The organism is Novosphingobium resinovorum (assembly GCF_027922145.1).
In the GTDB taxonomy this organism is placed as follows: Bacteria; Pseudomonadota; Alphaproteobacteria; order Sphingomonadales; family Sphingomonadaceae; genus Novosphingobium; species Novosphingobium resinovorum.
Genome location: NZ_BSFC01000035.1, coordinates 1 through 98,267, shown reverse-complemented (window position 1 = coordinate 98,267; position 98,267 = coordinate 1). Strand labels below are relative to the sequence as shown.

Below are 98,267 nucleotides of genomic sequence, written 5' to 3'. Positions count from 1 at the left end.
CGATCGGGGGAACTAGCTGTCCGTCTGTGTTGGCGACCGTAGCAGAAGCGTGCTTCGCTGCGGTGAAGCGGCCTCTAAGGCCACCAAGTGAGTCGGTCAAACACTAATTTCAAAAAAAGTTCATTTTCAACGCAAAGGCCGGATTTGCGCGGGTTTGGCACGATCATGCCCGGAAACGCATGGCCCGACCGTCTCCAGCCGGGCCTTTCGCGTCAGGGCACGATCACGAAGTCCGGGTTGGAGACCGCGAAGACCGCCTCCCGCTCCGGCGCGGGCGGATAGATCCACACGCCGTTGATTTCCTGCTTCAGCTTCTTGCCTTCCGCCCGGGTCAGGTGGACCTGCCGGTCCCAGCCCTCCGTATAAAGGGCACCCCATGCACCGAGGTCGAGACAGGTCACGTACTTGGGCTGGCTGTAGGGGTGGAGGCCCAGCCCCACCAGTTCCGCAGCGGCATTGTGGCCCGCCACCCGGCCGAGGCTCAGCGCGTGCTGGCAGGACATGACGGTGAAGTTGCCAATATCGTCGGTCGCCGCTTTCACGGTGTCTCCGGTGACGAAGATGCCCGGCGCCTCGGGCGCGCGGAGATAGGCGTCGCCGAGCACCCGGCCAGTGGCATCATGCTCTCCGGGCACCTGCCCTGCCAGCGGATGAGCACGCATCCCGGCCGACCACACGACGGTCGCCGCATCGATCCGCGATCCATCCGAAAGCGTGACCCCGCCTGCGTCCACCGCCGTCACCCGCACGCCAGGGCGCTGCTCGACACCCAGTTCGTCAAGGGCGCCGCGCACGACCACGGCCGCATCGGCGCCCATCTCGGCGGCGATCTGTTCGGCCGGGTCGACGATGACGACGCGGATCGGCGCATCCTTGCCCAGAATGGCGCGCAACCGTTCGGGCATCTCCGCCGCGCCTTCGAGGCCGGTGAAGCCGCCGCCTACCACGACTGCCGTACCGCGTGCCTCGTCGGTGCGGGCAGCCAGCAGCTCGAGGTGCGCGTCCAGCCGCTGCGCCGAGTCCAGCTGGTCGACATCGAAGGCGTGATCCGCGATGCCCGGGATCGGCGGGGTCGACAGGCGGCTGCCGGTGGCCAGTACGAAGCGGTCCCAGGGAACCGTCTCTCGCCCGCCGTCGCCGCGCAGGATGGTGGCCTGCTGCGTGGTCGCGCCGATCGCCTCGACCAGACCGGCCACGTACCGCGCGCCGACCACCGCGAGCAGGGCAGAAACGTCGGGGTTCATGTTCTCCAGCACGGCTTCATAAAGGCGCGGACGGATCACCATGGTCGGGCTCGGCGAGACGACGACGACTTCCACGTCGTCCTCCCGCCCTGCAAGCGCAATGGCGCGGGTTGCCGACAGGGCGGCCCAGACTCCGGCGAAACCGGTGCCGGCGATCAGGATGGTCTGCTTGCTCATCGATCTTCTCCTCTTGTGCGCCGGACGCGGCTCATCGTCCCGACAAGCGCGAGGCCCGCGAAGGCAGCGCGCAAGCCGGCGCTTTCCCGGTTCGTCCGGCAGGACGCCGAGAAAGGTGTTCAGGAATGCGGGTGAGAAAGGCTCAGGTCATGAAGGACCGTCCCGCCGGGGACGGCCGATGCGTGCGGTGCGGGTGGTCTGGCGATCGCCCGCCCAGTCGCGGAAATCGTTGAAGAATGTCTCGGGCGCCTTGCGGCCGAAGCGGCTCGCCACGTCGCCCAGGGTCTGCGCGGCAAGCGCATCGCGCATCGCCTTCTCGGCCTGGAGCATGACAGCGTGGACGGCGCAAGTTCCGGCGGTTGCCCAGCCGGGCGCATCGCCGCCGAACAGGGCGCAGCGGCCGCGCACCTCCTGGCAATCGAACAGCGGCTTGTCGCCTTCTATCGCGTCGATGATCTGGAGGAAGGTGATCTCGCCCGCCGGCCGCGCGAGGCGGTAGCCCCCGCGCACGCCTTCGCTGGCGGCGACGATGCCGGCTTTCTCCAGCTTGGGGAAGATCTTCGCCACGAAGCTGGGCGAGATGCCCTGGATCTCGGCGATCTCCCGGCTGCTGAGGGCGCGGCCGTCTTCCACCAGCCAGAGCAGGCCGTGGATTCCATATTCGACGCTGGTGGTGATGTGGGCCATGAACGCGGAGTTACCCTGTCTGCGTTAAAGCGTCAAGCATATAACGACGACAAATCTGGTCTGCGTTTATCGTGCAATCATGCGAAAAGGGGCGAGCCTTTCGGCCCGCCCCTTCCGGCAGCGTTTGCGGCAGGGCTTTCGCGTTCAGGCGCGAGCCTTGCCGAAAGCGACGATCTGCAGCAGGCCGCCGGCGATCGCGATGTTCTTGAAGAAGTGGATGAACTGGTTCTGGTCGGCCAGGTTGTTGTGGAAGAACGCGGCGGTGGCGAGGCTGAACAGCGCGATGACGGTGGCGACCGCACGGACCTTGTAGCCCGAGATCAGCAGCGCGCCGCCGACCACTTCGACGAGGATGGCGCCAGCCAGCGCCACGGCGGGGAGCGGGAGGCCGACCGAGGCGATGTAGGCCATCGAACCGGCGGGGTCGGCGATCTTGGACAAGCCGCTGATGATGAAGATGGCGGCGATGAAAACGCGGCCGACGAGCGGCAGCCAGGCTTCGAGGGTGCTGGCGGTGTTGGCGGGAGCGACGGGGGCGGTGTCGATGGTGGTGATGGTCATGGCGGGAACTCCTGGGTGATCGGGGGCAATAAGGTGACGACGGGCGTGTCGTCCTGACGCCCTCCAGATGCGCCCGATCAGGGTTCCTAAATAGTGTGATTAAACGCGATCATATGTTCGAATTATGCGAACATATGTTTTCGTGACCGCTCCTTCAAATATGTCGTCATGCCCGCGCAGGCGGGGACCCTGCTCGTGTGCTCTCCCGTTGCGCAATGGGGTCGGTCCGCAGATGGGTTCCCGTCTTCGCGGGAATGACAACGAGAGGGTGAGATTGCGCGCGCCGCCCTAAGCGCTCGCCGGGGCCGCCGCGTACAAGGTGATCTGCGTGTGCAGCCCGTCCTCGGAAGACTGGCCCACCCAGACGTCGAACGCGCCCGGCTCCGCCAGTCGCCGGTTGCCTGCGCCGACGAATTCGAGGTCCGTGCGGGACAGGGTGAAGCGCACGGTGCGGCTCTCGCCCGGCTCCAGGGTGACGCGCTCCATCTTCTTGAACTCGCGGATCGGGCGGGTGCGACTGGCCACGCGGTCGCGGGTGTAGAGCTGCACGATCTCGCTGCCGCGCCGCTTGCCGCTGTTGGTCAGGCGCGCGGTGATCGAGACGGTGCCGTCCCAGCGCAGCGCGGGGTCGGAAACCTGCAGCTTGTCCAGCGTGAAGCGGGTGTAGCTCAGGCCGTGACCGAAGGGGTAGCGCGCGCTGTTGTCGGTGGTGGCGTAGCGGGCCTTGTACTCGGTGCTGCCATTGGGGACGGTCGGGCGGCCGGTGGACTTGCGATCGTAGAAGAACGGCTCCTGCCCCGACTCCCAAGGGAAGCTGACCGGCAGCTTGCCCGAGGGGTCGACCTTGCCGAACACCACGTCGGCGATCGCATTGCCCGCTTCGGAACCGAGGAACCACGTCGCCAGCACGGCATTGGCGTTCGCCACTCCGTCATGGATCGCCAGCGCACGGCCGTGACGAAGCAGCACGACGGTCGGCTTCTTCACCGCCGCTATCGCATCGGCGAGCGCCTGCTGCGCGGGCGGGATCTCGATCACGGTGCGCGACTGCGCCTCGCCCGACATGTCCTGCGATTCCCCGAGGGCGAGGATCACCACGTCGGCCGCCTTCGCCGCCTTGACCGCCTCCTCGATCCCGCCGTCGGTGGGGCCGTGAATGGCGCAGCCGGGCACGACGGTCAGCTGGTCCGGATCGACCATCGCGCCGCGCAGCCCGCTGGCCACGTCCACGCCCTTGTCGGGATCGCCGTAGAAAGCCCAGGGGCCGTAGAGGTTCGCCTTGTCATCGCCGAACGGACCGATCAGCGCGATCTTCTGCTTCTTTCCCTTGTCGAGCGGCAGCACCCCGTCGTTCTGCAGCAGCACGATGGAGCGCGCGCCCGCCTCGCGCGCGAGTTCGCGGTGAACGGGCGCGCCGATGCGCGATTTCTCCGCCGCCTCGTCGAGCGAGCGCCAGGGGTTGTCGAACAGGCCCATCGCCATCTTGACGTAGAGGATGCGCCGCACCGCCACGTCCACCGTGCCCATCGGCACCGCGCCGCTCTTCACGAGGTCTGGCAGGTAGCGGATATAGAGCCCGCTCTGCATCGACATGTCGACCCCCGCCAGCACTGCCAGCCGCGCGGCGTCGCGGTCGTCCTCCGCATAACCGTGGGCGACCAGTTCCTCATCGGCGGTGTAGTCAGAGAAGACGAAGCCGGTGAAGCCCATCTCGCCGCGCAGGATATCCGTGAGCAGCGTGCGGTCGGCGGTCGCGGGCACGCCGTTGATCTCGCTGAACGCCGCCATCGTGGTGAGCGCGCCCGCCGCGAAGGCGGAGCCGAAAGGCGGCAGGTGCGTCTCGCGCAGGGTCTCGTCGCTGATGTCGACACTGCCGTATTCCAGCCCGCCCGCCACCGCGCCATAGGCAGCGAAGTGCTTGGGGCAGGCGAGCAACGAGTCGTCGCGCCGCAAGTCGCGCCCCTGGAATCCGCGCACCCGCGCGGCGGAGAGCAGCGCGGTCAGCGTGACGTCTTCTCCGGAGCCCTCGACCACGCGGCCCCAGCGCTGGTCGCGCGCGACGTCGGCCATCGGCGCAAAAGTCAGGTGCAGGCCCGCCGCCGTCGCCTCGATCGCCATGGCGCGCGCGGTACGCTGCGCCAGCACCGGATCGAAGCTGGACGCCTCGGCCAGCGGCACCGGGAAGATCGTCTTGAGCCCATGGATCACGTCGCCCGCCAGCAGCAGCGGAATGCCGAGGCGACTGTCGTTGACCGCGATCTCCTGCGCCTTGCGCGCGCCCGCCACGCCGATACCGTTGAACAGGCAGCCGACGCGGCCCTTGCGGATTTCCTCCGAGAGCTTCTTCACGTCCTGGATGCCGGCCGCCGGGTTGGGCGGGTTGAAGGGGCGGAAGGCGTCGGCAAGGCAGGTCATCTGCCCGGCCTTCTCCTCGATCGTCATCTTCTTGATGAGATCGTCCACCCGCGTCACCTCTTCGGCGGCGAGCGCCCTGAACGAGAAGCCCGATGCGATGGCGCTGGCGATGATACCGGAAAGAACGGTGCGGCGGTCTGGGTTCATGAACTCTTGGCTGTTGGTGCGTCGACTTGCCCCCGTCAAACCGCGGTAGGGCATTTTGTTGCATTGCGGCAAGGCCCGGACGCGCGCCATGGCTTCGGACCACCCTGCCCCCGCGCCACCTCGTCGTACGGCGACACCGGGTTGACGCATCGCGCCGCACGATGCAAAAGATATGCGACTAATTCGCAATAGCATATCTTGAGGCACGCGCATGTACGACTTCCTCGACCGGCCGGTCACCGAACTCGACAACGACGGCCGGTTCCTGCTCTGGGCCATGCGCGGGTGGGCGCATTCGGCATCCAAGGGCAATTGCCCGGCGCAGTCGCTGGCGCGCGCCTTTGCCGGATACAACGCCGCAGCCGTCCTGCCGGACTTCCACATGGCGATGGCGCTCGTCAGCCGCCGGGCATCCGAAAGGATCATGGTCGCGCCGATGGGCTGCCACCGCATCTGCGAACATGAGGCGTTGCTCCTTGCACTTTGGCGCGATGTCGGTATAGGCCGCCGCGAAAACGTGCGCGCGACTCTCGCGCATGTCGTGCCATGCGACACGGTCGCCGCGGTCGCTCAGGCCATGAGCCGCGCAAGCGCCGCGATGACCATCGCCGGCTTCGGCATTGCACTGATAAACCCGCCCGCGTGACCCATTCGATGAACCAAGGACTGACGTTGATGAACGATAGCAAGGCAGAAGCCGCCACCCTGGACAATTCGGCGGCTCCTGCGACCGTTCTGGAACCCACTGGTGCGCTGACCGTGGAGACGGTGCTTTCGGTCCATCACTGGAACGAGCACCTCTTCAGCTTCAAGATCACGCGCCCGGCCTCGTTCCGCTTCCGCTCGGGCGAATTCATCATGATCGGCCTGCAGGGCGACAACGGCAAGCCGCTGCTGCGCGCCTATTCGATCGCCAGCCCCTCGTGGGCCGAGGAGATCGAGTTCCTCTCGATCAAGGTCGAGGACGGCCCGCTGACCTCCAAGCTGCAGCTGATCCAGCCGGGCGACCAGATCTACCTTGGCCGCAAGCCGGTGGGCACGCTCGTCACCGACGCGCTGACGCCGGGCAAGCGCCTGTTCCTGTTCGGTTCGGGCACCGGCCTCGCCCCGTTCCTCTCGCTGATCCGCGATCCGGACGTCTACGAGATGTTCGAGCAGGTCGTGATCGTCCACTCGGTCCGCCGCGTCGCCGACCTCGCCTTCCGCCAGGAGCTGGAGAGCCAGCTGGCCGGCGACCCGCTGGTCGAGGACCAGGCGCTGGTACAGCTGACCTACGTGCCGACCGTCACGCGGGAAGAATTCCACACCACCGGCCGCATCAACGTGCTGATCGAGAACGGCCGCCTGTTCGAGGGCCTGAAAGGCGAGGCCCGCATGGACCCGGCGACCGACCGCGTGATGCTGTGCGGCTCGATGGCGATGAACAAGGACATCGCCGCGATGCTGGAAGGTCTGGGCTTCGTCGAAGGATCGAACAACAAGCCCGCCGACTTCGTGATCGAGCGCGCGTTCGTCGGCTAAGCGACGACTGCTGTGATGCGAGAGCGGCCTGCCCGAAAGGGCGGGCCGTTTTCGTTTCGAACATCCTCCCTGTTGCGAAGCAATGGGGAGGGGGACCGCCGCCGCAGGCGGTGGTGGAGGGGAGAAGGCCCCCTCCGTCAGTCGCTGCGCGACTGCCACCTCCCCATCGCTGCGCGACAGGGAGGATGCTTCTTCATCGCCCGCCTTGACTTCCCCCCGCCATTGCGCTGAAATCGGACCAACGGGCACGCGCGGACGCCCGTTCAGACGGCAACGTCCAAGTCCGCTCCATCAGCCGTACCTGCGGCCTGCGGAGCACTTGCATGACGACCGACACCGCCTCCATCACTATCGCGCCGCCCACCCTTTCGCTGCCTGCACTGTTCCTCAAGTTCCTGCGGTTCGGGGCGCTGGCCTTCGGCGGGCCGGTCGCGCAGATCGCCATGCTGCGCCAGGCGCTGGTCGAGGACGAGCGCTGGATCGACAAGGGCCGCTTCAATCGCCTGCTCGCGGTCCTGCAGGTGCTGCCGGGGCCGGAGGCGCATGAACTTTGCGTCCACCTCGGCATGATCGCGCGCGGGCGGATCGGCGGATTGCTGGCCGGGCTGGGTTTCATGCTGCCGGGGCTGGTGCTGATGCTGGTCGCGGGATGGGCCTACGTCACCTGGGTCGCCGGAAACCTGACTTTGGCGGGCGCGCTTCTCGGCGTGCAGGTCGCGGTGCTCGCGATCATCCTGCGCGCGGTGGTCCGCATCGGACACCATATCGTCGAGAACGCGCTGCTCGGCGTGATCGCGGTGGCAAGCCTCGCCCTGACCCTGCTGGGGGTGCCGTTCTGGATCCTGCTGGCGGCGGGCGGACTGACCTATGCCGTGTCGCATCGGCCGCTGGTGGCTTGCGCGATCCTTGCGGTCGCCCTCGCGCTGGCGACCGCGATCCACCTGCTTTCCGGCTCTGGCGACAGCCTGCATGCTGTGCAGGGCATTCCCGTCACAACCTTCGCGCTGTTCGTCGCCGGGCTCAAAGGCGGGCTGCTGACTTTCGGCGGGGCCTATACGGCCATTCCCTATGTCCGTTCGGACACGGTCGGGCGGGGCTGGATCGGCGACGGCGCCTTCCTCGACGGGATTGCGCTCGCCGGGGTGCTGCCTGCGCCGCTGGTAATCTTCGTGACTTTCGTGGGCTATGTCACCGGCGGGGTGAGCGGCGCGCTGGCCATCACTGCGGGGATGTTCCTGCCCGCCTTCGCCTTCTCGCTGGTGCTGTTCGAGCGGTTGGAGGCCATCGTGGAGAATCCGGCGCTGCACCGCCTGCTCGAAGGCATCGCCGCCGCCGTGGTGGGGATCATCGCCGCCACCTTCGTGCAGCTTGCCTATGCGACCGGACTGCGCGTGACCGCCCCGCTCGGCGCGCTCGCGATCTTCGCGGTGGCCCTGGCGGTCGTGTGGCGGATCAAGGGGGCCTGGGTGACGCCCGCGCTGGTGGCGGGAGGGGCCTTCGCGGGCTGGGCCTTGTTCACGTAAAGAAGCGGGCGCTTTCCTACAGAACGGGCGGCGCGGTACGATGCGCCCACGCCCCGCCCGATCGCTTCCAGCTGCACAAGGTTACACCGCAAGGCGACACTTTCTCCTCACAAGGTGCTACATTGTCCGCAAAATGTGTCACCTTGTGCACCTAAGGTGACACTTTCCGGCCCAAGGTGACACCTTTTCCCTCTGGACCGTGTCAACCGTGTAAACCTGCCCGGAACCTCCCGCCCCCCATGCGTGTTAGCGGATGCAGCATCATGCAGGAGGCAGCACGTGACGCAGGGCCCAGCTACCGACCATCCCGCCGACATCGCGTTTTCCCGCCCCGAGCGGATGATCCATGAACTCGGCGCCGAATATACCGGCGAGGGCACCCATTTCGGCGTCTTCTCCGAAAATGCCGAAGCGATCGAACTGTGCCTGTTTTCCGAGGACGGCACCGAGGAAACCGCCCGCCTCGAACTGCCATCGCGGGAAGGTTCGATCTTCTCGGGCTACCTCCCCGGCGTGAAGCCCGGCCAGCTCTACGGCCTGCGCGCCCACGGCCCTTACGATCCCGCGAGCGGCCACCGCTTCAACCCCAACAAGCTGCTTCTCGACCCTTATGCCCGCGAGGTTTCCGGCGCGATGCAATGGGACGACGCGCTCTGGGGCTACGACCTGACGACGGGCGACGACACCACCTTCGATGCCCGCGATTCCGCCCCGTTCATGGTCAAGAGCGTGGTGCAGGACCCGGACTTCGACTGGGAAGGCGACAAGTCCCTCTCCCGGCCCTGGACCGAGACGGTGATCTACGAGGCCCACGTACGCGGCCTGACGATGACTCACCCCGACGTCCCCGAAGCCCTGCGCGGCACCTATGAAGGCATGGCCAGCGAGCCGATCCTCGATCACCTCCGCAAGCTGGGCGTCAGCGCCATCGAGCTGCTGCCCAGCCAGTTCTTCCTCGACGACCGCATGCTGCTGGACAAGGGCCTGTCGAACTACTGGGGTTACCAGACGCTCGGCTTCTTCGCGCCGGAACCGCGCTTCCTGCGCGGCGGCGACGTCGCCCCGCGCGCCATCCGCCAGTTCAAGGACATGGTGAAGCGGTTCCACAAGGCGGGGATCGAGGTCATCATGGACGTGGTCTACAATCACACCGCCGAAGGTTCGGAGAAAGGCCCGACGCTCAGCTTCCGCGGTCTCGACAACGCCGCCTACTACATGCTGAGCCCCGAGAACCCGCGCTTCAGCTTCGACAACACCGGCACCGGCAACACACTGGCGGTGGCGCATCCGATGGTCATGCGCATGGTGCTCGATTCGCTGCGCTACTGGGTGCAGGTTATGCACGTCGACGGCTTCCGCTTCGACCTTGCCTCCACATTGGGCCGCGAGGAAGCGGGCTTCGACCGCGAGGGCGGCTTCTTCGACGCGATCCGGCAGGACCCGATCCTTGCCGGCGTCAAGCTGATCGCCGAGCCGTGGGACATCGGCATGGGCGGCTATCAGGTCGGCGGCTTCCCCCACCCGTTTCGCGAATGGAACGACAAGTTCCGCGACGACACCCGCGCGTTCTGGCGCGGCGACGAGGGGCTGGTGGGCGACATCGCCCAGCGCCTGATCGGCTCGCCGGTCCAGTTCAACCATTCGGATCGCGGTGCCACCAGTTCGATCAACTTCCTCGCCGCGCATGACGGCTTCACGCTGATGGACACCGTCTCGTTCAACGACCGCCATAACGAGGCCAACGGCGAAGGCGGCGCGGATGGGCACGACAACAACCTTTCCGACAACATGGGCGCCGAAGGGGCCACCGACGACGAGGCCATCACCGCCGCCCGCGCCCGCCGCCGCCGCGCCATGGTGGCGACGCTGATGGTCAGCCAGGGCGTGCCAATGCTGCTGTCGGGCGATGAGATCGGCAACAGCCAGCACGGCAACAACAACGTCTACTGCCAGGACAACGAACTCGGCTGGCTCGACTGGGAGAGCCGGGACGACGCATTCCTCGACTTCTGCAGCCGCATGATCGCCCTGCGCCGCCAGTACCCGGTGCTCTGCCAGGAGAACTTCCTGATGGGCGAGACCGGCGACAACGAGCGTCTGGAGATCGCCTGGTTCCAGCCGGACGGCCGCGCGATGGACGGCGAGCTGTGGGGCCAGCAAGGCCTGCGCGTGCTCGGCATGCTGCTCGACTACTCGACCCGCGAGGTCTTCCTCGACGGCGGGCGCCCGCTGTTCACCGTGGTCAACGCGGGCGACGGTCTCGACTTCACGCTGCCCGAGGGCGAGTGGGTGCGCCTGCTCGACACCGCGCGCGACGATCCCTTCACCGAGGAGCCGGTCGACCGCGAGGCCGCCGCGATCTCGCCCGGCAGCCTCTGCCTGTTCCGCCCCGCCTGATGGCAACGCACTGGGGCGCCCAGCCGCTGGGCGACGGTCGCTGGCGCTTCGGTCTCTGGGCGCCGGACGCGGAGGAGGCCCGACTGGAAGTGGGCGGCATGGCAATGCCCGCCCAGGCTGCCGGGCAAGGCTGGTGGCTGTTCGAGAGCGAGGCCACCGCCGGAGACGCCTATCGCTGGGTCATCGAGGGCACGCCCTATCCCGACCCCGCCGCGCGGGCGCAGATCGGCGACGTGCACGGCCCCTCGATGCTGGTCGATCCGGCGGCCTACCAATGGCGACGCGAATGGCCGGGACGCCCTTGGCACGAGGCGGTGGTCTACGAACTCCACCTCGGCACCTTCACCGAGGAAGGCACGTTCGCCGCGGCCGTCGCAGAGCTGCCGCGCCTGGCCGACCTTGGCGTGACGATGATCGAGATCATGCCCGTCGCCCAGTTCGAGGGCGACCGGGGCTGGGGCTACGACGGCGTCCTGCCCTTCGCCCCGCACCCCGCCTACGGCACGCCGGACGAGATGCGCGCGCTGGTCGATGCGGCTCACAGCCACGGCATCGCCGTGATGCTGGACGTGGTCTACAACCACTTCGGGCCTTCCGGTAACTACCTCGGCGCGTGGTGCCCCTCATTCTTCCACCCTGAGCGTGCCTCACCGTGGGGTGCAGGAATCGCCTTCGAGGCCCCGGCCGTGCGCGAATACTTCATCGCCAACGCCCTGTACTGGCTGGACGAATACCGCCTCGACGGCCTGCGCCTCGACGCGGTGCACGCCATCGAGGACCATTCCGAAACCCATTTCCTCGACGAACTGGCCGCGCGCATCCGCGCCTGTGACTTCGGCCGACCGATCCACCTCGTCACCGAGGACGAACGCAACCTCGCCCGCTACTTCACCGCCGATGCGCCCTACGACGGCACTTGGAACGACGACTGGCACCATGCCGTCCACTGCCTGCTGACCGGGGAGGAAGAAAGCTACTACGCCCCCTTCGCGGTGGACCCGGTCGCCGACATCGCCACAGCACTCGCCGATGGCTACGTCGAACAGGGCCAGCCTCGCGAGAATGGCGAGGACACCCCGCGCGGCGAACCCTCGACGCACCTGCCGCGCTCCGCCTTCGTCAATTTCCTCGGCAATCACGATCAGATCGGCAACCGCGCACGCGGCGAGCGGCTGCACCATCTCGTCACCGACCGCCATGCCTACCGCGTGATGACCGCGCTCACCCTGCTGACTCCCTTCACGCCCATGCTGTTCATGGGCGACGAGTTCCTCACCGATGCGCCCTTCCAGTTTTTCGTCGATTTCGAGGGCGACCTCGCGGAAGCCGTCCGCAAGGGCCGGGCGCAGGAATTCGCCCGCTTCAGCAGCTTCGGCGGCGAGGTTCCCGACCCGGCGGCGGCGGGGACTTTCATGGCCTCCAGGATCGGCCGCGCTGTCCGGCAGGAACAGCATGACCACCACGCTTTCGTACGCGAACTCCTCGAACTGCGTCGGACGCATGTGACGCCGCTGGTTGCCTGGAACCCCCAGCCGACGGTGGCCATTCGACGGGAAGCGCTGCTTATCGACGCGCAATGGTCCTTCGCCCCCGGCACCCTGCATATCCGGGCCGCCCTGGGCACGGAGCGCACGCCCTTCCTCCCTCATCGCAGCCCGAACCTGCTGCTTCACGATGCGTCGAGCTCCTTCGCGCTGTCGGCGACAGTCTCACCGGAGTGATACCGATGTCCAAGGCCATCCCTCTCGTCGCCACTTATCGCCTCCAGCTTCGGGACGGCGTGGACCTCGACAAGGCGCGCGAACTGCTGCCGTGGCTGGCCACGCTGGGCATCAGCCATCTCTATCTTTCCCCGCCCTTCCATGCAGCCTCTGGATCGACCCACGGCTACGACGTGATCGATCCCACGCGGATCGATCCGGTGCTGGGCGGGGAAGCGGCGTTCCAGCGCCTTAGCGGAGCAGCACAACGGGCCGGGATCGGCATCATCGTCGATATCGTGCCGAACCACATGGCGTTCACGCCCGAGAACCCGTGGCTGGCCGACGTGCTGCGGCATGGCCGCGGCAGCGCCCATGCCGCCATCTTCGACATCGACTGGGACGCCGGACCGCTGCACTTCCCCGTGCTGGACGGCGCCATCGAAGACCTGCTCGCACAAGGCCATCTCGCCCCGGCGGGCGACGCCGACGATCCGCGCCTGCGGGTTTACGATCGCGAATATCCGCTGCGCCCGAACGACCTCTCGCGCCATCTGTGCGGCGTGACGCGCACACTGGACGCACCGACGCTGGATGCTCTCCTCGCCGAACAACATTGGTCTCTGGGCGACTGGCGGACGAGCGCCGACCGCATCACCCATCGCCGCTTTTTCAACGTCACCGACCTCATCGGCGTGCTTCAGGAAGATCCCGAAGTTTTCGCACTGACACACCGCTGGATCATCGAGCAGGTCGAGGCGGGACACATCCAGGGTTTGCGCGTCGACCACGTGGACGGACTGGCTCGGCCGGGCGGCTATCTCCAGCGATTGCGCGATGCCGTTGGCGACACGCCCATCTGGGTCGAGAAGATCGTCAAGACCGGGGAGGACTTCCCGTCGGCGTGGCCGGTGGAAGGCATGAGCGGATATGAATTCATGACGCCGCTCACGCGCCTGCTGACCTCCCGCGAAGGCCTCGCGACGATGCGTGAGACGTCGATCGATGCCGTTCCGCCGGACTATGGGCGGGAGGTCCGCAAGGTCCGTCGGGAACTGCTGGAACAAGTGTTCACGCCGGAATTGCGCCGTGTGGCCGGAGCCGCGCTGACGGCGCTTGCGCTTGATGAGGGCGCACGCGCACAAGTGTCCGAAGCAGTCGGCCGACTGGCGACGGTGTGGCCGTTCTACCGCTCTTACGCAGCCGATCTGGCCCCGCTCTCTCCCGCGATCACGCAGGCCATCGACGGGTTGACCGAAGACACGACGGTCGCGAGCCTGATCGGCCTGCTGCGCGCGCCCGACGATCCGCACGCACGCGCCTTTGCCGTTCGGTTCGAGCAGCTGACCGGAGCGCTGACGGCGAAGTCCGAGGAAGACACGGTATTCTTCCGCAGCGTCGCCTTCCTGCCGCTGTGCGAAGTGGGCGCCGAACCGGACCTCGGCGTCATCGACGATGCGACATTTGCCGCCGGCATGGCGAAACGTGCGGACCGGACGCCGCTCGCGCTGGATACCCTGTCCACGCACGACACCAAGCGCTCTGCGGATGCGCGCGCCGTTCTCGTCGCGCTAAGCCACTTCCCCGATTTCGCCCGAGAACTCTACACCGATGCGCGGCAGCGCGGGCGTGAGGCGGGGGTATCGGAGCAATGGGCACTCTATGCGCTCCAGACCGCCTTGATGTTGCGCGCCGAGCCGGATGCGCCGGAGCGCATCAATGCACACGTCGCCAAGGCCATGCGCGAAGGCAAGGACCTGTCGCGGCACGAAGCACCCAATACGGCCGCCGAGGCCGCAATCGCACAGCTATGCCGCGCCCTCCATCACGGACTGGCGACCGGCGAATTGCTTCCCGACCGTCTGCGCGGCGACTTCGAAGCTGCGATCGAGACCATTGCACTGGCACAGACCGCCCTTCAGCTGACTGCGCCAGGCATTCCTGACATCTACCAGGGCAGCGAGGGGCTGGCGGTCGCGCTGACCGATCCGGACAATCGCCGTCCGGTAGACTGGGGCGCGCTGGCATTAGGCCAGCTCCCGCCCCTCGCTGCACGCAAGCTGGAACTTACCCGTATCCTCCTGACCCAGCGGCAGGAGCGACCGGATCTGTTCACCTGCGGAACTTATGCGCTGCGGACGGACGAAGACAGCTGGATCGTCGAACGTACAGGGGAAGGCGAAGCCTTTTCGGTGCACATCCCAATGCCCAAACGCCACTCCGCCGATTGCCTGAAAGATGTGCGCGCCGTCGATTAGGGATGCACCCATGCGTTGACAACTCCCTGGCCGCAGCCTAGCGGAAATTGCGAGTGCGTCGCAATAGTGAATTGCGCGACAATAGGGGGCTTCGTGATAGTTCGCATCGCCGGCAGTCATCGATGACCGCACGCAACGGCACCATCGGTCGCGGCGAGATCGTCGCACGGCTGATTGCAGCGATTCCCGCGAACTACCTTCTGACGTCGGCGGCGACGGCCTGCATTGCGCGCCTGCTGTGGCGCGGCATGGGCGTCGATCCCGCCAATGCCAGTGTCGCCGCGACGCTGATCTCCTTCGCCCTGTTCGCTATACTGGCGCTCGTCGCCTTCGGAGCGCGTTCGGTGGTGAGGCTCTGGCTGTGGCTCGCCGGCTCGGGACTGACGCTCGGCATCACCCTGTGGTTCTCGCTCTCGGCTGGAGCGCGGATATGAAGGACAGCCTCCGCCAGTCGATGGCGCTGTTTCATACCTGGAGCGGACTGCTCCTTGGATGGCTGCTTTTCGCGATGTTCGCCACCGGGACCGCAGCCTATTTCCAGGACGAGATCACCCGCTGGATGCAGCCCGAGGTAACCGGCGACGCAGACCCTGCAACCGCCGCGCAGGGCGCGATGCGTTACCTCAATTCCGTCGCTCCGGATGCGAAGAGCTGGTACATCTCGCTGCCCAACAGCCGGAGCGCCACCACCCAGGTATATTGGCAGCCCTCCGGGGAACGCCCGGCGAAGCGCGTCGAAACCAGCGCGCTGCTCGACCGTGGCGGCCACGCCATCACCTCGCGCGAGACACGTGGCGGTTTCTTCCTGTACCGCTTTCACTTCGACCTGCATTACATGCCGGTGTTGTGGGCACGCTATCTCGTCGGCGTCGCGGCGATGTTCATGCTGGTGGCCATCCTCTCGGGCGTGATCACGCACAAGAAGATCTTCGCCGACTTCTTCATGCTGCGCTTCGGCAAAGGGCAAAGGAGCTGGCTAGACGCCCACAACGTCACCGCGGTGCTGGCATTGCCCTTCCACCTCATGATCACTTTCACCGGACTGGTGACACTGGCGTCCATGTACATGCCGTGGGGCATAGCGGCCAATTATGCCGAGCAGACCGCATTCTCCGAAGCAGTGTTCGGCCGCAGCGCCGAGACCGTCCCCAGCGGCAGACATGCTCCCTTGGCGGACCTAGGGCCGCTAGTGCGTAATGCCTCCGCTCGGTGGAACGACGAGCGGGTCGGCTACATCAGCATCGCCAACCCCAACGACGCGGCCGCCCTGATCGAGATGAGCCGCGCGCCCGAAGCCGCCTTCGGCGCACGCGGCCAGACTGCCACATTCGAAGGCGCTACCGGCCGCGCGATCGGCACGCACCAGGCGACCGGCAGCGCCCTCGCGACCGAGAGCGTCATGATCGGCCTGCACACGGGCCGCTTCGCCGAATGGGGCCTGCGCTGGCTCTACTTCCTCAGCGGTCTAGGCGGCACGGTGATGGTGGGTAGCGGCCTCGTCCTGTGGACGGTCAAGCGGCGCGCCCGCCTTTCCGACCCCTCTTGCCCGCACCTTGGCTTCCGCATCGTCGAGCGTCTGAACATCGCCGCCATTGCCGGGCTGGCGACCGGGATCGCGGTCTATTTCCTCGCCAACCGCCTGCTCCCGCTGGAAATGGTTGACCGCGCGGAGCGTGAGATCGACAGCCTGTTCCTCGCTTGGCTCGGCATCGGACTGTGGGGCATCCTGCGTCCCGCCGGACGCGCATGGACGGAGGCGCTGGCGATCGCCGGTGCCTGCTTCGCCGCCATCCCGCTGGCCAATGCCATGACGACTTCCCGCGGGCTGCTCCCTAGCCTGCTGGCGGGGGACTGGACTTTCGTGGCCTTCGACCTGGTGATGCTCGTCCTCGCCGCAGGCTTTCTCCTTGCCGCAGTAAGAAGCGCTCAACTCCGGACAAAGGCAAAGGCCGGTGCGAAGCCACGTGGTGCGAACCGGCGGGCAACAAGCGCATGATGCACATTCTTCCCGCCACCGTGATCGTTGCCGGATTCCTCGCGCTCGCCGCCAGCATGAAGCGGCACCAGCGCGATCTCCTGGGTCGGCTCCTCACTCATGTACAGACGCGCTCTACCCGTATGGCAGGGTGGTTTCTGCTCGGCATCGGCTGGGCCGTAAACGCCGCGCTGCTCGGTCCGGCCATGGGCACGATCGTCTGGTGCGGCGAACTGAGCCTAGGCGCCGCGCTCACGGTCACCACGCTCAACTGGCGCACCCGGCGCCCCTCTCGCTAGCCTCCTTCGGGCAGCACCAGTCTCGCCTCAAGGAAGTCGAGGAAAGCCCGGATGCGGGAAGCCAGTCGCCGATGGCCCACATAAAGGGCGTGAATGTCTTCATGGTCCCCCGGATTGAAGGGGCTCAGTATTTCGACCAGCCTCCCCGCCTCAAGATCGGCAGCGACATGAAACCGCCCCAGCCGCGCGATACCGCCGCCCGCGACCGCCATCAGCCGCACCACTTCCCCCGAATTGCCGAGGAATGCCGCCTCGATCGGCCTTTGGACTAGTGCTTCGTCGATCCGGAACGGCCAGGTGTCGATGGAGCGTCGGAAGCTGAACTGCAGGCAGGCGTGCCCGGCCAGTTCGCGCGGGTGTAGCGGTTCGCCATGCATGCGCAAATAATCCGGGCTCGCGACCAGCGCCATCATGCTGCGCCCCAGTTTCTTCGCCCTTAGCCCGGTGTCCCGTAAGGGGCCGATGCGTATGGCAATGTCGGCCCGTTCCTCGACAAGATCGACCAGTGTATCGGACAGCGCCAGGTTTACCGTGACCCTGGGGTACGCTCGCTGGAAACGAGGCAGGATCGGTAACAAGCACTGCGTCCCGAACGGCACCGAGGCATTGATGCGCAACGGCCCGCGCGGTGCCTCTTCAGCCGAGCCGAAGCCCCGCTCGACCTCGTCGATTTCCGCCACCAGCCCTGCTACCCGCGCGCGATAGACTTCACCCTCTGCCGTCAGTGCCAAGGCGCGCGTAGTGCGCGACACCAACTGCACGCCCAACCGCCCTTCGAGCCGCGCCATGGCCCGGCTTACCGCCGAGGGCGTCAGGCGCAGCGCCTTGGCCGCGCTCGCGAAACTGCCGTATTGCGCGACCGCGAGGAATATCTGCATCTCGCCGAAGCGGTTGTCCATGACGCGATCCGTGATTTTGATTCACTTCTGATATGCCAGATGCATCACTATGCATCAATGACGCGACAACCTAGATTTTAGGGCACATCAGCAAGGAATATCCCGTCATGGATCTCAAACTCACCGGCAAGTCCGCTCTAGTCACCGGCTCGACGGCCGGCATCGGCCTCGCCATCGCCGAACGCCTCGCCGCCGAGGGCGTGGACGTCGTCATCTCCGGTCGCAACCAGACGAAGCTCGACGAGGCGGTAGCCAAGGTCAGCGCAGTCGCCGCAAACGGCGGCAAGGTACGCGCCGTGCTCGCCGACCCTGCAACCGCCGAGGGTGCCGAGACCCTGATCGCCGCGGTCCCGCAGGCCGATATCCTCGTCAACAACCTCGGCATCTACGAGGCCAAGCCCTTCACCGAGATCACCGACGCGGACTGGCACCACTTCTTCGAAGTCAACGTCGTCAGCGGCGCGCGCCTTGCCCGCCACTACTTCCCGAAGATGCTGGAACAGGATTGGGGCCGCGTGATCTTCATCGCCAGCGAAAGCGCGCTCGTGATCCCCGGCGAGATGATCCATTACGGCATGACCAAGACCGCCCAACTGGCGATTGCGCGCGGCCTTGCCGAGCAGACGCGCGGAACCGGCGTAACAGTGAATTCGGTCATGCCCGGGCCGACGCGCTCGGAAGGCATCGTCGAGTTCATCCGTTCGGTCGTCGACAACAAGGATGCGCCGGAAGCCGAGCGCGAGGCGGAATTCTTCGCCAAGCTGCGCCCCTTGTCGCTCATCCGCCGTTTGATCGAAGCTGACGAGATCGCGGCGCAGGTCGCGCTGCTCGCCAGCCCGCTCGGCGCCATCACCAACGGTGCGGCGATCCGCGTCGAAGGCGGGATCGTGCCGACCATCGCCTGACGCGCCGATAGACCGCCTGCCGCCGCGTTTAAGTCACATTTCAGTTTTGTAATTTCGATTGCAACGCGGCGGCAGATGACCGAGGGCTCTATCTCCCGCTTATACGGAGATTCCCTTGGTCGGGTCGTTGTCGCGTCGCATCGTCATCCTGTGCAGCGTGCTGTGCCTGTTGCTGGCACTGCTCGCAGGGTTGCTGCTCGAAGGCTCCGCGCAGACACGCGCCAGCCTCGCGTGGGTCATCCATTCTTCGCAGGTGCTCAAGACCGCAAACCGCGCGATGGGGCATCTGCAACAAGCGGAATCCGGTGAGCGTGGCTTTGCCCTTACGCACAACCCCGAATTCGGCGAGACGGTAGAGGCCGAAGTCGGCGCGGCACGGGCGGCGGCAGGCGAGCTTGTCATCCTCACCAAGGACAATCCCGCCCAGAAAGACCGCGCCGACCAGATCCGTACCCTCATCGGCCAACGCGCGGACCTGCTGGAGCAGATCGCCAAGCAGACCCGCGCGGGCGACTTCACCGGCGCACAGGCCGCCGTCGCATCGGGACGCGGGCGCTATCTCATGCAACTCGTCGAGGCGCGCGTGAACGACCTGCTTAACGAGGAACGCGCCCTGTCGACGACGCGAACCGACGTTGTGGACAAGCGCCTGAGCTACATCACCTGGCTGGTGCTGGGCGGCGTGCCGCTGACGATGATCTTCGTCGGCTACACCGCGGCCACGCTGATCCGGCGCATCCGCCGCCCGGTCGATGCGATGATGACGGTCATGGGCCAGCTTGGCGCGGGCGACCGCGCCGCGCGCATTGATGCCCACATGGAATCGAGCGAGTTCGAGCGGCTGGCAAACGGCTACAACGCCATGGCTGAGGAACTGGAGGGTGCCGTCGCCGACCAGCACGAAAGCCAGGATCGCCTCCACGTCGCCAATGCAGAACTCAGCCGCAACACCGAAGTCCTGCGCGAACGCGGCGAGGTGATCGAACTGCTCGGCGGCATGGCCCATCGCATGCAGGCCGCCCGCACCGACGACGAACTGGCATCGATCATCCGCGTCTTCGTGCCGCGCGTATTGCCCGAAATCCCGGGTGCGCTTTACGCCCACAACAATTCGCGCAACCTGCTGGTGCCGATCGCGGCCTGGGGTGGGCTGGATGTTGCCTCATCAGGCTTCGCGCCCGATCAGTGCTGGGCTCTGCGCCGAGGCCAGAGCCACTTCGTCGTCGAGCCCGATTCCGACATCGTCTGCGCCCATGTCGGCAACCAGACCGACCATTACCATTGCGAACCGCTGTTGGCGGGAGGCGAGGTTATCGGCGTGCTCTACCTCAAGGGCGTGGTCGGAACCGAGAACCGTTTCCGCCTGACGGTGCTGACCGAGAACATCGCCTCCGCCCTCGTCAACCACCGCCTCCAGCGCGGTCTGCGCGAGCAGACCATCCGCGATCCGCTCACCAGCCTGTTCAATCGGCGCTACATGGAAGAGACGCTGGCGCTGGAAATCGCTCGTGCCTCGCGTTCAGGCAGCCCGCTCAGCCTCGTCATGTGCGACGTCGATCACTTCAAGCGCTTCAACGACGAGTTCGGCCACGACGCCGGCGACGCCGTGCTGCAGGCCGTGGCGGCCGAGATGCGCAGCCGCTTCCGCGACGGCGACGTCGTCTGCCGTTTCGGCGGCGAGGAATTCACGATCATCGCGCCGGGTACCTCAGCGGTCACTCTCGCCGCGCGAGTGGACTCCGTACGCCAGTCGATCAGCGAACTGATCGTCCACCAGGGCGGCCGCGCGCTGGGTTCGCTGACGATGTCCTTCGGCATTGCATCGTGGGAGGACAGCATGGAGCGCGACGGCTCCACGCTTATAAAGGCCGCCGACGCCGCGCTCTATCGTGCCAAGCGCGAAGGGCGCAACCGGGTCCTCGTGGACGCGCGTTCGGAAACGCTGGCGGCCTGACGCCTCAGGCGCTGCGGCGCTGTTCGGTCTCATCCGGCGGGATCATCTGCGCGACCAGTTCCGCGGTGATTGCCGAGAGCGTCCAGCCGAGATGGCCGTGGCCGGTGTTGTAGAAAACGCGCGGATGCCTGCCCCGGCCGACGAAGGGCATCATCGTCGGCGTCATCGGCCTCAGGCCCGCCCACGGCACCACCTGGCGCGTGCTCATGCCGGGGAAGTGCCGCTCGCTCCAGTCGACCAGCGGGCGGATGCGGTCGGCGCGGATGTCGCGGTTGAAGCCGTTGAACTCCGCCGTGCCCGCCACCCGGAAACGGTCCGCGCCGAGGCGGCTGGTGACAATCTTGGCGTCCTCGTCGAGCAGGCTGACCTCGGGCGCGGCGGCGCGGCTCTCTTCGTCGTTCAGCATGACGGTGATCGAGTAGCCCTTGACCGGGTAGATGTTGACCCGGTCCCCCAGCTTCGCCGCCAGCGCGCGGCTGGCGACGCCAGCGCAGACCATCACCATGTCCCCCTCGACGACCGTTTCGGCACCGAGATCATCGGTCGAAAAGTCCTGCAGGCGGCCGGTATCGGATCCTTCCCCAAGGCCGCCCGCCGCCTGCAGCCGGACCGACACACCGTCGGGCCGAAGCGCTATGTGGTCCACCTCGCCGCCCAGCACGAACCGCGCGCCAAGGCGGGCGCAGGCGCGGGCGAGGCCGGTGGTGAACTTGTGAATGTCGCCCGTGGAATCGGACGGCGTGAAGAAGCCGCCGCAGAAATCGCCTTGCAGCGCCGGTTCGATGCGGGCGATCTCGGCGGGGGAGACTTCCTCGCGCTCCAGCCCGCCCTCGACCAGCAGCGCATTGCCGCGCCGGGCCGCCGCGAAGGTCTCGGCGTTGCGGTAGAAATGGAGGATGCCGCAGCGCGAGAGGTCGAAGTCGATGCCTTCGCGTGTCGCGATGTCGAACAGGTGGCGACGCGCGGCGATGGCGAGGCGGGTGGTCTCCACGGTGTTGGCGTGGTGCCTGCCGATGGCGCCGACGAACTGCGCCATCCACGAATACTTGTGCAGCGAGGGACGCGGGTTGAACAGCAGCGGCGCGTCAGGGCGCAGCAGCCAGCGCAGGCCCTTGGCGATCGTCGCCATCGAATTCCACACTTCGGCGTTGCTGGCCGAAAGCTGCCCGCCATTGGCGAAGGACGTCTCCATCGCCGGGTAGCGGTGCCGCTCGAGCAGGGTGACCTCGTGCCCGCGCGAAAGCAGGGCGTAGGCGGCCGTGACGCCGGTGATGCCGGCGCCGATGACGATGATGCGTGCCATCTGCATGGTCCCTTCGTGGGAGGGAGGATGTCTCAAGGAAAAGAACCGGCCGGGGCAGTTGGCTCTTGTCAGGGTGTTCGCACCCCGGCCGGTTGGCGCGCTGGGGGGCTTAGCTGCCCGCGCCGGAGGTTTCGCGACCCGAAGCCTCGTAATCGATGCCCAGTTGCTGGAGGTAGGAATCGTACTTCTTCGGATCGTAGTAGCTGGGCTGCATCGCCGGGCGGATCTGCGCCATCGTGCGCGCGTTGCGGTCGATCGCGGGCATGTCGGTGGCGGCGATCAGCGGATCGTACTTCTGGTCCTTGAGCTGGACGTCCTTCATCCAAGTCTTGGCCTCCGTGATGATCTGCGGCGTGGTGACGAGATCGAGGATCGTCATCGCCACCGCCTTGGCGCCGACGACGGTGCCCTTGTGCGCGATCGGCGTGGCCATCGCCATCGCGGCGGTGGCGTGGTGGAAGATCACGTTGGGAATGTTCGCCGGATAGCCGATGGTGACCGTCGGCACCGTCCACATCACGTCGCCGATATCGTCCGAGCCGCCGAAGCTGGCATCGCCGCGCAGGTCCGGGGTGGAGAGCGGCGCGACCTTATCCGGCAGCGGGGCGACCTTGAGGTGGTTCTTCACCTGCACCGCCTTCGCGAAGGCCTGGTCGGCGGCGGACCACTGCGGCACGCCCACCGTCTCGATATTGGCGTAGAGCGCCTCGGCCAGCGGCTTGTTGCCGTAGTTCGGCGCGGCGAAGCCCAGCACCTTGCGGCTGACCGTGGTGCCCGTCGCCAGCGCCGAGGCCTCCGAAATCTGGTTGCCGACTTCGTAGAGGTTGCGCAGCGAAGCGAAGTCCTTGTCGCGGAAGTAGTACCAGCTGCTCGCCTTGTCGGGCACCACGTTGGGCTGGCCGCCGCCGTTGGTGATGACGTCGTGCGAGCGCTGCGTGAGCGGGAGGTGCTCGCGCCGGAAGTTCCACATGACGTCCATCAACTCCACCCCGTCGAGCGCACTGCGGCCCTCCCACGGCATCGCGGCCGAGTGGGCGGTCTTGCCCTTCCACTCGTATTCGACCGAGATCATGCCGGTTAGGCCGAGGTCGCCCCAGCCGGTGCCGAAGCCGGTGTTGACGTGCGCGAAGATCGAGGCATCGACGTCCTTGAACATCCCCGCGCGCACATAGTACGCCTTGGTCGCCAGCAGCTCCTCGGCGACGCCCGGCCACAGCATCAGGCGGCCCTGCAGCCCGTGCTTCGTCATCACCTGCTTGGCGGCGAGCGCGGCGGCGACCATCAGCGGCATGCCCGAATTGTGGCCCTCGCCATGCCCGGGTGCGCCTTCGGTGAGCGGCTTGACCTCCGCCACGCCCGGCACCTGCGATACGCCGAGCAGCCCGTCGATGTCGCTGCCCAGCGCGATCTTCGGCCCGCCGGTGCCCCAGCTGGCGGTGAAGGCGGTGGGGACACCGGCCACGCCGCGCACGACGGTGAAGCCGTTCTTCTCGAGGATACCGGCGAGGTACTCGCTGGTCTTCACCTCTTGGAACCCCGGTTCGGCGAACGAGTAGATCTCGTCCACCATGACCTGGATCTGCTTGCGCTGCGCCTCGACGGCGGCGGCGACTTCCTGCTTGAGCGCCGGGTCGGCAGCCGCCTGCGCGACTCCGGGGATGAGCGAGGCCGCAGCAAGCGCGGCGGCGATCAGGGGACGCAGACCGTACCTGCGCACGCTTGCCCCGCGCTTATCCGCGCCTTGCTCGTCCCCCCCTCGTTCGTCATTGCGAGCGTAGCGAAGCAATCCAGAGCGGCGCGGCTCCGCCCTGGATTGCCGCGCGGCTTCGCCGCTCGCAATGACGGGGGTGGGGGAGGCAGAGGAATGTGTGTTGCTGCGCATCCCGATTACTCCGCCGGCTTCGTCAGGGTGGGGTACTTGACGCCCAGCTGGTCGAGGTAGGTCGGATACTTCGCCGGGTTGTAGTAGTACTTCTCCATCATCGGCCGGTAGAGCTGCATGTTGCGCTCGTTCAGCCAGATCGCGGGCACGTCCTTGTCGGTCAGCACCGGCGCATAGGTGTCGGTCTTCAGCTGCACGTCGGTGAAATAGGTCTTGGCGTCGGTGACCAGCTGCGGCGTCGTCAGGATATCGAGCACCGTCATCGCCACCGCCTTGGCGCCCGCCTCGACGCCCTTGTGCGCGATCGGGGTGGCCATCGCGAAGGCCGAAGTGGAGTTGTGGCCGATCATGTTGGGGATGTTCGAGGGGAAGCGGATGGTGATCGTCGGCACCGCCCACATGATGTCGCCGATGTCGTCCGAGCCGCCACCGGTGGAGGGCTTGCGATTCTCCGGGGTCGAGAGTTCGGCGACTTCCGACTTCAGCGGCTCGATCTTGCGGTCGTTGAAGGTCTGCGCGGCCTTGGCGAAGGCCTGATCGTCAGCGCTCCACTGCGGCATGCCGACCGCCTTGATGTTGGCATAGGCGGCTTCGGCCAGCGGCTTATTGCCGAAGTTGGGCGCCGCATAGCCCAGCGTCTGCTGGCTGACCGTAGTGCCGGTGGCGAGCGCGGCGGCCTTGGCGATGTCGTTACCGGTCTCGTAGAGCTTGCGGATGTCGGCGAAAGTGCGCTCGCGGAAGAAGTACCAGATGCTGGCCTTGTCCGGCACCACGTTGGGCTGGCCGCCGCCGTTGGTGATGATCATGTGCGAGCGCTGCGTCAGCGGTAGGTGTTCGCGCCGGAAGTTCCACGCGACGTCCATGATCTCCACCGCGTCGAGCGCGCTGCGGCCCTCCCACGGCATGCCCGCCGAGTGCGCGGTCTTGCCCTTGAAGCTGTATTCGACCGAGACCATGCCGTTGTTCCCCATCTCGCCGTAGCCGGTCGAGAAATCGGAACTGACGTGGGTGAAGATCGAGGCGTCCACGTCCTTGAACAGCCCTGCACGCACGTAATAGGCCTTGGTCGCCAGCAACTCCTCGGCGACGCCCGGCCACAGCATCAGGCGGCCTTCGAGGCCGTGCTTGGTCATCACCTTCTTCACCGCGATGGCGGCGGCGACCATCAGCGGCATGCCCGAGTTATGACCCTCGCCATGCCCCGGCGCGCCTTCGACGATGGGCTTGAGATACGGCAGGCCGGGGGTCTGCGAGACGCCGAGCACGTCGTCGATATCGCTGCCCAGCGCGATCTTCGGCCCGCCCTTGCCCCAGGTGGCGGTGAAGGCGGTGGGAATGCCCGCCACCCCGCGCGTCACCGTGAAGCCGTTCTTTTCGAGGATGCCGGTGAGGTATTCGCTGGTCCTGACTTCCTGGAAGCCCGGTTCGGCGAAGCTGAAGATCTGGTCGACCATGACCTGGATCTGCTTGCGCTGCGCCTCGACTTCCTTCGCGACCTCGTCCTTGAGCGCTTGCGGGGCGGCGGCATGGGCGGGAGCGCCGCCCATAACGGTGGTGGCGAGGGCGGCGGCGAGCATGGCGCGTTTGACGGTGTTCATGATCCGAAATCCTCTCTTAGAACTCGACCTTGGCGGAGACGCGGAAGGTGCGGCCGATCACGTCGTAGCGGCTGCGGTTGGTCTGGGCATACGCGGGTACGTTGTTGCCGTCCGGACCGTTGCCGACGAGCACCGGGTCCTTGTTCAGCAGGTTGTTCACAACGAAGGTCAGGTGGCCCATGCCGCCGCCCATCGCCGGGAACTTGAAGTCCACCGAAGCGTCGAAATAGACCGCGCCCTTGATCGAATTGTCGTTGATCGTGCGGTACTGCGCGGTGCTGGCCGGGCAGTCGCCATCGCACTCGATCCAGTCGTTGCCGTAGACGCCATTGGTAAAGCCGCGCGCCACCAGATTCAGGCTGACCGGGTCGATGTCGTAGAATGCGCTGACGCGGTAAACCCAGTCGGGCGAAGCATAGGTGGTATTATTGGTCAGCACGCCCGCATAGTCGATCGGGAAGCTGATGCCGTCATCGACCACGTTCTCGATATAGTGCGTGGCCTGCCCGTGCAGGCGCAGGGTGCCGGGGCCGACTTGCGCGGTGTAGCTGACCTCGATGTCGAAGCCCTTGGTCTGCTGGCGGGCGAAGTTGATCGGCGTCAGGTCGATCGTGCTGAGTTGCCCGTTCACGAAGTTGATGTTGGGGCAATACGAGGAGATGCCCTGTTCGTAGCACAGGTCCACCGTCTGCTGCGCGGTGATCGAGCCGATCGCGTCCTTGATCTTGATCTGGTAGTAATCGAAGGAAAGCGAGAAGCCCGGCAGGAAGCTGGGTTCGAACACCGCACCCAGCGTCCAGCCGTCAGCCACTTCGGGCTTGAGCGAGGAGTTGCCGAAGGCGTTCTGCACGAACTGCAGCGATCCGGTCTGCGGGGCATCGGCGCCGTCCGGGATGATGACGGTGTTGGTACGCGCAGTGCCCGCCGCGAACAGTTCGTCGAGGTTGGGCGCGCGGATGTCGTGGCTCAGCGTGCCGCGGAAGCGCAGCGCGTTCATGGCCTGCCAGTTGGCGCCGACCTTCCACGTACCGACCCAGCCCGACGTGGAATAATGCGTCCCGCGCGCGGCGGCGTTGACATTCATCCCGTCGAAGATCGGCACGTCGAGTTCGAGGAAGCCTTCATAGACGTCGTACTTACCCTGGTTGACGCGGAAGTTGCCGTAGAGCCAGCCGGAATTGTACTGCGAATCCACGCTGCCGTTGATCTGCTCGCGTCGCCATTCGACGCCGGTGGCAAAGGCCAGATCGCCCGCCGGAAGCGCGAAGGCCTTGCCCGAGATCGTGGCGGCGGCGACGTCCTGCTTGATCGTCTGGTGGCGCAGCGGCTGGTTGCCGTCGTTGTAGATGTAGTCGAGCGCCGCCTGCGAAGGGCCGTTGGTGCCAAGCCGGTCGATCGGCACGCAGCCATTGCCCGGATTGGTCAGCGTGGAACGGCACACGATGTTGCCCGATCCGTCGAACACCGCATCCTGCGCCAGCGCCATGCGCGAATTGACCCAGGTGTTGGTCAGTTCCTCGCGCGCCTTGGTGACGCCTTTCTGGTAGTAGACGTCCCAGTTCATCGGCTTGTCGAACAGGTCGAACTTGCCCTTGGCGCCGATGACGCCGCGATAGACCTGCCGCTTGATGTTGCTGCCCGGGATCGGGAAGCCTGCGTTGGAGGTGCCCACGGTGATCGAGGACAGCCCCTGCGCCGCCATCTGCGCCGCGACGGTGGGGTACTGGCTGAGCAGGTAGGCATTGTCCGCCGCGATGGTCACCCCGGTGCTGGGAGTCTGCTGGTACGAGGACGCGCTGACCGAGCGGTTGTAGGAGAACTGCCCGAAGATCTCGATGTCGGGCGTGATCTCGAAGCCGACGCGCTGGAATGCGCTCAGGCGTTCATCGAGCGGAACGAGGGTGTTGGTGCCGACATGGCCGGCGAGCGTGGTCTGCCAGTCGCCGCCGATCATCCACGGGCTGGAGACGGTGCCGTAGTTGAGCTGCCCGGTCTGCCCCTCGCCCAGGAAGTACGTACCGCGCAGCGGGCCGCTGGTGATGAGGCCGCCCGCCGTGTACCCCGCCGGGCCGATCCCGCTGCCGACCAGCCGCTGTGGCTCGCCGTTGGTGGCGGTGTAGGCGGGGTTATTGATCTGGAAATAACCCTTGTTGTTCCAGTCGCGGTCGATCCCCTCCTCGCGGTTCTGCTTGAAGTACGACACGTTGGTGAGCAGGTGCAGCCGGTCATCCAGCAACGAGAAGCCCGCGGTGCCGGTGAAGCGGTAGTTGAAGGCGTCTCCATAGGTCGAGATGCCGGTGTCGGCACCGATCTTGAAGCCCTTGTAGCCGGTGTCGAGGATGAAGTTGACGACGCCGCCCACCGCGTCCGACCCGTAAGCGGCGGAAGCGCCACCGGTGATGACTTCCACCCGCTTCACCAGATCCTGCGGGATCGTGTTGATGTCCACCGTGCCGCCCACGGTCGAGGCGACCGAGCGCTGCCCGTCCACCAGCACCAGCGTACGGCCGACGCCAAGCCCCCGCAGGCCGATCGAGTTGATGCCCGCACCCGCGTTCGAAAGCCCGCCCGAGTTCGTGCCCGAAGTGCCCGAACCGGCGATGGCAGGCATCTGGTTCACGAAGTCGGAAATGTTCGCCGGGGCCTGCGCGGCGATGTCCGCCTCGCCCAGCACCGCCACGGGCGTGGGCGCGCTGTAGCCGTCGCCGACGATGCGCGAACCGGTCACGACGATGTCGTTGACCGGCTCCTCGTCCGCAGGCGTCGGCGCGCCCTGGGCCATCGCCGGAGCCGCAAGAAACAGCGGTACCGCAGCACCTGCCAGCAGCAGGGCACGGGCCGAACGCACTGAAAAGCTTTCCATCATGCCCCGACTTTGCGAGGTCTGGCCCAAGGCCGTGTTTGCATTGCGCATCGCGAAAAACTCCCTGTGACCGAATCTCTCGCCACAGGCGCCCTCATCCCGATGGACGGAGAATGGACGCGGTTCCTCCAGGCACACGGATGTGCTCACCGCCCTCGCGGTGCCGCCGGCAAAGCGCTTGATGAAAAACCCGTATTCCCCGTTCCCGCCTACCCTTGCGGGAACCCCATCATCCGGCAGTGTCCGTCTTGGATTTCGGTTTGCCCCCGATCCGGATCGCTGCCTGATGCCGTCGATACTATCCGGAAGGGGGCGAATGATCCCAATAAAGTTGCGGCTATTTTGCCGATCGCTTGATGGATTTCAGCGTTAATATCGCGATCCGCGCAAGATTGGTGCGGATGCTCCGGAACCCGCGCATTTTCCCGAACCCGATCGCGCCGTGATTCGCGAAATGCAGCGCAGCATCGGCGATGCGGTAGGCGACTTGTGCAAGCGACCGAGCACTTGCGCATGATTTTCGCGGCTTTCTAATTCTCTGCGCAGGATTCCATCAACGATGCGCCATTCCGCCCCGATAAGTTCGGGGAAGCTGCGCGAGGTTTGCGCTAGGCTTTGCTGCAACGGCGAGATGAGGGGTTCACGCTCTCGCCACCAGCTCCACAGGGGGAATACTCACGATGTCTTTCGTCGCCCGCATGAAGCCTTTCCTCGTCGCCGGTTGCGCTGCCGTAGCCTATGCAGGCGCCCCGTCCGCATGGGCCGCACCGGTTGCGGTCGCTTCCACCGCTGATGGCGCGCTGCTGCCGGTGCAGGTCGATGCCGCCAAGGGCAAGGTGCTGTTCACCCTGCCCGCCCCCGCCGCCGACGGCACTTCGGGCCGCTACCTGTTCACGCAGGCGATCAAGACCGGCCTCGGCTCCGCCGCGATCCGCATCGACCGGGGTATGCAGGGCGATACCAAGGTGCTCGCCTTCCGCCGCATGGGCGGCAAGGTCGCCGTAGTGTTCGAGAACCCGCGCTTCCGCGCCAGCGGCGACGCGGGCGTGCAGATGGGCGCGAAGGCCAGCTTCCCGTTCAGCACCGTCGCCATGCTCGACGTGGTGAGCGAGGGTGCCAACATGAACGGGGGCAGCGTCACAGTGGACCTCACCCCGCTGCTGATGACCGACGCGATGGACCTGGCCGGCGCGATCGGCGAGAGCGCAAAGGGCTACAAGCTGTCCGAAAAGCTCAGCGCGCTCGATCCCGCCTCTGTGAAGGTGTTCCCGAAGAACGTCGAACTGGAAACGGTCCAGACCTTCACCGCCGACAGCGCGGGCCGCGAACTCGATACGCTGGCGCCCGATGGCCGCGCGGTCAGCGTCACCGTCCATTCCTCGCTGATCGCGCTGCCCGAACCCGGCTTCGTGCCGCGCAAGTTCGACATCCGCTCGGGCAGCCACGCCACGCAGGCCTATGACTTCGGCACCCCGCTGGGCACGCCGATGCTGGTCGAATATTCCAACCGCTTCCGGCTGGAGAAGACCGATCCGTCCGCCGCGCGCTCCCCGGTGAAGAAGGCGATCGTCTTCTACATCGACAGCGCCGCGCCCGATCCGATCCGCACCGCGCTGGCCGACGGCGTGCGATGGTGGGCCGACGCCTTCGACGCGGCGGGCTTCGTCGATGCCTTCAGGGTGGAGATCCTGCCCCCCGGCGTCGATCCGCAGGACGTGCGCTACAACGTGGTCAACTGGACCGACCGCCAGAACCGCAGCTGGTCCTACGGCGGCGGCGTGATCGACCCGCGCACCGGAGAGATCGTCAAGGGCGTGGTCGTGCTGGGCGCCCTGCGCGTGCGGCAGGACATCACCATCTTCGAAGGGCTCGTCGGCACCGCGCAGAACAACACCGGCGGCCCCAACGACCCGGTCCGCGCCGCGCTCGCCCGCATCAGCCAGCTCGGTGCGCATGAGGTCGGCCATGCGATCGGCTTCGTCCACAACTTCAAGGCCAGCCTGCAAGACCGCGCCTCGGTGATGGACTACCCCGCGCCCAAGGTCGCAATCGCCGATGGCAGGCTGGACCTTGGCGACGCCTACGCTACTGGCATCGGCAAGTGGGACAAGTTCACCGTGGACTGGCTCTACGGCCAACCCGCGCCCGGCGTCGACGGGGACGCGGAAGCCGCCGCCAAGGCCGATGCGATCCGCAAGGCGGGCCTGATCTTCGGCACCGACGTGGACGGCCGCGCGCCCGACCTCGCGGTGCCCGGCGTCAACATGTGGACCGAGGGCGACGACACCCCCGCCGACCTTGCCCACACGATGGAGGTTCGCCGCATCGCGCTGGCGAACTTCGGCCCCGGCGTGCTCCTTTCCGGCGAGCCGCTGTCCAACCTGCGCCGCAAGTTCGTGCCGATCTGGTTGTTCCACCGCTATTCGATCGACGCCACCGGCAAGCTGGTGGGCGGCGTGAACTATGAATACGCCGTCGTCGGTGACGGGCGCGGTGCGCCCTATCCGGTCCCCGCCGCTCAGCAGTTGGAGGCGATCGACGCGCTTGTCGGCACGCTTTCGCCCAGCGTTCTGACGGTGCCCGCATCGCTGACGATGATGCTGTCGAGCGGCAGCAGCGCCCGCCCCGATGCCGAGGCCGTGCCCGAAGTGATGCGCGGCGCGGGCGCTGCGGTGTTCGATCCGCTCGTCGCCGCGCAGGTCGCCGCGCAAGTCACCCTCGACAGCCTGCTCGCGCCCACACGCCTCACCCGTCTGCACATCCAGCATGGCTACGATTCGAGCCAGCCCGGCGTCGGCACGCTGCTGGACAAGCTTTCGCCGGTGGTGGCCGCGCACGGCAACGCGGTTTCGCGCCGGATTTCGCAAGCCACCCTACTCGCCATCGCCGCCGCGCGGGCCGATGCCGATACCCCCGCCGACGTCGCCGCCCTGCTCGACGGCTACCTCAAGGACACCGCGACCGGCTTCGCGAAGGCGAAGGGCGGCTCCGAGGATGCGCTGTGGCAAGTCTCGATGGCCGCACTGCTGCGCGATCCCAGTCGCCTCGCCGACGAGATCGGCAAGGCCAGCCGCCCGCGTCCGCCGATCCCCGCCGGAATGCCCATCGGCGGTGACACAGGCTGGTTCGATAACATTCTGTCGGAATAACACCCCCACTCGATCCCTTTTGTTTGAAATCCAGAGGACATTCGGCACTATGGTTTCGAAATTAAAAAGAGGGGCGCTCAACAAGATGGATATGCAGTCCGGTAAACTGCACTGGCTGGATGCCGCGCGCGGCAAGCCAGCGCAGCACGAACTCGACGACACCGACCTCAGGTTGATGCGTGCCCTCGTCTCCGATGGGCGCGCATCGGACGTGTGGCTGGGCGAGAAAGTCCATCTGTCGAGCACCGCAGTCGCCCGTCGCCGCAAAATACTGGAAGAAGCGGGCTATATCTCGAACTATTCCGCCAACCTCAATGTCCGCGCGCTGGGCTATGGGACGCTGGTGATGGTCTCCATAGAGCTCATATCGCAAACCGAATCGGTACTGCAGGACTTCGAGAAGGCCGTGCTAGATAGCCCATCGATGCAGTTCTGTGCCTTCGTCACTGGAGACACCGACTTCCTGATGATCCTCAACGTGCAATCGCTGGAAGATTACGACATGATCTACCGCAAAGAGCTTTCGGTTCTTCCTCACGTGCGCCGCATCCGCAGCAGTTTCGTCCTGCGCGAAGTGGCCAGCCGCCAGATCGCGCCGGTGATCCTCGCCGGGCGTTAGTCGCCCTGCTGGTCGTCGCGGTGGCGGTGCGTCACCATGCGGCGATGGAGAGTGCGGACCACGTCGCTGCCGGAGGTCGTGAAGACCGTCGGCAGCAGTCCGTGGATCAGGCACTTGATGCCGCCCGCGACCATCGCGGTGCCGAAGCCGAAGGCCGACTGGAAATGCTGGCCGTAGGTCTCGCCGACAGACTCGGGATGATCCTGGAAGATCTTGCGAAGCATGGGGGATATTCCTTCAGTTGAGAGTGCTCGCCAGCATGGCCAGCGCCATTGCCGCGACGAGCGTGGAAAAGAGGTAGCGCAGCATATCCCGGCCGCCCGAGAGGCGCCCGGCGAGCATGCCGCCGCCAAGGCCGCCGAGCAGTCCGCCAGCGATCAGCGCGCTCGCCACCGGCCAGTCGACCAGACCCGACGCCGCGTAGTTCGCCGCCGTCGTGGCCCCGAACGCGGCGACGGCGATGAGCGAGGTGGCGACCGCCTCGGCCGTCGACATGCCGGTCGCCCTGACGAGGCCGGGCACGATCATGAAGCCGCCGCCGATGCCGAAGAAGCCCGCAAGGCCGCCGCTGCCCGCGCCGAACCCGGCGAGGCGGCGCCAGCCGGCAGGCACGGCGGCGACATCCTCGGCCGCGCGGCGCAGGATCATCGACGCGGCGATCACCAGCATCAACACCGACAGGCCGCGCAGCAGCCACTCGGCGTCGCATAGCTTGCCGAGGGTGGAACCGAGGCTCGCCCCGCCAAGGCCGCACAGCGCGAACAGCATGCCGCTGCGCCAGCGCACCCGGCCCGCCCGCGCGTGTCCGGCCAGAGCCATCGCCGCGTTCACCGCGACGCCGATCGCGCCGGTGCCGATCGCGAGGTGCGGATTGCCCAGCCCGATCACGTAGACCAGCATCGGCGTCGCCAGCACCGAGCCGCCCCCGCCGATCAGCGCGAGCACGAGGCCGATCAGGCCGCCGCAGCCGATCGCGGTCATCAGGGGGTGGGCATGGAGCAGGAACAGCATCGCGGGAACCGTGCGCAGGACGACACCCCGCGCGAAGCCCGCAGGTTCGCCGGTGTGAAATCGTCAGGTTGTAAGGAGAAAAGTGCGGCCGGCCGACGCAGTCGGCGCCGGTCCGGCCGCCAGGATGGGTAGGTTAGAAGTCGAAGGAGAGGCGGCCGTAGTAGTAGCCGCCGTAGGCACCGAACGGCGAGTTGCTGCCGTAAGGCGAACTGCCGATGGTGTTGGTCACGGTGTTCTTGTCAGGATAGGTGTTGAACACGTTGTACGCGCCGCCCGAGAGCTTGAGCTTCTCGGTCACCTGGAAGCCCACCTCGAAGTCGGTGATCCACTTGGCCCCGTAGCTCTGGTCGCTGGTAGCGGCGTTGGCGAGCGCCTTCCAGCTGCCGTAGCGGGTTTCCTTGGCATTGACCGAGAACGGACCCTTCGACCAGTTGAGGCCGAGGATGATCTTGTCCTTCGGGGTGAAGACCGTGAAGTAGCCCTGCGTCTGCCGGTCGAACAGGGTCAGGCCCAGGTTCGCCAGTTCCTCGGGGTTGTCGGCGATGTGGGTGATCTTGGTCTTGTTGTAGTTGTACGCCGCGCTCGCACGGACGTTGCCGAAGTCGCCCAGCGTGAAGCTGTAGTTCGCCACCGCGTCGATACCGCGCGTGCGGGTGTCGATGGCATTGGCGAAGAAGCGTACGTACTGATCGCCCGAGAACCCGTTGTCGCGCAGGATCTGGCGCACCCCGGCGCTCGAGAGCAGGCCTGTCAGGGTGATGCGGTCGTCGATGTTGATCTGGTAGGCATCGACGGTCAGCGTGAAGCCCGCCAGCGGCGTCAGCGTCACGCCGAAGCTGTAGTTGCGCGACTTCTCGGGCTTCAGGTCCTTGCCGCCCAGCGCCTGCGCGATGGCGGAGCCGGTCTGCAGGATCTTGGATTCGATCAGCTGATACGAACCGTTGACCAGCGAGACTTGCGTGGCGGTCTGCGCATACGCCTGCTGCGAGAGCGAAGGCGCGCGGAAGCCGTTGGAGAACGCACCGCGGAAGTTTAGCCAGTCGGTCGCCTTCCACAAGGCCGAGACCTTGCCGCTCCAAACGCTGCCCGAGCTGTCGTCGTACGTCTCGAAGCGGCCCGCGCCGGTCACCAGCAGGCGATCGGTGAGGTCGAGCGCGAGGTCGATGTAGGCCGCGCCGATGGTGCGCTGGATGCTCGCCTCGTCGGCCGGGGTGATGACCGTGGCGCCCTGTGCACCGATCGCGCCGGGCTGTCCGGCCAGCGCCGAGCCGGTCGGGTAGACGTAGCCGCCGTTCTGCCACGACGCGGTGTCGAGCGACTTGGTGACGTAGCTCTCATAACGGAACTCCGCGCCGGCCGAGACCTGCAGGTTGCGGCCGCCAAAGACTTCGAAGCCCTTGGTGACGTCGAAATTCGTCGTCCACTGGTCGAACGCCGAGCTGAAGGTGTCGAATTTCGTCGGGCTGGAAGTGCCGAGCGAGGCATTCAGCGTATTGTCCGCGCCCGAACGCACGTAGTCGCGGCCGTACGTGGTGCTGAGGTCGAGATTCCAGCCGGCGACCGTCTCCTTCATGCCCGCCGTCGCCTGCCAGTCGGTCTCGGCCATCGTGTAGTAGGGCGTGAAGCCGTCGGGGTAGATCTCGACGATGTCGCTGGTGGTGCTGGGATAGCGGCCCGCCTGGCCGACGCGCGCTTCGCGGTAGCCGAAGGTGGCGTTGCTGTAGAGCGTCAGGTCGCCCGCCTGGATCTCGCTGTTCTGGGCGAGGTTGATCGACTTGAGGTCGGGCAGGCCGCCCTGGTAGCGGCGGCGGTCGCCGGTCGCTTCGCGCGGATCGTCAGCGCCGTTGATGCGCGAATAGATGCGGCCGGTGTAGTCCGAGTTACGCACCGTCGCCTTCTGGCGCTTGGCTTCGGCGGAGACTACGATCGAGCCGTTGTCGCCAAGGTGGAAGCCCTTGGACAGCTGCGCCGAGACGGTCTCGCCGTCGCTGCCGTTGACGCTGTCCTTGTAGCGCTGGCCCGCCTCGATCGAGCCGCTGCCCGCGTCGGGGTTGCTCTTGAGGATGACGTTGATGACGCCGGCGATGGCGTCCGAACCGTACTGCGCCGCCGCGCCGTCGCGCAGCACTTCGATGCGGGCGATCGCGCTGGCCGGGATCTGGTCGAGATCGACCGGATTGCCGCCCATCGAGGTCGAGCCCGAATTGAGGTCGATCAGCGCCGAGTTGTGGCGGCGCTTGCCGTTGACCAGCACCAGCACATGCACGCCCGAGAGGCCGCGCAGGCCCGCTGGACGCGTGACCGAGTTCCACGAGGAGGAACCGACCTGCTGCGACTGGAACGAAGGCACTAGCTGGCTCAGCACGTCGCGCAGCTGCATCGAGCCGCCGAGCTGGGCGATCTGCTCGCCGCTGATGACGTCGATCGGCGTCGGGCTGGTGGCGACCGTGCGGGCCTGCCCGCGCGAGCCGGTGACGACGATGTCCGAACCGCCCGGTGCTGCGGTATCATCAGCAGCTTGGGCGTACGCCGCGTTGCCGGTGGCGACGCTCAGCGCGAGGATGGACGAGGTAACGAGTATTCTACGCATTCAAACCCCCATGATGGGCGGCGTATCTGCTGCCGCCGGATAGATGACGCTGTCTCCCTGGGCATCGTTGCCCGAAGGGGCGACGGCGCCGACGTGTCCGGCGGGTTGTCCCGTCCCGGTTTGCGCGCCCTCGCCGACCGCCGCCGCAAATGCGGAAAGCGCGCCGTCGAGTTCGCGAATGAGGTCCGCGGTGTCCTCCAGCCCCACGTGGAGGCGGATCACCGGGAAAGTCGTGTCAGCGGCGAAGGACCGCTGGCGGATCTGGCCGTTGCACGGGATGGCAAGGCTCTCGAACCCGCCCCACGAGAAGCCGAGGCCGAACAGCTTCAGCGCGTCGAGGAAGGCGCGCTCGGCGCTCTCCGGCCCGTCGAGCACCACGGTGACGAGGCCGTTGCCCGCGCTGTAGTCGCGCATGAACAGGTCGTGCCCCGGCGCGCCCGGCAGCTGCGGGCAGAGCACTTCGCGCACCATCGGCTGCGCGCGCAGCCATGCGGCGACTTCCAGCGCCGCCTCGCCGTGACGGGCAAGGCGCGCATGCAGCGTGCGCATGCCGCGCAGGGCAAGGTAGGCGTCGTCCGAAGACACCGCCCAGCCCATGCTGCGCGACCCGCGCCGCAGCAACGCGCCCACTTCGCCGCTAGCGACGGCGCTGCCCATGAACACGTCGGAATGGCCGCAAACGTACTTGGTCAGCGCCTGCACCGAGATATCGACGCCATGCGCCAGCGGCTTGAACAACACGCCCGCGGAATAAGTGTTGTCCACCAGCGTCAGCACGCCGCGCGACCGCGCCAGCGCGGCGATGCCCGGAATGTCGAGCATGTCGAGCGTCAGTGAACCGGGTGCCTCCAGCACGATCAGGCGGGTCTTGTCGCCGATCATCGCCTCCAGATCATCGAGCGTGATATCGGCAGGGAAGTAGCGGACGGTGACGCTGTAGTCGGCCATCGTCGTCTCGGCGAAGCGGCGGGTGGGGCCGTAGATCGTGTCGCACACCAGCAATTCGTCGCCCGCGCGGCATGCCGCGAGGATCGCGCCAGACAGCGCCGCGAGGCCCGAAGGGTAGAGTTCGGCCACCTCGCCCCCCTCCAACTCGCACAGCGAACGGCGCAGCGCTGCCTGCGTCGCCAGCCCGCCGCGTCCGTATGTGGGCGCTTCGCGTCCGAAGCAGCCGTAGTCGTCGAGAAGTACCGTCGTCCCGCGCTGAAGAACAGGTGCGGCCGTGCGCAGCGCGAATTCGCCATCCATTGCAGGATGGATCATCCGCGTCGCTTCACCCTTGCCGCCGTCTTCGGTAATCACTTTGAAATTCCTGTCTTATCCTGCGCGGCTAGAAGCCCGCGCGGCCTTGTCGTATCTTCTAGTCGGTAGCGGCGTTGACGATCTCACCCAGATTTCGTGCCGTCTCGCGAAATGCCGTGATGGACATCACGCCGAATTCTTCATTACCCGCACATTCATCACCCGGTCCTGCAGGGCGACATCGCGAGGGGCAGTTCGGTGGTGTTCTTCATCTCCTCCATCGCGAAGGCGGAGCTGACGTCGGTGAGCTTCACCATGCCGATGAGCTTCTTGTAGACCGCGTCGTAGGCCGCGATGCTGGAGACGCGGATCTTCATCAGGTAGTCCACGTCGCCGGTCATGCGGTACAGCTCGACGATCTCGGGCATCGTCTCCACCGCGTGCGCGAAGCTGCGCAGCCATTCGTCGCTGTGCTCGCTGGTGCGGATCGAGACGTAGGCGGTCAGTTCCAGCCCCAGCTTCACCGGGTCGAGCAGCGCCACACGGCCGGTGATCGCGCCAGCAGCCTCCAGCCGCTTGAGCCGCCGCCAGCAGCTGTTGTGCGACAGGTGGACGACCTCCGACAACGCCGCGACCGACAGCGTGCCGTCCTTCTGCAGCGCGCCGAGGATGCGGATATCGGCATCGTCGAGCGTCAGCCGTCCGGATGGGGCGCCGGATAGGGTGGGCGCCATCAGCGTGCCTCCGCCAGCGCAGGCGGGGCGAGCAGGTCTTCGAGCGCAATGCCCTTGGCCAGCCCGTCGCGGATCAGCGTCTCGCGGCGCACGGCGGCCTCGGCGCGGTCGATGTCTCCCGCCGCGTCCTCGGGCGAGAGGAAGACCACGCCGTCCGCATCGCACAGCGCGATGTCGCCCGGCCGCGCGACCACGCCGCCGACGCTGACCGCAGCATTGAACCGCCCGCCGAGGCCCAGCCGCCGGGTGGTGCGCGCACTCACCCCGCGCGCCCAGACCGGCAGCCCGGTCTCGAGAATTTCGCCGAGGTCCGCCACGGGACCATCGACGACGATGCCCGCGATCCCGCGCAGCATCGCCGCCGCCGCGACCACGCCGCCAACCGCAGCATGGCGGGTGTCGCCAAGCCGGTCGATCACCAGCACGTCGCCCCCGCGCAGATGCGAGAGCGCCTCGTGCAGCAGCGCGCCGTCCGGACCAGACAGAGCGAGCGTGACGATCGTTCCGCACGCCTTCATGCCGGGTGCGAGCGGCCGTAGCGCCGGATCGCACAGGCCCCATAGCCGCCAGTGCCCCAGCGTCGAAGTCTCCACGCGAGACAGACCGTGCACCAGATGGAGCGCGGCCTGCGGGGGCATCGGATGGCGATCGAACGTCATTCTCCCGGCGCCGCTTCGGGGCGGCGCGGATCGCACTTGGCAAAGTGACGCAGGAAATCGGCGACGTGGCCGACGAGGAAGCGGGTGAACACCTGCCCTGCCCGCGCGCTCGACAGCGAGGGATCGCCCGAGCCGACGCCGTCGTCCGCCACTTCGGTAGCATCGAGCGGCAGGTCCACGGATACGCCGCCAAACTGCGCGCTGGCGAAGTGCGGGTCGGACGGCAGCCCGAACACGGGCTTGCGCGGGGTGGGCCCCGACTTCGCCTCGCCAACGAGCCCGGGGGCGAGGTACATCATCACCGAGGTCACCGGATCGGCGCCATGGCCGCGTGCGGCAGCAGCCTTGTCGCCATGGGCCTCCTGCCACACCGTCTCAGGCAGCGAGCGCCAGAGATGGACGGCGGGAATGACCACGCCCGTCTCGCGGCGCACCGCGTGGACCACTTCGGCGATCAGCGGCGCGTTGGTGGAATGGCCGTTGACGATGACGATGCGGTCGAGGCCGTGGTCGAGGAAGCTGTCGATCATGTCGCGCAGCACCGCGCGGAAGGTCGATCCGCGCAGTTGCATGCCGCCGGGGAAGCCCCGGAAGAACTCAGCAAACCCGAACGGCAGCACCGGCGCGCAGACCGCACCCGCCGCTTCGGCGGCTGCCATGGCGATGCGCTCGGCGGCGACGAAATCGCCCATCGGCGCATGAGGCCCCTGCTCCTCCTGGCTGCCCAGCGGCAGGACGATCACCGGGCGGTCCTGCGCGATGCGCGCGGCGAAAGCGGCGTGACTCAGGTCCTGCAGGGCGTGCGGGCGAACGCAGTTCATAGCGACGCCTCGATGCGGATGGCCTTGTTCGCAGCGACCGGAATCTGGCTGCGCACGCGGTTCAGGATGCCCATGTCGATGGCGGCGGACGCACTGCCCAGCCCTTCGGACACGCGCGAAACGACGGTTCCCCACGGATCGATAATCATGGATTGGCCGAACGACTGCCGCTCGCCCGCAGGCGTCTGGTATGTGCCCCACTGGCCTGCGGCGGCGACCCAGCATTCGGTCTCGATCGCACGGCTGCGCAGCAGGACTTCCCAGTGGTCCTTGCCGGTCAGCAGGGTGAAGGCGGCGGGCACGGCGATCAATTGCGCGCCCTGCCTCGCCAGCTGCTGATAAAGTTCCGGAAAGCGCACGTCGTAACAGATCGAGCAGCCGACGGTGACGCCCTCGCAATCGTAGGTGACGATTGCCTTGCCGGGATCGACGGTGGCGGATTCGTGGAACTTGGCGCCGTCGGCGGTGGTCACATCGAACAGGTGGATCTTGCGGTAGCGGGCCTGTTCAACGCCGTCGCGGTCGAAGACGACGGTGGTGTTGTAGGCACGGCCGGGATTGTCCGACTGCTCGTAGAACGAGCCGCCGTGGATCCACACCTTCAGTTCGCGGGACAGGCGCGAGAGCAGCGTCCAGGTGTCGCCATCGCGGTAAGGCTCGGCGACGGCGGGGGCACCGGCAGAGCCGCCAAGCCATTCGCAATGCTCGGGAAGCTGCACCCAGTCGGGGCGCTCCTTCGCCACGCATTCGCGCACGGCGGCCTCGATGGCGGCGAGGTTGGCGGCCTTGTCGCTGCGGGTATTGAGCTGGATGACGGCTGCGCGCAGCATCTTACTTTCCTTGAGGACGCGCGGCGGAGAGCGCGATGGCGTTGAACAGAATCTTGAAAGCGCCCTGAGTCTGGGCGCGCAGGGCTATCTCGGGACCGATGAGCACGACCTTGCCCTTGCCCTGCGGGACGGTGAGCACGGCGGCGGTGTCCTTCAGGTATTCGGGATGCCAGGCCCAGCCGCTGTGCAGCAGCGCGCCCTCACCGAACGACACCGCGACCGAGGTGCCGGGTGCGGTCGGACGGAAGACCGGGCTGGAATCGTAGAACAGGTCCACCTTGGGATTGAGGCCCCAGGCGATCGGGTCCGCCGAATTGGCATCGGCCGTCAGCACGGCGCCGGGCACGTAGAACTGGGTGTTCGACAGCGGCACGCGCTTGCCGTCCTTCTCCACCAGCAGCGGATCGGCAACCGGCAACTTCAGCGCGGCGGCGAGGCCGGACGAGGAAGACCCCATCGCCAGCAGCGTGCCGCCCGCGTCGGCAAAAGCCTTGAGCGCAGGGATGGTCTTTTCCGCGCTGATGTCACCCAGCGAGGCGCGGTACTTGGCGGGCATGTCCTTGGGATCGGGCTGGACGCTGTCGAAGCGGCCACGGAACATGCCGCCGTCCACGCCCGAGCGGGCATTCGGGATAGCAGCATCGGGCACGACGACGATGTCGTACGACTTCGCGAGGCCGCCCTTGTCGAGTTCCTGCGGGTAGACGATCGAGTACGGCAGTTCCTGCCCGTCGAGAATCCAGCGCAGCCAGCCGGTGGGATGGAGGCCGCCGTAGAGATCGACCACGGCGACGCGCGGCTTCTTCACGGCAAGCCGCTCGCCCTGCGGCGCGGCAGCGACCGCTTGCACGGTGAGGCCGAGTGACTTCGCGCCTTCCTCGACGATGCCGCGCGCCTTGGGGGACACAGGCACGAACCATGCGCCCGGCTCTACGGCACGTCCGGCAACAGCGAGCGGCGTCTTGTACGCGCTCACCGCGATGCCCGCCGCCTGGAGACGGTTGACGAGACGGAAGGCGTCGTTCTGGTCATGGCTGACGAGCCAGCCGCCGGAGGTGCCCTCCACGCCCGCATCCGCGATCGGCTGCGCATCGGGCGCGATCTCTCCGCTAACCGGGCGCACCTTCACCCCCACCGGATCAAGCGCGCGGGCGAACTCCACGCCCGCCTGAAACGCCGGGGTATAGCCCGAAGCGTCGGCCGGCGGGATCGGCGGACCGCCCGGATAGGCGAAGTTGTTCGGGTAGTGCTGCGGCTCGAACATGTCGAGCACATGGGCGCGGTAGGCCTGCGCGGCGGGGACGATGTAGGTGCCAGCCGGCCAGGTCTTGCCTGCGGCGGTGAACGGCTCCTCCGCCCGGCCCATCTCCACGCCGAGGCGCGAGAGCGAGGTGAGGAACTTCGCGGTCGTCGGAAAATCGTGCTGGTCGATCGGGACGATATAGGCCCGCGCATCGCGCTGCGCCGGATCATGCAGCACCGTGTCGTAGAGGTCGGCGTCGATCTCGCTCCAGCCGCGCGTGCGCACCGGCTTGGGCTTGCCGCCGCGCTCGGCCAGCGCCGCATGGGCGGCCTCGATGCGGTCCTTCGAGATCGTCCAGCTGTCGGTCGAGCCCTTGGCGATGGCATTGGCGCCCATCTGCCAGCGGTCGAACAGCAATTTCTCGCGGTTGTTGGCCGCATAGGTCAGCAGTCCGCGCGCGAGCGAGAGGCTGTAGGACACCGATTGCGCCATGCTCCACGGGCCGGGCTTCGCGGGCAGCGCCTGATCGTTGCCGGGCACCTGCCGCTCGGGAACGAAGGGGATCGTCTCGGGCACCGGGCTGCCGATGATCTCGACGAGGATGCCCACCGCGTTGTGGAAGTACGTCGAGGTGCGCAGGTTGCCGTTGTACCAGGTGTCGTAGTGCGCGCCGCTGCGGGTGGTGGCGCCGCCCTTGTTCTCCGACAGCAGGCGGCTCTGCAGCGTGGCACCCACTTCGTCGAGGCTGGAGATCACCAGCGGCTCGTAGTGGTAATTGAACGGATCGCGGAACGGCGGGAGGAACAGCACGGTGCCCGCGGGGCCCGTCTGGTGCTGGTTCATCACGATCTGCGGGCGCCAGTCGCGATAGAGCACGCGCACCATGTTCTGCGTCTCGACCTGCGTGGCGAGGAAGAAGTCACGGTTGTTGTCGTGCCCGACGTAGGGATGGTAGAGGCGCGGCAGCGACTTGAAGTCCGCCTCGCGCTTCATCGGATCCTTGAAGCGCATGTACCAGTCGGCCACGAACTGCTGGCCGTCCGGGTTGTCCGGCACGAACAGGGTGACGACGTTGTCGCGGATCTTGCGCGCCTCTGGGTCGTCGGACGAAACCAGATCGTGGACCTGCGCGATCAGCGCGGTCTGCGCCTCGACCTCGCTGGCGTGGAGGCCGCCGTCGATCCAGACCAGCGCCTTCCCGGTGGCCGCCATGACGCGGGCCTTCGCCGCATCGATGCCCTCGGCAGCGCCGAGCGCGCGGCTTGTCTCGCGGTATGCGTCCAGCTTGGCAAGGTTTTCCGGCGAGGAGACGACCGCCATGACCTGCCTGCGTCCCTCGGTGCTGGGGCCGATGTCGACCAACTTCACCCGGTCGCTGGATGCGGCAACGGCCTTCCAGTAGGCCATCATGCCGTCGTAGGACGGGACGTAGCGATCCTCGCCCATCGGGTGGCCAAGCACTTGTTCCGGGGTCGGCACCGGCTTTTCCTGCGCCAGTGCAGGCGTTGCCAGCGTCAGGCAGGTGGCGAGGAGGGGAGCGCGGGTCAGTCTCATCGGTCGATGGCCTTTGCAGGATCGGGGGGGCGCACGAAGGCGATCACGAGGAAGGAAAGCAGGGCAGCGGCCGTGACGTAGAAGGCCGGGGCGATGGTCACCCCGGTCACACGCACCAGCAGCGTCGCGATGAAGGGCGCGAAACCGCCGAACAGCATGACCGCGCCGTTGTAGCCCATCGACAGCGCGGTGTAGCGCACCCGGGTCGGCAGCAGTTCGCACAAGTACGTCGGCGCGGTGCCGCTGAAGAGGCCGGAGAAAACGCCGGCCACTGCGGTTGCCGTAATGACGGAGATGCCGCTGCGCGCCTCCGCCATGAACAGGAAGAGCGGGATCGAGACGATCGCGAAACCGCCGGCGCTCACCAGCAGGAAGGGCTTGCGCCCGACTTTGTCCGAAGCCCAGCCCGCCAGCGGGATCACCGCGACATTGCACAGCGCGCCGGTCAGGGTGCCGAGCAGCGCGTAGCGCGAGGGCACTTCCAGCACCTGGCTGGCGAAGCTGACGAGGAAAGTGCCGTAGGTATAGCCCGCCACGGTCCAGATCACGACCATGCCCGCGATCGTCAGCACGGTGCGGCGGTGGATCGTCAGAGCCTCGCGCAAGGGGTGCTCGGGCACTTCGCGTTCGGCTTTGAAGTACGGGGTTTCAGGGACTTTCGCGCGTAGGTAGAAGCCCAAAGGCGCGATCAGGATGCCCAGCACGAAGGGCACGCGCCAGCCCCACGCCTGCAGGTCCTCGGCCGAAAGCACCGAATTCAGCGTCAGCGCCACCAGCACGGCGGAGACCACCGCGAGGCTGGTGCTCAACTGCTGCAGCGCGCCGAACAGGCCGCGCCGGTGGGCGGGCGCGTACTCGACGAGGAACGTGGTCGCCCCGCCCCACTCGCCGCCGGCCGCAAAACCCTGCACCAAACGGCACACAACGAGCGCACAAGGCGCCACCAGGCCTACAGAAGCATAAGTCGGGATCAGCCCCGTCGCACATGTCGCGCCCGCCATCAGCATCATCGTCAGCACCAGCGCCGACTTGCGCCCGAAGCGGTCGCCCATCGATCCCAGCACCATCGAGCCGACCGGGCGCATCACGAAGCCGACGCCGTACGTCGCGAAGCTGGAGAGGATCGTCGTCACCGGATCGGCGGCCGGGAACATGGCGATGCCGATCTGCGCGGCGAAGTAGCCGTAGATGATGAAGTCGAACAACTCGAACCAGTTGCCGATCATCGCCGAGGCCAGGGCCCTCGCAATGTCCTTGCGGCCCGGAACCGAACACGCAACAGGTCCCTCGGCGGGAAGCGCCGTAGTCGTCATGGCAGGTCTTCCTTGCGTCTTAGGGGGCTTCGGCGGGCGAAGGCTTGGGCAGCGGCACGGGAACATGCGGCGGAATGACGACGGCGCCGTCCTTCACCATCATGCGCCCATCCTTGAACACCATCGATACCTTGCGCAGCGCGTCGATGTCCTGATCGGGGCGACCGTCCACCACGATCACGTCGGCCAGCTTGCCGGGCTGGATCGAGCCGATGAGGTCGTCCATCGCCAGCAGCTTCGCGTTCGTCAGCGTCGCCGCCTGCAGCGCCTGCGGGACCGTGTAGCCGCCCTTCACGAACCACTTGAGTTCGGCGAGGTAGATGTTGGGGATCATTTTGTTCGCATCACCGATCGTGTCGGTGCCCACGCCCATGACGATGCCCGCCTTCTTCATCTTCTGGAACAGCGCGAAGTTCGCGTCCGAGGTCATCGTGAAGCGGCGCGAGGTCGAATCCCAGAAGCCGCCCGCGCGGTCGAGCACGTTCTGGTAGACCTGCAGCGTCGGCACCGAGGCGGTGTGATGCTGCGCCATTTCGGCAATGGTCCTGTCGGTGCGCGGAAGCGGATGCTCGATCATGTCGATGCCTGCTTCCACCGCCATCTGGGTGTAGATCGTCTCGCAGTCGCACGTCACCTTGAGGCCAAGGCGATGCGCCTCGTCCACCGCCGCCTGGATCTCGTCCGGGGCAAAGTGGCTGGCGACCTTGATGACGCTGGCGCCTTTCTTGAACGTCTCACGCACGGCGGCGCGCCAGGCGTCGGCGCCGTTGCGTTCCCAGGCATAGTCGGGGCCGTGTGAGGGGCGTACCGGACGTTCGGTGGCATGGCCGCCGGTGCCGGTGATGATGTGCCCGGCGGTGAACACGCGCGGCGAAGGGATGGCATCCTGCGCCGCCCAGTCGGCCAGACGATAAGGCGCATCGCCCACGCCGTTGAGATCGCGCACGGACGTGAAGCCCGCCTCGATGAACCAGCGCAGGTTGCGTTCGCCGCGCAGCACGCCGTCGGCGTCCTCGGCCTGCACGTCGTAGGGCGTATCGTTGTCCGGGTACGTCAGGTGCACGTGCATGTCGATCAGGCCGGGCATCACGAACTTGCCGGTCACGTCGATCACTTTAGCATCGGCGGGCCACGCGGTGCTGTCCGCAGACAGCACGGCAATGACCCGCCGACCCTGCATCACCACGCTTCCCGGTGCGACCCGAAGGGACTGCGTGTCGAAGACGAAGCCGCCGCGCAGCACGGTGACCGGTCCAGTGGCCGCTTCGGGCCGCTCGGGGATCATGCGCGGGGTGTGATCGGTGTTGGTGCCGCCCGCGATCCACTCGTGGCGGTCGGTGCGCGGCACTGCGGCATCGCGCTCGGGCGCGGCGGCGGAAGCCATGCCCGACAGGCCAAGAGCGGTGCCGGCAAGGACGAGGTTACGGCCAATGTTACGAAATGAATGCTTCATGATGTTTGCGACCGTCATGTTTTGCGCGAAGCTTTGGTTACATGTTGCCCTGACCCGCCATTGCCTCGGCAATGCGGGAAATCGCGCCGCCCAACTGGGCCTGAAGGCGCGCGGGGTCCTGCCGGTAGCGCTGCGAGATGCAGGCGAGCCCGAGCGCCGCCAGCGGCTGCCCCTGCCCGAGCGGAATGACGGCGGCGACACCCGTGCCGCCGACCGCGAATTCGTCCTCGACCACCGCGAAGCCCGTTTCGCGCGCGGCTTCCACGGCGTCGATCACGGCGCTGCGATCGACTTGCGTGGAGGCGGTGAGCGCGGCGCGCGGCACGCTGTCCAGCGCGGCCTCGAAGGCGGCGGGCTCCATTCGCGCCAGCAGCACGCGGCCCAGCGCGGTGCAGTATGCGGGAACCTTGCGCGGCAGTTCGATGTCGTAGCGGATGTCCGAAGGCGATGCCTCCTTGGCCAGCAGCCGCACGAGGCCGGACGCATCGGGCATGCCCAGCAGCACCGTCTCGCCCGCATCCACCGCCAGCGCGGTCATCACCGGCGGGGCGACGCGCAGGATGCGGCCATGGCGCGCGAAGCCGTCGCGGCGGATCATGTCGTTGAGGCGGTAGCTGTCGTCCTCGTCCTCGCGGACCAGATAGCCACGCTTGTGCAAGGTGCGCAGCAGGCCCAGCGTGCTGCTCTTGGGCAGTTCCAGACCGCGCGCGACTTCGCTGAGCGTCAGCCCGTCGCACCGCGTCGAAAACAGCTCGAGCATGTCGAGCACGCGTGCTGCGGACTTGATATCACTGGTCATCGCGGCCCCTGATCACTTTCACGTCATTCGTTCATGAATCAGAACGATACGTTCATATCTGTGAACAGACTGTGCGCTGTTTGCCCGGAGGTGTCAAATGTTTGTCTTTTGCGCCGATCTGCGCATGTTTGTTACGGTATCGCGGGGAACCGTCGGATGATCTGCAATGTGGCATCGTCGGGGAAGACAAAGCGCATAGACCAGATGACCTGAATTTCACGCAGTCCCGCATCACTGGCACAAGCCAGTCCGCACGATGCGTTCACGAACGTGAACACTACCTTCTCCTTACGTTTCTTTCTCGATTATTTTATGATCATTTATTGAAATTTGATCAGAATGCGTACATCTGATGGTCATGGCCACGATCATGCAGTCCCGCGAACCGAACCGGAAGGATCTGACCGGCCCTGCCTTGCGCACGTTCTTTCGCATCGCCGATGCCTGGGGACTCAAGGAGAACGAACAGATGCGGCTGCTCGGACTGGACAACCGTTCCACGTTCCAGTCGTGGAAGCGCGGCGCCGTGGCGGCCATTCCCAAGGATGCGCTAGAGCGCATTTCCTACGTCCTGGGCATCTACAAGGGCCTGCAAATCCTGCTACCGCGAACGGCCGACGATTGGGTGCGCAAACCCAATGCCGCACCGCTATTCAGCGGCCGCTCGGCGCTTGATCGCATGACTTCAGGCAACGTCGCGGACCTCTATGTGGTGCGGCAGTACGTCGACGCCCAGCGCGGCTGACGGCAAACATCCTCATGGACGTTCCGGTAACCGCCCTGCTCTGGACGCCGTGCTATCGCATCGTGCCGAGCCGGTTCCCTCCGGTCTCCGTGTTCGACAAGGTTGCCGATCCGGCCGACCTCGAAGCCGTATTCGCACTGGAGGCGATGACGAACGACCGTCTGCGCGAAGAGACCGGCCAACTGGCGCTGGTGCCGCCCGAGGACCGCGTCTCCGGCCCCGGTTCGACGCCAATCATGGCGGCCTTTACGCATCTCAATCCGAAAGGCGACCGGTTCACCGACGGGGCATTCGGGGTTTTCTACGCGGCGCGCTCGGTCGATACGGCAGTGGCGGAAACCTGCTACCATCGCGGCCGGTTCATGGCCTTCACCTTGGAGCCTGCGCAGGAACTCGACATGCGGGTCTATGCCGTCGATCTTGCCGCGCGGATGCACGACATACGTGAGCGGCGGGAAGATCTTGCGGCGATCTACCACCCCGACCACTACGGCGCGTCGCAGGCGTTTGCCGTAGCCCTGCGCGGCGAAGGTTCGGACGGCATCGTCTATGCCAGTGTCCGGCATGAGGGCGGCGAATGCGCGGCTGTGTTCCGGCCACGCCTGCTCTCCAACTGCCGGCAGGAACGCCACTTGTGCTACGTCTGGGACGGCAGCGCGATCGCCACCGTCTACGAAAAGCGCGCGTTCGGCTGAGCGATCAGCCGCGAAGGCGCTCCGCGTGCCAGGCGACGTGCTCGGGCATGAACGTGGAGATGAAGTAGTACGAGTGGTCGTACCCCTCCTGCATGCGGATCGTCGCAGGCTGCCCCGCCTTCTCGCATGCCGCGACGAGCAGCGGCGTGCGCAGTTGTTCGTTGAGGAAGCCGTCCGCCGTCCCCTGATCCACAAGCAGCGCCGGAACGCGCGCGCCGTCCTCGATCAGCGCGCAGGCGTCATAGGCACGCCAGCCGACACGGTCATCGCCGAGATAGCCCGTCAGCGCCTTGTCGCCCCAGGGGCAGTTCAGCGGCGAGACGATCGGCGAGAAGGCGCTGACCGAGCGGAAACGATCCGGGTTGCGCAGCGCGATCGTCAGCGCACCATGGCCGCCCATCGAGTGGCCGGTGATCCCCTGACGCGCAGTGTCCACCGCGAAATGCTGCGCGACGAGCGCGGGTAATTCGGCCTCGATGTAGGAGCGCATGCGGAAATGCTGCGCCCAGGGATCACGCGTCGCATCGACGTAGAAGCCCGCGCCCTTGCCGAAGTCGTAGCCCTCATCGTCAGGCACGTCGTCGCCGCGCGGACTGGTATCCGGCGCGACGAAGATCACGCCATGCTGCGCGCATGCTGCACGAAACTCACCCTTCTCGGTGACGTTCGCATGCGTGCATGTGAGCCCGGAGAGATACCATAGCACCGGCAGTTTCGCACCCGGCTCATGGTCGGGTACGAAGACGGAGAACGTCATCGGCGTTCCGGTCTCGGCGCTGTCGTGGCGATAGACGCCCTGCGTGCCGCCGTGGCCGCGGTTGGTGGAAATCGTCTCCAGGCTCATCGCATCAGGCCTTCGGTGCCTGCCAGAGGCAGAGCTTGTTGCCGGTCGGATCGCGCAAGTACGCGCCGTAGGCACCAGGGAACATCTCGCGCGGACCGGGCGCACCTTCACAGGTGCCGCCTGCAGCGAGACCTGCAGCATGGGCGGCATCGACCGCCTCGGGGCCGGGTGCGGCAAAGCCGATCGTGCCGCCGTTGGCGAAGCTCGGCGCATTGCCGTCGCGCGGGGTCACCGCCGCGAAGAAGCCGCCGGACGTGGCGTATCCGACACCGTGCCCTTCGCCGATCAAGTTGCCCTCGCCATGGCCGAGCGCGCCGAGAACGGCATCGTAGAAGGTCTTGGCGGCCGGAACGTCATTGGCGCCGACCATGATATGCGTGAACATCGAAATTTCCCTCTTCAGAAGACCACGACCGAGCGAATGGATTCGCCCGCGTGCATCAAGTCAAAGCCCTTGTTGATTTCTTCAAGGCCCATGACGTGGGTTATCATCGGATCGATTTCGATCTTGCCGGTCATGTACATATCGACGATCTTGGGCACGTCGGTGCGGCCCTTGGCACCGCCGAACGCGGTGCCGCGCCAGTTGCGGCCGGTGACAAGCTGGAACGGGCGCGTCGCGATCTCCTTGCCCGCTTCCGCCACGCCGATGATGATCGAGGTGCCCCAGCCGCGATGGCAGGCTTCCAGAGCAGTGCGCATCACTTCGGTGTTGCCGGTGGCGTCGAAGGTATAGTCGGCCCCGCCGTCGGTCATCAGCACGATCTTCGCGACGATGTCCTCGCGGCTCATGCCCTTGGTGTTGAGGAAGTCGGTCATGCCGAAGCGGCGGCCCCATTCCTCGCGATCCGGATTGATGTCGACGCCGATGATCCTGTTCGCGCCAGCAAGGCGGGCTCCCTGGATGACGTTGAGGCCGATCCCGCCGAGGCCGAAGATGACGACGTTGTCGCCCACCTGCACCTTGGCGGTGTTGATCACCGCGCCCACGCCGGTGGTGACGCCGCAGCCGATGTAGCACGAGGACTGGAACGGCGCGTCCTCACGGATTTTGGCGACCGCGATCTCGGGCAGGACGGTGAAGTTCGAGAACGTCGAGCAGCCCATGTAGTGGAAGATCTGCTGGCCCTTGTAGCTGAACCGGCTGGTGCCGTCGGGCATCAGGCCCTTGCCCTGCGTGGCGCGGATCGCGGTGCACAGGTTGGTCTTGCCCGAGAGGCACGACTTACACTGGCGGCATTCCGGCGTGTAGAGCGGAATCACGTGGTCGTCCTGCTTCACGCTGGTGACGCCCGGCCCCACCGCGCGCACGATCCCGGCGCCTTCATGGCCGAGGATCGAGGGGAAGATGCCCTCGCTGTCGAAGCCGTCGAGCGTGTAGGCGTCGGTGTGGCAGATGCCGGTCGCCATGATCTCGACCAGGACTTCGCCTTCCTTCGGCCCTTCCAGGTCCACTTCGACGATTTCGAGCGGCTTCTTCGCCTCGAAGGCAACGGCGGCGCGGGTCTTCATGCGGGGTGTCTCCTTTTCGCCGCGGGTTCTAGCGCCTTGCCGGATTGTCGTTAATGGGGTTCTTGGGAAAAGCATTATAACCGAGTGGAAAAAATCGTGATTGGAGCCTGGGACGGCATCGAGGAATTCGTGACGGTGGCGCGGACCGGCAGCTTCACCGCCGCCGCACGCAGCTTCGGCGCTTCGGTCACGCACATGAGCCGCGCCGTTTCCCGGCTGGAGGCGAAGCTCGGCAGCCAGTTGTTCCATCGCACCACCCGCTCGCTGGGGCTGACCGAAGCGGGCCGCATCTTCTACGAGACCGGCAGCCGCCTGATCTCCGAGCGCGAGGACGCCATCGCCGCCGTCACCGCGCAGGGTAGCCCGCGCGGCAACTTGCGCATCACCTGCTCGTACACATTGGGAGAGCGGTTCATCGGCCCGGTTTTGCGCGAGTATGCGCGTGAGCATCCCAGGCTCGCGATCGCCTGCGACCTCGACAACGACGTCGTCGATCTGATCCGCGACGGCTACGACATCGCCATCCGCACGGGGCATCTGGAGGACTCGCGCCTCGTCGCGACACGGGTGGCTTCGCGGGCGATGGTCACCGTCGCCGCGCCCGCCTATCTCGCCGCGAAGGGACGCCCACAACGCATCGCCGAGTTGAAGGAGCACGACTGTCTCGTCGGCTCGGCCGCGCTCTGGCACTTCCAGCGCGGCGAAACCTTTCGTCCGGAAGGGCGCTGGCGCTGCAACAACGGAACGATGGTGCTGGAAGCGGCGCTGGAAGGCATGGGCGTGTGCCAGTTGCCCGCGTTCTATACGGCAGCGGCGATCGCAGAGGGCCGGCTGGAGGAAGTGCTCGCCGGAGAATGTCCCGACGACGAACCGATCTGGGCCGTCTATCCACGCCTCAAGCACCTCTCCCCCAAGGTCAGCCTGTTCGTGGCGCTGCTGCGCCGCCGATTGCCCGCTCTATTGGCGGGGGAAACGGCGAATTAGCGAAAGTCCGCCTCACTTCGTCATTGCGAGCGGAGCGAAGCAATCCAGAGCAACGCAAAGCTGCCCTGGATTGCTTCTCCGCTTCGCGGCTCGCAATGACGAAGTCCTTGGCCTCTCAGCGGCTGCCGAAGGCGTAGCGGACGTTGATACCGAACTCGCGCGGGGCGGTGGTGGTCACGCCGTTGTAAGTGCTGGTGAACGTGGTCGCCGCGCCACCCGCCAGAATGTTGCGATAGGACGTAAACAGCGGGTCGGTCCGGGTCAGCGTCTTGGTGGTGTCCAGCAGGTTCTTGGCGAAGAGCGAGACTTCCCACGCCCCCTTGGCGTCGCGGATGCCGGTAAAGACATTGACCAGACCGTAAGAGCCGAGGTTGTCGTAGATGTTCACCGGGTCGACGCGCGAACTGCCGAAGAAGTTGAACAGGCCGCGCACGTACGCATTGACGTGATCGCTCACCGCGAAGCTGTATTCGCTGGTCAGCGTTGCGCTGAACGGCGCCTGGAAGCCGGAGCGCTGGTTGACCTGGCAAGCCGAAATGTTGTCACTGCCAACCGCAGCCTGCAGAACCGGCAGCGAAGGCGCGGACGTGATCACATCCGGCACGCCGTCCCCGTTGAGGTCGTTACATGGAACCGTACCGCTCTTGATCTTGCCGATCGAGTAGCTGGCGACGAGACCCAGGTTCCAGCCGTCCATCACGTCGATCGAGACGTCGCCCTCGATGCCGTTGACCTCGACCGGGACGGCGCCGACGAAGTTGAACTGGGTCACCACCGGGTTGGCCGGATTGGTGTAGTCCACGAAGTAGACCCCGCGTCCGCCGGTGCGGTACGGATAGTTCTTGAACTTCTGGTGGTAGGCCGTCGCGTTCAGGCGCATGCGGCCGCCCAGAAGCGTGCTCTTGAAGCCCAGCTCATAGGACTTGGAGCTTTCCGGCGGCAGGTTGACGAAGCTCTCCTCCAGTTCCGACATGCGCTGGCTGAAATCGCCAACCACGTTGATACCGGGCCGCCAGGAGCTTCCCGTGCTCGCATAGACCATGAAGTCTGGCGAGAAATTGTGCTTCACCGAAGCCGAGTAGATCCACTTCTTCGCGTCCTGACCGGTCGTGGCGGTCGAGGCGCCATTGATGAACAAGCCGTTCTGCGAAGTGTAGGAGATGTGGCGCACGCCGCCGGAAACTTCGGTCCCCTCGCCCAGATGCGCGGTCAGGTTGCCGAAGAACGACTGCTCGTGGCTGGTATTGGTACGCTGGATCGCGGTGTTGACGATGCCGAAGATGGCACCGGTCGTCGCGCTCGTCGGATAGCCCAGGATGGTCGGACGGTTGAGAGTCGTCGGGTTGTCGTTCTTGTAGTCGAAGAAGCCGACGACGTAATCGAAGATGTCGGCGATGCGCGCGTCGTTCTGCAGGCGCACTTCATGCGAGGTCGCCTTGGGCGACGAATACGTATCCTGAACGGTGCCGGCGGAAAAGAAGTTGGCCTCGTCCGAATTTTCGATGCCGGTGATCTTCTGGGTATAGTGCTGGCCCTGATAGATCAGCACTTGCCCGAAGCCCGATGCCTCCGCGCGCCAGTTGTAGATGTCGTAGATCTGGTGGATCGGACGCGGCGATTCCATGATCGAGCGGCGGTCCGAACTGTCGATATAGACCGGGCTCGCGGCGGCGTCGGGGTTCACTTCGCTGAAGGACGCGACCTGATCGTAGAGACGGGCCTTGCGGTCCATCTTCTGGTACATGCCCTCGAACTTCAGCCAGTCGGTCGGCTGCACGATGGCGGAGATGCGGCCGCTCTTGGTGCGCTGGAAGGGATCGCGCGCAGAAGTGATCGGACGGACGCGGTCGGCCTCGTTCTCGTCCCAGACACCGGCGACGCGGATCGCGGCGATGCCTTCGATGATGGGCAGGTTGAAGCCGCCCTTGAAGTTGAGCGTGCCGATATCGTTGGCGGTCATGTCGGTGAAGCCGCCCACCGAATAGAGATCGGGCTTCTTGGCGCCGATGGTGATCGAGCCCGAAGGCGCGGCGCGGCCGCGCAGCGTGCCCTGAGGCCCGCGCTGCACTTCGATCTGGCCGATGTCGTACATCTGCTGCAGGATCACGCCCGCCGTGATCGGCGCGTCGTTGAAGTAGAATTCGACCGTCGGGTTGGTGCCGCTGGCCGAGACGTCGAAGTTGACGCCGCGCAGGCGGCCGCCGCCGCCGACGCCGTTCGCCTCGGTGGTGAGCTGGAGGCCGGGGACGAGGGTGGAGACTTCCTTGAAGTCACGGATGTTGAGCTTGGCCACGTCGTCCGCCGTCACCGTGTCGATGACCGCCGGAACGTCCTGCACCGCCTCGTCGCGGCGGCGAGCCTGGACGATGATGACGTTGCCGGCGACCGCTTCGTCGGCGGACGTGTCCGCATCCTGCGCAAGGGCCGGGGTCGAGAGACCTGCCAGGCTGGCGGAACACAGAAGTACAGACGAAAACAGCCTCATCACATCATCCCCATCATTGGTCTTACCGTTCGGTCGCTCCCGGCTGCGGCCCTGAGGCCGCATGGTGCTGGAAACGCCCGTCGATCGCCCCGTCTTGGCGGCGGAGCCTTCTTCGGCGGCCCCCGTCGACGCGGGAACCTGTCCGTCCAATTGCGAGGCCGGAAAGCTCCGCAATCAGCCGCTGGACCATACGGGCGGGCGGCGGAGTAATGAAGCAGTGGCGGCCAACATCTTCCCGGCGATGATGCTCGTGCGGGCATTCGCTGTGGCGATTTGTCGAGGCAAGTCCGCATGAAGGCAGGATAAGTGCCGGAAATGACCCTTTTCCGAAGTATTCCGGCGCAATTCGCCGCCCCCCTACTTCTTACCGGCAATGTTTGGTGCGTCCGATACCCACGTCGGTCTTACCAATTCGCGGGTATGTTTGATTGCACGCGCATCGGGTCAATTGGCGTGAAAGGTTCGCCGGGCGTAGCGAATCATGAGCGTAATGGAGAATCTCACCCGTGACACTTTGCCCCCGGTAAAGTGTCATTGCTGACAAAGCGAAACATGGTCCGGAAAGGGGATTCTCACGATTCCATTTATGTGCTCTATTTTGCCTCGCTATGTTCCATTACACGCCTCTCTCCCCGCATCGCGGGCAGACCAGCGACATGGCGGATCTCCTCGACCGCGTGGCACAGACAAGTTCGCGGCCGCGCTATGCCTTCATGGTTCTGAGCCTCATCGCCGAAATCGCGCGGCCCGACGGCAGCGCGGGGCCCTTCATCCTGCGCGCAGGCCGCAGCACCCTGCTGCGCGACTGGCTCTGCGACGCGCTCGCCCCGATGGGCGCACGCGACCCGAAGCGGCTGATGCTGGCGGAGAAAGTGCGCCTTGAGCTGCTCGCCTCCGGCAAGGCCCCGGCGGAACCGCAGGCGGCCGAAGCGGTGATCGCCGCCGAGGTGCACGAACGTATCCGCAAGTCGGGCAAGACCAACCTCAGCCGCGCGGTTTCTGAACTGGTGCATGCCGGGCTGATCCGGCGCCACTACCAGGGCTTTCGCGTCGATCACCAGAACCGCGGAGCGGGGCGCCACGCGGTCTATACGCTGGTCGGCGGAGCGCGGTGTCTGATGGGGCGATCGGGTCCGGCGCCACAGTCGCCCCGGAGCGAAGCACTCCAGGGCGAACTAAGGCTCAATTAATGCCCCGCCGTAGCATCCGCAGGTGCCGTTAGACCGCCCCCGAGAGCCTTCACGAAGGCCACGCTCGCCTGCATCCGCTGCGTCTGCACCGAGATGTACGCGCGCTGCGCATCGAGCGCATCGGTCTGTGCGGTCACCACGTCAAGATAGCCCGCCGCACCGTCGCGGTAGCGGGACATTGCAATGTCCCGCGTGCGCTGCGCGGCATCGGCCGCCTCCTTCTGCGCCACGGCGGCGGAAGAGAGGTGATGCATCGCGGCAATGGCGTCCTCAACCTGCCGGAACGCGGTGAGCACGGTTTCCCGGTAGTCCGCCGCCGTCTCCTCGTAGTCCGCGCGCGAGATCTTCACTTGTGCCGACCGGCGGCCGCCGTCGAAGATCGTCAACAGGCTGGTGAGCGGGCCGAGCGACCAGAACGTGTTCGGCGTCGTCAGCAACTGACCGTTGGTGGTCTCCCATCCGCCCGCCGCGCCCAGCGTCAGCGAAGGGAAGAACGCCGCCTTGGCCACGCCGATGCGGGCGTTGGCTGCGAAGACCCGCCGCTCTGCGGCGGCGATGTCGGGGCGACGCTGCAGCAGATCGGACGGCGTCGCGGCGGGCGGCGCGGGCGGCGCGAGGTCGGCCGCAGCCACCGGCAGGCTGAAACCGGAAGCCACTTCGCCGACGAGGGCCGCAATCTCATGCTCGGTGGCGGCGCGCTGGTTGGCGATCGTCGCCACTTGTGCGCGGGCATTGCCGAGGACGGTGCGGGCGCGATTGACGTCGATCCCGGAGGCGACGCCGCCGGTGTGCCGCTTATCGGTCAGGTCGTAGGCCCGCGCGAAAGCCTCGACCGACTGGTCGAGCACTTGCGCCTGCGCGTCGAGGCCCCGCAGCCGGAAATAGGCATCGGCCACCGCCGCCTGCAGGCTCAGCTGCGCGGAGGCGAGATCCGCGCGGCTCGCATCCGATTCCGCCGTCGCCGCCTTCACCTGGTTGCGGATGCGCCCCCAGAGGTCCAGCTCGTAGTCGATCGAGCCGCCGACGGTATAGTCGTTGTACTTGCGTGTGGTGCCGGTGCTCAGCGGACGATTTTCCGAGAGCCGTTCGCGCGAAGCCTGCCCGCTCACGCCCGCTTGCGGGTAGAGATCCGACTGCTCCACCCGCGCTGCGGCGCGTGCCGCGTCGTAGCGTGCAAGCGCCGCGGCAAGCGACGGACTCGCTTTTGCTGCCCGCGCCTCCAGATCGGTAAGCATCGGATCGGCATAGACCTCCCACCAAGGCCCCCTGCCCTCGCCATCGCGCGGGGCGGCGGCGGTCCAGCCGGCAACTTCCTTGAACTGCGCAGGCGCAGCGGTCTGGGGTGGCTGATAGTCCGGCGCCATCGAGCAGGCACCCAGCGCAAGAGCGATCGGCAATGCCAGCGCTCGGGCGAGCACGGCCCTGCCCTTGTCCGCCATGGCGTCAACCATTGCCGCCGGTCCCCTTGACGTCCTTGCTGTCCGGCACGGCAATGCGCACGTGGTCGCCGGTGCGGATCGCATCCGGCGGGGAGTCTATGACCTTGTCGCCGGTCTTCAGGCCCACCGAGACCAGTACGGTCTTGCCCTCGTCACGGGCGATGGTGACGCGGCGCAGTGTGACCGTCCCGTCCTTGCCGACGATCGCGACGCTCGGGCCGTCCTCCGCAGCCATGATCGCGCTGCCGGGAAGGCGCAGGCCGCCGCCGACGCCGTCGATGGCGAAGCGCACATGGGCGAAGGCACCGGGCTTGAGCGCGCCGTCGGAATTGTCCGCCTGCAGTTCGACCAGCATCGCGCCCGACTGGGCATCGACCGAGCCCGCCGAACGGGTCAGCGACGCCTCGAAATCGCGGCCTGCGAATTCGGGCAGGTTGAGGCTGGCCTTCATCCCGGCATGGATCTGGGAGGAATAGACCTGCGGCACGCGCACGTAGATGCGCATGCGGTGCACGTCGGAGACGGTGAAGAGGGGCTGCGATGCCGCGTTACCCGACACGACCAGCGCGCCGATCTGGGCCGAGCGACTGGTCACGACACCACTGAACGGCGCGGAAAGCTGCGTGAAGCCGTGCTTGGCGTTCAGTTCGCGCACGCTGGCCAGCGCAGCGTTAGCCAGCGCGGTCTTGGCCGCGAGGTCGCCCGCCTTCTCGTCCGCTTCCTGCTGCGAGACGGCGTCCTGCGCCAGCATCGACTGCCAGCGCTTCGATGTCGTCGCGGCAAGGCGCTGGTTGGCGAGCGCGGTCTGGTAGTCCGCCTTGGCCTGTGCCAGCTGCTGGTCGATCTCGGGCGCGTCGAGGATGGCGAGCGTCTGCCCGGCATTCACGTGATCACCGATGTCGGCCAGCCAGCGGCGGACGTAGCCGTTGGTCCGCGCGTTGATCGCGGCGCTGTTGTAGGCCTGGATGGTTCCTGGCAGGACGAGCCCGTCGCCGCCCTCGGCCGTGGCGGGCGAGACGACGGTGACGGTGGGAACCGCAGCGTCGGCGGCCACCGCCTCGAGGTCGTTGGTGGCGCTGATCCGGCTCGCGACGCCGAAGGCGACGACGGCCAGCGCGACGACGGCGGCGCCGATGCCGACCTTCTTCAGCGTGCCGCTGGAGAGGCTGTTGTTTTCAGTGATCTCGGGTTCAAGCATGGCTGGGCTGCATTTCCATCGAACGGGTCTGCTCGTCGCCATGGGTGCGGCGGCGGTGGACGAAGCTGAACACGGTAGGGACGAAGAATAGGGTTGCGATCGTAGCGCAGATCAGGCCGCCGATCACCGCGCGGCCGAGCGGGGCGTTCTGCTCACCGCCCTCGCCCAGCCCGAGCGCCATCGGCGCCATGCCGATGATCATCGCAAGCGCGGTCATCAGCACCGGGCGGAAGCGCACGAGGCCCGCCTCGATCGCCGCCTTGGTGGCATCGCCCAGTTCGGCGAGTTTTTCGCGCGCGAAGCTGACGACGAGGATCGAGTTCGCGGTCGCCACGCCCATGCACATGATCGCGCCGGTAAGGGCAGGCACCGAAAGCGTGGTCCCCGTGGCGAAGAGCATCCATACGATCCCGGCAAGCGCGGCGGGCAGCGCGGTGATGATGACGAAGGGATCGACCCAGCTCTGGAAGTTCACGACGATCAGCAGGTAGATCAGGAAGATCGCCCCCAGCAAGCCGAAGCCAAGGCCGGAGAAAGCGGTGTTCATGGTCTGGTACTGGCCGCGGATCGTGACGGTCGTGCCCTTGGGCTGTTCCTTCTCGAGCGAACTGATCGCCGACTGTACGGCGGCCGCGACATTGCCGAGATCACGGCCCTGCGTGGTCGCATAGATGTCGATCACGGGCTGGATGTTATAGTGCGAGACCACCGAGGTCGTGCTCGACCGGGTAAGCGAGGCCAGCGCGCCGAGCGGCTGCGTGGGCGTTCCGGCAGTGCCCGAGACCGGGATGTCCGACAGCGCGTTCATCGAACCGACCTGATACTCCGGCGCCTGCGCCACGACCGGATAGGACACGCCGTTTTCCGGGTTCACGAAGAACAGAGGAGCGGTCTGCGCCGTGCCGGCCAGCGAACTGGCAAGGCTGGTCGTCACGTCCCTTTCGCTCAGTCCGTACTGACCGATGCGTGCCCGATCGACCTCCACGTCAAGCTGCGGCGAGCGCGCGGGCTGCTGCAGCCGCATGTCGGCGATCCCGGGAATGCGCGAAAGTCTGGTCATCAGCTTGTGCGCGTAGATACGCGCGGCGTCCTGGTCCTTGCCCGCGATCTGGATGTCGATCGGCGAAGGCGAACCGAAGTTGAGGATCTGGCTGGTTATGTCGGCGGGCAGGAAGGCGAACGTGGCGCCGGGGAAGCGGCGCGGCATTTCCACACGCAGACGATCGACGAATTGCTCGGTCGGCTGGTGGCCTTCCTTGAGAGTGACCAGAACGTCGCCATCCTGCGGACCGATCGTTCCGCTGTTCGAATAGATGGTATTGAGCGGGCTGACCGGCAGGCCGATGTTGTCGGTGACAGTGCCAAGCTGTTCTGCCGGAATGATCCGGCGGATCTCGCTGGTAATCGCCTCGAACCGCGAGGCCGAAGTCTCGATGCGGGTGCCTGCGGGCAACCGCACGTGCATGGCGATCTGCCCGGAATCGACCGCCGGGAAGAAGTTGCTGCCCAGGAATGGCATCAGTCCGAACGAGACGAGCACGATCGCAAGGAAGCCGATCATGAAGCCCTTGCTGGATCCCAACGCCCGGCGCAGCAGGCTGATGTAGACCGCCCTCACCTTTTCGAACCGCGCCTCGAAGCCGCGCTGGAAGCGGACGAACACGTTGCGCGAGCCTGGCTCTCCGGCGTTGTGATGGTTCTCGCCGTGCGGGGCATGCGGCTTGAGCAGGTACATCGCCATGGTCGGCACCAGCGTGCGCGACAGGATGAACGAGGCGATCATCGCGAAGACCACCGACAGCGCCATCGGCACGAAAAGATAGCCCGCGACGCCCGGCAGGAAGAACATCGGCACGAAGACGATGCAGATGCACAGCAGCGAGACGAACGCCGGCGTCACGATCTGCGCCGCGCCGTCGAGGATGGATTCCACGACGCCCTTGCCCTGCTCGAGGTGCCAGTTGATGTTCTCGATCGTCACCGTCGCGTCATCGACGAGGATGCCGACCGCGAGCGCAAGGCCGCCCAGCGTCATCACGTTGAGCGTCTGCCCGAAGATCGCCAGCGCCATGACGGCAGCCAGCACCGCCAGCGGGATCGACAGTGCGATGATCACCGTCGAGCGCCAGGAGCCGAGGAACAGGAGGATCATCAGCGAGGTCAGCGCGGCGGCGATCGCACCTTCGTGGATGACGCCACTGACCGCCGCCTTCACGAACAGCGACTGGTCGCCCACGATCAGGACCTTGAGCGTGTCGGGCAGCGTCTGCTGGATGGAAGGCATGGCCTCCTTCACCCCGTTGACGATGGCCAGCGTCGAGGCTGCGCCGTTCTTGAGCACGGTCAGCAGCGCCGAGCGGCTGCCATCGACATGCACGATGTTCTGCTGCTGCGCGCTGCCATCGCGCACGTAGGCGACGTCACGCATATAGATGGTGGCGCCGTTGACGACCTTGACCGGGATGTCGTTGAGCGCGTCGATCGTGCTCGGCGAGTTGTTGAGGCGCACGCTGTACTGGGTCGCACCGATCTTCACGAAACCAGCCGGGTTGATCTGGTTCTGTGCGGCAATGGCGTTGCCGACGTCCTGCGCTGAAAGCCCGCGCGCCTGCAGCGCTTGCGGATCGAGGTCGATCTGGACCTGACGCTGCTTGCCGCCGGACGGGAACGGCATGGCAAGGCCGGGCACGGTGACGAGGCGCGGACGAATCTGGTTCTGGCCCAGATCGAAAAGCTGCTGCTCGGTCAGCCCCTTGCCCGATAGCGCAAGCTGCAGGATCGGCACGGTGGAAGCGGAATAGTTGAGGATCAGCGGCGGCGTCGCACCCGGCGGAAGCTGCTTGAGGATCGTCTGCGAGATCGAGGTGACCTGCGCCGTCGCGGTGCGGATATCGACGCCCGGCTGGAAGTAGATCTTGACGATGCCGATGCCCTGGTAGGACTGGCTCTCGACGTGTTCGATGTCGTTGACGGTGGTGGTCAGCACGCGCTCGTAAGGCGTGATCATGCGATCGCCGACGTCCTGCGGCGGCAGGCCCGCATATTGCCAGGCGACCGCGATCACCGGAACCTTGATCTCGGGAAAGATGTCGACCGGCGTTCTGAACGCCGCGAGGATACCGCCGACGGCAATCAGGATGGCCATGACGATGAACGTCAGCGGGCGGTTCAGGGCAACTTTGACGATACCGATCATCGACTTCTCCATGTGCCGCGAAGGCACGGTCGATCCGCGCCTCACGGCCCCTTCACCGCCATCCTCGTCGCAAGCCGGTCGCACCGCCCTGCCCCGCCGCGACTGAAGCGCAGGACGAAGGCCCGGCCGGTGGCTCCGGCGTCAGGAAACGGATCGGTCACCCGCCTTGTTGTTCGGGAGCGGTGTTGTCCGGCCGCATCGTGAGAGGAACCCCTCACGAAACCGCCGATGCGCGCTTGGATCTTTTCTGTCCAATATATATGGAGGCACGATCAATATCGAAAACCTCTCAATCGGAGCGTGACCTTTGGAGCTTAGGCACTTGCGCTACTTCGTCTGCGTGGCCGAAGAACTCCACTTCGGGGCAGCCGCGCAGCGTCTGGGCATATCGCAGCCTCCCCTCAGCCAGCAGATTCGTGCGCTGGAGGAGGAACTCGACGTGCGCCTGTTCGACCGTACGAGCAGAAGCGTAAAACTGACGCGCGCCGGGCTGCAGTTCCTGCCCCAGGCGCGCGAGACGCTGGCACAAGCCGACCGTGCCGCCCGCATCGCCAAGCTGGCGGATTCGGGAGAAGTCGGCCGCCTGAGTCTGGGCTTCTCGCCTTCGGTGCCGTTCACGCCTTATGTCGTCGACGCGCTCGCGCGGTTTCGGGCGCAGTTCCCGGAAGTGCATGTCGAACTGAGCGAGCTCCCGCGCGAGGAACAGATCAGCCGCGTCGAGCGCGGCACCCTCGACATCGGTATCTTGCGCGCCTTCTCACCGCTGGCGCTGCTGCCGCAGATGCAGGTCCTTCCGCTCCAGTGCGAAGGCATGATGGTGGCGATGCGGCGCGATCACCGCCTTGCGGAGCACGATCGGCCTTTGTCGCTTGCCGACATCGAGGGCGAGCAGCTCATCCTCTTTGGCTCGATGAACGGCGCGGGTTTCAATGAGATGCTGAGCACCCATTGCGAGGAACTTGGCTTCCGTCCGACCGTCGCGCTGGAAGCCGACAGTTTCGGAACCCTCGTCGGGCTGACCGCCGCAGGGCTCGGCATAACGATCTTGTCCCGGTCGCTGGCCCGCCTGAATGTCGACACGCTGACGTTCCGGCCCATCGACATGCCGTTTTCCAGCCAGCTCGTGCTGTTCCATCTGCGCGACGCCTCACCGACGACGCGCAATTTCCGCAGCCTCATAGAACCGGTCGGCGATTGACCATAGCGCAGCCCTGACCGTCAAACGGCTCGGACATCATCGGTCACTCGCCCTCGGCTGCTCCCCTGCGCTTGGCATAGCTGATAACGAAAGCATCCCATACGCGCAGCCACTCGGTTTCGCTGCGCTTGCGCGAAATTCCGGGGAACCCGGCGCGGAAGGCGTCGGCCATCTGGTCCACCGACCAGGGGTGTCCCTTGTCGAGGCCGATCTTGCGGTATGCCGCCTCGCGCGTGCCGAAGCTCATGCTGCCGTTCGGGAATTCGAGCAGGGGTCCCTCGTTGGCGGCCTCCTCCTTGCGGGTCTTGGCCTTCGGCATGACCGATGATCTCGGTGCCTCTTTTGCCGCTGGCGCACCCAGCAGCCGCAGATGAGGCCCCACCAGCTTGCGTTCCAGCGGCGCGGGCGAAGGATAGAGCACGACCTTGCGGCCGGTCATGTCGATGTTGGCGTTGGGATAGACGGCCGAAACCAGTTGCATCGTCTCGCGCACGGTCTGCCGGAAACGCTTGCTGTCCGCATCGTTGCCTAGGTGGCGCGCCAGCTGATCCCAGGAAATCGTCTGCCCCTTGTCGGCGGCGATGCGCGGCAGACGATAGGCCAGATAAGTATAGAGGTCGAGGGCGGTAGGCGTGCCCTTCAGCTCGCGGATCGCCACTTCGTTGAGCGGCACCGCATGGTCGATGAGGTGCGCATAGAAGCCTTCCGACATCCGGATCTCACGGGCGAAGGCACCGTTCTTCTCGAGCGAACCCGCATATTCGTTGGAAATCTTGACGTCGCGCACGGCGAAGGCATTGTCGTCGGCCTCGGTGCCATCCCAGCGAATCTGCCATTCGCAGGCGAGAAGCCTGTCGACCTGCTCACGCATGCGGTTGGCCGTACCGCGCGGCCCATAGGACACGGTCTGATACCCTAATCGGCGCATCCACTCGGTAAAGTTGCGGCCGAGATAGACATCGCGCGAACGCTTCGAAACCGCCTGCGACAAAAGGTAGATCAGCGCGACGCGGGGATAGGCGCCGTAAGGTACGCCAAGGCTGCGCAGGAGCGGCTTGCCATCCACCGTTTGCAGGACCGGCCGCGGGTTGATCGCCAGCGCATACTTGCCGTCTTCGCGCAGGATCGGCTGGGTCTCGTCCTTGGGTCGCTTCGTCGGCAGCGACATGGCACAAAGCGCAGAATGCAGGAACGCCGGCACCGGCTCTTCGTCATGGACGCGCAGAAATGCATCCATCGTCAATTGCGACCCTGCGGCCCGGGCAAGCGAACGCACCCGTTCCTCGCCGCCATCGATCATGGCGAGGGCATACTGGTGTCCAATCGGCTTGCTGCTATCCGAGTTCATATCGCCCTGCTTTGCCCGACTCATGGGGCTGTCATCTGCCGCTTAGACAACAGGTTTCGCCCGGATTGGCAAGGAGCTTGGCAGTTTCGGCAGGAATTAGCGGTTCAAACCTACAACCTCACCGATGATCTCGGTGCGTTTTGCAGGTTCGACTCAATTTCCCATGCTTTTCAATCGAACCGATTCGCGAATCGGATTTTGATTAGGGATTCTTGTATAGGTTTGCGCTCCGAGATCATCGGTCCAAACGGCTCCGAGATCATCGCTGTTACGCACTGAGATCATCGCTGGGCACCGAGATCATCGGTAGCGGGGGAAAACGGCGATCTCAGGACGACAGAAATGCGAATCGGATGGCGCGACAGAGTCATTTCACGGCTCCGGATTCGCTAACGGCACCGAGATCATCGGTCATTCGACTCGTGCATGTGTCTCGTGCGACTCGGAATGGGGCAAAAAGCACGGAGATCATCGGTGGTTTTGTAACACTGGTGGACGGGTCGTTGCTCGAAACTTCCAACGGGGGTAGGGTTGGGCCTCAAACTCACAAGACGGGTATCTATGGCGACGACCCCTGCTCCTTCTGAAATCAGCGGTGACGAACTGCTGGAAGATAGCCTTGGCCTGCTTCATCGCAAGGCTCTCACTATTCTCAAGCGTATCCGCGACGGCGCGCTCGATCCGGAGACGGGGCACAAGGTCGGCCCTTCCTTCCCGATCTCCAAGGCAGCCTCGCTGGTCGGCCGCACTGCGTCCGCCATTCGGGAGGCCGAACGCGATGGACGCCTGCCCGAACGAGACCGCACGGCTTCGGGACACCGCGTGCAATATACGCTGGAGGAACTCGATCACATGCGGGCCGTCTTCGGCACGCGGCCGTGGCGTGCACCGGGCGATACCCCGGCCATCCTCTCGGTGTCGAATTTCAAGGGCGGCGTCGGCAAGTCCACCCTCGCTTTGCACATGGCGCAGCACTTCGCGATCCGCGGCTACCGCGTCCTGTTCATCGACTGCGACAGCCAAGCCAGCTCGACCATGATGTTCGGCTATCGTCCCGACGTGGACCTGGGAGAGGATGACACTCTCTATGGGCACTTCCATAATCCGGAATTGCTGGGCGTCCGCTCGATCATTCGCAAGACGCACTTCTTCGGGCTCGACCTGATCCCGGCCAATCTGAAGCTCTATAATCTGGAGTACGAGATCGCCGGCTACCTGGCCCAGAACCAGAGCTTCGACGTCATCGACATCATTGCCCAGGCCATCGACGAAGTCGTCGACGATTACGACATCGTCGTGATGGACCCGCCGCCGGCGCTCGGCATGGTATCGATGGCGGTGCTCCAGGCTGCCAATGCAATGGTCATTCCGGCGCCGCCGAGCGTCATCGACTTCGCATCGACCGTCTCGTTCATCGACATGGCCCGCACCACCATGAAGCAGCTGGAGCAACTGGGCGGGCGAGTGCGCCCTGCGTACAATTTCATCCGTCTGGTCGCTAGCCGCGTGGATGACAGCAAGTCCATGCACCGCGAGATCCTGGGTATGATGCGGCAGGTATTCGGCGGTTCGATGATCAACTCCGTGCTCAAGGTCAGCGCGGAGATCGACAACGCCAGCTCGCGCATGAAGACGGTCTTCGAACTCGATCGCCCGGTCACGTCGCATGAGGTGCACAACCGCTGCGTTCGCTTCCTCAACGATGTCTGCCACGACATCGAACAGGACGTTCTGCGAACCTGGGCGAGCCGGGCTGGTCGGATAGATTGAGCAGTTGCCACGTGGCAACGAATAAGAAACTCGCCTGAATTCAAGGTGATGTGAGTTTCGATCCGGTTGTTGTCTGCATCCGGATCGAGAGTAAAAACGGGAATGTGTGTCGGTGTTGCCACGTGGCAACCGGCACTGGAACAGGCGCTGCGGCGGACGGGAAGTGACTATGGCAAAGGGCAATCGCGGATTTGGGAGCAGCCTCACCGATGGGCTTGATGACGCGGATCTGGACAACTCGGCGCCGTCGGAAAGCATCATGGCCAGCCGGAGCCAGACCCTCGCACGGCTGGCTTCGGGCAAGGTCGTCACTGACCGGACCGAGTGGGTGGACCCGGCACGGTGTCGCCCCTGGCGTCTTCACAACCGTGATCTCGATCACCTCGACGAGGAGAGCTGCCGCGACCTGATCGATGCATTCCTCTCGGCGAAGAAGCAGCGCATCCCGGCGATCGTCCGCAGGCTGACGAACGACCCTGACTACGACTACGAGATCATCGCCGGCGTGCGTCGCTGGTGGACGGTCCAGTGGCTGCGGGCGCACCACCATCCCGAGTACGAATATCTTGTCACCATCCAGCATGTGTCGGACGAAGAGGCGTTCCGCGTCTCCGACATCGAGAACCGGTCGCGCAAGGACATCTCCGACTGGGAGCGCGCCAACGAATATCTTCGCGCGCTCGACGAGTTCTATGACGGTTCGCAGAGCGAGATGGCCGAGCATCTCAAGATTTCCCGCTCGTGGCTCAGCCGCCTGCTCGACGTGGCGCGACTGCCTGCAGAGATCGTCGAGATCTTCGCCGATACCCATGACCTGACGGTACGCGTGGCGCGCGATATCAAACCACTGACCGGCGATCCGCGCGCACTGGCGCTGATGATCGAAGAGGGCAGGGGCGTGCGCGAAGATCGCGCGGACCTTGGCGTGAAGCTGTCGGGTCCGGAAGTGGCGAAGCGGCTGATTGCGGCGACCGTCGCAAAGACCAAGACGGGCGGCGGCGAACTGGTGGTCAAGGCCGCGAACGGCAAACCGATGCTCCGTTACGCCCGTTCGGCACGCAGCGGACTGACCCTGAAGATCGTTCCGCGCTCCGGCGCATCGACCGATGAACTGATGACCGCGATTCGTGGGCTCATCGAAGGCTGACATATATTCGGGGCCGATGCGCATTGTGTTGGCCCCGAATTTTCGATTTTTGCCCTCAGGGCCTCGTAGGGCGCCGCGGCGACATTTATGACCTGCAGGTTGTCTCCAGATCGTTATGGCGCTGAAAGGCCCATTTCCGGGGAGGTCAAAAACCGGGCAATCCGGTTAAATTGACGCCATTTTGCCGTGGGAAGGTTCTCAGGCGCCGGTCGATCAGGTGGAGCCGTCATCCTGTCGCGCGTCATCGCGACGTGCCAGAAGGCGGTCGATGGCTTCCATCGATGACTCGTAGTCGGCGAGAACCGATGTCGAGAATGCGGGTGCCTCTGGCCTCGGGGATTGTACTGATGCTCGTTGCATGGTTCGCATTTCCAGCAGGTGCGAACCCGAGATCGTCGTCCGGCTGATCGCGCCCAAGGCTTCCCAACTTTCGATCATTCCCGCGACGCCGAGGCGCGACGCGCCAAGTATCGTCTCGATCTGCCGTGAACGTAGCGGTCCGAAGCCGGCCAGCAATTCCATCAGCAAGGGTGCTCTCGAATTGCCGCGACGGCCCGGTGCCGGAGCATGGGCGAAGCGGGCGAGAGCATCGGCGTTCTGCATCATCGTCAGCATCGGGCCGACCGCGCTCTGCATAGCGTCGGCGAAGATGAGCCGCCGCTGCAGGACGTCCGCTTCACTTATGGCGTTGGCTCGGGCGAGGCCGGAAAGGGGGAGGGCAGTGCGCAAGTTCCGCTGCTCGAACAGGCGCCGCGAGAAGACCAGGTCGATCGCCCAGAGTGGCGCCTTGAGGGAGGGGGGCTCGATCTTGAATTGCCGCAGTGGCGTGGCAAGGCGAGAAGGTGCTCGCTCCGGCGGCGCGAAGTCGATGTTGCCGGCAATCGCGGCATGCAACGCTGCCATGTCGGCAAGGGGGGAGGTCTTCGCTGTCGGCAGGGTGCCGATCACCAGGCGCGCGGCTTCGAAAATGCGATTGGCTTCCGCGTTCGCGTTCTCGTCGTGGCCCTCCAGTGGCGCGAGCAGGGCGGTCTTCAGCTGGCCTGCTGCGGCGGCGAGCGCCGTATCGCCCCAGTTGGCAAGCTCGGTCAGGATCGCGTTGCACAAGGCGCGGGCGGGGCGGGCGCTTCTCGGGCTGTCTTCGGAGAGCGTGGTCAGCCCTGCGAACCAGGCGTGAAAGCGCATTTCCGTAAAGGCATGCCCCTCCTGCCGAAGCGCCGCGATCAGCGTGTGGCGCAAGGCCTGCCCGGCAAAGACCCGCAGGGTTGCTTCAGGGCAATACGACAAGGCGCCGCACATATGGCCGAACGCCATGAGAGCGTCAGCTTCAAGGGGGGCTGCCGGGGCATCCTCAGGAGCGGAATTCATGCTTGAACTACTCGATAAAATCGCGGTTTTTACGCGAATTTTCGAGCATATAGGTAGCTAAATATGATTAGCTATGCAATCGCTCGGATGCATAACCCGTTCAGCCCCAGTGCGCGTTCAACTTGCGCCAGGTATCCGCCTCCGTGGCAGCGAGATCCTCGAACGTCGATGGTGCCTGCGCCGGCCATGCGTTGCGGGGCCAATGGAGGTGCGGGTCCGGGTGGATCGTCGTGGCCGGCTGGATCTGGGCGAGGAAATTGGCGGATGGCGCTCCGCGCCACGCTTCCATTGCGGCGATGTCGATCGTGGCGAGGGTGATCTCGGGCGCACCCTCGACAGGCTCGGCGATGGAGGCGCCCTTGTAATCGAAGATGATCGACGGGGGTGTGTCGGCCGGTCCGGCGATGTTGGCGGTGGCAAGATAGACCATGTTCTCGAAGGCGCGCACGGATCGAACGTGGAGTGCGCCCGGTCGCTGCAGATAGTCGAGGTGCGGCGCCGCTGCTATGGGGTTGAGTACCACTTGGGTGCCTTTGAGTGCCAGTGAACGGCACACTTCCGGCCAGTGCAATTCGGCCCCGATCACCGCGCCGAGACGGCCGATCGGTGTGTCGATCACGGGGTGGAATGCGTCCTTGCCGAAGACTTCCACGAACCGCTCGTACACATCGATCGGGCTGGTGCGCAGCGATAGCGAATAGCCCTTGCGGTGGACGAGGGCGATGCCGTCGTCAGGACCGACGATGACGCAGGAAAGGAAGTGGCGACCCGGAAAGGCGTCGTGGCGTTCGGGCACCTGGACGGCGATCCATGCGCCGGTGCGGCGGGAGGCTTCGGCGATGCGCTCGATCTCGCGGCCGGGGAGCGCGAAGGCGGCGTCGTGCCAGGCCTCGGGGGAAACCATGGCATAGCCGGTGAGGCCGAACTGCGGGAACACGACCAGCCGTGCCCCGTGATCGCCGACCGCCCGCTCGGTCAGGGCGATGGTCTGCGCGATGTTGTGGTCGATCGCGGCGCGGTCCACGGCGCCATTCGCGAACACGCACTGCGGCGCCGAGGCGCACGTGGCGAGGACATAAGGCGGGGGCGGGGCGTGGCGCATCTTGATCTCCCTCTGTCGGTTTGGAGTGTTCGATAGCGCGATTCTCCGCCGCTCATTCTTGGGGGAGGCGCCGTTTACCCACCTGCCGGAGACATTGGCTCGCGTAGTGTGGCGCCATGCGGTGCGGGTATGGCTCATTGCAATCTACTGATTGGAGCCGCGCCGCGCTCCCCGTCATCATCGGCGTTTCAGCACAGGGGATCATGGATGAGCGTCAGGGATCGGGCCGAAAGCAGTTCCGAAAAGGGCAGCCGCCGGGTGGGCAGGATCGTCGGCGGCGTGGTGGCGGCAGTGGCGCTCGTCGCGGCGGGTACGCTGGGCACTATGCGGCTTGGCTGGTGGAACCCCAGCTATGAGGCTGTCGCGGCCGAGCAGGCGACCGGGCCGTCGAAGTTCGAGATGGTCGGCGACGTCAAGCTGCATGTCCGCGACGAAGGGCAGGGGCCGGTCATCCTGATGCTGCACAGTTCCATGTCGAACCTGCGGATCTGGGACGGCTGGGCCGACCAGCTCAAGGGCTCCTACCGCGTCATCCGTTTCGACTGGCCGCCTTATGGGCTCTCCGTCGATCCGCGTGCCTCGCAGGGGATGCCGAGCGTCGTGGAACTGATCGAGCGTTTCGTGAAGCAGAAGGGCCTTGGCAAGTTCGTCATCGTCGCCAGCTCCAGCGGGGCGACGATCGCGACGATGTACACGGCGCGCCATCCCGAGCAGGTCCGCGCGCTGGCGGTATCCACCCTGCCGCTCAAGGCGCCCCCTCCGACCGAGACTTCGGCTCTCGTATCATCGGTCCTGTGGGTGCACACGAACCTCGTGCCCAACTACATGCCCGAGTTCTTCTACCGCCATTCGCTGGCCGAACTCTACGGGCGTCCGGAGCGGCTGAAGCCCGAGACGGTCCATTGGTACTACATGACCAACAACATCCCCGGCGGTTTCGCGCGGGTGAAGACCTATTACGAGGCGAACACCAAGGCGGTGTGGAAGTCCGGTGCGGGCGATGCGGCGGCGGCCGTGAAGGTGCCGGTGCTGCTGCAGTGGGGCGACCGAGACATCGTCATCCCCAAGGACCGGGCCGACGACGCGCGGGTGATGTTCGCCAATGCGCCGATGAAGATCATCCACTATCCCGACGTCGGCCACTACCCGATGATCGAACTGCCCGAGCAGACCGGGCGCGACCTCAAGGCATGGATCGACGCACTTCCGGCGACACCCGCCACAGGGAAATAAGCGCGGAGGATTGTCCGCAGAGCGGGGAGGAAGCGTTAAATTCTGGACCCGGGGGCAGCTCCGGGTTCCCCTTCCTCTTTCCGTCATAAGGCTTGAGGTGGGATCATGGATCTTCGTCAGTTGCGGCACTTCATTGCGGTTGCGGAGCTGGGCAATTTTTCCCGGGCGGCAGAGCGGGTCTTCCTGACGCAGCCCGCGCTTACCCGCAGCATCAAGACCCTCGAGGACGAGATCGATGCGCGGCTGTTCGACCGCCGTTCCAGCGGGGTGGAACTGACGGCGGCGGGCACCGCGCTGCTCGAGCATGCGCGGCTCATGGTCAACGAGCAGGAGCGGGCGCAGCAGCGCATCGCCCTTGCCAAGCGCGGGCTGGGCGAGGAACTGGTGGCCGCGATCTGCCCCTTGCAGGCACAGATGGGTTTGCGCGCCGTCGTGGCGGAATTCACGCGCGAGCATCCCGACGTATCGCTGCGGATCGTCGAGGGGCATGTTGACGAGACCGTTCCCGCCCTGATGGACCGCAAGGTCGATCTCGTCTTCACCACCGTTCCGGCGACTACGATGCAGGAGAAGTTGGCCTATGAGCGGATCCGCAGTTCGTCCTGCTCGATCTACGCCGCGCCCGGGCACCCGCTTGCGCACCGTAGCGGTATCACGCCCGCCGAGCTGACACGCTGGGCATGGGCGATGCTGGACCAGAAGCACTGGCTGGCAGCCACTCGCAACTACTTCGCGGTCGGCAACGCCGGGATGCCGGCCGCCGGGGTCAGGACCAGCTCGGTTTCGTTCATGAAGTCGCTGGTACTGGAGGAAGGCATGCTGGGCATGTTGCCCGATGCGCTGATGGAGGGCACCGGCGCGGTCGCGCTGAATGTCGAGCGGATGCCGCGCCCTCTGCGCGCGGGACTGCTGTTCCGGGCGGATGCCGAGATCAAGCGTTCGGCGGAACTCTTCGCCGAAAAGCTGCGCGCCCATGTCGGGCGACCGGACGTGGAGGAAAGCCGGGCGATCCCGCATGTTCCGGTTGCGGTTCTGGTGGAAAAGCGTCCTCACGCGAATTGATCGAAAACACTTCGTCATTGCGAGCGAAGCGAAGCAACCCAGGGCAGTTTAACGCCGCCCTGGGTTGCTTCGCTTCGCTCGCAATGACGAGGTTGGAGTAGGGAAAAGCCCCGACTTTAACCGCCGGGGCTGCAATTTCCTTCAGGTCGGTTCGCCCGTGGGATCGACCGCAGGGTCAAGCGCGGGTGCTGCCGTCGTTTCCGCCAGCGCCAGTTCCCCGGCGTCGAGGCGGTAGAAGCACATCGTGATGAAGGCACCGGCCATCGCCAGCGCCGGGATCACGGACTCGCACATCATGATCGCCCATTCGGCGTCGGCACCCTGCGCGCCCGAGCCACCGCTGGCCGAGGACACGTAGCCCATCGCCGACAGGAATGCGCCCAGCGCGGCCAGCGAGGCGGCGGAGGAAAGCTTGTCCAGCAGCGTGGTGATGCCCGCGAACGCGCCCTCCCGACGCTCGCCGCTGCGGACGAAGTCATAGCGTACCGCGTCGGAAAGTAGGGCATAGGCGCACAGGATCATGCCGCCGCCCGCGAAGCCGCCGACGAGGGCACGGGCGCCGATGCCGAGGGTGCTCTCGCCCGGCCCGGCAAGCAGCCACGTCAGGTGGTTGGCGCCGTAGACGGCAAGCGCGATCATGTAGCACGCCTTGCGCCCGAGATGGCGCGACCCGAACACCCAGGCCGGCATCGACAGCACCATCGCGACCGTCGAAAGCATGAAATAGGTGCCCAGCGTGGCATCGCCGACCTTCAGCACGACGCGGGTGAAGTAGGCGAGGGTGGCCGACCCGATCACGGTGCCGAATAGCAGGAAGACATGCGCGATCGCGAGGATCTGGAACGGCTTGTTGGCCCAGACCACCACCAGTTGCCGCCACAGTTCGAAGCGGCCGCGCGGCTTGCGGGCGGCCTCGGCACTCGGCGCCGTGCGGGGGGCGTCGCGTAGCAGGCGCACGGCGGCGGTGGTCGCGACGAAGACGATCGCGCCGACCAGCACCGCGAGGATGAGGTGGCTCTGGCGGCCCGGCCCGATCATGCCCAGCAGCCATGTCGGCAGCGTCGATCCGAGCAGGGTGCCGACCGCGTTGCCGTAAGTGCGCCATGCCATGAGCCGGGCGCGCTCGTCGGGGTCGGTGGAACTTTCGACGACCATGGCGAAGCCGGGGATCGTCATCAGGGTATAGCCGGATGCGTGGATGATCAGCGCCAGCGTCACGAAAGCCTCGGTCAGCAGCACCGATCCCACGTCGGGCGCGCCGAACAGCATGACGACGCCCAGCGGCATCGCCAGTCCGCCCGCGAAGAGGAATGGCAGGCGGCGGCCCCACTTGGACTGGAAGCGATCGCTCCACGCGCCGACGGTGGGGTCGAGAAAGCCGTCGTAGATTTTCACGAGGGCGAAGATGAGCCCCGCGGTCCCGGCGGAGATCGCCAGACTGTCCGTCATGAACCGCAGGCCGAGGACGGTCACGACGTTCTGTCCCGCCGCATGGGCGAGGGGGATCAGCAGCGACCCTATCCTGATCGACCATGCTCTGGAACTTGCGGCGCCTGCATGGGCCGCCCTACCTGATCCTGTTGCCACGCGGTTCTCCGTACTCGTGCTTGAAAAGCAGAACACGGGGGCTCGGGGCGATGGCCTAATGCCGTTTGGTGATATGGCCGCAGGGTGGATTTGCCGCCCCTTCGCCGTCATCCCCGCCTGCGCGGGGATGACAACGTGTTCTCGTTCTAGAATTCGCTCAACAGACGGCCCAGGCCCCGCAGCTTGTCCGAAATCCCGCAGGCGCGCAGGGCGTGCCAGTAGGTCGCGGTGTTGATGGCGATCACCGGCTTGCCGAGCGTCACTTCGTACTCGGCGGCGAGATCGACCATGGAGAGGTTGGTGCCCACCTGCACGATGGCATCGACGTCGTCTCCGTCGAGCTGCGCGATGACTTCGCGCAGCGTTTCGGGCGTGACTTTGGCAATGTCGGTCCAGCGGCGGCATTGCAGCGCCCGGTCTCGCCTGACGGCAAAGCCGGATTCTTCAAGGAAACGGCGGACCTCGGCGTTCGCCACCGGGTAGTAGGGCGAGACGAAGCTCACCGCCTTCGCGCCCACGGCGGTCAGGGCGGCGGCGACGGCCTCCGCCCCGGTGGTTGCGCCCACCCCGGCTTCCGCCTCGATCCGGGCCTTGAAGCGGCGAGAGCCGTCCACGCCTCCGTAGAAGGTCACCGCCGACATGCCGAGCACCAGATAGTCCGGGCGGCAGGTCATCACCGAGCGCACGGCGTCCAGCGTGTTCTCGGCAATGGCGGTGGTTCCGGCGATGAAGTCCTCGTTCGAGAGCGCCACCGGGTCCTCGACGTGTATGCGTGAGAGATGGTTGGTGACGCCGGGCGGGCGCATGCGCTCCATGTCGGGTTGCACGACGGTGTTGGTCGAGGGTGCGATCACCCCCAGCAGCTTGCGCCAGCCCAGAACGTCAGTCACGAGCGCTGGCCTCAGCGCCGCATCAGGCGGATGGGGAGGGCGTCGGTGACCCCGGCGTCGAGCCGCGCGAGGGCCTTGGCATTCGCCTTGCCGCTGGCGAAGGCGTCGAGGAACAGCCCCGCCACTGCATTCGCGTGGCTGAGGCCGTCAAGCTGCATCGGTCCGGGCTGGCTGAAATTGCAGATGGCGCCGCCGAAATAGTGATTCACGCCCTCCAGCACGAGGCCGTAGCGGTGCCCGCCCGGCTTGGCGGCGTCGAACGCGGCGAGGTGCGCGCGCCATCCTTCCGCATCGCTCGGCGTCATGCCGGGTAGCAGGTCGATGGTGCCGGTCTGGATCAGCGCGGGCACGGCGAGGGCGCCGTACCCTTCCGCCGTCATCATCACCGGGATCGTCGGCGGAGGCGAGAACGCCACCACGCTCGTCGCGAGCCTCGGCATGAGCGGGCCTTCCATCCCTTCGGGTATGACGCCCGCCGCGCCGCCGAGAACGGTGGCGATCAGGCCGCCGTAGCTGTGCCCCATGGCGATGAACGGCGTGTCGCCGATATGCGCGATGAGGGTGCGCATGTCCTCGATGCGGCAGCGCCAGCTGGCAAGGCCCTTGTACTCGGCCGTGTGCGGGTGCTGCGCGGAATCGACGTGGAGCGGCGCGAGCACGCGGTAGCCCGAGGCCAGCAGCGGCTGGAGGATGCGATCGTAGAACCACGGCGCGGACAGGGCGCCGTGCGAGAACAGGATCGTCCCGCGCTTGCCGCTAGTGCCCGCCCACTCGCTGACCGAGATGGTGCGTCCGCCCGGACCGGCAAGGTCGAAAGTGCGGCGTTCCGGCATCGGTGCCGCGACGACGCTGCGCGATGCACCGCCCGCACAGGCGGCGGTGGCGCCGAGCAGGGCGCTTGCAAGAAGGGTACGGCGGGAAAGGGAGGTCGACATGCGCATCGTTCCGGTAGGTCAGAGATCGGAATGACCTCGATCATGCGGGCATGCAATGCGCTTGGCGTGCCGGACACAACCGTCCGAGGAAGGCATGTCCGCTCTGTGGAGTTGATCGCTGCAAGATTGCTTCTGCAGGGGGCATGAGTCCGCCGCATCATCCTATGCGTTCTTCGCCGCAAACGCGCCGATTGCGGGGATTCTAACCGTCATGCGGAGATATGCGTCCGGCTGCTGAGGCCATGCATGGAGGCGCACATAGGCTTTGCGCAGATTCCAGGGGAACGCGCATGCCGATAGAAATCAACGGTCTCATCAATCACAACATGGCCTCCGAACTGTCGCCGGTGCCGGTGTCGCACTACGACATCGACGCCATCGTGAAGCTGGCCAAAGTGCAGGAGGCGGCGGGCTACGACCGCGTGCTGATCGCCAATGCCGCGACGATGCCGGACAACTTCACCACCGCCGCCTATGTCGGCGCCGTCACCGAACGTCTGGGCGTCATGCTGGCCCATCGCCCTGGCTTCATCGCGCCGACCATGGCCGCGCGGATGCTGGCGACGCTCGACCGGCTCCTCGGCGGGCGGCTGGGCGTCCACGTCATCACCGGTGCCAGCGACATCGAGATGCAGTGCGACGGGGACTTCCACACCAAGGAGGAACGCTACGACCGCAGCCTCGAATATATCGACATCCTGCGCCGCATCTGGGCGAGCGAGACCCCGGTGGACCACGACGGCAAGTGGTATCGTTTCAACGGCGGCTATGCCGAGATCAAGCCGCTGAACGGCACGATTCCGGTGTTCTTCGGCGGCATGTCGCCGATGGCGATCGCCACCGGCGCGGCCTGCGCCGACGTCTTCGCCACGCTCAGCGATACCGTGGCGGGCATGACCGAGGTGGTGCAGAAAGTCACCGCCGCTGCGCAGCCGCTGGGCCGCAAGCCCGACTTCCTCGTTTCGCTGCGCCTCGTCGTGGGGGAAAGTGAAGACAAGGCGTGGGCGCAGGCGGCGGACCTCAAGAGCCGCATCGCCGCGCTCGAGAGCAAGGCGGAGAAGAACAAGGTCGCCGCCAGCGCCGCCGGATTCGCGCGCACGGCCGAACTCGCCGGCAAGGGCGAACGGCTGGAGAAGTGCTTCTGGAACGGCATCAACGAAATCCGCGGCGCGCACAGCAACAGCGGCACCCTTGTCGGCGATCCCGACCAGCTCGTCGACGCGATCATGGATTACTGGGACGCGGGCGTGCACAAGTTCATCCTGCGCGGCTACGACCCGATCGGGGACGCGGAGATCATCGGTCGCGACATCATTCCCGCCCTGCGCCGCAAGGTGGCCGAGCGGGAAGCCGCGATGGAGGTGCGGTGATGGCCTTCGAAGTCGTCGGCCTCCACTTCTTCGCGGATTCGTCCGAGGCCCATCCGGTGCGCGGGGTCTACGACCCGCAGTTTCTGCGCGATTATGCCGTCGCGCACGAGGAGGCGGGCTTCGACCGCGTCCTTGTCGGGCAGACGGCGACGTGGCCCGATCCGCTCTCGACCGCCGCGCACATCGCGGCGGTGACGAAGACGCTGAAATTCATGGTCGCACATCGCCCCGGCTTCATCGCGCCGACCATGGCCGCGCGCATGTTCGCGACGCTCGACCGGGCGAGTGGCGGGCGTGCGGGCGTCCACATCATCACCGGCGCCAGCGACGTCGAGACTCAGGCGGACGGCGACTACCTGACCAAGGAGCAACGCTACCACCGCAGCCGCGAATACGTGGAGATCCTGCGCCGCATGTGGTCGAGCGAGGTTCCCTTCGATCACGCGGGCGAGTGGTATCGCTTCAACGGCGCCTTCGCGCTGGTGAAGCCGGTGCAGGAGCAGATCCCGGTGTTCTGGGCAGGGAACTCCGATGCGGCGGTGCAGATGGGCGCGCAAGTCTGCGACGTCTATGCGATCGGCCCGGCGACGCTTGCCGATACCCGGGCGACGATCGCGCGCTTCAAGCAGGAAGCGGCGCTGCACGGACGCAATCCAGACGTGTCGATGTCGATGCGGGTCATCGTCGCCGATACCGAGGACGCGGCATGGGAGAAGGCGGAGCGCTTGCTCGGCACGGTCATGGATCATCTGGCGAGCGGCAGGCAGATCGGCCGCGACAAGGGCGACAACGATCCCGGCACCCTGGCGTTGAAGCGGCAGGCGGCGATGGGTGATCGGCTGGACGAACGCCTGTGGACCGGCATGACCCGCGCCACCGAGGGACGGCTCCATGCAACCGCGCTGGTCGGCACGCCGGACCAGGTCGCGGCGGCGCTGGAGCAGTATCACGCCATCGGCGTCAACCGGTTCCTGCTGAACGGCTTCTACACGATCGAGGACGTGCGCCTGTTCGGCGAGGGGCTGGTCCCGGTCCTGCGCAAGCGCATCGGCGCAGCGGGTTGAGGTGTGGGCTGGCGCTGCGCTGCCGGCCCATGCCCATCACTATTCGTCAAGATAAAGTTTTATTTATACCTGATAAGATTTGAATAATACTCGCCTAGCGGACATTAAATCACAAATTGTTGTCGAGAAATCGACATGACTTAGCTTGGAGTTCTCTCAGGCGCATATCGATAAAATCAAACACATCAAGGGGAAGTTGGTAATGATGAGGACTCTTTCATCTTCTGTTGGTATTGCAGTAATCGCCATGATGTTCTGCAGTACGTCGGCACTGGCGCAAGTCGCCGCCGATGAAGACGTCTCTTCCAATGCGATCATCGTGACGGCCAAGAGCCGCAAGGAAACGCTGCAGGAAGTTCCGCTCGCCATTACCGCCCTCACCAGCGACGATCTTGCCAGCGCGCAGATCCGCGACGTGCGCGATCTTCAGAAGGTGACGCCGAACCTCAGTCTTTTCGCGGGCTCGGGTCGCAACGATCCTTCCGCCTATTCGCTGCGCGGTCTTGCGCCCAATACTTCGGACGAACGCTATCAGGGCATCTCGGTGTTCATCGACGGCGTCGCGCTGTCGGGCCAGCTCGCCTCGCTCGACCTTGAGAACCTGCAGCGCGTCGAAGTCATCAAGGGGCCGCAGAGCGCCAACTTCGGCCGCGCCACGTACAGCGGCGCGATCAACTACGTCACCGTCGATCCTTCGGGCGACGAGGTCACCGGCTTCGTCAAGGCGCGCGGCAGCCTGATGAATTCCGCGCCGGAGGCCAGCTACTACTTCGGCGGCACGGTCACCGCGCCGTTGGTGAAGGACGCACTCTGGGCCTCGGTCGCGGGTTCGGTGTTCCAGAACGGCGCCATCGCCAAGTCGCGCGACGGCGGGGCGCCGATCGGACGCGAGCGCACGCAGGCGGTGTCCGGCACGCTCTACTTCAAGCCCGACGACACGTTCTCGATCAAGCTGCGCGGGATGTACCAGCATGATCGGGACTCGGTGGCCGCACAAGTCGTCGAGCAGCCGCGCGAATGGGTGCAGTCGGGCATCGCCACCGCACCCTTCGCACGCGGCAGCGGGTCGATCTTCCCCAAGTACCTGCCCGATCCCGACATCGACAACATCGGCACCAGCGGCGCGGACGGCTATGCGCGCGACCGCTACTTCGCCAGCGCCGTCGTCACCAAGATGTTCGGCGACTACGAACTGAGCTATCGCGGCGGCTACGTGAATGAATCGCGCACCGCCGACGCGCCGAACGCCCCGCGCGCCAGCGGCGTGGGCCAGGACAAGGTCTTCGGCGAGGCGCTTGCCAACAACGAAGTGACCCTGCGCGCCGCCTCGCTCGGCACCTTCCCGTCCTACGAGAAGTTCACCAATACCAGCCACCAGCTGATGCTGCTTTCGCCCGGCGACAAGCCGCTGCGCTGGCGCGTGGGCGCCTACTACTTCTGGGAGCGCGACGACACCGGCTTCACGTCCTTCGCCACCACGGCCAACCCGGCGGGCCGCACCCGCGACGACCGGCTGGAGAACCGCGCGATCTTCGGCGGTCTCGACTGGGACTTTACCCAGCAGCTGACGCTCAGCCTCGAAGGCCGCTATGCGCGTGAGCGGATCTTCGCGCCGAGCTGCCCGACTTGCGCCTTCTATCCGACCACGAGCGACTATTCGCAGGTGTCGAAGGACTTCTCGCCCCGCGTGACCGTCAGCTACAAGGCGACGCCGCAGAACATGCTTTATGCGCTGTTCTCCAAGGGCGTGAAGAGTGCGCGCGCCGGTTACGTGACGGTGGGCGGTGTCACCCAGCCGGTCTATGCCGACCCGGAAAAGCTCTACAACTACGAGATCGGCAGCAAGAACAGCTTCTTCGGCGGCGCGCTGACGCTGAACCTTGCGGCTTTCTATGACGAGGTGAAGGACCAGCAGCTGGTCAGCACGCTGGAGCGCACCGTATCCGGCCAGACCGTAACCGTTTCGGCGGTGGGCAACGTCGGTTCCTCGCGCATCGTCGGCTTCGAGGCAGAGAGCAACTGGCGCGTGACCCCGCAGCTGACGCTGCGCGGCTCGGTCGGCTATGCCAAGCAGGAGTTCACCAATCCGGACCCGATCCTGATCAGCTCCGGCTCGACGGCGGGCTTCCCGGTGACGACGAACGGTTCGGTGGTGCTCGACGGGCTGACCCAGGCCAACGTGCCTTACTGGAACGGCTTCGTCGGCGGCGAGTACCAGCTTCCCGAAGTCGGCGGCTTCCTGCCCTCGCTGCGCGTCGACGGCAGCTATCGCGGGAGCTACTTCGCCACGTTGTCGAACACCGTGAAGGTGCGTTCGGCCTGGACGGTCGACGCGCGGCTCAACCTGACCAGCGACATGGTTGATCTGGCGCTGTTCGGGCGCAACATCCTCAACAACCAGCGCGCGACCGGTTCGGGCCTCGCGGGTGCGACCGCGAGCTGCATGTTCATCGAGCGCGACACCGCGACGTATGGCACGAACCAGCAGTGCCTCTACGCCTCGGCGCCGCGTCCGCCGGAATTCGGCATGGAAGCAACGCTGCGCTTCTGATCTGATCCTGGAGGGGAGGGAAAGGCCGAGCGAGCAATCGCCCGGCCTTTTTCGTGCCGAATCCCAGGGTGGGAGCACAAAGTCCGCAGCAGTGCCACGCCGTCACCCTGAACTTGTTTCAGGGTCCATCGGGCAGTTGGTGCCGGAGTGCAGAACAGCAAATGGCACCGGCGGTTTACTGGTCCCGACGCAGCGTTTGCGGCGCAATGGACCCTGAAACAAGTTCAGGGTGACGAGGTGTTGGGGCGCGAGGTAGCCGCAAAAAATCCTCCCTGTCGCGAAGCGATGGGGAGGTGGCAGCCCGTTAGGGCTGACGGAGGGGGCCTGCTTATCCCCCTCCACCACCGCCTGCGGCGGCGGTCCCCCTCCCCGAGACAAGCTCGGGGAGGATTTTGCTTACGCCTTCCAGCTATCCAGGATCTCACCACCCGTCGCGAACCACACGTCGGCACGCGCCGCCAGCGTTTCCAGCAGCGTTTCCAGCGAACCGATACGGTAGGGCAGGGCCATGATGTAAGGCGTCAGCTGCAGTGGCAACATGCGCCCGCCACCTTCGCGCGCCGCTTCCGCCGTCAGCCAGTCGGCAGCATCGAGCATCTGCTCCACGTAGCTGTCGGCCGAGTGCTGCTGCACCGTGATGATCTGACGATCCGACAACTCGTGGTTGAGCGGAATGTTGACCAGTTCACCCGCCTCGGTGGTCATGACGTAGGGCAGTTCGTCGTTCACCCAGTCGCAGCAGTAGGCGACGCCCGCCTCGGCGAGCAGGCGCGGAGTTGCGAAGCTCTGCGAACGCGCAATCGAGTGCCAGCCGCGCGGGCGGGTGCCGGTCGCCTTCTCCAGCGCATCGAGCGACTTGGCGATCAGCGCGCGCTCCTCGTCCTCAGGCAGGCCCGAGGCGATGGTGCCGTTCATGTCGGTCGAGTGCGCGATGATCTCGTGCCCGGCCGCAACCACGTCCGCCACCAGTGAGGGGTAGCGCTCGGCAATCGCGGCGTTGGTGGCGAAGGACGCCTTCACGCCGGCCTTGGCGAAGGCATCGAGCAGGCGGTAGACGCCTACGCGCGAACCGTACTCGCGCGAGGTGTAGTGGCGATAATCCGGGTAGGCCGTCTGCATGTGCCCGGGCGCGCGGAACGGCTTGTCATTCGGCGTGATCGGGAACCACTCGAGGCTGACGACCGGCCACACCGCCAGCGTCTTGCCCTCGGGCCATGCCACGGGCGGACGCTCGCGCATCGGCGACCAGGTGTAGAGATCGTGGTCGTAGCCTTCGCGGCGGCGCGGATATTCGAGGTAGGCGGGGTCGAGGCTCATGCGGCGTCTCCCACATTGGAAATCCAGTGATCTGCAATGTCGCCCGAGCGGGTGATCCACGCGCGGTCGTCTGCGGCGATGTGGCGCAGCACTTCCTCGAAGGGGCCGATGCGGTGCGGTTGGCCGATCAGGTACGAGTGCAGCGGAATGCACATGACCGTGCCCGAAGGCTCGGCGGCAAGGCGCTCGTACTGGCGGATGAGCGTGTCGGCGTATTCGCGCGGGCTCATGTTGTAGACGAAGAAGCCGTAGTGGTCGTTGACTTCGAGGCTGTAGGGCATCGAGATCAGGCGGCCGCTGGCGGTATTCACCGGCATCGGCTGGTCGTCGTGGTAGAGATCGCAGGTATAAGTCAGGCCGTACTCGGCGATCAGGTCCAGCGTGCGCGGCGTGTGGGTGAGGGCGGGGGCGAGCCAGCCCTTGATCGTCTGCCCCGTAGCGTCGCGCACGGTGCGGATCGAGTCCTCGATGATCGCGCGCTCCTGCGCCTCGTCCATGCCGTAGGAATAGCGAGTGTTGTAGATACCGTGGCTGAAGAACTCCCAGCCGCGCTGGCTGGCGTCCTCGACCACGCGCGGGTGGTGCTGGCACAGCGCCACCGAGAGAGAGACCGAGCCCGGGAAGCCGTGCTTGGTCATCACGTCGGCCATGCGCCAGTGGCTGACGCGGTTGGCGTGGTCGCGGTGGGAATAGCCGACGACGTCCGGATGCGGCTTGGCCCACGACTTGCGGTGCGGGTTGGCCGGCGGATCAAGCTCGTAGAATTCGAGGTTGGGGGAGATCCAGACCGCCACCTTCTTGCCGCCCGGCCAGGCGAAGGGCTTGCGCCCGCGATAGGGGACGTAGTCGTAGAGGCCCGGATCGCCCGTACGTTCGGATTCGCCCTCGCGCATCAGCGGGCCTCCAGCCAGTCGATGACGGTCTGCACCGGCTCGACGTCGGCATACTTGAGCTGCAGGTCGGTCAGGTTGGCGAAGTGATAGCTCTCGTGCTTGTCCGCGCAAGTCTCGATCGGGACGATGGTGCGGTAGCCGCGGCTGAGCGAATCCACCGCCGTCGCGCGGATGCAGCCCGAGGTGGAGCCGCCGGTGATCACCACGGTATCGACCTTGTGCCAGATCAGCAGGCTCTGCAGCGGCGTCTCGAAAAAGGCCGAAGGCATGCGCTTCGTATAGATCATGTCTGCCGGGTCGATGGCGCAGCGGTCGTCGAAGGCGTGGCGGCGGCTCTCGTACTTGATGTTCTGGAGCGAGTCCGGCGTGTTGGTGCGGGTGCCCCAGACGCCGGCGTCGCTGGCATCCTCGGCATAGGCCACGTGGGTCCAGATCACCGGCATTCCCTTCGCGCGGGCGAGGGCGGAGATCGTGTTGGTGTACTCGATCTGGCGCGGGTCGGTTTCGTAGGCGGTCTTGAACTCGTCGATCCGGGTATAGGCGTTCTGGAAGTCGACGTTGACGATCGCCAGCTTCTCGCCGAAGCCGAACTTGGTGCGGGCGGGGTTGGCCATCACCTGCTCGAAGAGTTCGCGCGCGGTCTTGTCCTCGCGGATCATGCGCGTGCCGACGATCTCACTCATTCTCGTGCTCCATTACCTGGCTACATGGCCCCACGGGGGGAGAGGTGCGCCCGATCGGGTCGCTGCCATAGGAGGGCCGGGCCGATTGTTCGCGACGCGAACACTGCCGCGCTCTCGCCCCCAGCGGACCTTGCGATTGCTGATTTGTACTGTAGATATACCAAAATGACAGTCAAGACGGAACGCGACATGATTCAGGAAGGCGGCCTTCCTCTCTCGGGTATCAAGGTGGTTGAGTTCTCCCACATGGTGATGGGACCCTCCACAGGTGTCGTTATGGCCGACCTGGGTGCCGTTGTGGTCAAGGTCGAGCCCATCGGCGGCGACCGTACCCGCAAGTTGCTCGGCTCGGGCGCGGGCTACTTCCCGATGTACAACCGGAACAAGCAGAGCATCGCCATCGACCTCAAGTCGCCCGAAGGCGTTGCCGCAGCCAAGCGGCTGGTCGACCAGGCCGACGTGCTGATCGAGAACTTCCGCCCCGGCGCGCTCGCCAAGCTGGGCCTCGGCCCGGACGACTTCGCGCAAAGCAATCCCGGCCTCATCTACTACTCCGCCAAGGGCTTCCTGACCGGCCCTTACGAGAACCGCGCCGCGCTTGACGAAGTGGCGCAGATGATGGGCGGCCTCGCCTACATGACCGGCCCCAGCGGCCGTCCCTTGCGCGCGGGCGCCTCGGTGATCGACGTGACCGGCGGCATGTTCGGCGTGATCGGCATCCTCGCCGCGCTGGAGCAGCGCCACCGTACCGGCAAGGGCGCGGTCGTGCGTTCCTCACTTTACGAGACCACCGCGTTCCTCGTCGGCCAGCACATCGCGCAGCTTGCCGTCACCGGCAACGCGGCGCGCCCGATGCCGGAGCGTATCTCGGCCTGGGCGATCTACGACGTGTTCGAGACGGCGCGGCCCGAGGAGCAGGTCTTCATCGGCGTCGTCAGCGACGGCCAGTGGCAGGCGTTCACCAAGACGTTCGGGCTCGACGATCTCGCCGCAGACCCGGCGCTGGCGGAGAACAATGCCCGCGTGCTCGCCCGCGAAGCCCTGCTGCCACGCATGCGCGAACTGGCGAAGGGCTTCACGCGCGAAGCCCTGCTGGCGAAGCTGGAGGAAAGCGGCGTCGCCTTCGCGCCGATCGCCCGCCCGCAGGATCTGCTGGAAGACGCGCACCTCAACGCCAACGGCGCGTTGGTGGACCTGACGCTGACCGATGGCCGCTCGGTGCGCCTGCCCGCGCTGCCGGTCGAGATTGACGGTGTGCTCCCCGGCGTGCGCCATGACCTGCGCTCGCCCGGTGAAGACAGTGAGGACGTGCTCGGCGGCTGGGGCTTCGGCGCGGACGAGATCGAAGCGCTGCTCGCCTCGGGTGCGATCGAGGGGCTTCGCGAACCGGCGGATAGCGCGGCGAAATGACTGAAGGGCCGCTCACGCTCGCCGAGAAGATCTGGAGCGCGCACCGCGTCATGACGCTGGAAAGCGGCGCGGAAGTGATCGCCATCGACCGCCTGCTGCTGCACGAGCGGACCGGCGGCGTCGCGCTGAAATCGCTGGAGGAAGCGGGCCGCACGGTCATGCACCCCTCGCGCGTGTTCGCGACGATGGACCACATCGTCGATACGTTCCCCGGCCGCACCGACAAGACGCTGATGCCGACCGGCACCGCCTTCATCGTCTCGACGCGCGAGAGCGCGAAGCGCCATGGCATCACCCTGTTTGACATCGACGACCCGCGGCAGGGCATCGTCCACGTCGTCTCGCCCGAGCAGGGGATCATCCTGCCCGGCGCGATCCTTGTCTGCCCGGACAGCCATACCTGCACGCAAGGGGCCTTCGGTGGCCTTGCGTGGGGCATCGGTTCGTCGGAGGCGGAGCATGTGCTGGCGACGATGACGCTGCGCATGAACCGCCCGCCGGACATGCGCGTGACCATCGACGGTGTGCTGGGGGAGGGCGTCACGGCCAAGGATCTCGCGCTGCACCTGATTGCCGCGCTCGGCTCGAACGGGGCGAAGGGGCATATCATCGAGTTCGCAGGGAGCGCGGTGCGTGCGCTGGACATGGAAGCGCGCATGACGCTGTGCAACATGGCGACCGAGATGGCTTGTGCGGGCGCAGTGATCGCGCCGGACGACAAGACGTTCGACTGGCTCGAAGGCCGGCCTTATGCGCCCAAGGGCGAGGTTCGCGAGCAGGCGATCGCCGCATGGCGCGCGCTTTACAGCGACGACGGTGCGGTCTTCGCGACCGAGCATCGCTTCGATGCCGCCGAAGTCCGCCCGATGGTGACATGGGGGAACAGCCCGCAGCACGCAGCCCCGCTGGGCGCGCCGGTTCCGGCCGATGCCTTGAGCAAGGCAGACCAGCAGCGCGCGGTCGAGTACATGGCGGTGACGCCGGGCGAGCCGGTCGAGGGCCTGCCGATCGATGCGGCGTTCATCGGATCGTGTACCAACAGCCGCATCTCCGACTTGCGCCGCGCCGCCGCGATCCTCAAGGGACGTAAGGTCGCCGAGGGCGTCAAGGCGATCTGCGTGCCGGGCTCCACCCAGGTCAAGGCTGCCGCCGAGGCCGAGGGACTGCACGAAGTCTTCCTCGATGCCGGGTTCGAATGGCGCGAGGCGGGTTGCTCGATGTGCTTCTTCGCGGGCGGCGAGAGCTTTGCCCCGGAAGCGCGCGTGATCAGTTCCACGAACCGCAATTTCGAGAGCCGACAGGGGCCGAACACGCGCACCCATCTGGCCTCGCCCGAGACGGTAGCGGCTTCGGCCATCGCCGGGCGCATCGCTCTGGTTTCGGAGATCGCGGCATGACCCCGCTCGTCACGCTTGAATCCAGGGCGGTGCCGCTGCTGCGCGACAACATCGACACCGACGCGATCATCCCCTCGCGCGAGATGCGCTCGGTGTCGAAGGACGGCCTTGCCGACGGCCTCTTTGCGGGCTGGCGTTACACCGCCATCGGCGGGCGCGAGATCGATCCGGCTTTCGTGCTCAACCAGCCGGAGAGCAAGGGCGCGCAGATCCTGCTCGGCGGCTCCAACTTCGGCTGCGGTTCAAGCCGCGAACATGCGGTATGGGCGCTGGCCGAGTACGGCTTCCGCGTCGTCATCGCGCCGTCGTTCAGCCCGATCTTCCAGGGCAACTGCATCCGCAACGGCATCGCCCCCATCGTCCTCCCGCGCGAGGCGGTGGAGGCGATCGCTGCGGGTTTCGCGGACGGCACCCCGGTCACGATCGACATGCCGTCATGCGAAGTTCGCATGGGCCTTGCGGTGTTCCCGTTCTCCATGGAGGACGAGGCGCGCACGATGCTGATCGAGGGCGCGGACGCCATCGAACTCACCCTGCGCCACCGCGCCGAGATCGAGGGCTTCTTCGCCCGCGACGCCGCCGTGCGCCCGTGGATATATCTGGCCGACTGACGGCCAGCCACGATTTCCGCTTGCTAATTGATATAATGCTATATCAATATCGGCAAAAGAGCCCTCCGGGGCCTATCAGGATCGAGGGCTCATGACACTCCTGCGCTGCGCCACCCATACCGTCAGCAACGTCGCCGAAGTGGCGGAGCGCTATGCACGCTGGCTCGACTACTCGGTGGTCGAGCAGGGCGTCGTCAGCAAAGACCTCGCCGCGCTGTGGCAGGCGCCTGCCAGCGCGGGCAAAGCCTACGTGCTGATGCGCCCGGCTTCGGGTTCGGACGTGTTCCTGCGCTTCGTCGAAGGCGACGCGGTGCCGGACTATGCGCCGATCCGCACTTACGGCTGGGCCGCGATCGAGATCTGCGTCACCGACGTCGAGGCCGTCAACGAGCGCATGCTGGCCTCGCCCGACTTCGAGGTGATCGGCCCGCCCAAGCCGCTCGACGGCTTCCCCACCGTCAAGCCGATGCAGGTGCGCGGACCGGACCTCGAGACGGTCTACCTCACCGAAATCCGCGTCAATGGTGCGGAACACGGGTTGCCGACGCCGCGCTCGCTGGTCGATCGGCCATTCATCCTCGTGCTTGCCTGCTCGGACTTGCAGGCCTCGATCGACTGGGTACGCGACGTGCTGGGCTTCGACATGATCGACCCGGTCTCGATCCACTATTCGATGATCTCGCTCGCCTTCGACCTGCCGGAAGGCGAGAAGGTGGCGCTGGTCACCGCGAAGTACGAGGGCGAGACGTTCCTCGAACTCGACCAGTATCCGCAGGCCGCGACGGCGCGCCCGCAAGTGGAAGGCGCGCTGCCGCCGGGTGTGTCGATCTGCACCATAAACGTGCCCGACTTCGCCCGTCTCGAAGGCCACTGGGCCGTGCGTCCCGAGGTCCGCGAAGGGGCGCTCTACAACGGCGCGAAAGTCGGCCTGCTGCGCATGCCCGATGGCGCGTTGCTGGAGGTGATCGAAGGCGGCCGCGTCCTCTGACGCCCAAATCCTGAGGGGAATGCCATGACGATCGTGAAGCGCGGGTTCGCCGATGTTGCGCACGGCCAGATCCACTACCGCCATGCGGGCGCAAGCGAAGACCTGCCGCTGGTCATGCTTCACGCCTCGCCGGGCAGCTCGCGCCAGCTGGTGCGGCTGATCGAGGACCTCGGCGTCACGCGCCACGTCATCGCACCCGATACGCCCGGCAATGGCGACAGCCCCGCCCTGGCCCGCGAGGAAACCACCGTGGTCCGGCTGGCCGAGGCTATGCTCGGCTTCCTCGACGCGATGGGGCTGGAGCGGGTGGACCTTTACGGTTCGCATACCGGCGCCTGCATCGCGGCCGAACTGGCGATCCTCGCGCCCGACCGCGTACGCGGCGTGGTGCTCGACGGGGTCAGCACCTTCACGGCCGAGGAACTGGAAGACATCCTCGCCAACTACGCCTTCCCGTTCGAGCCGGACATCAACGGCGCCTATCTGGTCAACCTGTTCCAGTTCTGCCGCGACCAGTACATGTTCTTCCCGTGGTACAACCGCACCCGTGCCGGTCGCCGCGACAACGGCATGGGTGCGCCCGCGGACCTTCACGCCTGGGCGACCGAGGTGATGAAGGCGCACGATACCTACCATTTCAACTACCGCGCCGCGTTCCGCTGGAACGGCTTCGACCGCCTGCCCCTGCTGACGCGCCCGGCGCTGTTGCTGGCGGGTGAGAACGACCCGCTGATCGACCAGACGCGCGACTTGTCCGCCGTGGTGCCCACCGGCAGCTATGTCGAACTGGCGCGCTTCGACGATCCCGCCTTCGCCTCCGGTCGCCTCAGCGCGATGCAGGCCTTCTTCGCATCCGCCCAATAAGAGAGAGAACAACACCGTGATCGGCGCATCGCTTCTTGTCCTGCTGCATGTCCTCATTCCGGTCTACTGGCTCGGGGGTGACCTTGGCGCCTTCTACGGTTCGACTTTCATGGTCGATCCCAAGCGCTCCGTGGCCGAGCGGATGATGGCGCTCAAAATCCTCAACAACATCGACATGGCGCCGCGCACCGCGCTGATCATGGCCTTCCCCACCGGCTTTACGCTGGTCTGGCAGCGCGGCTGGGTGGAGATCGCCGACGCATGGGTGATCGCGGCCTGGGTCGTGGGCCTCGCCTGGCTGGCGCTGGCGTGGATCGTCCATCTCAAGCACGGCCCGGCCGGTGCGACCTACAAGAAGATCGATCTTGCGATCCGTTACGTCGTCGTCTTCGCGCTCTGGGCCACGGCGATGCTGGCGCTCTCCAAGGAGATCGAACTGCCGCTGTTCATCGCGCTCAAGTGCCTCGTTCTCGGCACCTGCGTCGCGCTCGGGCTGCTGGTGCGTCGCCAGCTGGTGCCGCTGTTTGGAGCCATCGTGCAGATGCGTGACCACGGCCCGACGCCCGAAAGCGACCGCGTGATCGCGCAAGTCAACGGCCGTGCGCGGATCAGCGTCATCACCATCTGGGTGCTGGTCCTGACCGCCAGCTTCCTCGGCATCGCCACCCCTGTTTAAGGCCCCCCTTCAAGGAGATAGACTCATGCAGCAGCACCGGAGAATCACCGGCAAGATCCTCTACACCTCGCGCAAACCCGGGCGCGAAGGGCAGGAGCGCGGGCGCGAGGACTTCGTGTTCACCGTCCATAGCGATGGCAAGCGCTCCATGCGCGCGATCTGCGAGATCGACGAGCCGGCACCCACCGTGCTTCGCGACATCACGTATTCGCTCGACGAGAACGACATGCCGATGGACTGCTTCGTGCGCCTGACCATCGGCGACGAGTTCATGGGCTCGGGCCTGTTCATGATCCGCGACGGCTATGTCGAGTGCGAGAGCTACGGGCCCTCGATCGGCCGCCTGTCGCAGAAGGTGAAGATCGAAGGCGAGTTCGATGGCTTCGGCACCCACCCGATCGCGGGCGATGCCTATATCACCAAGAAGATGGATCGTTCGCGCGGGCCGCACACCCGTTCGTTCCGCACGTTCCTGCCCTCGCCCGACCACCGCGGCGCGACGCCGCCGATGGTCTCGGAGGTCAATATCCACCTCGCTTACGTGGGCGAGGAGACGTTGACGGTGAAGGCGGGCACTTTCGACTGCTTCCACTACAAGTTCACCGATCCGGACGGCGGCATGGCCACGACCAACGGCGGCCACCCCGACTACGACGTGTGGGTGACGGCGGACGACGATGCGGTCTTCGTGCAGGGTGGCGTCGGCGGCTACATGCAGACCTGGTACGAACTGGTCGAGTTCGAGCGCAGCTGATTGGGTGTGGGGCGCGGCGGCTGATGTCGCCGCGCCACGCCGCCGGGGGCTTCGACAAGCTCAGCCTGAGCGGGGATCAAACCTCTCAACTCCGCTCAGGCTGAGCTTGTCGAAGCCCCATCGGCCTTAATACACCGGAGCGTCATCCAGCGGGCGCAGCCATTCGGCGGGTATTCCCTCCGGCACCACGGGCGCATAGGCCGCCCCGATCGGCAGCGGCTTGAGATCGTCCGACCACTGGTTCACCACCCGGTTCGAGCCCGGCGAGCGCATGATCTGCAGAAACCCGGTTTCCGAGACGTGCGGTCCGTGGACGATCCCTGGCGGGCGGAAGAAGTAGGCCCCCTGCCGCATGCGGCCTTCGGGCGCCCACATCTCGCCCTGCAGCATGAAGGCTTCCTCGCAGTGGTGGTGCGTCTCGGTGGGGAGATGGGATTCCTCCGGCACGCCGTGCGGCAGACCGGTGAGCAGGAAGGTGCGCCCACTGTCGTTCGGGCCGAGCCGCAGCACCTTGCGGGCAAGCCGCAGGTGCCCGAGTTTCGGATCGTAGGTAGAGGTATCCCAAGGCATCCGCGCCGTATCGATGGCGATCGCCTCGGCACATTCCGCGATAGCATTCGGATCGTCGAGCGCGTGCCGGAAGACCAGCAGCGTCGCGCCGTCCTGCGACGAAACAGCACCGAGGCCGCTGCCTTGCGGGATGAAGCCGTAGGCATGTCGGGCGCAGGGCAGTTCGTCCACCGTCACGGTGCCGTCCAGCACGAAGTATTCGAAGCCGGGCTCCCCGGCCGTGCGTGGCCCCGACACAAAACCGGACGGCAGCCGCACGATCAGCGTGGCGTCGGTGCTCAGCGGATCGTGGCTGAGTAGTTTCTCCAGAACGCCGTCCGGACGCTTGCGCCAGTCGACGTTCTGGGTCTGGATGAACTCGATGTGAGGCCGGGCCATCGTTGCTTCAACCCAGTTCCAGCGCGCCGGGGTTCATGCGCATGTCCGGGTCGAGCGTGCGTTTCACCCCTTCCAGCAAAGCGCGCGCTTCCGGCCGCAGGATCGAGGCATAAGGATATGTCCGCCCGATCTGGTTTGAGGCCGCACCATGGCGCGCGAACACCGCGACGATCTCCTGCCGCAGCCGCATGACCAGCGCCCGCGCCGCTTCGTTGGCGGGAGGGCGGGGCAGATCGCGCAGGGCCTTGGCGCTCAGGGTCGCCTCGTGCATCGGCAGCCATTCGTCGTGCCAGTTGAATACCGGCTCGTAGCTGAAGGCATGGTTGCCCATGATCGTGATCAGGCGTGAGACGACCACGCCGCTCTCGCGCAGCGCATCGGCATTATCTGCCAGCAACTGCTCCAGATCGTCCACCAGAGCCTTGGCCTGGCTGTGCGGCACCTTGCCGTTGAGCGCGACCCAGCGGTCTCCCGTCGCCCCCAGCACCGCGTCGAGGGGCGAGAACATCTCCGCCCGCCCGGCCTTGGGGATGGAGTTGGGCAGTTCCCTGCCGCCCAGCTTCGCCGCGATCTGGCGAGCGGCGGCGATGTCCTCGTCCACGCCCGCGCGGCTGCGACCGGCAAGGACGAGGTGCAGCGAGAAGCAGCCCTCCTCGATGAAGTCGCGCCCGGCCAGTGCCAGCTTGGCACCGGCCTTGAGGCCGCGCAGCAAGCCCTGTTCCTGCGCCACGACCTTGCCCAGCGTCTTTACGTCGCGGATCAGGTCGGACGGGGCGGCGAGTGCTTGCCGCGTCTTGTCCGGGTCCATGACATAGGCGTCCTCGGCCAGTTCAGCGCGCCCGATCTCGCAGATCGCGGCGATGGCGGCGTCACGGTCGGGGAAGCCGAACGAGAGGAAGTCGGTATGCGCGGGCTTGCGGATCATGCGCAGGCTGGCCTTGCACTTGATGCCCAGCGCGCCCGCGTCGTGGATGAACAGCCCGGTGGTGTCCGGGCCGAAACTGCGCAGGAAGGGCTTGGGCGCATTCGCCACTGCCTTCTGCCCGGTGTGGACGACCGCGCCATCCGCCGTGACGACCTCCAGCCCGAGCACGATGTCCGCCGAAGTGCCGTAGCGCGCGGTGCCGAGGAAAAGCGCGCCGTTGGAGAGCCCACCGCCCACCGTCGCGCCCCGGCCCGAGAACGTACCGAAGAACGGCAGGCGCAGGCCCTTCTCCTGCAGCGCCTCGTATAGCTGCAGCCATGTCACGCCCGGCTCGACGGTGACGACCATGTCTTCCTCGTCGATGGAGAGGATGCGGTTCATGCGCCGCAGGTCCACCGCGACCCATTCGGCCCCGCTCCCGACGTAGCCACCGACATAAGTGAGGCCGCCGCCGCGCGGCATCAGCGGCATTCCGGTCGGCGCGATGCGGCGCACGGCTTCGACGAGCTGATCCTGATTGTCCGGCCGGATCACCAGACGGCACCGCCCGGCGCGTCCGAGCAGGTCGGAGGAGTGTAGCTCGCTCGATGCCTCGTCGCTCAGCAGTCCCTCGGGTCCGAGGATCGCGGAAAGGTCGCGTTCCAGCGCGTCGTCGATCGTGTTTGCGAAAGCCATACTATTCCCTCTCATTCGCGATCACGGCCTCGCGGAACGCGCCGCGTCCCACGGCCAGCGTGAGCGCGGCGGCCGTGCCGCAGCCGAAGAAGACGATGCCCAGCGCCCAGGCTATGCCGCCCGGGCCGGTGAAGACGGTGTCGGACAGGAACCCGACGATGAAGTTGCCCGCCGTCAGCGCGATCAGGCCCGAGCAGATCGTGTGGATCGCCATGACCTGCCCGCGCAGCCGGTTGGGCGTCATCGCGGAGATGCCCGAATAGACGCCCGAGATGTTCCAGTTCAGGAACAGCGCATTGAGCGCGTAGAACACCAGCGCCATCCAGCCTGACGGCACGAGGCAGGCGGCGGTGCCGAACAGCACCATTGAGGCCGCACAGCCCATCGCCGCCAGTACCGGCGCGTCGCGGTGGCCGCGCTTCAGCAGCCACGCGATCACCCAGCCGCTGTTCACGGCTGCAAAGGCGCTTACCGGAAAGCCCACGGCGCCCAGTGCATAGCCGGTATGCGCCGCGTCCCAGCCGTGCGCGCGGATGAACAGCGCGGGGAACCACCCGACGATGGCATAGACGCAGACAAGGTTCATGACCGTGCCGATCAGGAAGCAGCCGTAGGCTACCGGGCGCTGCGCAAACAGGCTCAGGATCGGCCGCAGGCTGATGCTGGTGACTTGCGTATCGAGGCCCTTGCGCGAAGGTTCGCGCACGCTCGCCAGGATGATGAGGGCGAGGACGAGACCGGGCAGTCCACAAAGGATGAAGACGATCTGCCAGGGCATGTGCGACCCGAACAGCGAAGGCAGCCCCGCGATGAGCGCGTCGGCCCAGCGGATGAACAACCCGCTCAGCGCCATCGCCGCTGCCGTGCCGATCGAGCTGCCGACTACGAACACGCCGTAAGCGCGCGGGCGCTCGGTCGGCGCGAAGTAGTCGGCGATGAGCGAGGTCGCGACCGGCACCAGCGCCGCCTCCCCTAAGCCGACCATCATGCGGGCAAGGAACAGTTGCTCGAAGTTGGAGGCGAAGGAGCAGCAGATCGTCGCGAGGCTCCACACCGCGAGGCCCCCGACCAGCACCGGCACGCGGCGTGAACGGTCGCAGAGCATGCCCAGCGGCAGACCGAGCAGGCTGTAGACCATGCTGAAGGCCATGCCCTGCAGCAGACCGAACTGCGTGTCGCTGAGGTGGAGGCTGCGCTCCAGCGGCTCGATCAGAAGGGCGATGGAGACGCGGTCGAGGATCGCCAGCGCATAGGCCAGCGTCAGCAGTGCGATCACGTACCAGGCGTATCTCCGCGCCGGCCAGACGTCCTGCGGCGCTCCTGGCGTCACGCCGCGCTCTCCGTTTCGGCGATCGCCGGGGTGAGGAACTGGGCGACCACTACGGCGGCTTCGGTGATGGTATCGGGGCGGTCGGTCGTCGCATGGCCGAGGCGCGGTGCGGCGGCGTAGAACGGGTCGTGCTCGCGCGTGAACACCAGCATCGGGCATCGGGTGACGGGCTGGGTGTCGGCAATCGACAGCGCGGCGTTCATGGCGTCGCCGTAGTGCGCGGGCTGCTTGATGACGCCCAGCAACGCGCGATGCAGCGCCTCGCCGTCGAGGGTGGGCTCGGTCTTGCGCTGCGCTGCGATCGTGCCCGAATGCCAGGGCCACTGCACTTGCCCGTCGCGCAGCATGTGCCAGGCGCGGTGGAGGTGTCCTCCGGCTATGTCGAAGGCCAGCGGCGGGCACAGGGCTGCGGGATCGGCGGGCCTTTCGGGCGCACCGTCGAGGACTAGCTGCCCGACCATGTCCGGCCGTGCCTCGGCAAAGGCGAGCGCGAGGTAGGAGGCGGGGCCGATCGCCAGCACGTCCACCTTGCGGCCGAGTTGGGCGGCAAGCGTCGTCAGCGCCGCGAGGTAGCCGGCGGCCGAGGGATCATCCAGCGCCTCGGATTCGCCGAAACCGGGCAGGTCGGGGACTACGGTATCGTGCGTGGCGCAAAGGGCGTCCTGCCACTGCATCGCGGACAGCGTGGAGGATGCTTCAAGGATGAGCACAGGACGGCCACCCTCCGGTCCACGGCACCGGACATGAATCTGGCCCTCTTCGTGCTCGACATAGCCGGTGGAGGAAGGCGCGGTGACAGGCACATCCGATGCCGACGCATCAGTAAGGCGGGCCAGCAGCCATTCGCCCCATGCCGTCCGGTCGCTTTCGAGGCGTTCGATGCTGAGGGCCGGGTTCTGCGTCACCGGAATGCGGTCGAGGTAGCCGTAGAGCACGTCATCGCGGCGCGCGGCCACCAAGGTCGGCACCGTGATCGCCCGGAGGGCCGGGCCGCAATCGTAGCGCATCGCGGCGGCATAGGCGCCGGAGTAGTTCGGCCCGGCGCTGAACAAGTCGATGGTGTACTGTTCGATCCATTCGGGCGAAGGCGTTTCCATTGCCATGCGGCTGGCGGCAGTCGTCGCGAACCACGGGAACCAGCGCAGCATGTCGCGCGTGCGGGTCCACTCCGCGGCGATGTAGGCGCCATGCGCGTCGATGGTGAAAGGGCGCATGTAGGCATCGACGAAGGCAGCCGGTGCCAGCGCTTCGGGGAACGACAGTCCGTCGAGGATCAATGCGGGCGGACGCCCCGAAGAGGCCGCATATTCCAGCGCGATCTTGGCGCTGGTATGGGTCGCGTAGATCGGCGCATCGGCTAGGCCAAGGACCTCCAGCGCATCACCCAGCGCCGCCGCGAAGTCGCCGATCGTGGGCGCATCGACGCCGAGCGGGTCGGAATTGCCATAACCCGGCGTGTCGAGCGCGAAGACCCGGAAATGCGGCGCCAGCAGCCGCATCGTACCCAGATGCAGGCGCGAGGATCGCGGCGAATCGTGCAGCAGGACGACAGGCTTGCCTTGCCCTGCCTCGCGCAGATGAACGCGCCGTCCCCGGACGTCGACGTAGTGCCGGGCGATCCTCAAGGATGGGGCGGCGGCGATAGGTTGCCGGGAGGACATGACGCTGCGACCCTCATTTTGATATAGACATATATCTATTCGTGATCGATAAAAATCGGGTTGTCCAGCCCGGAGATCGAACCGAGTGAAGATGCGCCAGAGTGACTTTTCGCGGCCTGCCCCCCGACCCGACGACCCGCGAGGGTGGGCGGTGGTGGTCGCCGCGATGGTCGGGGTGGCGCTGGGGCTGAGCCCGATCCCGTTCTACACGATCGGCATGCTCGCCCCGCAGCTTTCCGCCGAATTCGGCTGGAGCTTCGCGGCGCTGATGGCCAGCATCACGGTGCAGTCGGGCGTCGTCATGATCGCCAGCCCGCTCGCCGGGATCGCCATCGACCGGTTCGGCGCGCGGCCCGTGGCGCTCGTCTCGCTGCCGCTGTTCGGGCTCTCTTTCATGAGCCTCGCACTCAGCAACGGGTCGCTGACTTTGTACTATGCGCAATGGGTAATCATGGCGGTGCTCGGCGTCGGCACCCTGTCCGCGACGTGGACGCGGGTGGTGACGCAATGGTTCGACAAGTGGCGCGGCATGGCGCTGGGCCTTGCGAGTTGCGGCACCGGCATCACCGGATTCATCATCAAGCCGCTCTGCGCCCACCTGATTGAGACGCATGGCTGGCGCACTGCGGTCGTTGTGGTCGGCTGCCTCCCCATCGTCGTCGGCGTGCCCGTGGTGGCGTTGCTGTTCCGCGAGATGGCGCGGGGCGCGGCGGCTTCGGCCAAGCCGGTCGAAGCCGCGGAGGAGGTCATCCAGCCCGGCCTGACGCTGGCCGAGGCGGCGCGCGACCGGCGGCTGTGGATCATGGCGGGGGCCTTCCTGTTCATCGCCTTCGCCCTCACCGCGCCGACGCCCAACCTTGAGAACATCCTCAAGACCCGCGCTTTCACGCTCCCGCAGATCGGCGAGATCACCGCCGCCTTCGGGCTTTCGGTCATCGCCGGGAGACTGATCGGCGGCTGGCTGCTCGACCGTTTCTGGGCGCCGCTGATCGCCCTCGTGATCCTCGCGTTCCCGGCAATTGGCTGCTGGCTGCTGACGAGTTCGGCGCTGTCGCCGCTTATCGCGACGCTGGCCGTGATCTCGCTCGGGTTCGGTGCGGGGTTCGAATTCGACCTGCTCGCCTACCTGATCAGCCGCTTCTTCGGGCAGCATCACTACGGGGCGATCTATGGATGCTTCTATGCCGTCATCGCTTTCGCGGGCGGTCTGGGGCCGGTCGTCTTTGGATATGTCTTCGACAGGATTGGCGATTACACGATTGCCCTGAGGTCGGGCTCGGCCTGTCTGGTTGTCGGCGCCGTACTGCTCCTCGCCATGGGCGCTTATCCAAAACTGTCGGAAAAATAACGATATTATCGACGCCTGTGACTTCCGTGCCCCAGCGCCGAGGTAAATCGACACGAGATCGATTTGGCGGGTTGACATAAAGCGCAATCTATTATGTCATCAATGCATAACAAATAAAGATCGCAGCGGCGGCGGCAGGATGCGCCCGCGTTCCAAGGTTCCAGGTTCAGGACAATGAGGAGTCGTCATGCTTGATTCGACGAGGTGTATTCGTGCGCGCGCTCTGGGTGCAGTCGCACTGCTAGCCATCACCGCCACCACGGCCCATGCACAGGACGCGCAGGCCACTGATGCGCCGCAGGCAAGTGGAAATCTCGGCAGCGACATCATTGTCACCGCGCAGCGCCGTCCCGAGCGTCTGCAGGACGTCCCGGTCGCCGTCACCGCCTTCAGCGAAGAGATGATCCGCAACCTCAACCTGAACGACGCGATCAAGACCGCGCAGATGGTGCCGGGCATGATCGCCACGCACAACGCAGGGCTGGGCACCGCCAACGCCTACTACCTGCGCGGCCTCGGCAACAGCCAGTCGGTCGCGACTTTCGATCCGCCGGTCGGCACGTATGTCGACAACGTCTACGTCGCGCGCCAGAACGCCAACAACTACCAGTTCTTCGACGTCGATCGCGTGGAAGTGCTGCGCGGGCCGCAGGGCACGCTGTTCGGCCGCAACACCACCGGCGGCGCCGTCTCGGTGATCATGAAGAAGCCGTCGGACCGGATGGGCGCCAAGTTCGAGGCGACTTACGGCTCCTATGACCGCGTCACCGCCAAGACCACCGTGGACCTGCCGGTGAGCGAGCGCGTGCTGACGAAGTGGTCCGCCTACTACGTCTACGACAAGGGCTACCTCAAGAACGTCACCACCGGCGACCGCCTCAACGGCGAGCGCAACTACGGCTTCCGCGGCGACGTGCGCTTCCTGCCGACCGACGACCTGACCATCGACCTGTCGGGCGAATATACCCGCAACACCGGCACCTACCTTGGCGTCTACGCCGCGCCGGGCGCGTCGGATCGCTACAAGACGACGACCACGCCGGATTTCTACAACACCCGCAATGCCCTGCCCGAAGGCAACTGCAAGGGCGACCCGGTCAACATCCTGCTGACCACGGTGACCGGCAACTGCTCGCTGACCGACAGCTACGCGACGACCGCTGACGTCAACTGGAACACCGATGCCGGCAACCTCGAACTGATCGCGGGCTATCGCGAGCAGGAGCAGGGCTACATCAACAATTACAACGGCACGACCACCAACGTCTACGCCGCCTACATCCTGGCCGACAAGATCAGGAACCATCAGGTTTCGACCGAACTGAAGTGGACCGGCGAAGCATTCGACGACAAGCTGAAGTACGTTGCCGGCGTGTTCTACCTGCGCGAAGTGAACCATCTCGCTTCGGCCGACTTCCAGGGTTCGGCGACGGCTACCGCGTTCAATCTCCTGCAGGATCGCCATTTCCGCCAGCAGGTGGAGACTGTCGCCGGCTACCTCCAGGGTGACTACGAGGTCGTGCCCGACCTGACCGTCACCGTGGGTGCGCGCTACACCTACGAGAAGAAGAGCATCGATTACTTCGATTCCGAACGTTTCCCCGGCTTCGGCTTCAACAGCGCCGACGTGCGCGCGGCGGGCATTCCGCTCAAGTTGACGCAGAACCGCGTGACCCCGCGCTTCGCGATCAACTACAAGCTCTCGCCCTCGGTCATGCTCTATGCTTCGGCGACGAACGGCTTCAAGTCGGGCGGCTGGAACGGCAACGCCGCCGTCGCGACCCGCGTGCTGGCGTTCGAGCCGGAAGTGACGTGGTCGTATGAAGGCGGCGTGAAGTCGGAACTGTTCGACCGCAAGGTGCGCATCAACCTAAACGGCTACTACGCCCGCACCAAGAACCTGCAGATCACCTCGGGCATCGTCCCGCCGGGTGAGACGGTGATCGTCAGCCTCGCGCGCAATGCCGGTACGCTGGTCGATTACGGTCTGGAGTTCGAGACGGTCTTCGCGCCGGTGCGCAACTTCGAGTTCTTCGCCAACGGCTCGCTGTCGCATGGCGAGTATTCGTCGGTCGTGATCCTGCCGGGCGTGTCGCAGGCACTGCAGATCTCCACCGACACCCGACCGGTGCGCACGCCGACCTTCCAGTTCACCGGCGGTGCGACGTACACGATCCCGGTCGACGCGCTGGACGGCGACATCAAGCTGATCGGCTCGTACCGGCACAATTCCTCGTATTATATCGCCGTGCTGAACACGGCGGCGGCCCCGCGCGAGGACTTCGTGGACCTCAAGGTCTCGTACGAGAAGACCGACGGCAGCTTCGGCGCGTCGTTCGGCGTGACCAACCTGACCAAGCAGGAGACGATCACGGCGAACTTCCTCTCGCTGTTCCCCGGCGATCCGCGTCGGTTCACCGGCAGCGTCTGGTTCAAGTTCTGAGGAGAGTCCTTAGGGAAAATGCCCTGAGGGGCATTTTTTTCGCGGCACCGGCCCACACCCCCACCCGACCTCCCACTAGTGTATCCTTGATGGGAGGTCGGGTGGGGGC

The 98,267-nt window shown here is 66.0% G+C and carries 75 protein-coding genes; 34 read left to right on the top strand and 41 right to left on the bottom strand.

Translation table 11 applies throughout. From position 1 onward, the window contains the following. Nucleotides 1-212 precede the first annotated feature (212 nt). The 4 genes from PKE80_RS20685 to PKE80_RS20670 form a co-directional block, all read right to left on the bottom strand. On the bottom strand, nt 213-1,421 hold the full coding sequence (locus PKE80_RS20685) for an NAD(P)/FAD-dependent oxidoreductase (protein ID WP_271184155.1): 1,209 nt from the start codon (nt 1,419-1,421) through the stop codon (nt 213-215). Between the two features lie 147 nt (nt 1,422-1,568). Further along, nucleotides 1,569-2,108, bottom strand: coding sequence for an RrF2 family transcriptional regulator (locus PKE80_RS20680; RefSeq protein WP_008829861.1), 540 nt, complete (start codon nt 2,106-2,108; stop codon nt 1,569-1,571). Between the two features lie 144 nt (nt 2,109-2,252). Further along, nucleotides 2,253-2,669, bottom strand: a complete 417-nt coding sequence (locus PKE80_RS20675) for a DoxX family protein (protein WP_271184154.1) — start codon at nt 2,667-2,669, stop codon at nt 2,253-2,255. A gap of 288 nt (nt 2,670-2,957) precedes the next feature. Continuing rightward, complete coding sequence (locus PKE80_RS20670) at nt 2,958-5,231, bottom strand: glycoside hydrolase family 3 N-terminal domain-containing protein (RefSeq protein WP_271184153.1); 2,274 nt, start codon at nt 5,229-5,231, stop codon at nt 2,958-2,960. Between the two features lie 211 nt (nt 5,232-5,442). Between PKE80_RS20670 and PKE80_RS20665 the strand changes: the two genes are divergently transcribed. The 9 genes from PKE80_RS20665 to PKE80_RS20625 all read left to right on the top strand — a co-directional run bounded on the left by PKE80_RS20665 (nt 5,443) and on the right by PKE80_RS20625 (nt 16,904). Further along, on the top strand, nt 5,443-5,877 hold the full coding sequence (locus PKE80_RS20665; RefSeq protein ID WP_036527129.1) for a hypothetical protein: 435 nt from the start codon (nt 5,443-5,445) through the stop codon (nt 5,875-5,877). A 29-nt stretch (nt 5,878-5,906) separates the two neighbouring features. Further along, nucleotides 5,907-6,752, top strand: coding sequence for a ferredoxin--NADP reductase (locus PKE80_RS20660; protein WP_008829865.1), 846 nt, complete (start codon nt 5,907-5,909; stop codon nt 6,750-6,752). A 323-nt stretch (nt 6,753-7,075) separates the two neighbouring features. After that, entirely contained in the window at nt 7,076-8,275 is a 1,200-nt protein-coding gene (gene chrA, locus PKE80_RS20655) for a chromate efflux transporter (RefSeq protein ID WP_271184152.1), read from the top strand. A 279-nt stretch (nt 8,276-8,554) separates the two neighbouring features. Beyond that, nucleotides 8,555-10,672 (top strand): glycogen debranching protein GlgX, encoded by a 2,118-nt coding sequence (gene glgX / locus PKE80_RS20650; protein ID WP_081799082.1) that lies wholly within the window; start codon nt 8,555-8,557, stop codon nt 10,670-10,672. Beyond that, on the top strand, nt 10,672-12,393 hold the full coding sequence (gene treZ / locus PKE80_RS20645) for a malto-oligosyltrehalose trehalohydrolase (RefSeq protein WP_271184151.1): 1,722 nt from the start codon (nt 10,672-10,674) through the stop codon (nt 12,391-12,393). Before glgX ends, treZ begins: the two co-directional genes overlap by 1 nt. A 5-nt stretch (nt 12,394-12,398) precedes the next feature. After that, nucleotides 12,399-14,630, top strand: coding sequence for a malto-oligosyltrehalose synthase (treY, locus tag PKE80_RS20640; RefSeq protein ID WP_271184150.1), 2,232 nt, complete (start codon nt 12,399-12,401; stop codon nt 14,628-14,630). A gap of 122 nt (nt 14,631-14,752) precedes the next feature. Further along, nucleotides 14,753-15,064, top strand: a complete 312-nt coding sequence (locus PKE80_RS20635) for a hypothetical protein (protein WP_271184149.1) — start codon at nt 14,753-14,755, stop codon at nt 15,062-15,064. Continuing rightward, nucleotides 15,061-16,626, top strand: coding sequence for a PepSY-associated TM helix domain-containing protein (locus tag PKE80_RS20630; RefSeq protein WP_271184148.1), 1,566 nt, complete (start codon nt 15,061-15,063; stop codon nt 16,624-16,626). Before PKE80_RS20635 ends, PKE80_RS20630 begins: the two co-directional genes overlap by 4 nt. Next, nucleotides 16,623-16,904 carry a DUF3325 domain-containing protein gene (locus PKE80_RS20625; RefSeq protein ID WP_271184147.1) on the top strand — a complete coding sequence of 94 codons (282 nt, stop codon included), beginning with the start codon at nt 16,623-16,625 and terminating at the stop codon, nt 16,902-16,904. The genes PKE80_RS20630 and PKE80_RS20625 overlap by 4 nt, the downstream gene beginning before the upstream one ends. Here the strand turns inward: PKE80_RS20625 and PKE80_RS20620 are convergent. Further along, the gene (locus PKE80_RS20620; protein ID WP_271184146.1) at nt 16,901-17,803 is read right to left on the bottom strand and encodes a LysR family transcriptional regulator; all 903 of its coding nucleotides are present in this window, start codon (nt 17,801-17,803) and stop codon (nt 16,901-16,903) included. The genes PKE80_RS20625 and PKE80_RS20620 overlap by 4 nt on opposite strands. A gap of 107 nt (nt 17,804-17,910) precedes the next feature. Here PKE80_RS20620 and PKE80_RS20615 point away from each other — a divergent pair, with 107 nt between their 5' ends. Beyond that, entirely contained in the window at nt 17,911-18,708 is a 798-nt protein-coding gene (locus PKE80_RS20615; protein ID WP_271184145.1) for an SDR family NAD(P)-dependent oxidoreductase, read from the top strand. Nucleotides 18,709-18,823: 115 nt separating this feature from the next. Then, nucleotides 18,824-20,662: a diguanylate cyclase gene (locus PKE80_RS20610; protein WP_271184144.1), complete on the top strand. Its 1,839-nt coding sequence runs from the start codon at nt 18,824-18,826 to the stop codon at nt 20,660-20,662. A gap of 4 nt (nt 20,663-20,666) precedes the next feature. Here the strand turns inward: PKE80_RS20610 and PKE80_RS20605 are convergent, their stop codons facing one another. The 4 genes from PKE80_RS20605 to PKE80_RS20590 all read right to left on the bottom strand — a co-directional run bounded on the left by PKE80_RS20605 (nt 20,667) and on the right by PKE80_RS20590 (nt 28,359). Further along, entirely contained in the window at nt 20,667-21,965 is a 1,299-nt protein-coding gene (locus tag PKE80_RS20605) for a D-amino acid dehydrogenase (RefSeq protein WP_271184143.1), read from the bottom strand. A 109-nt stretch (nt 21,966-22,074) separates the two neighbouring features. Next, nucleotides 22,075-23,682 (bottom strand): peptidase dimerization domain-containing protein, encoded by a 1,608-nt coding sequence (locus tag PKE80_RS20600; RefSeq protein ID WP_271184142.1) that lies wholly within the window; start codon nt 23,680-23,682, stop codon nt 22,075-22,077. A 170-nt stretch (nt 23,683-23,852) separates the two neighbouring features. Next, complete coding sequence (locus PKE80_RS20595; protein ID WP_271184141.1) at nt 23,853-25,445, bottom strand: amidohydrolase; 1,593 nt, start codon at nt 25,443-25,445, stop codon at nt 23,853-23,855. A 16-nt stretch (nt 25,446-25,461) separates the two neighbouring features. Further along, nucleotides 25,462-28,359 (bottom strand): TonB-dependent receptor plug domain-containing protein, encoded by a 2,898-nt coding sequence (locus PKE80_RS20590; RefSeq protein WP_271184140.1) that lies wholly within the window; start codon nt 28,357-28,359, stop codon nt 25,462-25,464. A 629-nt stretch (nt 28,360-28,988) separates the two neighbouring features. Between PKE80_RS20590 and PKE80_RS20585 the strand changes: the two genes are divergently transcribed. Together PKE80_RS20585 and PKE80_RS20580 are read left to right on the top strand one after the other, a co-directional pair. Next, entirely contained in the window at nt 28,989-31,457 is a 2,469-nt protein-coding gene (locus tag PKE80_RS20585) for a zinc-dependent metalloprotease (RefSeq protein WP_271184139.1), read from the top strand. A gap of 91 nt (nt 31,458-31,548) precedes the next feature. Further along, nucleotides 31,549-32,076 (top strand): Lrp/AsnC family transcriptional regulator, encoded by a 528-nt coding sequence (locus PKE80_RS20580; RefSeq protein WP_370424483.1) that lies wholly within the window; start codon nt 31,549-31,551, stop codon nt 32,074-32,076. Here PKE80_RS20580 and PKE80_RS20575 read toward each other — a convergent pair. The 12 genes from PKE80_RS20575 to PKE80_RS20520 form a co-directional block, all read right to left on the bottom strand. Further along, complete coding sequence (locus PKE80_RS20575) at nt 32,073-32,300, bottom strand: DUF6356 family protein (protein WP_271184137.1); 228 nt, start codon at nt 32,298-32,300, stop codon at nt 32,073-32,075. The genes PKE80_RS20580 and PKE80_RS20575 overlap by 4 nt on opposite strands. A 13-nt stretch (nt 32,301-32,313) precedes the next feature. Continuing rightward, nucleotides 32,314-33,087 carry a sulfite exporter TauE/SafE family protein gene (locus PKE80_RS20570; protein WP_271184136.1) on the bottom strand — a complete coding sequence of 258 codons (774 nt, stop codon included), beginning with the start codon at nt 33,085-33,087 and terminating at the stop codon, nt 32,314-32,316. Nucleotides 33,088-33,220: 133 nt separating this feature from the next. Next, the gene (locus PKE80_RS20565) at nt 33,221-35,677 is read right to left on the bottom strand and encodes a TonB-dependent receptor plug domain-containing protein (protein WP_271184135.1); all 2,457 of its coding nucleotides are present in this window, start codon (nt 35,675-35,677) and stop codon (nt 33,221-33,223) included. Beyond that, nucleotides 35,678-36,979 (bottom strand): cystathionine beta-lyase, encoded by a 1,302-nt coding sequence (gene metC, locus PKE80_RS20560; RefSeq protein ID WP_271184134.1) that lies wholly within the window; start codon nt 36,977-36,979, stop codon nt 35,678-35,680. 158 nt (nt 36,980-37,137) lie between these two features. Next, nucleotides 37,138-37,653 carry an Lrp/AsnC family transcriptional regulator gene (locus tag PKE80_RS20555; protein ID WP_271184133.1) on the bottom strand — a complete coding sequence of 172 codons (516 nt, stop codon included), beginning with the start codon at nt 37,651-37,653 and terminating at the stop codon, nt 37,138-37,140. Further along, complete coding sequence (locus PKE80_RS20550; RefSeq protein WP_271184132.1) at nt 37,653-38,312, bottom strand: RraA family protein; 660 nt, start codon at nt 38,310-38,312, stop codon at nt 37,653-37,655. Before PKE80_RS20550 ends, PKE80_RS20555 begins: the two co-directional genes overlap by 1 nt. After that, nucleotides 38,309-39,133, bottom strand: a complete 825-nt coding sequence (locus PKE80_RS20545) for a creatininase family protein (RefSeq protein ID WP_271184131.1) — start codon at nt 39,131-39,133, stop codon at nt 38,309-38,311. The genes PKE80_RS20550 and PKE80_RS20545 overlap by 4 nt, the downstream gene beginning before the upstream one ends. After that, on the bottom strand, nt 39,130-39,963 hold the full coding sequence (locus tag PKE80_RS20540; RefSeq protein WP_271184130.1) for a carbon-nitrogen hydrolase family protein: 834 nt from the start codon (nt 39,961-39,963) through the stop codon (nt 39,130-39,132). Before PKE80_RS20540 ends, PKE80_RS20545 begins: the two co-directional genes overlap by 4 nt. A 1-nt stretch (nt 39,964) precedes the next feature. Next, on the bottom strand, nt 39,965-42,760 hold the full coding sequence (locus PKE80_RS20535) for a M14 family metallopeptidase (protein WP_271184129.1): 2,796 nt from the start codon (nt 42,758-42,760) through the stop codon (nt 39,965-39,967). Further along, nucleotides 42,757-44,073, bottom strand: coding sequence for an MFS transporter (locus tag PKE80_RS20530; protein ID WP_271184128.1), 1,317 nt, complete (start codon nt 44,071-44,073; stop codon nt 42,757-42,759). The genes PKE80_RS20535 and PKE80_RS20530 overlap by 4 nt, the downstream gene beginning before the upstream one ends. A 19-nt stretch (nt 44,074-44,092) precedes the next feature. Next, nucleotides 44,093-45,526 (bottom strand): amidohydrolase family protein, encoded by a 1,434-nt coding sequence (locus PKE80_RS20525; protein WP_271184127.1) that lies wholly within the window; start codon nt 45,524-45,526, stop codon nt 44,093-44,095. 37 nt (nt 45,527-45,563) lie between these two features. Beyond that, a complete protein-coding gene (locus PKE80_RS20520; protein ID WP_271184126.1) occupies nt 45,564-46,325 on the bottom strand; it encodes an IclR family transcriptional regulator in 762 nt (253 codons plus the stop codon). Between the two features lie 358 nt (nt 46,326-46,683). Here PKE80_RS20520 and PKE80_RS20515 point away from each other — a divergent pair, with 358 nt between their 5' ends. Together PKE80_RS20515 and PKE80_RS20510 are read left to right on the top strand one after the other, a co-directional pair. Then, nucleotides 46,684-47,070: an MbcA/ParS/Xre antitoxin family protein gene (locus PKE80_RS20515; protein WP_271184125.1), complete on the top strand. Its 387-nt coding sequence runs from the start codon at nt 46,684-46,686 to the stop codon at nt 47,068-47,070. A 14-nt stretch (nt 47,071-47,084) separates the two neighbouring features. Then, complete coding sequence (locus PKE80_RS20510) at nt 47,085-47,765, top strand: RES family NAD+ phosphorylase (RefSeq protein ID WP_271184124.1); 681 nt, start codon at nt 47,085-47,087, stop codon at nt 47,763-47,765. 4 nt (nt 47,766-47,769) lie between these two features. Here PKE80_RS20510 and fghA read toward each other — a convergent pair whose 3' ends face one another. Genes fghA through PKE80_RS20495 form a run of 3 tightly spaced genes read right to left on the bottom strand, consistent with a single transcriptional unit; the run spans nt 47,770 to nt 50,121 of the window. Beyond that, nucleotides 47,770-48,609, bottom strand: a complete 840-nt coding sequence (gene fghA, locus PKE80_RS20505; protein WP_271184123.1) for an S-formylglutathione hydrolase — start codon at nt 48,607-48,609, stop codon at nt 47,770-47,772. A gap of 4 nt (nt 48,610-48,613) precedes the next feature. Further along, nucleotides 48,614-48,994, bottom strand: a complete 381-nt coding sequence (locus tag PKE80_RS20500) for a VOC family protein (RefSeq protein WP_271184122.1) — start codon at nt 48,992-48,994, stop codon at nt 48,614-48,616. Nucleotides 48,995-49,008: 14 nt separating this feature from the next. Next, nucleotides 49,009-50,121, bottom strand: a complete 1,113-nt coding sequence (locus tag PKE80_RS20495) for an S-(hydroxymethyl)glutathione dehydrogenase/class III alcohol dehydrogenase (RefSeq protein ID WP_271184121.1) — start codon at nt 50,119-50,121, stop codon at nt 49,009-49,011. A gap of 96 nt (nt 50,122-50,217) precedes the next feature. Between PKE80_RS20495 and PKE80_RS20490 the strand changes: the two genes are divergently transcribed. Then, nucleotides 50,218-51,105 (top strand): LysR family transcriptional regulator, encoded by an 888-nt coding sequence (locus PKE80_RS20490; RefSeq protein ID WP_271184120.1) that lies wholly within the window; start codon nt 50,218-50,220, stop codon nt 51,103-51,105. Nucleotides 51,106-51,220: 115 nt separating this feature from the next. Here PKE80_RS20490 and PKE80_RS20485 read toward each other — a convergent pair whose 3' ends face one another. Next, on the bottom strand, nt 51,221-53,590 hold the full coding sequence (locus tag PKE80_RS20485) for a TonB-dependent receptor (protein ID WP_271184119.1): 2,370 nt from the start codon (nt 53,588-53,590) through the stop codon (nt 51,221-51,223). A 608-nt stretch (nt 53,591-54,198) separates the two neighbouring features. Here PKE80_RS20485 and PKE80_RS20480 point away from each other — a divergent pair. Continuing rightward, entirely contained in the window at nt 54,199-54,780 is a 582-nt protein-coding gene (locus PKE80_RS20480; protein ID WP_271184118.1) for a hypothetical protein, read from the top strand. On the opposite strand, the gene PKE80_RS20475 is transcribed toward PKE80_RS20480, so the two are convergent. The 3 genes from PKE80_RS20475 to PKE80_RS20465 are packed head-to-tail and all read right to left on the bottom strand — an operon-like array spanning nt 54,777 to nt 60,613. Then, the gene (locus tag PKE80_RS20475; RefSeq protein WP_271184156.1) at nt 54,777-56,219 is read right to left on the bottom strand and encodes an efflux transporter outer membrane subunit; all 1,443 of its coding nucleotides are present in this window, start codon (nt 56,217-56,219) and stop codon (nt 54,777-54,779) included. The genes PKE80_RS20480 and PKE80_RS20475 overlap by 4 nt on opposite strands. A 4-nt stretch (nt 56,220-56,223) precedes the next feature. Next, entirely contained in the window at nt 56,224-57,417 is a 1,194-nt protein-coding gene (locus tag PKE80_RS20470; protein WP_271184117.1) for an efflux RND transporter periplasmic adaptor subunit, read from the bottom strand. Beyond that, nucleotides 57,410-60,613 (bottom strand): efflux RND transporter permease subunit, encoded by a 3,204-nt coding sequence (locus PKE80_RS20465; protein WP_037520467.1) that lies wholly within the window; start codon nt 60,611-60,613, stop codon nt 57,410-57,412. Before PKE80_RS20465 ends, PKE80_RS20470 begins: the two co-directional genes overlap by 8 nt. Before the next feature lie 307 nt (nt 60,614-60,920). On the opposite strand from PKE80_RS20465, the gene PKE80_RS20460 reads away from it, so the two are divergent. Beyond that, nucleotides 60,921-61,811, top strand: a complete 891-nt coding sequence (locus tag PKE80_RS20460; RefSeq protein WP_271184116.1) for a LysR family transcriptional regulator — start codon at nt 60,921-60,923, stop codon at nt 61,809-61,811. A gap of 43 nt (nt 61,812-61,854) precedes the next feature. On the opposite strand, the gene PKE80_RS20455 is transcribed toward PKE80_RS20460, so the two are convergent. Continuing rightward, on the bottom strand, nt 61,855-63,159 hold the full coding sequence (locus tag PKE80_RS20455; RefSeq protein ID WP_271184115.1) for a replication protein RepA: 1,305 nt from the start codon (nt 63,157-63,159) through the stop codon (nt 61,855-61,857). Between the two features lie 561 nt (nt 63,160-63,720). Here PKE80_RS20455 and PKE80_RS20450 point away from each other — a divergent pair. Together PKE80_RS20450 and PKE80_RS20445 are read left to right on the top strand one after the other, a co-directional pair. Next, nucleotides 63,721-64,929, top strand: a complete 1,209-nt coding sequence (locus PKE80_RS20450; RefSeq protein WP_271184114.1) for an AAA family ATPase — start codon at nt 63,721-63,723, stop codon at nt 64,927-64,929. Nucleotides 64,930-65,098: 169 nt separating this feature from the next. Then, on the top strand, nt 65,099-66,076 hold the full coding sequence (locus PKE80_RS20445) for a ParB/RepB/Spo0J family partition protein (protein WP_271184113.1): 978 nt from the start codon (nt 65,099-65,101) through the stop codon (nt 66,074-66,076). Between the two features lie 213 nt (nt 66,077-66,289). Here the strand turns inward: PKE80_RS20445 and PKE80_RS20440 are convergent, their stop codons facing one another. Both PKE80_RS20440 and PKE80_RS20435 read right to left on the bottom strand, forming a co-directional pair. Beyond that, a complete protein-coding gene (locus PKE80_RS20440) occupies nt 66,290-67,312 on the bottom strand; it encodes a hypothetical protein (protein ID WP_271184112.1) in 1,023 nt (340 codons plus the stop codon). A 229-nt stretch (nt 67,313-67,541) separates the two neighbouring features. Beyond that, the gene (locus PKE80_RS20435) at nt 67,542-68,543 is read right to left on the bottom strand and encodes a nitrilase-related carbon-nitrogen hydrolase (protein WP_271184111.1); all 1,002 of its coding nucleotides are present in this window, start codon (nt 68,541-68,543) and stop codon (nt 67,542-67,544) included. Between the two features lie 207 nt (nt 68,544-68,750). Here PKE80_RS20435 and PKE80_RS20430 point away from each other — a divergent pair, with 207 nt between their 5' ends. Next, the gene (locus tag PKE80_RS20430) at nt 68,751-69,776 is read left to right on the top strand and encodes an alpha/beta fold hydrolase (RefSeq protein ID WP_271184110.1); all 1,026 of its coding nucleotides are present in this window, start codon (nt 68,751-68,753) and stop codon (nt 69,774-69,776) included. Nucleotides 69,777-69,881: 105 nt separating this feature from the next. Further along, a complete protein-coding gene (locus tag PKE80_RS20425) occupies nt 69,882-70,838 on the top strand; it encodes a LysR family transcriptional regulator (protein ID WP_051586947.1) in 957 nt (318 codons plus the stop codon). Between the two features lie 141 nt (nt 70,839-70,979). Here the strand turns inward: PKE80_RS20425 and PKE80_RS20420 are convergent, their stop codons facing one another. From PKE80_RS20420 to PKE80_RS20410, 3 genes are all read right to left on the bottom strand, one after another. Then, nucleotides 70,980-72,425 carry an MFS transporter gene (locus tag PKE80_RS20420; RefSeq protein WP_271184109.1) on the bottom strand — a complete coding sequence of 482 codons (1,446 nt, stop codon included), beginning with the start codon at nt 72,423-72,425 and terminating at the stop codon, nt 70,980-70,982. A gap of 146 nt (nt 72,426-72,571) precedes the next feature. Further along, nucleotides 72,572-73,315 carry a maleate cis-trans isomerase family protein gene (locus PKE80_RS20415; RefSeq protein WP_271184108.1) on the bottom strand — a complete coding sequence of 248 codons (744 nt, stop codon included), beginning with the start codon at nt 73,313-73,315 and terminating at the stop codon, nt 72,572-72,574. Nucleotides 73,316-73,326: 11 nt separating this feature from the next. Further along, nucleotides 73,327-74,250 carry an alpha/beta fold hydrolase gene (locus tag PKE80_RS20410; protein ID WP_271184107.1) on the bottom strand — a complete coding sequence of 308 codons (924 nt, stop codon included), beginning with the start codon at nt 74,248-74,250 and terminating at the stop codon, nt 73,327-73,329. A gap of 290 nt (nt 74,251-74,540) precedes the next feature. Between PKE80_RS20410 and PKE80_RS20405 the strand changes: the two genes are divergently transcribed. The 3 genes from PKE80_RS20405 to PKE80_RS20395 all read left to right on the top strand — a co-directional run bounded on the left by PKE80_RS20405 (nt 74,541) and on the right by PKE80_RS20395 (nt 79,235). Further along, nucleotides 74,541-75,620, top strand: a complete 1,080-nt coding sequence (locus PKE80_RS20405) for an LLM class flavin-dependent oxidoreductase (protein ID WP_008832654.1) — start codon at nt 74,541-74,543, stop codon at nt 75,618-75,620. Further along, nucleotides 75,620-76,684, top strand: a complete 1,065-nt coding sequence (locus tag PKE80_RS20400) for an LLM class flavin-dependent oxidoreductase (RefSeq protein WP_271184106.1) — start codon at nt 75,620-75,622, stop codon at nt 76,682-76,684. The genes PKE80_RS20405 and PKE80_RS20400 overlap by 1 nt, the downstream gene beginning before the upstream one ends. A 250-nt stretch (nt 76,685-76,934) precedes the next feature. Then, complete coding sequence (locus PKE80_RS20395) at nt 76,935-79,235, top strand: TonB-dependent receptor (RefSeq protein WP_271184105.1); 2,301 nt, start codon at nt 76,935-76,937, stop codon at nt 79,233-79,235. A gap of 396 nt (nt 79,236-79,631) precedes the next feature. Here PKE80_RS20395 and PKE80_RS20390 read toward each other — a convergent pair whose 3' ends face one another. Genes PKE80_RS20390 through PKE80_RS20380 form a run of 3 tightly spaced genes read right to left on the bottom strand, consistent with a single transcriptional unit; the run spans nt 79,632 to nt 82,128 of the window. After that, a complete protein-coding gene (locus tag PKE80_RS20390) occupies nt 79,632-80,552 on the bottom strand; it encodes a polysaccharide deacetylase family protein (protein ID WP_271184104.1) in 921 nt (306 codons plus the stop codon). Then, a complete protein-coding gene (locus tag PKE80_RS20385) occupies nt 80,549-81,445 on the bottom strand; it encodes a polysaccharide deacetylase family protein (RefSeq protein ID WP_271184103.1) in 897 nt (298 codons plus the stop codon). Before PKE80_RS20385 ends, PKE80_RS20390 begins: the two co-directional genes overlap by 4 nt. Further along, the gene (locus tag PKE80_RS20380; protein WP_271184102.1) at nt 81,445-82,128 is read right to left on the bottom strand and encodes an isochorismatase family protein; all 684 of its coding nucleotides are present in this window, start codon (nt 82,126-82,128) and stop codon (nt 81,445-81,447) included. Before PKE80_RS20380 ends, PKE80_RS20385 begins: the two co-directional genes overlap by 1 nt. Before the next feature lie 165 nt (nt 82,129-82,293). Between PKE80_RS20380 and PKE80_RS20375 the strand changes: the two genes are divergently transcribed. The 7 genes from PKE80_RS20375 (at nt 82,294) to PKE80_RS20345 (ending at nt 88,828) form a co-directional block, all read left to right on the top strand. Next, nucleotides 82,294-83,538 carry a CaiB/BaiF CoA transferase family protein gene (locus tag PKE80_RS20375; protein ID WP_271184101.1) on the top strand — a complete coding sequence of 415 codons (1,245 nt, stop codon included), beginning with the start codon at nt 82,294-82,296 and terminating at the stop codon, nt 83,536-83,538. Then, nucleotides 83,535-84,935 carry a 3-isopropylmalate dehydratase large subunit gene (locus PKE80_RS20370; RefSeq protein WP_271184100.1) on the top strand — a complete coding sequence of 467 codons (1,401 nt, stop codon included), beginning with the start codon at nt 83,535-83,537 and terminating at the stop codon, nt 84,933-84,935. Before PKE80_RS20375 ends, PKE80_RS20370 begins: the two co-directional genes overlap by 4 nt. Next, complete coding sequence (gene leuD, locus PKE80_RS20365) at nt 84,932-85,546, top strand: 3-isopropylmalate dehydratase small subunit (protein ID WP_271184099.1); 615 nt, start codon at nt 84,932-84,934, stop codon at nt 85,544-85,546. Before PKE80_RS20370 ends, leuD begins: the two co-directional genes overlap by 4 nt. Before the next feature lie 91 nt (nt 85,547-85,637). Then, nucleotides 85,638-86,534 carry a VOC family protein gene (locus PKE80_RS20360; RefSeq protein WP_271184098.1) on the top strand — a complete coding sequence of 299 codons (897 nt, stop codon included), beginning with the start codon at nt 85,638-85,640 and terminating at the stop codon, nt 86,532-86,534. Between the two features lie 24 nt (nt 86,535-86,558). Beyond that, the gene (locus PKE80_RS20355; protein ID WP_271184097.1) at nt 86,559-87,398 is read left to right on the top strand and encodes an alpha/beta fold hydrolase; all 840 of its coding nucleotides are present in this window, start codon (nt 86,559-86,561) and stop codon (nt 87,396-87,398) included. A 16-nt stretch (nt 87,399-87,414) separates the two neighbouring features. Then, nucleotides 87,415-88,074 (top strand): hypothetical protein, encoded by a 660-nt coding sequence (locus PKE80_RS20350; RefSeq protein ID WP_211150956.1) that lies wholly within the window; start codon nt 87,415-87,417, stop codon nt 88,072-88,074. 25 nt (nt 88,075-88,099) lie between these two features. Continuing rightward, on the top strand, nt 88,100-88,828 hold the full coding sequence (locus PKE80_RS20345) for a DUF3108 domain-containing protein (protein WP_271184096.1): 729 nt from the start codon (nt 88,100-88,102) through the stop codon (nt 88,826-88,828). Between the two features lie 126 nt (nt 88,829-88,954). Here the strand turns inward: PKE80_RS20345 and PKE80_RS20340 are convergent, their stop codons facing one another. From PKE80_RS20340 to PKE80_RS20325, 4 genes are read right to left on the bottom strand one after another with little or no spacing between them, the layout of a single operon-like run. Then, a complete protein-coding gene (locus tag PKE80_RS20340) occupies nt 88,955-89,776 on the bottom strand; it encodes a cupin domain-containing protein (RefSeq protein WP_271184095.1) in 822 nt (273 codons plus the stop codon). Nucleotides 89,777-89,783: 7 nt separating this feature from the next. Then, nucleotides 89,784-91,376, bottom strand: coding sequence for an FAD-binding oxidoreductase (locus PKE80_RS20335; protein WP_271184094.1), 1,593 nt, complete (start codon nt 91,374-91,376; stop codon nt 89,784-89,786). A 1-nt stretch (nt 91,377) separates the two neighbouring features. Then, nucleotides 91,378-92,706, bottom strand: coding sequence for an MFS transporter (locus tag PKE80_RS20330; RefSeq protein ID WP_271184093.1), 1,329 nt, complete (start codon nt 92,704-92,706; stop codon nt 91,378-91,380). Next, a complete protein-coding gene (locus PKE80_RS20325) occupies nt 92,703-94,331 on the bottom strand; it encodes an alpha/beta fold hydrolase (protein ID WP_271184092.1) in 1,629 nt (542 codons plus the stop codon). The genes PKE80_RS20330 and PKE80_RS20325 overlap by 4 nt, the downstream gene beginning before the upstream one ends. A 127-nt stretch (nt 94,332-94,458) precedes the next feature. Between PKE80_RS20325 and PKE80_RS20320 the strand changes: the two genes are divergently transcribed. Both PKE80_RS20320 and PKE80_RS20315 read left to right on the top strand, forming a co-directional pair. After that, nucleotides 94,459-95,715, top strand: coding sequence for an MFS transporter (locus tag PKE80_RS20320; protein ID WP_271184091.1), 1,257 nt, complete (start codon nt 94,459-94,461; stop codon nt 95,713-95,715). 187 nt (nt 95,716-95,902) lie between these two features. Beyond that, a complete protein-coding gene (locus PKE80_RS20315) occupies nt 95,903-98,158 on the top strand; it encodes a TonB-dependent receptor (protein ID WP_271184090.1) in 2,256 nt (751 codons plus the stop codon). Nucleotides 98,159-98,267: the final 109 nt, after the last annotated feature.

What these genes read in the sequence shown, in the direction of transcription:
- PKE80_RS20685 (WP_271184155.1), bottom strand. Translation starts at nt 1,421, where the DNA reads ATGAGCAAGCAGACCATCCTGATCGCCGGCACCGGTTTCGCCGGAGTC.
- PKE80_RS20680 (WP_008829861.1), bottom strand. Translation starts at nt 2,108, where the DNA reads ATGGCCCACATCACCACCAGCGTCGAATATGGAATCCACGGCCTGCTC.
- PKE80_RS20675 (WP_271184154.1), bottom strand. Translation starts at nt 2,669, where the DNA reads ATGACCATCACCACCATCGACACCGCCCCCGTCGCTCCCGCCAACACC.
- PKE80_RS20670 (WP_271184153.1), bottom strand. Translation starts at nt 5,231, where the DNA reads ATGAACCCAGACCGCCGCACCGTTCTTTCCGGTATCATCGCCAGCGCC.
- PKE80_RS20665 (WP_036527129.1), top strand. Translation starts at nt 5,443, where the DNA reads ATGTACGACTTCCTCGACCGGCCGGTCACCGAACTCGACAACGACGGC.
- PKE80_RS20660 (WP_008829865.1), top strand. Translation starts at nt 5,907, where the DNA reads ATGAACGATAGCAAGGCAGAAGCCGCCACCCTGGACAATTCGGCGGCT.
- chrA (WP_271184152.1), top strand. Translation starts at nt 7,076, where the DNA reads ATGACGACCGACACCGCCTCCATCACTATCGCGCCGCCCACCCTTTCG.
- treZ (WP_271184151.1), top strand. Translation starts at nt 10,672, where the DNA reads ATGGCAACGCACTGGGGCGCCCAGCCGCTGGGCGACGGTCGCTGGCGC.
- treY (WP_271184150.1), top strand. Translation starts at nt 12,399, where the DNA reads ATGTCCAAGGCCATCCCTCTCGTCGCCACTTATCGCCTCCAGCTTCGG.
- PKE80_RS20635 (WP_271184149.1), top strand. Translation starts at nt 14,753, where the DNA reads ATGACCGCACGCAACGGCACCATCGGTCGCGGCGAGATCGTCGCACGG.
- PKE80_RS20630 (WP_271184148.1), top strand. Translation starts at nt 15,061, where the DNA reads ATGAAGGACAGCCTCCGCCAGTCGATGGCGCTGTTTCATACCTGGAGC.
- PKE80_RS20625 (WP_271184147.1), top strand. Translation starts at nt 16,623, where the DNA reads ATGATGCACATTCTTCCCGCCACCGTGATCGTTGCCGGATTCCTCGCG.
- PKE80_RS20620 (WP_271184146.1), bottom strand. Translation starts at nt 17,803, where the DNA reads ATGGACAACCGCTTCGGCGAGATGCAGATATTCCTCGCGGTCGCGCAA.
- PKE80_RS20615 (WP_271184145.1), top strand. Translation starts at nt 17,911, where the DNA reads ATGGATCTCAAACTCACCGGCAAGTCCGCTCTAGTCACCGGCTCGACG.
- PKE80_RS20605 (WP_271184143.1), bottom strand. Translation starts at nt 21,965, where the DNA reads ATGGCACGCATCATCGTCATCGGCGCCGGCATCACCGGCGTCACGGCC.
- PKE80_RS20595 (WP_271184141.1), bottom strand. Translation starts at nt 25,445, where the DNA reads ATGAACACCGTCAAACGCGCCATGCTCGCCGCCGCCCTCGCCACCACC.
- PKE80_RS20590 (WP_271184140.1), bottom strand. Translation starts at nt 28,359, where the DNA reads ATGCGCAATGCAAACACGGCCTTGGGCCAGACCTCGCAAAGTCGGGGC.
- PKE80_RS20585 (WP_271184139.1), top strand. Translation starts at nt 28,989, where the DNA reads ATGTCTTTCGTCGCCCGCATGAAGCCTTTCCTCGTCGCCGGTTGCGCT.
- PKE80_RS20580 (WP_370424483.1), top strand. Translation starts at nt 31,549, where the DNA reads ATGCAGTCCGGTAAACTGCACTGGCTGGATGCCGCGCGCGGCAAGCCA.
- PKE80_RS20575 (WP_271184137.1), bottom strand. Translation starts at nt 32,300, where the DNA reads ATGCTTCGCAAGATCTTCCAGGATCATCCCGAGTCTGTCGGCGAGACC.
- PKE80_RS20570 (WP_271184136.1), bottom strand. Translation starts at nt 33,087, where the DNA reads ATGCTGTTCCTGCTCCATGCCCACCCCCTGATGACCGCGATCGGCTGC.
- PKE80_RS20565 (WP_271184135.1), bottom strand. Translation starts at nt 35,677, where the DNA reads ATGCGTAGAATACTCGTTACCTCGTCCATCCTCGCGCTGAGCGTCGCC.
- PKE80_RS20555 (WP_271184133.1), bottom strand. Translation starts at nt 37,653, where the DNA reads ATGGCGCCCACCCTATCCGGCGCCCCATCCGGACGGCTGACGCTCGAC.
- PKE80_RS20550 (WP_271184132.1), bottom strand. Translation starts at nt 38,312, where the DNA reads ATGACGTTCGATCGCCATCCGATGCCCCCGCAGGCCGCGCTCCATCTG.
- PKE80_RS20545 (WP_271184131.1), bottom strand. Translation starts at nt 39,133, where the DNA reads ATGAACTGCGTTCGCCCGCACGCCCTGCAGGACCTGAGTCACGCCGCT.
- PKE80_RS20540 (WP_271184130.1), bottom strand. Translation starts at nt 39,963, where the DNA reads ATGCTGCGCGCAGCCGTCATCCAGCTCAATACCCGCAGCGACAAGGCC.
- PKE80_RS20535 (WP_271184129.1), bottom strand. Translation starts at nt 42,760, where the DNA reads ATGAGACTGACCCGCGCTCCCCTCCTCGCCACCTGCCTGACGCTGGCA.
- PKE80_RS20530 (WP_271184128.1), bottom strand. Translation starts at nt 44,073, where the DNA reads ATGACGACTACGGCGCTTCCCGCCGAGGGACCTGTTGCGTGTTCGGTT.
- PKE80_RS20525 (WP_271184127.1), bottom strand. Translation starts at nt 45,526, where the DNA reads ATGAAGCATTCATTTCGTAACATTGGCCGTAACCTCGTCCTTGCCGGC.
- PKE80_RS20520 (WP_271184126.1), bottom strand. Translation starts at nt 46,325, where the DNA reads ATGACCAGTGATATCAAGTCCGCAGCACGCGTGCTCGACATGCTCGAG.
- PKE80_RS20515 (WP_271184125.1), top strand. Translation starts at nt 46,684, where the DNA reads ATGGCCACGATCATGCAGTCCCGCGAACCGAACCGGAAGGATCTGACC.
- PKE80_RS20510 (WP_271184124.1), top strand. Translation starts at nt 47,085, where the DNA reads ATGGACGTTCCGGTAACCGCCCTGCTCTGGACGCCGTGCTATCGCATC.
- fghA (WP_271184123.1), bottom strand. Translation starts at nt 48,609, where the DNA reads ATGAGCCTGGAGACGATTTCCACCAACCGCGGCCACGGCGGCACGCAG.
- PKE80_RS20500 (WP_271184122.1), bottom strand. Translation starts at nt 48,994, where the DNA reads ATGTTCACGCATATCATGGTCGGCGCCAATGACGTTCCGGCCGCCAAG.
- PKE80_RS20495 (WP_271184121.1), bottom strand. Translation starts at nt 50,121, where the DNA reads ATGAAGACCCGCGCCGCCGTTGCCTTCGAGGCGAAGAAGCCGCTCGAA.
- PKE80_RS20485 (WP_271184119.1), bottom strand. Translation starts at nt 53,590, where the DNA reads ATGAGGCTGTTTTCGTCTGTACTTCTGTGTTCCGCCAGCCTGGCAGGT.
- PKE80_RS20480 (WP_271184118.1), top strand. Translation starts at nt 54,199, where the DNA reads ATGTTCCATTACACGCCTCTCTCCCCGCATCGCGGGCAGACCAGCGAC.
- PKE80_RS20475 (WP_271184156.1), bottom strand. Translation starts at nt 56,219, where the DNA reads ATGGCGGACAAGGGCAGGGCCGTGCTCGCCCGAGCGCTGGCATTGCCG.
- PKE80_RS20470 (WP_271184117.1), bottom strand. Translation starts at nt 57,417, where the DNA reads ATGCTTGAACCCGAGATCACTGAAAACAACAGCCTCTCCAGCGGCACG.
- PKE80_RS20465 (WP_037520467.1), bottom strand. Translation starts at nt 60,613, where the DNA reads ATGATCGGTATCGTCAAAGTTGCCCTGAACCGCCCGCTGACGTTCATC.
- PKE80_RS20455 (WP_271184115.1), bottom strand. Translation starts at nt 63,159, where the DNA reads ATGAACTCGGATAGCAGCAAGCCGATTGGACACCAGTATGCCCTCGCC.
- PKE80_RS20450 (WP_271184114.1), top strand. Translation starts at nt 63,721, where the DNA reads ATGGCGACGACCCCTGCTCCTTCTGAAATCAGCGGTGACGAACTGCTG.
- PKE80_RS20445 (WP_271184113.1), top strand. Translation starts at nt 65,099, where the DNA reads ATGGCAAAGGGCAATCGCGGATTTGGGAGCAGCCTCACCGATGGGCTT.
- PKE80_RS20435 (WP_271184111.1), bottom strand. Translation starts at nt 68,543, where the DNA reads ATGCGCCACGCCCCGCCCCCGCCTTATGTCCTCGCCACGTGCGCCTCG.
- PKE80_RS20430 (WP_271184110.1), top strand. Translation starts at nt 68,751, where the DNA reads ATGAGCGTCAGGGATCGGGCCGAAAGCAGTTCCGAAAAGGGCAGCCGC.
- PKE80_RS20425 (WP_051586947.1), top strand. Translation starts at nt 69,882, where the DNA reads ATGGATCTTCGTCAGTTGCGGCACTTCATTGCGGTTGCGGAGCTGGGC.
- PKE80_RS20410 (WP_271184107.1), bottom strand. Translation starts at nt 74,250, where the DNA reads ATGTCGACCTCCCTTTCCCGCCGTACCCTTCTTGCAAGCGCCCTGCTC.
- PKE80_RS20405 (WP_008832654.1), top strand. Translation starts at nt 74,541, where the DNA reads ATGCCGATAGAAATCAACGGTCTCATCAATCACAACATGGCCTCCGAA.
- PKE80_RS20400 (WP_271184106.1), top strand. Translation starts at nt 75,620, where the DNA reads ATGGCCTTCGAAGTCGTCGGCCTCCACTTCTTCGCGGATTCGTCCGAG.
- PKE80_RS20395 (WP_271184105.1), top strand. Translation starts at nt 76,935, where the DNA reads ATGTTCTGCAGTACGTCGGCACTGGCGCAAGTCGCCGCCGATGAAGAC.
- PKE80_RS20390 (WP_271184104.1), bottom strand. Translation starts at nt 80,552, where the DNA reads ATGAGCCTCGACCCCGCCTACCTCGAATATCCGCGCCGCCGCGAAGGC.
- PKE80_RS20385 (WP_271184103.1), bottom strand. Translation starts at nt 81,445, where the DNA reads ATGCGCGAGGGCGAATCCGAACGTACGGGCGATCCGGGCCTCTACGAC.
- PKE80_RS20380 (WP_271184102.1), bottom strand. Translation starts at nt 82,128, where the DNA reads ATGAGTGAGATCGTCGGCACGCGCATGATCCGCGAGGACAAGACCGCG.
- PKE80_RS20375 (WP_271184101.1), top strand. Translation starts at nt 82,294, where the DNA reads ATGACAGTCAAGACGGAACGCGACATGATTCAGGAAGGCGGCCTTCCT.
- PKE80_RS20370 (WP_271184100.1), top strand. Translation starts at nt 83,535, where the DNA reads ATGACTGAAGGGCCGCTCACGCTCGCCGAGAAGATCTGGAGCGCGCAC.
- leuD (WP_271184099.1), top strand. Translation starts at nt 84,932, where the DNA reads ATGACCCCGCTCGTCACGCTTGAATCCAGGGCGGTGCCGCTGCTGCGC.
- PKE80_RS20360 (WP_271184098.1), top strand. Translation starts at nt 85,638, where the DNA reads ATGACACTCCTGCGCTGCGCCACCCATACCGTCAGCAACGTCGCCGAA.
- PKE80_RS20355 (WP_271184097.1), top strand. Translation starts at nt 86,559, where the DNA reads ATGACGATCGTGAAGCGCGGGTTCGCCGATGTTGCGCACGGCCAGATC.
- PKE80_RS20345 (WP_271184096.1), top strand. Translation starts at nt 88,100, where the DNA reads ATGCAGCAGCACCGGAGAATCACCGGCAAGATCCTCTACACCTCGCGC.
- PKE80_RS20340 (WP_271184095.1), bottom strand. Translation starts at nt 89,776, where the DNA reads ATGGCCCGGCCTCACATCGAGTTCATCCAGACCCAGAACGTCGACTGG.
- PKE80_RS20335 (WP_271184094.1), bottom strand. Translation starts at nt 91,376, where the DNA reads ATGGCTTTCGCAAACACGATCGACGACGCGCTGGAACGCGACCTTTCC.
- PKE80_RS20320 (WP_271184091.1), top strand. Translation starts at nt 94,459, where the DNA reads ATGCGCCAGAGTGACTTTTCGCGGCCTGCCCCCCGACCCGACGACCCG.
- PKE80_RS20315 (WP_271184090.1), top strand. Translation starts at nt 95,903, where the DNA reads ATGCTTGATTCGACGAGGTGTATTCGTGCGCGCGCTCTGGGTGCAGTC.